Annotated in this window: 112 protein-coding genes and 1 riboswitch (2 of these 113 cut by a window edge); of the genes, 66 read left to right on the forward strand and 46 right to left on the reverse strand. The window is 47.1% G+C overall.

What is annotated here, in order from left to right; translation table 11 throughout:
• The 8 genes from PTW35_RS21360 to PTW35_RS21395 form a co-directional block, all read right to left on the reverse strand.
• Positions 1-253 carry the start of a Tad domain-containing protein gene (locus tag PTW35_RS21360; protein WP_281028881.1) on the reverse strand. Its footprint begins 1,043 nt before the window's first position, so only the first 253 of its 1,296 coding nucleotides appear in the window; it begins with the start codon at positions 251-253; its stop codon lies off the left edge, out of view.
• A gap of 33 nt (positions 254-286) precedes the next feature.
• On the reverse strand, positions 287-541 hold the full coding sequence (locus PTW35_RS21365; RefSeq protein WP_281028882.1) for a hypothetical protein: 255 nt from the start codon (positions 539-541) through the stop codon (positions 287-289).
• A 23-nt stretch (positions 542-564) separates the two neighbouring features.
• Complete coding sequence (locus tag PTW35_RS21370) at positions 565-2,040, reverse strand: type II and III secretion system protein family protein (RefSeq protein ID WP_281028883.1); 1,476 nt, start codon at positions 2,038-2,040, stop codon at positions 565-567.
• A 25-nt stretch (positions 2,041-2,065) separates the two neighbouring features.
• On the reverse strand, positions 2,066-2,848 hold the full coding sequence (gene cpaB / locus PTW35_RS21375) for a Flp pilus assembly protein CpaB (RefSeq protein WP_281028884.1): 783 nt from the start codon (positions 2,846-2,848) through the stop codon (positions 2,066-2,068).
• The gene (locus PTW35_RS21380; protein ID WP_281028885.1) at positions 2,841-4,169 is read right to left on the reverse strand and encodes an AAA family ATPase; all 1,329 of its coding nucleotides are present in this window, start codon (positions 4,167-4,169) and stop codon (positions 2,841-2,843) included. Before PTW35_RS21380 ends, cpaB begins: the two co-directional genes overlap by 8 nt.
• 30 nt (positions 4,170-4,199) lie before the next feature.
• Positions 4,200-4,706: an A24 family peptidase gene (locus PTW35_RS21385; protein WP_281028886.1), complete on the reverse strand. Its 507-nt coding sequence runs from the start codon at positions 4,704-4,706 to the stop codon at positions 4,200-4,202.
• 29 nt (positions 4,707-4,735) lie between these two features.
• Positions 4,736-4,927, reverse strand: coding sequence for a Flp family type IVb pilin (locus PTW35_RS21390; protein WP_281028887.1), 192 nt, complete (start codon positions 4,925-4,927; stop codon positions 4,736-4,738).
• A 294-nt stretch (positions 4,928-5,221) separates the two neighbouring features.
• Positions 5,222-5,737, reverse strand: a complete 516-nt coding sequence (locus tag PTW35_RS21395) for a DUF4136 domain-containing protein (RefSeq protein WP_281028888.1) — start codon at positions 5,735-5,737, stop codon at positions 5,222-5,224.
• Positions 5,738-6,284: 547 nt separating this feature from the next.
• Here PTW35_RS21395 and PTW35_RS21400 point away from each other — a divergent pair.
• The 4 genes from PTW35_RS21400 to PTW35_RS21415 all read left to right on the forward strand — a co-directional run bounded on the left by PTW35_RS21400 (position 6,285) and on the right by PTW35_RS21415 (position 8,624).
• Complete coding sequence (locus PTW35_RS21400) at positions 6,285-6,776, forward strand: hypothetical protein (RefSeq protein WP_044621182.1); 492 nt, start codon at positions 6,285-6,287, stop codon at positions 6,774-6,776.
• A gap of 76 nt (positions 6,777-6,852) precedes the next feature.
• Positions 6,853-7,659 carry a crotonase/enoyl-CoA hydratase family protein gene (locus tag PTW35_RS21405; RefSeq protein WP_281028889.1) on the forward strand — a complete coding sequence of 269 codons (807 nt, stop codon included), beginning with the start codon at positions 6,853-6,855 and terminating at the stop codon, positions 7,657-7,659.
• Positions 7,660-7,716: 57 nt separating this feature from the next.
• Positions 7,717-8,292 carry a rhomboid family intramembrane serine protease gene (locus tag PTW35_RS21410; protein WP_044621180.1) on the forward strand — a complete coding sequence of 192 codons (576 nt, stop codon included), beginning with the start codon at positions 7,717-7,719 and terminating at the stop codon, positions 8,290-8,292.
• Positions 8,286-8,624: a DUF1840 domain-containing protein gene (locus PTW35_RS21415; RefSeq protein ID WP_281028890.1), complete on the forward strand. Its 339-nt coding sequence runs from the start codon at positions 8,286-8,288 to the stop codon at positions 8,622-8,624. Before PTW35_RS21410 ends, PTW35_RS21415 begins: the two co-directional genes overlap by 7 nt.
• Positions 8,625-8,634: 10 nt before the next feature.
• Here PTW35_RS21415 and PTW35_RS21420 read toward each other — a convergent pair whose 3' ends face one another.
• The 5 genes from PTW35_RS21420 to PTW35_RS21440 form a co-directional block, all read right to left on the reverse strand.
• Positions 8,635-9,276 (reverse strand): DJ-1/PfpI family protein, encoded by a 642-nt coding sequence (locus PTW35_RS21420; RefSeq protein WP_281028891.1) that lies wholly within the window; start codon positions 9,274-9,276, stop codon positions 8,635-8,637.
• Between the two features lie 128 nt (positions 9,277-9,404).
• Positions 9,405-9,755 carry a putative quinol monooxygenase gene (locus tag PTW35_RS21425; RefSeq protein ID WP_281028892.1) on the reverse strand — a complete coding sequence of 117 codons (351 nt, stop codon included), beginning with the start codon at positions 9,753-9,755 and terminating at the stop codon, positions 9,405-9,407.
• A gap of 216 nt (positions 9,756-9,971) precedes the next feature.
• On the reverse strand, positions 9,972-11,882 hold the full coding sequence (locus PTW35_RS21430; RefSeq protein WP_281028893.1) for a metallophosphoesterase: 1,911 nt from the start codon (positions 11,880-11,882) through the stop codon (positions 9,972-9,974).
• A gap of 209 nt (positions 11,883-12,091) precedes the next feature.
• On the reverse strand, positions 12,092-13,249 hold the full coding sequence (locus PTW35_RS21435) for an endonuclease/exonuclease/phosphatase family protein (RefSeq protein ID WP_281028894.1): 1,158 nt from the start codon (positions 13,247-13,249) through the stop codon (positions 12,092-12,094).
• A gap of 72 nt (positions 13,250-13,321) precedes the next feature.
• The gene (locus tag PTW35_RS21440) at positions 13,322-14,590 is read right to left on the reverse strand and encodes an O-acetylhomoserine aminocarboxypropyltransferase/cysteine synthase (RefSeq protein ID WP_281028895.1); all 1,269 of its coding nucleotides are present in this window, start codon (positions 14,588-14,590) and stop codon (positions 13,322-13,324) included.
• A 214-nt stretch (positions 14,591-14,804) separates the two neighbouring features.
• On the opposite strand from PTW35_RS21440, the gene PTW35_RS21445 reads away from it, so the two are divergent.
• Both PTW35_RS21445 and PTW35_RS21450 read left to right on the forward strand, forming a co-directional pair.
• A complete protein-coding gene (locus PTW35_RS21445; protein ID WP_281028896.1) occupies positions 14,805-16,049 on the forward strand; it encodes an anaerobic sulfatase maturase in 1,245 nt (414 codons plus the stop codon).
• A gap of 14 nt (positions 16,050-16,063) precedes the next feature.
• On the forward strand, positions 16,064-17,557 hold the full coding sequence (locus PTW35_RS21450) for a sulfatase-like hydrolase/transferase (protein ID WP_281028897.1): 1,494 nt from the start codon (positions 16,064-16,066) through the stop codon (positions 17,555-17,557).
• A gap of 45 nt (positions 17,558-17,602) precedes the next feature.
• On the opposite strand, the gene PTW35_RS21455 is transcribed toward PTW35_RS21450, so the two are convergent.
• A complete protein-coding gene (locus PTW35_RS21455; protein ID WP_281028898.1) occupies positions 17,603-18,274 on the reverse strand; it encodes a Crp/Fnr family transcriptional regulator in 672 nt (223 codons plus the stop codon).
• Positions 18,275-18,648: 374 nt separating this feature from the next.
• On the opposite strand from PTW35_RS21455, the gene PTW35_RS21460 reads away from it, so the two are divergent.
• Positions 18,649-20,208 carry a peptide ABC transporter substrate-binding protein gene (locus PTW35_RS21460; protein ID WP_281029121.1) on the forward strand — a complete coding sequence of 520 codons (1,560 nt, stop codon included), beginning with the start codon at positions 18,649-18,651 and terminating at the stop codon, positions 20,206-20,208.
• Between the two features lie 167 nt (positions 20,209-20,375).
• Here PTW35_RS21460 and rodA read toward each other — a convergent pair whose 3' ends face one another.
• Positions 20,376-21,458: a rod shape-determining protein RodA gene (rodA, locus tag PTW35_RS21465; protein ID WP_044621169.1), complete on the reverse strand. Its 1,083-nt coding sequence runs from the start codon at positions 21,456-21,458 to the stop codon at positions 20,376-20,378.
• Between the two features lie 104 nt (positions 21,459-21,562).
• Positions 21,563-22,015 (reverse strand): hypothetical protein, encoded by a 453-nt coding sequence (locus PTW35_RS21470; protein ID WP_281028899.1) that lies wholly within the window; start codon positions 22,013-22,015, stop codon positions 21,563-21,565.
• A gap of 228 nt (positions 22,016-22,243) precedes the next feature.
• Between PTW35_RS21470 and PTW35_RS21475 the strand changes: the two genes are divergently transcribed.
• Positions 22,244-22,717 carry a glycine zipper 2TM domain-containing protein gene (locus PTW35_RS21475; protein WP_039460977.1) on the forward strand — a complete coding sequence of 158 codons (474 nt, stop codon included), beginning with the start codon at positions 22,244-22,246 and terminating at the stop codon, positions 22,715-22,717.
• Positions 22,718-22,823: 106 nt separating this feature from the next.
• The gene (locus tag PTW35_RS21480; RefSeq protein ID WP_281028900.1) at positions 22,824-23,486 is read left to right on the forward strand and encodes an alpha/beta fold hydrolase; all 663 of its coding nucleotides are present in this window, start codon (positions 22,824-22,826) and stop codon (positions 23,484-23,486) included.
• 73 nt (positions 23,487-23,559) lie between these two features.
• Here PTW35_RS21480 and PTW35_RS21485 read toward each other — a convergent pair whose 3' ends face one another.
• The 4 genes from PTW35_RS21485 to PTW35_RS21500 form a co-directional block, all read right to left on the reverse strand.
• Positions 23,560-24,186, reverse strand: coding sequence for a 3'-5' exonuclease (locus tag PTW35_RS21485; protein WP_281028901.1), 627 nt, complete (start codon positions 24,184-24,186; stop codon positions 23,560-23,562).
• Positions 24,187-24,237: 51 nt separating this feature from the next.
• Entirely contained in the window at positions 24,238-24,660 is a 423-nt protein-coding gene (locus tag PTW35_RS21490; RefSeq protein WP_044621165.1) for a DUF3859 domain-containing protein, read from the reverse strand.
• 134 nt (positions 24,661-24,794) lie between these two features.
• Positions 24,795-25,217, reverse strand: coding sequence for an Hsp20/alpha crystallin family protein (locus PTW35_RS21495; RefSeq protein ID WP_052829623.1), 423 nt, complete (start codon positions 25,215-25,217; stop codon positions 24,795-24,797).
• Positions 25,218-25,332: 115 nt separating this feature from the next.
• Positions 25,333-25,509: a hypothetical protein gene (locus PTW35_RS21500; protein ID WP_156149925.1), complete on the reverse strand. Its 177-nt coding sequence runs from the start codon at positions 25,507-25,509 to the stop codon at positions 25,333-25,335.
• 76 nt (positions 25,510-25,585) lie between these two features.
• Here PTW35_RS21500 and PTW35_RS21505 point away from each other — a divergent pair, with 76 nt between their 5' ends.
• Both PTW35_RS21505 and PTW35_RS21510 read left to right on the forward strand, forming a co-directional pair.
• A complete protein-coding gene (locus PTW35_RS21505; protein WP_281028902.1) occupies positions 25,586-26,035 on the forward strand; it encodes a GyrI-like domain-containing protein in 450 nt (149 codons plus the stop codon).
• A gap of 452 nt (positions 26,036-26,487) precedes the next feature.
• On the forward strand, positions 26,488-27,654 hold the full coding sequence (locus PTW35_RS21510; protein WP_281028903.1) for a sodium:proton antiporter: 1,167 nt from the start codon (positions 26,488-26,490) through the stop codon (positions 27,652-27,654).
• A gap of 143 nt (positions 27,655-27,797) precedes the next feature.
• Here the strand turns inward: PTW35_RS21510 and PTW35_RS21515 are convergent, their stop codons facing one another.
• On the reverse strand, positions 27,798-29,183 hold the full coding sequence (locus tag PTW35_RS21515; protein ID WP_281028904.1) for an MATE family efflux transporter: 1,386 nt from the start codon (positions 29,181-29,183) through the stop codon (positions 27,798-27,800).
• An 83-nt stretch (positions 29,184-29,266) separates the two neighbouring features.
• Here PTW35_RS21515 and PTW35_RS21520 point away from each other — a divergent pair, with 83 nt between their 5' ends.
• Positions 29,267-30,172: an AraC family transcriptional regulator gene (locus PTW35_RS21520; protein ID WP_281028905.1), complete on the forward strand. Its 906-nt coding sequence runs from the start codon at positions 29,267-29,269 to the stop codon at positions 30,170-30,172.
• 80 nt (positions 30,173-30,252) lie between these two features.
• Here PTW35_RS21520 and PTW35_RS21525 read toward each other — a convergent pair whose 3' ends face one another.
• Positions 30,253-30,603, reverse strand: a complete 351-nt coding sequence (locus PTW35_RS21525; protein WP_039460994.1) for a hypothetical protein — start codon at positions 30,601-30,603, stop codon at positions 30,253-30,255.
• Between the two features lie 439 nt (positions 30,604-31,042).
• Here PTW35_RS21525 and PTW35_RS21530 point away from each other — a divergent pair, with 439 nt between their 5' ends.
• From PTW35_RS21530 to PTW35_RS21590, 13 genes are all read left to right on the forward strand, one after another.
• Positions 31,043-33,070: an alpha-amylase family glycosyl hydrolase gene (locus PTW35_RS21530; RefSeq protein ID WP_281028906.1), complete on the forward strand. Its 2,028-nt coding sequence runs from the start codon at positions 31,043-31,045 to the stop codon at positions 33,068-33,070.
• A 102-nt stretch (positions 33,071-33,172) separates the two neighbouring features.
• Positions 33,173-33,487, forward strand: a complete 315-nt coding sequence (gene cutA, locus PTW35_RS21535) for a divalent-cation tolerance protein CutA (RefSeq protein WP_044621916.1) — start codon at positions 33,173-33,175, stop codon at positions 33,485-33,487.
• A gap of 108 nt (positions 33,488-33,595) precedes the next feature.
• On the forward strand, positions 33,596-34,543 hold the full coding sequence (locus PTW35_RS21540) for a 2-thiouracil desulfurase family protein (RefSeq protein ID WP_281028907.1): 948 nt from the start codon (positions 33,596-33,598) through the stop codon (positions 34,541-34,543).
• Positions 34,533-35,357 (forward strand): MerR family transcriptional regulator, encoded by an 825-nt coding sequence (locus tag PTW35_RS21545; RefSeq protein WP_281028908.1) that lies wholly within the window; start codon positions 34,533-34,535, stop codon positions 35,355-35,357. The genes PTW35_RS21540 and PTW35_RS21545 overlap by 11 nt, the downstream gene beginning before the upstream one ends.
• Positions 35,344-36,774, forward strand: coding sequence for a deoxyribodipyrimidine photo-lyase (phrB, locus tag PTW35_RS21550; RefSeq protein WP_044621159.1), 1,431 nt, complete (start codon positions 35,344-35,346; stop codon positions 36,772-36,774). The genes PTW35_RS21545 and phrB overlap by 14 nt, the downstream gene beginning before the upstream one ends.
• A gap of 45 nt (positions 36,775-36,819) precedes the next feature.
• Entirely contained in the window at positions 36,820-37,251 is a 432-nt protein-coding gene (locus PTW35_RS21555) for a nuclear transport factor 2 family protein (protein WP_281028910.1), read from the forward strand.
• Entirely contained in the window at positions 37,251-37,994 is a 744-nt protein-coding gene (locus PTW35_RS21560) for an SDR family NAD(P)-dependent oxidoreductase (protein ID WP_281028911.1), read from the forward strand. Before PTW35_RS21555 ends, PTW35_RS21560 begins: the two co-directional genes overlap by 1 nt.
• A complete protein-coding gene (locus PTW35_RS21565; protein ID WP_281028912.1) occupies positions 37,991-39,340 on the forward strand; it encodes an NAD(P)/FAD-dependent oxidoreductase in 1,350 nt (449 codons plus the stop codon). Before PTW35_RS21560 ends, PTW35_RS21565 begins: the two co-directional genes overlap by 4 nt.
• On the forward strand, positions 39,340-40,197 hold the full coding sequence (locus PTW35_RS21570; RefSeq protein ID WP_281028913.1) for a DUF1365 domain-containing protein: 858 nt from the start codon (positions 39,340-39,342) through the stop codon (positions 40,195-40,197). The genes PTW35_RS21565 and PTW35_RS21570 overlap by 1 nt, the downstream gene beginning before the upstream one ends.
• Entirely contained in the window at positions 40,194-41,429 is a 1,236-nt protein-coding gene (locus PTW35_RS21575; protein WP_281028914.1) for a cyclopropane-fatty-acyl-phospholipid synthase family protein, read from the forward strand. The genes PTW35_RS21570 and PTW35_RS21575 overlap by 4 nt, the downstream gene beginning before the upstream one ends.
• A 58-nt stretch (positions 41,430-41,487) precedes the next feature.
• Positions 41,488-41,982, forward strand: coding sequence for a DUF2878 domain-containing protein (locus PTW35_RS21580; protein WP_281028915.1), 495 nt, complete (start codon positions 41,488-41,490; stop codon positions 41,980-41,982).
• A 48-nt stretch (positions 41,983-42,030) separates the two neighbouring features.
• Positions 42,031-42,552: a chalcone isomerase family protein gene (locus PTW35_RS21585; RefSeq protein ID WP_281028916.1), complete on the forward strand. Its 522-nt coding sequence runs from the start codon at positions 42,031-42,033 to the stop codon at positions 42,550-42,552.
• The gene (locus PTW35_RS21590) at positions 42,552-43,106 is read left to right on the forward strand and encodes a DUF3833 domain-containing protein (protein WP_281028917.1); all 555 of its coding nucleotides are present in this window, start codon (positions 42,552-42,554) and stop codon (positions 43,104-43,106) included. The genes PTW35_RS21585 and PTW35_RS21590 overlap by 1 nt, the downstream gene beginning before the upstream one ends.
• 5 nt (positions 43,107-43,111) lie before the next feature.
• Here the strand turns inward: PTW35_RS21590 and PTW35_RS21595 are convergent, their stop codons facing one another.
• Positions 43,112-44,803 (reverse strand): ATP-dependent endonuclease, encoded by a 1,692-nt coding sequence (locus tag PTW35_RS21595; RefSeq protein ID WP_281028918.1) that lies wholly within the window; start codon positions 44,801-44,803, stop codon positions 43,112-43,114.
• Between the two features lie 259 nt (positions 44,804-45,062).
• Here PTW35_RS21595 and PTW35_RS21600 point away from each other — a divergent pair, with 259 nt between their 5' ends.
• On the forward strand, positions 45,063-45,455 hold the full coding sequence (locus PTW35_RS21600; protein WP_281028919.1) for a VOC family protein: 393 nt from the start codon (positions 45,063-45,065) through the stop codon (positions 45,453-45,455).
• Between the two features lie 62 nt (positions 45,456-45,517).
• Here the strand turns inward: PTW35_RS21600 and PTW35_RS21605 are convergent, their stop codons facing one another.
• Complete coding sequence (locus PTW35_RS21605; protein ID WP_281028920.1) at positions 45,518-46,447, reverse strand: YeeE/YedE thiosulfate transporter family protein; 930 nt, start codon at positions 46,445-46,447, stop codon at positions 45,518-45,520.
• Between the two features lie 173 nt (positions 46,448-46,620).
• Here PTW35_RS21605 and PTW35_RS21610 point away from each other — a divergent pair, with 173 nt between their 5' ends.
• Positions 46,621-48,384: a bifunctional UDP-sugar hydrolase/5'-nucleotidase gene (locus PTW35_RS21610; protein WP_281028921.1), complete on the forward strand. Its 1,764-nt coding sequence runs from the start codon at positions 46,621-46,623 to the stop codon at positions 48,382-48,384.
• Between the two features lie 353 nt (positions 48,385-48,737).
• On the opposite strand, the gene ribB is transcribed toward PTW35_RS21610, so the two are convergent.
• Positions 48,738-49,415, reverse strand: a complete 678-nt coding sequence (gene ribB / locus PTW35_RS21615; protein WP_281028922.1) for a 3,4-dihydroxy-2-butanone-4-phosphate synthase — start codon at positions 49,413-49,415, stop codon at positions 48,738-48,740.
• Positions 49,416-49,575: 160 nt separating this feature from the next.
• Positions 49,576-49,748: riboswitch (FMN riboswitch) on the reverse strand.
• Between the two features lie 93 nt (positions 49,749-49,841).
• Positions 49,842-50,786, reverse strand: a complete 945-nt coding sequence (locus PTW35_RS21620; protein WP_281028923.1) for a hypothetical protein — start codon at positions 50,784-50,786, stop codon at positions 49,842-49,844.
• Positions 50,787-51,055: 269 nt separating this feature from the next.
• On the opposite strand from PTW35_RS21620, the gene PTW35_RS21625 reads away from it, so the two are divergent.
• The 10 genes from PTW35_RS21625 to PTW35_RS21670 all read left to right on the forward strand — a co-directional run bounded on the left by PTW35_RS21625 (position 51,056) and on the right by PTW35_RS21670 (position 60,778).
• Positions 51,056-51,247, forward strand: coding sequence for a hypothetical protein (locus tag PTW35_RS21625; RefSeq protein WP_281028924.1), 192 nt, complete (start codon positions 51,056-51,058; stop codon positions 51,245-51,247).
• A 314-nt stretch (positions 51,248-51,561) separates the two neighbouring features.
• Complete coding sequence (locus PTW35_RS21630; RefSeq protein WP_281028925.1) at positions 51,562-51,843, forward strand: HlyU family transcriptional regulator; 282 nt, start codon at positions 51,562-51,564, stop codon at positions 51,841-51,843.
• A 436-nt stretch (positions 51,844-52,279) separates the two neighbouring features.
• A complete protein-coding gene (gene pntA / locus PTW35_RS21635; protein ID WP_281028926.1) occupies positions 52,280-53,836 on the forward strand; it encodes a Re/Si-specific NAD(P)(+) transhydrogenase subunit alpha in 1,557 nt (518 codons plus the stop codon).
• Positions 53,837-53,846: 10 nt separating this feature from the next.
• On the forward strand, positions 53,847-55,223 hold the full coding sequence (gene pntB / locus PTW35_RS21640) for a Re/Si-specific NAD(P)(+) transhydrogenase subunit beta (protein WP_281028927.1): 1,377 nt from the start codon (positions 53,847-53,849) through the stop codon (positions 55,221-55,223).
• Positions 55,224-55,514: 291 nt separating this feature from the next.
• The gene (gene vxrA / locus PTW35_RS21645; protein WP_281028928.1) at positions 55,515-56,954 is read left to right on the forward strand and encodes a sensor histidine kinase VxrA; all 1,440 of its coding nucleotides are present in this window, start codon (positions 55,515-55,517) and stop codon (positions 56,952-56,954) included.
• Positions 56,929-57,591 (forward strand): response regulator transcription factor, encoded by a 663-nt coding sequence (locus PTW35_RS21650; protein ID WP_281028929.1) that lies wholly within the window; start codon positions 56,929-56,931, stop codon positions 57,589-57,591. The genes vxrA and PTW35_RS21650 overlap by 26 nt, the downstream gene beginning before the upstream one ends.
• 7 nt (positions 57,592-57,598) lie before the next feature.
• Positions 57,599-58,462, forward strand: a complete 864-nt coding sequence (locus PTW35_RS21655) for a DUF2861 family protein (protein ID WP_281028930.1) — start codon at positions 57,599-57,601, stop codon at positions 58,460-58,462.
• 156 nt (positions 58,463-58,618) lie between these two features.
• Entirely contained in the window at positions 58,619-59,824 is a 1,206-nt protein-coding gene (locus PTW35_RS21660; RefSeq protein WP_281028931.1) for an NnrS family protein, read from the forward strand.
• A 67-nt stretch (positions 59,825-59,891) separates the two neighbouring features.
• Entirely contained in the window at positions 59,892-60,062 is a 171-nt protein-coding gene (locus PTW35_RS21665) for a YoaH family protein (protein ID WP_281028932.1), read from the forward strand.
• Between the two features lie 200 nt (positions 60,063-60,262).
• On the forward strand, positions 60,263-60,778 hold the full coding sequence (locus PTW35_RS21670) for a phosphohydrolase (RefSeq protein ID WP_281028933.1): 516 nt from the start codon (positions 60,263-60,265) through the stop codon (positions 60,776-60,778).
• Between the two features lie 52 nt (positions 60,779-60,830).
• Here PTW35_RS21670 and nadE read toward each other — a convergent pair whose 3' ends face one another.
• Positions 60,831-61,667 carry an ammonia-dependent NAD(+) synthetase gene (gene nadE, locus PTW35_RS21675; RefSeq protein WP_281028934.1) on the reverse strand — a complete coding sequence of 279 codons (837 nt, stop codon included), beginning with the start codon at positions 61,665-61,667 and terminating at the stop codon, positions 60,831-60,833.
• A 182-nt stretch (positions 61,668-61,849) separates the two neighbouring features.
• On the opposite strand from nadE, the gene PTW35_RS21680 reads away from it, so the two are divergent.
• Both PTW35_RS21680 and PTW35_RS21685 read left to right on the forward strand, forming a co-directional pair.
• Positions 61,850-62,371 carry a nicotinate-nicotinamide nucleotide adenylyltransferase gene (locus tag PTW35_RS21680; RefSeq protein ID WP_281028935.1) on the forward strand — a complete coding sequence of 174 codons (522 nt, stop codon included), beginning with the start codon at positions 61,850-61,852 and terminating at the stop codon, positions 62,369-62,371.
• Between the two features lie 363 nt (positions 62,372-62,734).
• Positions 62,735-62,932: a hypothetical protein gene (locus tag PTW35_RS21685; protein ID WP_281028936.1), complete on the forward strand. Its 198-nt coding sequence runs from the start codon at positions 62,735-62,737 to the stop codon at positions 62,930-62,932.
• A gap of 24 nt (positions 62,933-62,956) precedes the next feature.
• Here PTW35_RS21685 and PTW35_RS21690 read toward each other — a convergent pair whose 3' ends face one another.
• Positions 62,957-63,586, reverse strand: coding sequence for a hypothetical protein (locus PTW35_RS21690; protein ID WP_281028937.1), 630 nt, complete (start codon positions 63,584-63,586; stop codon positions 62,957-62,959).
• Positions 63,587-63,832: 246 nt separating this feature from the next.
• Between PTW35_RS21690 and PTW35_RS21695 the strand changes: the two genes are divergently transcribed.
• Positions 63,833-65,215, forward strand: a complete 1,383-nt coding sequence (locus tag PTW35_RS21695) for a histidine kinase sensor domain-containing protein (protein WP_281028938.1) — start codon at positions 63,833-63,835, stop codon at positions 65,213-65,215.
• Between the two features lie 45 nt (positions 65,216-65,260).
• On the opposite strand, the gene PTW35_RS21700 is transcribed toward PTW35_RS21695, so the two are convergent.
• Complete coding sequence (locus tag PTW35_RS21700; RefSeq protein ID WP_281028939.1) at positions 65,261-65,701, reverse strand: hypothetical protein; 441 nt, start codon at positions 65,699-65,701, stop codon at positions 65,261-65,263.
• Between the two features lie 270 nt (positions 65,702-65,971).
• Here PTW35_RS21700 and PTW35_RS21705 point away from each other — a divergent pair, with 270 nt between their 5' ends.
• From PTW35_RS21705 to PTW35_RS21750, 10 genes are all read left to right on the forward strand, one after another.
• Positions 65,972-68,065, forward strand: coding sequence for a TonB-dependent siderophore receptor (locus PTW35_RS21705; protein ID WP_281028940.1), 2,094 nt, complete (start codon positions 65,972-65,974; stop codon positions 68,063-68,065).
• Between the two features lie 194 nt (positions 68,066-68,259).
• Positions 68,260-69,021, forward strand: coding sequence for a DUF3450 domain-containing protein (locus tag PTW35_RS21710; protein WP_281028941.1), 762 nt, complete (start codon positions 68,260-68,262; stop codon positions 69,019-69,021).
• Between the two features lies 1 nt (position 69,022).
• Complete coding sequence (locus PTW35_RS21715) at positions 69,023-70,354, forward strand: MotA/TolQ/ExbB proton channel family protein (RefSeq protein WP_281028942.1); 1,332 nt, start codon at positions 69,023-69,025, stop codon at positions 70,352-70,354.
• Positions 70,355-70,431: 77 nt separating this feature from the next.
• On the forward strand, positions 70,432-70,917 hold the full coding sequence (locus PTW35_RS21720) for a MotA/TolQ/ExbB proton channel family protein (protein WP_281029122.1): 486 nt from the start codon (positions 70,432-70,434) through the stop codon (positions 70,915-70,917).
• Entirely contained in the window at positions 70,914-71,318 is a 405-nt protein-coding gene (locus tag PTW35_RS21725) for a biopolymer transporter ExbD (protein WP_044621131.1), read from the forward strand. Before PTW35_RS21720 ends, PTW35_RS21725 begins: the two co-directional genes overlap by 4 nt.
• Positions 71,318-71,941, forward strand: coding sequence for an energy transducer TonB (locus PTW35_RS21730; RefSeq protein WP_281028943.1), 624 nt, complete (start codon positions 71,318-71,320; stop codon positions 71,939-71,941). The genes PTW35_RS21725 and PTW35_RS21730 overlap by 1 nt, the downstream gene beginning before the upstream one ends.
• Positions 71,938-73,116: a tetratricopeptide repeat protein gene (locus PTW35_RS21735; RefSeq protein ID WP_281028944.1), complete on the forward strand. Its 1,179-nt coding sequence runs from the start codon at positions 71,938-71,940 to the stop codon at positions 73,114-73,116. Before PTW35_RS21730 ends, PTW35_RS21735 begins: the two co-directional genes overlap by 4 nt.
• A gap of 347 nt (positions 73,117-73,463) precedes the next feature.
• Positions 73,464-75,488 carry an elongation factor G gene (fusA, locus tag PTW35_RS21740; RefSeq protein ID WP_281028945.1) on the forward strand — a complete coding sequence of 675 codons (2,025 nt, stop codon included), beginning with the start codon at positions 73,464-73,466 and terminating at the stop codon, positions 75,486-75,488.
• A gap of 117 nt (positions 75,489-75,605) precedes the next feature.
• Complete coding sequence (locus tag PTW35_RS21745) at positions 75,606-76,136, forward strand: GNAT family N-acetyltransferase (RefSeq protein WP_281028946.1); 531 nt, start codon at positions 75,606-75,608, stop codon at positions 76,134-76,136.
• A gap of 108 nt (positions 76,137-76,244) precedes the next feature.
• Positions 76,245-76,433, forward strand: a complete 189-nt coding sequence (locus PTW35_RS21750) for a hypothetical protein (protein WP_281028947.1) — start codon at positions 76,245-76,247, stop codon at positions 76,431-76,433.
• A gap of 111 nt (positions 76,434-76,544) precedes the next feature.
• Here PTW35_RS21750 and PTW35_RS21755 read toward each other — a convergent pair whose 3' ends face one another.
• The gene (locus tag PTW35_RS21755; protein ID WP_281028948.1) at positions 76,545-77,630 is read right to left on the reverse strand and encodes a hypothetical protein; all 1,086 of its coding nucleotides are present in this window, start codon (positions 77,628-77,630) and stop codon (positions 76,545-76,547) included.
• A 318-nt stretch (positions 77,631-77,948) separates the two neighbouring features.
• On the opposite strand from PTW35_RS21755, the gene PTW35_RS21760 reads away from it, so the two are divergent.
• On the forward strand, positions 77,949-78,233 hold the full coding sequence (locus tag PTW35_RS21760) for a hypothetical protein (RefSeq protein ID WP_281028949.1): 285 nt from the start codon (positions 77,949-77,951) through the stop codon (positions 78,231-78,233).
• 104 nt (positions 78,234-78,337) lie between these two features.
• On the opposite strand, the gene PTW35_RS21765 is transcribed toward PTW35_RS21760, so the two are convergent.
• From PTW35_RS21765 to PTW35_RS21785, 5 genes are read right to left on the reverse strand one after another with little or no spacing between them, the layout of a single operon-like run.
• Positions 78,338-79,267, reverse strand: coding sequence for a hydroxymethylglutaryl-CoA lyase (locus PTW35_RS21765; protein ID WP_281028950.1), 930 nt, complete (start codon positions 79,265-79,267; stop codon positions 78,338-78,340).
• Positions 79,260-80,102, reverse strand: a complete 843-nt coding sequence (locus PTW35_RS21770; RefSeq protein ID WP_281028951.1) for an enoyl-CoA hydratase-related protein — start codon at positions 80,100-80,102, stop codon at positions 79,260-79,262. The genes PTW35_RS21765 and PTW35_RS21770 overlap by 8 nt, the downstream gene beginning before the upstream one ends.
• A 9-nt stretch (positions 80,103-80,111) precedes the next feature.
• Positions 80,112-81,716 carry a carboxyl transferase domain-containing protein gene (locus tag PTW35_RS21775; protein WP_281028952.1) on the reverse strand — a complete coding sequence of 535 codons (1,605 nt, stop codon included), beginning with the start codon at positions 81,714-81,716 and terminating at the stop codon, positions 80,112-80,114.
• A gap of 9 nt (positions 81,717-81,725) precedes the next feature.
• Positions 81,726-82,895, reverse strand: a complete 1,170-nt coding sequence (locus tag PTW35_RS21780; RefSeq protein WP_281028953.1) for an isovaleryl-CoA dehydrogenase — start codon at positions 82,893-82,895, stop codon at positions 81,726-81,728.
• 23 nt (positions 82,896-82,918) lie between these two features.
• On the reverse strand, positions 82,919-83,311 hold the full coding sequence (locus tag PTW35_RS21785) for a MerR family DNA-binding transcriptional regulator (protein WP_281028954.1): 393 nt from the start codon (positions 83,309-83,311) through the stop codon (positions 82,919-82,921).
• Between the two features lie 149 nt (positions 83,312-83,460).
• Between PTW35_RS21785 and PTW35_RS21790 the strand changes: the two genes are divergently transcribed.
• Genes PTW35_RS21790 through PTW35_RS21820 form a run of 7 tightly spaced genes read left to right on the forward strand, consistent with a single transcriptional unit; the run spans position 83,461 to position 91,111 of the window.
• Entirely contained in the window at positions 83,461-84,663 is a 1,203-nt protein-coding gene (locus PTW35_RS21790) for a thiolase family protein (RefSeq protein WP_281028955.1), read from the forward strand.
• 13 nt (positions 84,664-84,676) lie between these two features.
• Entirely contained in the window at positions 84,677-86,185 is a 1,509-nt protein-coding gene (locus PTW35_RS21795; protein WP_281028956.1) for a CoA-acylating methylmalonate-semialdehyde dehydrogenase, read from the forward strand.
• A gap of 30 nt (positions 86,186-86,215) precedes the next feature.
• Positions 86,216-87,376 carry an acyl-CoA dehydrogenase family protein gene (locus PTW35_RS21800; RefSeq protein WP_281028957.1) on the forward strand — a complete coding sequence of 387 codons (1,161 nt, stop codon included), beginning with the start codon at positions 86,216-86,218 and terminating at the stop codon, positions 87,374-87,376.
• A gap of 25 nt (positions 87,377-87,401) precedes the next feature.
• Complete coding sequence (locus tag PTW35_RS21805; RefSeq protein WP_281028958.1) at positions 87,402-88,184, forward strand: enoyl-CoA hydratase; 783 nt, start codon at positions 87,402-87,404, stop codon at positions 88,182-88,184.
• Positions 88,185-88,228: 44 nt separating this feature from the next.
• Entirely contained in the window at positions 88,229-89,407 is a 1,179-nt protein-coding gene (locus PTW35_RS21810) for an enoyl-CoA hydratase/isomerase family protein (protein WP_281028959.1), read from the forward strand.
• Positions 89,407-90,312, forward strand: coding sequence for a 3-hydroxyisobutyrate dehydrogenase (mmsB, locus tag PTW35_RS21815; RefSeq protein WP_281028960.1), 906 nt, complete (start codon positions 89,407-89,409; stop codon positions 90,310-90,312). The genes PTW35_RS21810 and mmsB overlap by 1 nt, the downstream gene beginning before the upstream one ends.
• A gap of 40 nt (positions 90,313-90,352) precedes the next feature.
• On the forward strand, positions 90,353-91,111 hold the full coding sequence (locus tag PTW35_RS21820; RefSeq protein WP_281028961.1) for an SDR family oxidoreductase: 759 nt from the start codon (positions 90,353-90,355) through the stop codon (positions 91,109-91,111).
• Between the two features lie 36 nt (positions 91,112-91,147).
• Here the strand turns inward: PTW35_RS21820 and PTW35_RS21825 are convergent, their stop codons facing one another.
• Positions 91,148-91,255, reverse strand: a complete 108-nt coding sequence (locus PTW35_RS21825; RefSeq protein WP_281028962.1) for a 3-ketoacyl-ACP reductase — start codon at positions 91,253-91,255, stop codon at positions 91,148-91,150.
• A gap of 172 nt (positions 91,256-91,427) precedes the next feature.
• Positions 91,428-93,446 (reverse strand): alkyl sulfatase dimerization domain-containing protein, encoded by a 2,019-nt coding sequence (locus PTW35_RS21830; protein ID WP_281028963.1) that lies wholly within the window; start codon positions 93,444-93,446, stop codon positions 91,428-91,430.
• A 118-nt stretch (positions 93,447-93,564) separates the two neighbouring features.
• Between PTW35_RS21830 and PTW35_RS21835 the strand changes: the two genes are divergently transcribed.
• The gene (locus PTW35_RS21835) at positions 93,565-94,467 is read left to right on the forward strand and encodes a LysR family transcriptional regulator (protein WP_281028964.1); all 903 of its coding nucleotides are present in this window, start codon (positions 93,565-93,567) and stop codon (positions 94,465-94,467) included.
• Between the two features lie 50 nt (positions 94,468-94,517).
• Here PTW35_RS21835 and PTW35_RS21840 read toward each other — a convergent pair whose 3' ends face one another.
• The 3 genes from PTW35_RS21840 to PTW35_RS21850 form a co-directional block, all read right to left on the reverse strand.
• Positions 94,518-95,042 (reverse strand): NUDIX hydrolase, encoded by a 525-nt coding sequence (locus PTW35_RS21840; RefSeq protein ID WP_281029123.1) that lies wholly within the window; start codon positions 95,040-95,042, stop codon positions 94,518-94,520.
• 45 nt (positions 95,043-95,087) lie between these two features.
• Positions 95,088-96,137 (reverse strand): GGDEF domain-containing protein, encoded by a 1,050-nt coding sequence (locus tag PTW35_RS21845; RefSeq protein WP_281028965.1) that lies wholly within the window; start codon positions 96,135-96,137, stop codon positions 95,088-95,090.
• A 152-nt stretch (positions 96,138-96,289) separates the two neighbouring features.
• On the reverse strand, positions 96,290-97,222 hold the full coding sequence (locus PTW35_RS21850) for an alpha/beta hydrolase (RefSeq protein WP_281028966.1): 933 nt from the start codon (positions 97,220-97,222) through the stop codon (positions 96,290-96,292).
• Positions 97,223-97,415: 193 nt separating this feature from the next.
• Here PTW35_RS21850 and galE point away from each other — a divergent pair, with 193 nt between their 5' ends.
• Positions 97,416-98,432, forward strand: a complete 1,017-nt coding sequence (gene galE, locus PTW35_RS21855) for a UDP-glucose 4-epimerase GalE (protein WP_281028967.1) — start codon at positions 97,416-97,418, stop codon at positions 98,430-98,432.
• A gap of 75 nt (positions 98,433-98,507) precedes the next feature.
• On the opposite strand, the gene PTW35_RS21860 is transcribed toward galE, so the two are convergent.
• On the reverse strand, positions 98,508-99,122 hold the full coding sequence (locus PTW35_RS21860; protein ID WP_281028968.1) for a DUF2238 domain-containing protein: 615 nt from the start codon (positions 99,120-99,122) through the stop codon (positions 98,508-98,510).
• 258 nt (positions 99,123-99,380) lie between these two features.
• Between PTW35_RS21860 and PTW35_RS21865 the strand changes: the two genes are divergently transcribed.
• Positions 99,381-100,721, forward strand: a complete 1,341-nt coding sequence (locus tag PTW35_RS21865; protein WP_281028969.1) for a DEAD/DEAH box helicase — start codon at positions 99,381-99,383, stop codon at positions 100,719-100,721.
• Positions 100,722-100,806: 85 nt separating this feature from the next.
• Here PTW35_RS21865 and PTW35_RS21870 read toward each other — a convergent pair whose 3' ends face one another.
• From PTW35_RS21870 to pdhA, 3 genes are read right to left on the reverse strand one after another with little or no spacing between them, the layout of a single operon-like run.
• The gene (locus PTW35_RS21870; protein ID WP_281028970.1) at positions 100,807-101,955 is read right to left on the reverse strand and encodes a dihydrolipoamide acetyltransferase family protein; all 1,149 of its coding nucleotides are present in this window, start codon (positions 101,953-101,955) and stop codon (positions 100,807-100,809) included.
• A complete protein-coding gene (locus PTW35_RS21875; protein WP_281028971.1) occupies positions 101,952-102,935 on the reverse strand; it encodes an alpha-ketoacid dehydrogenase subunit beta in 984 nt (327 codons plus the stop codon). The genes PTW35_RS21870 and PTW35_RS21875 overlap by 4 nt, the downstream gene beginning before the upstream one ends.
• Complete coding sequence (gene pdhA, locus PTW35_RS21880; RefSeq protein WP_281028972.1) at positions 102,928-104,016, reverse strand: pyruvate dehydrogenase (acetyl-transferring) E1 component subunit alpha; 1,089 nt, start codon at positions 104,014-104,016, stop codon at positions 102,928-102,930. Before pdhA ends, PTW35_RS21875 begins: the two co-directional genes overlap by 8 nt.
• Before the next feature lie 358 nt (positions 104,017-104,374).
• Here pdhA and PTW35_RS21885 point away from each other — a divergent pair, with 358 nt between their 5' ends.
• Together PTW35_RS21885 and PTW35_RS21890 are read left to right on the forward strand one after the other, a co-directional pair.
• On the forward strand, positions 104,375-104,827 hold the full coding sequence (locus PTW35_RS21885) for a hypothetical protein (protein WP_281028973.1): 453 nt from the start codon (positions 104,375-104,377) through the stop codon (positions 104,825-104,827).
• Between the two features lie 201 nt (positions 104,828-105,028).
• Entirely contained in the window at positions 105,029-105,943 is a 915-nt protein-coding gene (locus PTW35_RS21890) for a cation diffusion facilitator family transporter (protein ID WP_281028974.1), read from the forward strand.
• Positions 105,944-106,746: 803 nt separating this feature from the next.
• Here the strand turns inward: PTW35_RS21890 and nagZ are convergent.
• Complete coding sequence (gene nagZ, locus PTW35_RS21895; protein ID WP_281028975.1) at positions 106,747-107,751, reverse strand: beta-N-acetylhexosaminidase; 1,005 nt, start codon at positions 107,749-107,751, stop codon at positions 106,747-106,749.
• Between the two features lie 410 nt (positions 107,752-108,161).
• On the opposite strand from nagZ, the gene PTW35_RS21900 reads away from it, so the two are divergent.
• Entirely contained in the window at positions 108,162-108,641 is a 480-nt protein-coding gene (locus tag PTW35_RS21900) for a DUF1097 domain-containing protein (RefSeq protein ID WP_044621101.1), read from the forward strand.
• Between the two features lie 56 nt (positions 108,642-108,697).
• Here the strand turns inward: PTW35_RS21900 and PTW35_RS21905 are convergent, their stop codons facing one another.
• A complete protein-coding gene (locus PTW35_RS21905) occupies positions 108,698-109,651 on the reverse strand; it encodes a siroheme synthase (protein ID WP_281028976.1) in 954 nt (317 codons plus the stop codon).
• A gap of 337 nt (positions 109,652-109,988) precedes the next feature.
• Between PTW35_RS21905 and PTW35_RS21910 the strand changes: the two genes are divergently transcribed.
• Together PTW35_RS21910 and PTW35_RS21915 are read left to right on the forward strand one after the other, a co-directional pair.
• Positions 109,989-111,110, forward strand: coding sequence for an efflux RND transporter periplasmic adaptor subunit (locus PTW35_RS21910; protein ID WP_281028977.1), 1,122 nt, complete (start codon positions 109,989-109,991; stop codon positions 111,108-111,110).
• A 2-nt stretch (positions 111,111-111,112) separates the two neighbouring features.
• Positions 111,113-114,224 carry the 5' portion of a multidrug efflux RND transporter permease subunit gene (locus PTW35_RS21915; RefSeq protein WP_281028978.1) on the forward strand. The gene runs 41 nt beyond the window's last position, so only the first 3,112 of its 3,153 coding nucleotides appear in the window; the start codon lies at positions 111,113-111,115; its stop codon lies beyond the right edge, outside the window.

Below are 114,224 nucleotides of genomic sequence, written 5' to 3' on the forward strand. Positions count from 1 at the left end.
TAAGGTTATCGTTAATGGCTTGAGTTCCAGCTGTAATTGCATCTGCTTGTGTGCCGCCTAAATCGATGGTTTTGGCAGCACTTAGCGCGGCTGAATCAGCAAGATTCTGCAGTTTACCTTTGGACAAAACAAGGTTGCCGACGTCGAGAGCCAAGGCGCCTGCGCCAATGAGTACCGCCATTGCTAGTGTGGCGAATACAACAACCACACCTTTTTGTTTGCTGGGTCGGCTATATCTGGTTTTGGCTCTCATAGTTCTATTCCTGCTGCTAACGATGAAAAATTATCAATCGCCTATGCCACTAATGATGTCTTTGCTCTTCACTTTCTTCTGTTCAGTGCCTTTTTTCTCGAGGAGAAATGATTTACTGGCTTTTTTGCCGCTGAACGTCGGTGAACCCAATGGCACCCTGTTCTCGGCCAGAGGATCAACTGTTTGCATTCTGACCATTTTATTTAAGCTGTTGCCCAATGCGGGTTCACCGCTCCAAGAGGCGTGGCAAAAAACTAGGGCTGCAATTGTCACGTAATTGATATTCATTTTGTTTATCCCTCTAGCTATCTTTACAAGCTGTGGCCAAATTGCCCCTCAGAGCCCGCACTTGGCGAAAGCGTCACAGAAGATGTCGGTGTTGCCTGACGGTATGCGTTGTTTTCATTACTTTGTTTTAGCTCGCTCATGCGGCCCAATAGATAAAACTCCCAATCATTAGGCTCGACAAAACTGTCTGTCGGCAGGGTGAGATCTTGTCTACGCACCGGCTTGGCAAGTCTTGGAGTAACTAAAATTACCAGTTCAGTTTCACCCTTACGAAATGATTGGCTACGAAAAAGTTGGCCGATGACAGGGAGATCTCCCAAGCCGGGGAGCTTGTCGACAACATCTGTAACCGTTTCATTCAATAAGCCGGCAATCCCGATGGTTTGGCCATTGCCAAGCTCGACGGTGGTCTTCGCGCTGCGCTTAGACAGGGCAGGCACAAAAAACTGGGAAGCGGTCCCGCTCGGCGAGACAGTGACAGCGTTTTGGTTGGTGATTTCACTGACTTCAATGTTAAGTGCAAGGTTGATACTGTCACTGGATGAAACGGTCGGAACAAATTGCAATCCGACACCGAACTCCTTGAATTCAATTGTAATATTTTCATCGTTGGGTACGGGGATTGGGAATTCACCACCTGATAAAAATTCAGCACTTTCACCGCTAAGTGCAGTCAAGGTTGGTTCGGCAAGCACTTTTGCCAGCCCATTGGTTTTGGCGATACTAAATGCGGCGCTAAAAAGGGTACTGCCGCTGAGATAACTGGCGAACAGGCCATTATCTTCAATGTTTAGAGGAGCAGAGATTATTTCAGTTATGATATTTCCTGCATCGTCAACAGGTGGGACCACCGGAATACTGGCACCACCATTGACCGTACCCCAAGTCCAGTTGCTGTTATTGCGGGCGAAGACAAAATTAGAGTCAAATTCTCTGATCAGTGAACGTTGAACTTCAGCGACAGTGACTTCAAGCATGATCTGGTGTGAGCCGCCGACGTTCATCAGGTTGATGATCCCGGTGTCTTTGCCTGTGAAAGTATTCGCAATTTCCTCAGCCATGGCAATTTTTTCTGCACTGGAAACGTCGCCGCCTAGTACGAGCTTGTTTTGGCTGGTATAGACCGAGATTTTCTCTTGCGGCATGAATTCATACAGTTTTGCTTTTAAGGCATTTAAATCGTGTGTGACTTCAACGTCCAATACTGTGATGAGTCTGCCACGTGAATCCCAAACGATAACATTGGTAGTGCCGAGCGCTTTACCCAGTACATAGATTTTATTGGAACGAAGAATGAGGATGTCTGCTACGTCCGGATTCCCGATAGAGATTTTTTTTGCACTACCCGGGATTTCGATCAGCCGAGACTTATGCTGAGGCACTGCTATTGACTGCGTTCTTGCAGCAAAACCTTCACTGCTGAGTAACAAAGAAAAAAGCACTACTATAACAACGAGTAATGACCTAGATAATGTTAATGAGTTCTGATTGCTTTCCATATCTTATGCTTCCTTGAAAGGCCCGCTAAATACGAACACTCACACGACTGGTGTCGGTTCCTTTGATAATGGTGACGCTGTCAGTGGTTCTTTGGTAAACCTTAGGTTTTTCTTCTGGGTCATTAGGGTTACGCAATGAAAGTTGTAGCTCGCCTTTAGACTTAGCGGTGATCAGCGATTCGGCCTGTTTGGGGGTGAGCTCGAGAGTGACCGCGCGGACAATAATCGGTTTGGATTCGTCCGTTCTAGCTGTTTGGTCGACTGCTAAGATTTTGATTTTTTTTAAGACAGTTTGAGCTCGGCTGATTTTTTCTTGGGCATAAATCACATCAACATAATCGCCGGGCAACAGGAAACCGGCGACCCCGATGACGTCGTTGACCCGGATTGTGACTGCGCGCATGTTGGGGGAGATAAGTGCTGCCAGCGTTGTGCCTTCGCCCGGCGAGACTAACCGTTCTGAGCGCAATATATCGCCAGCAAAAATCTCATTGCGCGCCAATTTCCCAATCACATCGGACAGTTGTGGGTAGCCGGTTTGAGCAACCAGCTCCTCAGGGTAGTATTCAAGCTTTAGGTGTTTGGCCTCGAGTGGTGTGCCTAAGGGAATATTCTGTTGTGCGACGACACGTGCAACTCTCGGCTGCTCTTTGATCACCTCTTTGATGACTTCTATGCGTTCGGGCTCTGAAGCCACAGGGGGGGTGGCGGCTTGTTTTTTCTCTATCCAGTTATTAGCAAGCAGTAAGGCACCAAACCCCATTGCGACAGATACAGAAAGCATTAGCAGCAGTTTGCCGTTATTCATGAGATGTTACCTCCTGCTCATCGTTGACAAAATAGCAATCCCAGACAGTTTGCATTAATTCTGGGGTGATGATCGGTTGATGCTGGTAAAACTGAATTTGGTTACTGCACATGGCGACCAAATCTCGCGGGTAACAAGGCAGTAGAGGAACGGCATAGGGCCTGTGAAGCTGCTCGAAAACATACTCTAATACGTCTGCCGTGGTAGTAAGTTGATGTCTGTCGCACTCGTTGTGCCACAGCGTGGTGTAATCGTCCGCGGATATGGGCCCGAAGTTGATTTTGTAGCCTATTCGCCGGAGAAAAGCGTCATCAGCAAGCTTGGCCGGATGGATGTTTGATGAGAACACCAATACTTGCTCGAAAGGGATGTCAAAGTGATCGCCAGAACTTAGCGATAAGTAGTCGATCTTTTCTTCCAGCGGAATAATCCAGCGGTTGAGGATGGCATCGACAGAGACCTTCTGCCTGCCAAGATCATCAATGAGAAGTATGCCGTTGTTGGCTTTCATCTGAAGGGGCGCCCGATTGATTTTATGGCTTGGGTCAACGGTAACTTCAAGCATATCAGCAGTGAGCTCTCCCCCGACAACGACTTCCGGCCGCTGGCATTTCACTAGTCGATTGTCGTAGCCGTCATCTAGTAGCAAGGATTCTTCCTGACTCTGTATCGGCTTGTGGATGATAGGGTCGAATAGCTGAATAATCTGATTGCCAATGCAAATCGAATAGGGAACAAAGACTTGTGACTTGAAAAGCCGGATGAGTCTTCGTGATATATAGGTTTTCCCCGTGCCGGGCAAGCCGTAGATAAAGATCGCCCGCCCGGAATTGAGTGCAGGCCCGACTGTGCCGATAATGTCGTTGGGTAGGATCAAATCATTCAGCCCGTTGCATAGTATGTCAGGGGTGACCAGTTCTTCCTTGGTGGTCTGGCTGAGGACCAGTGCCTTGTAGTGGGGCAATGAGATGGGGGCAGGACCTAGATAACCGTCACGCTGGATCTCATGCTGTGCCAGGTTTCGCCCTTTGTTGGTGAGGCCGTAGCGAATACTGGCGGAAAATCGCCCATCGGAGCGAACTTCGACATACGCTTCTGACTTTTGTTTTTGCAATATTTGCTCGATGATATTGCCTGATAACCCTAGTTTTTTTGACAGGCCGACGACATCATCGTCAGTCACTTGGGAAAGGTGCTTAATAATAAGGGTTTCGAGTAAACGAGCAGGAAGGCCAGTTTGCTCTAGCGTTTTCGGCTTGAGAGTCAGTGTGTTTGACTGTGACTTGGGCCTTTTTTTAAGTATTGACAAATCGATACCCATGACCACTCCTTAGCGAGATGAGGTAAACCGCTAGAACAAGTAAAATTCACAAAATACTGTTGCGAGTAAAATAGCCCCTCCCATAGGTACAGCACTGCTTGCGGTAGTATTGGCTTCGGGCTTGAGATAGCATCCGAGTTTTATCGACTGGCACCAACGTGACAGCATTGGTGTTAGTTCGCCGTAGCAGGATAATCTTGAAAGGGATAGCAGCCCGGCAAAGCCGACTGCAACAGCAATAAGTATAATTATGTTTGATGGGCCGAAGAAAATGCCTAGAGATGCTAAAAGTTTAGCATCTCCAGCGCCGAAAAGACCGATATAAAACAGAATTATACAGATTGAAAGTCCAACAAATATACCTGATATTGCGAAAAATATTGGAGCCGCACTTATTGAACTTGTGATGTCCGAGTTATAAGTTAATTGGATGGTCCCAATTACCACAATGGACAACACTAAATAATTTGGTATTTTGGAATACTTAATATCATATAGTGCAGCGTAGAATACCAAAATAATTATGGGCAGACTCATGGTATATTCCGTTTTCCGCGAATAACGTTTTATGAGCCACTATTAGCAGTAGCTAATTCATCTTTAAGACCACTGATTGTCGTTTCTACTTCCCCACCTAACTCAGAAAACGCCGTTACCACCGCGGCAGCTACCAGTGCGCCTGCCACTGCGTATTCGACTGTTGTTAGTCCTTCTTCATCACGATAAAAATCAATAAGGAACTGCTTAAATGATTTCATGGTGTAACTCCCTTGATAGCAAAGATGTTTGTAAAAATTTGTCTTCCGACAATGTAAATTTAGTAAGAGGAAACAAAAAATCAAAAGCAAATTTTGTGTTTTTTTGTGGTATTTATTTTTTTAACTGCATGTTTTTTGTAAGTGCATGATTTCTAATAAATATGATTTTTATTAATTTTGAGGCGTTGTCTCAAAAGTAAGAATATATGCACACAGTTGATTTTGTGCTGGTGTTTTTAATTTTTGTCTTATAGTTGATAATAACTGGTGTGGGAATATAATTATAATTATAATTTAATTTGGCGGAAATTCTTTAAATATTTCATTGATTTGGCTTTCGATAAATATTTTTCTGGATGACGGGGTCATGGCGTCGGTGAGGCGGCGTTGGGACGCTGAGCGCCAAATGACGAGGTTGGTCTTAGGGTCTATCAATTCAATGACTATTTTGCCATATCGATACTCTCTAATTGGTGTTGGAGTAGAGTAAGCAATACCCACATTTCGGTGATGGTAGCCTAATCCTAGAGAGGTGCCATAAGTCTGGAAGTCACTATGTTCTTCAATAAAGTGCCTAACTAATAAGTCACCCTTTTCTGTCACGTTAGTAATCCCTTTGGTGTAAAGCTCAGTTCGTATAGCATCTTCTATACGCTTTCCATCAAGGGTTGTTGCCTGTGTTGTAGCAAATTTAGCGAATTCGTAGGTTTTGTAACTCGAATAGTCAACCGCTGAGTTGAAGTCTGTAATAACTTCTTTTGTGCATGCTGAAAGAAATATAAAAAGTAATATTATTATTTGTTTAGTCATCTCTCACCTGCAGCATTAGTCGAGTGATTTTAATTAATGTATTCAGGTTTGCTGATCGCATATGATTACACCGTCGTTAAATTCGACAGCGAGGGGAGATAAATTTTTCAGTTTATTCTGAAGATGAAAACTATGTGGAAACTGGCAATAAATTTCATACTCTTTATGCAATCCGTTGTCTAGAAAAGCATCCAATACTTCGGCAGTGTCAGCGATTAACAATCTTGATTGGGGTTCTAAGTACATACCTGACTCACATCACACTTTTAACTTTATTTGTTCAAGCATAGCTTAGCTTGATGTGATTGCTCATGTGTAAACAGAGGGTGGCGACAAAACCGACCTGGATGTTGCTTGATCATGACATACCGAAAGAACTTAGGTATTCCAATAAGATTAAGAATAAATGAGATAGAGGTAACTGGAAATTCTCACTATGCTTAATGAATAGTTAATACAACGTAACCCACTGACAAATAAAGCTTCAATATTGATGTTTGATTCGATTCTATCGCACTGTGTCATAATCAGTAGGTAAGGTGAATACATGGGCAAATTTTTTGTGGTACTGCTTGGTTGTAGTCTGGTACAAGCTTGTGGAAGCCAGCATTATGCCAAACCCACAATTGATGATAGCAAAGACATTGCCAGCCTTTCTGCGCAGTACGTTAACGCAACAAGAGGGGGAGGGTGGGATTTTACCTCACTGTTACCTGGCAAGGTGTATCATCCCCGTGACGGCTATATTCATTACAAGCGCTTGTGGTGCTTAGATGAGGGGAAGGGGTCGATAGAGGAATTCCAGCGCTTTATGGCCGATATCTGTACCAGCAAAGGTGGCAAGATGGATGCCGAGTGGTGTATTTCCAGCACCCACAGTTATCCCGTGTTCAGAGCTTCGATAGAACCCACGGGAACGACCTGTTCCGGCGGAAATATAGCGGCAAGTGTTGATACCATTGAGCCAATATCTTCCTCTACGGCCTCTGAGTGGCGACTCTATGCCGAAAAAAAAGGTTTTGTGCCGCCACAAAGATGAATTTCCAATGCGGTGCTTTGTTGAAATTGTGTTAATGTCTATGGTGTAACTGGACTGACCACATAAAGGAGTGCTTATGTCATGGACACGATTGCTGGTTGAAGAGAAGGACGGTGTCGTCACTGTTGTACTCAATAGGCCAGATAAGTGCAACGCTTTGGATATGCCTTTGTTCCGTGAATTGGACAAAGTTAGCCGTGATCTTCGCAAGCGAAAGGACGTTCGTGCAGTTATTGTCCGTGGGGCGGGTGGCAATTTCAGCAGCGGCCTTGATGTCAAAAGTGTGGTGACATCACGGTCGAATGCTATATCGCTGCTAGCGAAATGGTTACCAGGCAATGCCAATATGGCCCAGCGTGTATCGCGCAACTGGCGCAAGCTTCCTTGTCCGGTGATAGCCGTCATCGAAGGCAAGTGCTGGGGCGGGGGAATGCAAATCGTTCTGGGGGCTGATTTTCGAATTGCAGCACCGGATGCTGAGCTGTCGATAATGGAAATACGCTGGGGCCTAATGCCGGATATGGCGGGTTTGATGTCTCTGCGTGAAGTGGTGCCGAAAGATGTCGCCATGCGCTTGACGATGACGGGGGAAATCCTCGAGGCCAGGCAAGCCAATGCGCTGAATTTAGTCACTGAAGTGGTGCCACAGCCAATGGCACGAGCCCAAGCGTTGTGCCAATCCATTATTAATGGCTCTCCGGATGCGATTGCAGCGGTCAAATTGACGACCAACCGTTGCTGGCATAGCTCTGAGCGCCGCTTGTTGGCCAGTGAGACGTTAAACCAGATCCGGCTCATTTTCGGTAAGAATTTTCTTATCGCGGGCAAGAGACAGCGGCAAAAGGTTGATGTTGATTACAAACCGAGACAGTCTTTTTGGTAGATGGCCGCCAATGATGGATGATTAGATAAGGCTGCTTATATTTGATGGTTACAGGCGATGAAGCTGGCTGAGAAAGACAAAGATTCATTTAAATTCATTGCGGCAGTTGTGGTCGTCATTACGGTTGTCCATGTCTTCAATATCCTTACGGCCGGCTATCTGTCTGATTTTGGCCTGTTACCACGTCACTTTACTGGTTTTACCGGTATCATTGCCTATCCCTTCCTCCATGGCTCATGGGGGCACCTGATCAGTAATATCTTTTCTTTTTCTGTCTTGGCTTTTCTGCTAACCCGCACCGGGTTAGCCCGGCTGATAGCTATATTTATGATTAGCTGGTTGGGGAGTGGTCTTGGAGTCTGGTTATTTGGCCGGATGCACTACCATATCGGATTGAGTGGCATAATTTATGGCTTGTGGGCCTATTTACTGATGTATGCCATCATGTATCGCAGCGTTAAATCTATTGCGATTGCCATCCTGGTCATGTTTTTCTATGGCTCAATGGTATGGGGTTTTTTACCGACCCGGGAGTGGATTAGCTACGAGAGCCACTTGTTTGGCGCAATTTCCGGTGGGTTTGCTGGCTTTTTTTATGCCCGTCGTGATAAGCAGAGGTACGAGAGATGCTAGTGACTTTTAAGTGTAAAGTGCATGGTAACGTTGTCATGTTCGGTGATGTAGCCAAACAAATGCTCCGGTTTATGGGGCACTGCGAAAATATTCCGGGAGCACTCGATCCCCAAGACATCGATGATGCGTTATGCCGGCTAACCAGCGAAATAAACAAGCTACACCAACTGGAGCTGCAGGCTGCGGATGAAGACGCTGGCGATGTTGACGATGTGGCAGAGTTAGATATGGAGCCAGTGATCAGCCTCCATACTCGTGCTACACCGCTCATTGAAATGCTTCAAGCGGCTAAAAACGCTGACTGCCATGTGATGTGGCAAGAAGGGTGTTGAGGAGCCGGGGTTACTCCACGATATGAAGCGGCGCGAATGGGTCATCTTCCGGATCATTGATCCATAGGTACTCGAGGGCAATCGCAAGCTTTCTGGCCGTTTCTTCATTGAGATATTCTGCAATGATTGCGATGAACATATCTAAACAGGCGGTATTGCCGGATGAGGTGAAAATTCGCTTGTCTTGTGTCCAGCGCGCGACAGGCCTCCAGTTAACCTGTTTGCCAAATTGCGTTACCCAATGGAAATGCTGTTTGTTGGTTGTTGCCGTGTGATTTTCAAGCAGCCCCGCCTGCGCCAACAGTGCGGCGCCCAAACACGATGAGCATACTAAGGTATCGTGTCGACATTGCTTTGCTAGCCAACTGACCACCGGTTCACTGCCCGTCACTGTTTCTATGCCACTGCCGCCCGGCACATAGAGTATGTCATAAGCCATTAATGCTTGATAACTCAGGTCTGCATTTAGCACGACTTGTTGCTGACTGGCCACCGACTCTCCGCTTTCTGAAATTAGCAGGATCTCGAACTTTTCAGGTAATGCGTGGAATAGCGAAATAGCTGCTGATACCTGGAGCAAGTCGAAGCCTTCAAATAATAAGATGGCTAATGTGTATCTGGATGGTACGGCAGGTTGCTGATGTTCTGACATAAGAGTATAGATATCTGTAAGTGCCTCATGTAAGCGTAGCTTCGCGAGTTGCGATAAGGGTTCGCAAGATTGCGCTTACTGCAACTTCATGAGGCGTTTAGAAGTCTCAAGGTAGGTAACCTCGTGGTTTAGCCTAGCTGTGGCGCATCAAAGTTATCAGGCTCATCGGTGTAAATACACACGTTCCAATCTTCGGCTGATCCGCTTTCAGCTTCGCAATGGATTGCAAAGAAAGCTTGGATTTCTTTTCTTTGGCAATGGGCTTCGAAAGCCGAGATATCTGACCAGATTTCATTGAATGCGATTGGCATGGAAGTCCCTGCGGCAAAAGGGCTCTGAAGCTGCCGGGTCACAATATATTGAAGACAGCCATCCTCACGCAGGGTGTTGGGCTCTAGTGCCTGAAGGGCGGCAAACAACTCTTGTTCGCGACCGGTTTTAGGCTTGAATTGGGCAATACAATAGACTTTTTTTGACATGTGATTTCCTTATCAGGGGCAGGTATAATAATTAAGCTATACAGAAGTGTATGGTAAATAAGCCAAAATGAGTAGTTGGATGGCCTATATTGTCGATGGAAAAACTAAAGCCCCCATTGGCAGGGGGCTTTATTGCGGTGGGTTATTTCAGATAAATATTGCGATACTGAACACGTCAGGAGCGATCATCGAAGCACTCTTTCAAACGGTTTTTCGCTAGATATGATTAAGTGCTTTGGCAATGATGATATTTCGTTCGATCGCTTCGGCCTGATGCGCAGTGACATCAGCCTTGAGCAGTTGTTCCTGTGCCTTGATATAGGCAGACGCATCCTTCCGTGAGGCAAAGAGAAGCCCTTTGACATTAATGGCCGCAATGTTGGTGTAACGGCCATCTTCGCTAGTCGGCACAGAAATCTTGCCTTCGTTAACCAGTTTTTTGACAACTTCGCGTTCTTTATCATAGCCTTCGAGGCCTGATAGAGCCCAGCGCTGCATTGCTTTGCCTTCGTACTTGCCCTGTTTCACGTCGGTCAGGTAACGGATGGTGAGGTTTCGGATGGTACCCTCTTCCTCGCCGTATTCGGCTTCAGTATCGAACAATACCGGGAATGATTTGCCTTCCAATACACCGCCGGCTTTTGTCAGGTGGCCCATGCGGTAACTGTTCATGCCCAATCTGATCGGCGTTGTGTCGGTGACTGCAGTTCTGTCAGCAAAATGAAGATCCTTGATGCGCTGTCCTTGCGGCTGGGTGAGATCGATGGTGTAGGTCACACCGGCAAAGAAGTCATTGGTCGAATACTTCGATGCACGACGCTCTGGGTTGAAGCTGTAGGTGACATCACCTGGAGTCACACTGTTGAAGTAACCGGCTGACCACTCCATGTAGGTTTTCAGATCTGCACCTGTCATTTCGTAGACGGTGATTTCCCCACCTGCATACTGGTAGTTGTAAGCAATATCCTTGGCTTTGATTTGGCCTACATTGAGCTCGGCATTGTCATTATCAATCTGTAAGGCAATGACGTTGGCCTTTGGCGCGTAGTACATGCTGGCTTCCTGGAACAGGGTACTGATGCCCGTGTCTTGGATATGTACCTGCGGGATCCCCCTGAACTCATTTTGTGGCACAAGATCGACACCGGTTAGTTCAGCCACCACACGATTTGCCTGTTCACGAAGTCTTTTGTGATAAGGGGAGTACAGCTCGTCCATTTTTTGATCGGAATCGATACCGTTGATCTTGTAGGTAAAGCTGTCTTTGTTGACCAAGGTATACTGGCCATTTTTTTCTTCAAACTGGAGGTCGATGCGGGAGAGGGCACGGCCGTATTTATCTGGCTCGGTGACAATAACGCCATTTACCACAGCCTTGTCGATACGGGTATGCATGTGGCCAGCAACAATGGCATCTAGCTCTGGGTTGTCGTTGGCGATATCAGTGACACCGGTTGCCGCGATGTTGTTTTCGTTATCAAGCCCCATATGGGCAACAAGCACAATGGCATCGACTTTGTCATCAATTTGCTTGATGACTTTTTTTACCTCGAGCGATGGGTTAGTAAAAGTCATGCCCTCCAGGCGGTTTGTGCCTTCGGCGAAAACCTGTGTCATTGGCGTATCCATGCCGATGACACCAATCTTGATCCCTTGCCTTTCGATGATGGTGTAGGCAGGAAGGAACGGGTTGCCATCTGCTCGCTGGATGTTACCGGCCAAAGAGGTTCCCTGAAACTGTGTTAGCGAGCGGTTGAGTACCTTGAGGCCAAAGTCGAACTCATGGTTACCCAGTACCCATACGTCGTAGTTCATTTCATTGAAACCGAGCATCATAGGGTCAACCGGCTCATCTTTGAAGGTTTCAACAAAGTTGCCTTGGATCGTATCCCCCGCATCGACCAAGATGACGTTGTCAGTTTGGTCGCGGACCTCTCTAACTTTGGTGGCGATTTGGCTCAAGCTACCTCGGGTATTGGCTTTATCACTGGCGTAATCCCACGCCATGAAATGCCCGTGAATGTCAGATGTCCCTAGAATTGTGATATCAACAAGGTCGCCATCGGCGGCAAAGGCATGGCCGCTCAATGCAACAAGAATGGTTGAGGCTAAAAGGTGTTTTTTCATGTTAACTTTTGATTTTTATGAATAAAGTGGCGTAATACTAAAGGTTTAACGCTTTCGGTTTTGCAGTATTGATCACTTTATGGCTTGTTGATTGTATTGATTTGCATGGCATTGTGAGGGGTGTCTTACATTTTGTCGCGAGGTTGAGCGGAATGAGTAACTTTAGAGCATTAAAGTTCGACGCTCTTTTACGGTGGCTATTTCAGTATTTATTGGCGTATACGGACGGTGACCATCACGATGGCATGATCAGTACTGTGGCTGTCTATATCGTAGCAAGGGCTGATCAGGTGGCGGTCGTAAAGATGGTAATCGTATACTTCGGCCAGGCTCTCATTGAAGCTGGGATCAAATTCCCCGCTCAACAAAATGTAATCGAGCACCATGCCTACAGCTCCGTAGTAATAGGTATAAGGGGCAGGGCGTTTTATCGTAACCGGCATAGAGAGTTCGGCAAGATCGTCTACTGATTCATTGGCCTCCCAGTCGCGCGCTTCCCGATGGCAAAGGCTAGCTTGAAACAGTGGCCAACTGTGCTGAAGGCGGTAACGCTGTGAGATAGCATCGGAAAAAGCCGCCTTTTTATGTCGCCCACCATCTGCCAGCAAGTGATGCAACCCGCTGGTCTCTAATTCATCATTGAAGTCGCCCATTAAAATAACCGGATATTCAGACTCCATTTTGCGTAACCAGATTGAATTAAGCAGTTGTGCAGCCTCTGCGACCCGTTGTTGGGTTGAGGCCCATTGACCAAGAATTTGCGAGCGAAAGTCGTCAACTGCTGGATCAAAAGCGGAAATGTCAGGAGTATTTGACAGGGAAAACCCTTCGCTGACGATGGGTCTTTTGGATTTGAAGTGGGCGACATAACAGTCGCAGGGACCAATCTGCGGCAGTTGAATAGTTGCTCTGAGCGGTTTACGGCTAAATGCAAAGTTGTCATTTAGCCCTAGTGGGGCATTGAGCGTGGGTTCCGGCAAAATAGCAGCTGCATCAGTGATCGGAAACCGAGATGCTACGGCAACAACAGGACTGTCATAGATGTAATCATCGATGACGTTTGGCTTATCGATGGCACTGAAGTAGGGGTAGCCGGCCTGCAAGACCAGCGCCTTTAATGACTCAACAGAGAAAACTTCCTGAAAACCGATGATATCCGGCTGCTGCTCAGCCAAATAGGCCTGGATCCATGCTTGTTTCTTGTCCCATTGCGCCTTTGAATAGATGTTTTCGAAGTCGTAGAAGGCATCGGGCGGAGCAAGGTAGTTACATAAGTTGAAGGTGGCTATTTTGATGATGTTCAGGTTGTCATGGGCATTGACTGAATAGGGCAAGTTACTGTCCACCTGTTCTGTTGTCCTGTACATAGAATAGGGCTAAACATGCAAAAACAAAACGTAATTTGCCGTTTAGCCCTGTTACCCTCAAAATTAGCGAGACTAAGCGTTTAGAGCCTGCTCCAGATCATCGAGAATATCGTCGATGTGTTCGATGCCAACAGAGAGGCGGATCATTTCTGGACTGACACCAGCTAGAGCCTGTTCGCTTTCACTCAGCTGCCTGTGGGTCGTGGAGGCGGGGTGGCAGGCGAGCGACTTTGCATCACCGATATTCACCAATCGCTTGAAGATTTTCAGTGCGTCGTAGAAGCGTACCCCGGCGTCATAACCGTCTTTCAGTCCGAAAGACAGAATTGCCGACGGCTTTCCTTTCATATATTTTTCGGCAAGTGGATAGTAGGGAGAGTCGGATAACCCGGCGTAGCTGACCCAGCTCACCTTATCGTGCTGTTTAAGGTATTGCGCGACTTTCAGCGCGTTTTCGGTATGGCGCTCCATGCGAAGCGGCAGTGTTTCCAGCCCTTGCAGCAGCATGAATGCATTCATCGGTGATAAGGCAGAGCCGGTATTGCGTAATGGTACGGTACGGGCACGGCCAATAAAGGCGGCATCGCCAAATGCTTCGGTGTAGACGACACCATGATACGACGCTTCTGGTTGGTTTAATACCGGAAAGCGGTCTTTGAATTTGGCCCAAGGGAATTTACCCGAATCAATGATCATCCCACCAAGGGTCGTGCCATGACCACCGACATATTTGGTCAGGGAGTGAACCACGATATCGGCACCGAACTCGATGGGTTTGCACAGGGCTGGGGTAGCCACTGTGTTGTCGACGATCACCGGTACTCCCTGCTGGTGGGCAAGCTCTGCAATTTTTTCTAAATCGACAATATTGCCCGCCGGGTTACCGATACTCTCGCAGTAGACGGCTTTGGTATTTTCATCGATCAGTGCTGCTAGGCTCTCTGGCTTATCATCAGGAGCAAAGCGTACCTCAATTCCTTGCTTGGGTAACATATGGGCGAACAGGGTGTAGGTACCGCCGTATAGTTGCGGGGTGGAAATAATGTTATCGCCAGCCTCAGCTAGGGTCTGGACGGCATAGTTGATCGCCGCGCTTCCTGCGCTGACGGCAAGCCCGGCAATACCGCCTTCCAATGCGGCCATGCGTTTTTCCAGTACATCATTGGTTGGGTTCATTATTCGGGTATAGATGTTGCCCGGAACTTCCAAATTAAAGAGATCAGCGCCATGCTGGGCATCATCAAACTCATAGGCAACAGTTTGGTAAATAGGGGTAGCGACTGCTTTGGTTGTGGGGCAGGTTTCGTAACCACTGTGAATCGATAGTGTTTCGTCTTTCATACGGTAAATCCTGTTTCTTCCTTGATTAACGGCGTAGAAAAAATTATGGCAAATGTTTAAGCGCTTTACTGCGAGCACGAACATTAAAAGAGAAAAAGTTGCTGAAAATCACAGTATAAAAAGAGTTTTATCGAGAGGGACAAATGTCCTATTTCTTCGTTTGGAAGTTACCTAACATCCGCACGCAAACGATACATAACGTTGGTGGTAGCAGATGAATACACAAACCTGGAGCCCTTCGGGCTGTCATGTTATGGCGAAGCCGACAGGCTCAAAATGCAATATTAATTGTTCTTATTGCTTCTACTTGGAAAAAGAAAAACTGTACCCCGAACGCGGACAAGATTGGATGATGGGAGACGAAACACTGTCAGCCTATATCTTGCAGCACATTGAGGCGCAAAGTGGTAACGAAGTAGTTTTTGCCTGGCAGGGCGGAGAGCCAACGCTACGAGGACTGGCTTTTTTTGAACAGGCTGTACGGTTGCAGCATGAGTATGCCAGGGGCAAGAAAGTCATCAACACCTTTCAAACCAATGGTATTTTAATCGACAAAAAGTGGTGTGCTTTTTTTAAGCAACATAACTTTTTGATTGGTATCTCGATCGATGGGCCTGCTGAGCTACATGATATTTACCGTCGTACCCGTGCAGGAAAAGCGACTCATCACAAAGTCGAGACGGCGATATCACTACTCAAGCAGTACAAGGTTGAATTTAATACCTTAACCGTCGTTAGCCGGGCCAATGTTGATCATGCCCTCTCGGTTTATCGCTACCTCAAAGGACTTGGTAGCAGCCACATGCAATTTATCCCTCTGGTCGAAAGAAAAGCCAGCAAAGCTACCGCTAGCGGGCTCACCTTGATCAACCCTGAGAGCAAAATCGCCGGGCAGCTCTGTGACTGGTCCGTCGATGCCAAGGCTTATGGTCAGTTTATGAGCCAGATATTCCACCACTGGGTGAGGCATGATATTGGTCAGGTCTTTGTCCAGCTGTTTGAAAATACCTTTGCCCTGGCATGTGGCCAGCCTGCGCAAATCTGTGTGTTTGCACCACAGTGCGGCAGTGCGTTTGCCCTAGAGGCAAACGGCGACCTGTATAGCTGTGATCACTATGTGTACCCCGAGTATAAGTTGGGCAATATCCACGAATTCACTATCGCAGAAATGAACCGCAGCGATGCTAACCGGCGGTTCGGGGCCGCAAAATCAGACTCGCTCTGTGAAGACTGCCGCCGCTGCGAATACCGCCCACTTTGCCACGGTGGATGCCCAAAACATCGTTTTGCCATCTCTGCGTCCGGTAAGCCGGATCTCAATTATCTTTGTCCAGGATACAAAGCGTTTTTTCACCATGCATCACCATATCTGGCGATGATGAAAAAGCTCTACCTGCACAACTATCCACCTGCAGCAATTATGCAAATCATCCAAAAGAAAGAATCTCAACAGCAGTAAATGGAGTACGTGTCATGTTTAAACTAAGCGCCATTGCCAAAGGGGGCGCACTGGCGGCATTGTCATGCTCGCCGCTTGTACAAGCCGCAGAAAGTGCGAGTACCGCTGATCAGCCGAATATAATCGTCATTATGGCTGATGACCTAGGGCAGTGGGCAACCAGCTTTCGCAACCAGGACATCATTGAAACACCTAATTTAGATTATCTCGCTGAAAACGGTGTTCGGTTCGAAAACGGAATGACGCCAGCCCCGGTCAGTTCAGCGGCCCGTGCATCGTTTCATACCGGTAAAATGCCTTCGCAGCATGGGGTGTATGATTTTTTGGCCGAAGACCCAAAATTCGATGCTGATTGGCTAGAGGCAGAGAAACTGCTGTCGGAACGCTTGCAAGACGAAGGTTACCGCACGGCCTTGATTGGTAAGTGGCATGCCACGACTGACAGCAAGGATCCGATTCGCGGTTTTGACCGTTGGCTAAGCTATGATGCCCTGCAGGCGGGATGGAAAAACCAGTACCTCCATTCAGGTACCGTCTTGTTCTCCAGTGATGGCGAGAACATGGAGTACACGGGTATTCAAGCACAATTTCTGACTGACGAAACGCTGAAATTTATCGATCAGCAAAGCACGCAACCTTTCTTTGTCAGCCTCAATTACGTAGAGCCGCATTTCCCATTTGAAGGGCTCCCCGAGCGTCTGGTTACGAAATACCGTGGTATCGCACACAAGGTGGTGGCTTTTGGTGGCAACTCGGTGCTCGAGCACATGAGTGACTATACGTTAGTGCCGGATAATCACGAAGAAACCTTGGCCCAATACCTTGCTGCGGTGACCCTGCTCGATGATCAGCTAGGTAAGCTGATCGATGGCCTTGAAGGACGTGACCTGCTTGACAATACCGTCATCGCGTTTGTCTCTGATCACGGCCTGTTGATGGGGCAGTATGGGTTATACGGCAAAGTGAATGCGTCATTCCCTTACAACTATTACGAAGAGACCGTTCGCATACCGTTTGTGGTGTCCGGTCCTGAAAAGTATGTAAGACAAAAGCAGGTGCGTGGTGAGTTCGTTGACTTGATCGATCTGCACGCAACCGTACTGGACTTGGCGGCGGGTGATAAGCAGTACGATACAAGCTACGGTCCGGGTAAGACCCTGTTACCGATGCTGAAAGGAGAGCGGGTTCGCGACTGGCGCGAGTACCAGTTTGCTGAGCGTGGCAACTCGAGAATGATTTCGAACGGGCACTGGAAGCTGGTACGTTACTACCCGAACCCGGAAGTCAACAAGCAGCCCGAGGACCATTGGTATAATTTGAGCAGCCCGATGGGGGAGCGTTACTTATCCGAGCCACCACGCGAAGAGCTGCGCGTGAAGATGATTGCCGATCTCGACGCCTTCTTCGAGCAATACTCAAGCGATGAATATAACGGTTTGAAGATGTGGGAGCAGGCCTATCCAAACTTCACGACCGAGGACCTGCTCAAGCATGAGCGCTGGAATTAAGTTTTTGGTTGTCTGCTAACCAGTAGCTGGTCGTGGATCGGCCAGCTACTTATCAATTTCCTTCTCCATAATTTCTTCTAGCAGCCCCCGCTCGCTGACGCGGACAAAATTCCTGCCTACTTCTATCGCTCCATCGACCTGCAGTTGTTTGATAATTCTGTTGTATACACGGGTGCTGGTCCCCAATCGCTCAGACTCAAGGGTTTTGTTGATAAATAACTTTTCCCCCGGCTGCTGTTCGTCAAACGCGAGCAATTCGTCAATCACGCAATATTTGATCGTATGCAGCATATTTCGCGTCATCTTTTCGACAGATAGATACCATTTCGAGGTAATGTGCTTGAATACAATTTTGGCGAGCTCCGGTGTGTGGTAAATCAGCTGTGTTAACTGTTTCGCATCAAAGAGGTATCCACGGCATTTGCTGCTGGCGCATACCGTATAAAAGCAGGGCTTTTCAGAGAAGAGCTCCATTAGTCCAAGAAAGCCATTGTATTGGTAGGTACCAAGCTGGAAACGGCGGCCGTGCACGGTTTGGCGGTGCAAAACGATGCCACCCTCCAAGATGAACAACACTTGCTCTACTTGCTGTCCTTGGGTGAGTAGGGTGTGGCCTTTCTCGAAGTGGACAGGCTTAATGGCTAGGCTGTCTTGGTGTCTATCGAGGTAGTCAATCAAAGATTTGGTATCGTAAATATCTTCGGAGGTAACGAGCATAGTTATCAGGTTTTGTGAGTAGTGTGGCCATATCCTGCTTGGCAGCCAGGGGATATCAATAACATAATTGAATGTTAGAAAAGTATACTGTAAATCAATCATTTTTTAGTGCTGATTTTTGTCCTTTTTCCAGAAGGCAACGATTGTTCTGAGTTTGTTGGTTGTGTTCATTTCATATTGATTTGCAGGACAATATAGCGTTGTATTGATAGGTCACTCAGACATCAGGAAGTATTTTTAGTCGAGTATCTTCTATCAAGTAAACAGGCCATACCAAGTAGCCTGGATATATAACTATATAAAAGGACTTTGCAGTGAAGAAGTTTGTACTTTCCGCAGCGATCAGTGCTGCGCTTGCTTTACCCTCGTTTTACCTGGCTGCAGCCGATGTTCCCCAAGGTGTCGAACTTGCACAAAACCAGTATTTGGTACGAGCCAACGGTGCCGAGCCGGATACCGTCGATCCGGGTTTTGTGGGCTCGGGGAGCCCGGGTGATGTGATCGTCAACGATCTTTTTGAAGGTTTGGTGATCGAAAACCTCGATGGTGAAACGATACCGGGTCAAGCACAGTCTTGGTCTATCTCTGAAGACGGTAAAACGGTGACCTTTGTGTTGCGCGATGGCCTGACGTGGTCTGATGGCTCCCCGCTGACCGCCAACGATTTTGTCTATGCTTGGCAGCGCGCTGTCGACAGCAAAACCGGTAACAGTACCGGCTTTAATTTCCAAACGGCCAATGTGGTCAATGCCGATCAGATTGTCGCGGGTGACAAGCCGTCTTCTGAGTTGGGTGTTAAAGCGCAGGATGAACGGACCTTGGTGGTATCGCTCACGCGTCCGACCCCGTACTTTATCAGCATGATGAGTATCAAAACCTTCTTCCCGGTGCCGCAGGCCGCGGTTGAAAAACACGGAGACAACTGGACCCGTGCGGAACACTTTGTTTCAAATGGAGCTTACACCCTGAAGCAGTGGGTACCCAATGAAAAGGTGGAAGTGGTCAGAAACCAACACTATCGCGACGATGCAAAAACAGTGATTGAAGGCGTGACTTATCTTGCTCTGTCATCACAAAATGCCGAGTTAACCCGCTACCAGGCTGGTGAAATTCATATGACCAACCGGGTCCAGCTTGAGTATTACCAAAAGCTGATGAAAGAAAGTCCAGAGCAAATTCAGGCACTGCGTCTCCTTGGTTCATACGTTTACGCCTTTAATACCCGCGTCGCACCATTTGATAATGCCGATATTCGACGTGCATTGAGTATGGTTATCGACAGAGAGCTTTTGGTGGACAAGGTGACGGGCCAGGGTGAACCTGCCGCCTATTCGGTGGTGCCAGATATTATTGCCGGATACGAAGGTGCCGTGCCGTCGTTTAAGGTAGCCGATCGCAAAGAGCGTTTGGAAAAGGCTAAAGCATTGTTGGCTGAGGCCGGCTACGGACCGAGTAAGCCGCTAACGATTAAGCTGACTTACAACACCAGCGAGAATCACAAGAAAATTGCGCTGGCTATTGCTTCGATGTGGAAGCCGCTTGGGGTCAATGTTCAGCTGAATAATATGGAGTGGAACGCCTACCTGTCGGCGAAAACCGCGGGCGACTTTACCGTAGCGCGCTCTTATGCATTTGGCGATTTTGCCGAGCCTTCATCAGTGCTCGGGAGTTTCCAATGTGGCCACGTGAGTAATGAAACCGGCTTCTGTGACAGCAAGTTTGATGATTTGCTGGCACTGGCTGCCACAGCCGCTAAGGAGTCTGAGCGTTACCAGCTCTACAATCAGGCTGAAGGTATTCTCAATGATGCTGCGCCGGTGATCCCGCTCTATCACTATAATCACACCCGTTTGGTCAAGGCTAATCTGAAAGGATTTCCTGCCAATAACCCGAAGGGCAACATCTACGCCAAAGACATGTTCTTCGTGAAGTAAGGTTGGCGGAATCGCCTTAAAGTAAGGGCTTTATGGGTTAGATTACATCCCATTACTCCCCTGGGCTGGTGGACGGTCCGGGGGAGGGCCAAGGGCAGAGCTTGCTTCACGGATTTTGCGCTTGTGAAGCTAGGCTCTGCTATCAAGCTTGGTTCGGTAACAGTTACCTATTTGCTCTTGTAGGGCTTATAGAGGCACAGCGACATAATGATGCCAAAACAGACGCCCTGGGTGATCATTGCGGTACCACCGTAGCTAAAGAAAGGCAGGGGGCTGCCCATGACGGGCAGCACACCACTCACCATGCCCATGTTGATAAAGGCATACAAGAAAAAGCTCAGTGATAGCGAGCCACTGACCAAGCGGTTGAATGGTGACTCACACTGACAAGCGAGCCAAATTACCCGGCCAGTGATAAAAAGATATAACCCCAACAACAGCAGGCTACCAATAAACCCCCACTCTTCGGCATAGGTAGAAAAGATAAAGTCGGTATGGCTTTCTGGGATAAAACCTAAGTGACCCTGGGTTGCATTGGTCCACCCTTTCCCCTTAATCCCCCCGGAGCCAATAGCAATGAGAGATTGAATGATCTGATAGCCGGCGCCAAGCGGGTCGGATTCTGGGTCGAGGAATTGTGTGACACGCTTTTTTTGATATGCCTCCATGACGAAGTACCACAGCAAGGGTACGGCCGTGGCAATGCCGCCGAGAAATGAACCTATGATCTTCCAGCTCATTCCCGCGAAATACAGAACAAAAAGGGCGTAGATAATAGTGAAAATAGCACCATCAAGATCAGGCTGAATAAAAATCAACCCGGCTGGTAAGCCGGTAACCAGCAGGCACAGGCCAATTTTTTTCAAGTCGGGCCGCCCTGCATCCACCACTAATAGCCAGGCCACCATCATGGGAATGGCAACTTTTACCAACTCCGATGGCTGGAAGCGGATAGGACCAAGTGCCAGCCAGCGCTGTGAACCATTAGTGCTGTCACCCATGACAATGACGCCAAGCAGTAGCACCACCGACAAGCCGTAGAGATAGGGGGCCGCATGTTGGTATTTGATGGGCGGAATGGCTGACATTACAACCAAGCAAATCAGGGCTATCAGCGCACGGATCAGGTGGCGTTCGAGCATTGGTTCGCTGAAGCCACTTGCACTCCATACGGTCAGCGAGCCGAGCAAAATCAGCAAGCTGATAGCGAGTAGCAGTGGATAGTCAATTCTGGGTCTGTAGTTGAGCATAATTTCTTTATCGCAAGCATTAACAATGAGCACGTTAGCAAGTGCCAAAGTGCAGGCCGTTGTTGGAACCGTTTGGGTGATTTACGTTTTTGAGCACGTAAGCCTCAGTGAGGTTCGGCAATGCTTCGGTATTGGGTATTTGCTTCTTTCCAGCCGCCTAGTCGGTGATTGACTTTAAAGAGCATATAGACGGACAGCGGCAAAGCGATGGCAGTCATTGCAACTAAAAACCATAAACTGACCAGGGTGCGTCGTTCATGTTTTTGGATGAGGTGTGTGACAGGTTGTGAACGTTGCTGCAGTTCGATGTGCCGTTGTGATACCGGCGGAGAGCTTAGTGTTATCCAGCCGATAGGCCGATGTTGATGGAGCAGAGAATAGTGCCACACCTCCTCATCACCGAGCCTTTGCTCCGAAGATTCGACGGCTAGTGTGACGGGGTAGCGACTATGTTCAAAACCGGGTTGAAAAAGAAAACTGATATAGGCCGATAGGGATGCAAGCGATAGGCCGAAGATCAATGTGATGAACTTGGGAAGTGAAAGTAGAGTCTTCATTGCTTGTATCGAAGCCAAAGCGGTAAGCGGCTTTAAAGTCTAGGCGTGCACGTAAATTAAAGTGTCAGTAAAAAAATGCAACGGTTTTTCATCGGGCAAGCATGTATTTTCGTTCGGTTGCTCGATATTCATCCACTTCATGGACAAGAAGCCGTGGAGGACCCCGTTAGAGGCTTGGCATGTTCCCGCTATACTTAAGGCAGGATCCTAGGTGGATAAGGTGTCGGCATGAAAAGGTTGTTGTATCCGGTCGTATTGCTGTTGGGCTTGTTGGGGATATCTTTGGCTGGATGTTCAAGTAACCCCTACGGGGATTCTTATGGGGTGGCAGATACCCGGACGATTCAGCAGGTACGTTATGGTGTTATCGTTAAAACTGAACCGGTCACCATTGAGGGTGAAGGCCAAGCGGTTGGGGCAATCGCGGGGGCTGCGGTAGGCGGTATTTTGGGGTCGAAAATTGGCGGGGGTTCAGGTTCCGATATAGCGGCAATCGGTGGTGGGGTCCTGGGTGGTTATGCGGGCAGCAAAGCGGCAGAAGGTGTGACAAGGCGAAATGGGGTTAACCTGACGATTAAAATGGATGACACTGGTGAGACTATTGCGATTGTGCAGGAAGCAAATCCCAATATGATGTTCAGTGTGGGTCAGCGAGTACGTGTCAATGTTGATGGCCGCACCGCACGGGTTGTGCCTGAGTAACTTTGATCGCAATCCTTAGCCTTCTGAGAGCCATCCGAGTGTATAGCTGCTTGGGTGGCTTTGTTATAAACTTCACGACAACAATCCATTGCAGGACGCAGACATCATGACACACCCCCTATCAGCCGTAATTGTTGAACCGCCGGTGACCCCAAACGCATCCGTTATCTGGTTACATGGACTTGGCGCTAATGGACACGACTTTGAGGCCATTGTTCCCGAATTAAACCTACCCAAAGAAGCGGCCATTCGTTTTATCTTTCCCCACTCACCGTCCATTCCCGTTACTATTAACGGCGGGATGGTGATGCCGGCCTGGTATGACATCCTTGAAATGGGAGCGGGAAGAAAACTCAATACCGAGCAGCTGCTTGATTCGGCCAGTTCGGTTGCAAGGCTAGTGGATCACGAGGTGGCGAGCGGTATTCGCAGTGAGCGAATTATACTGGCCGGCTTTTCCCAGGGTGGGGCGGTTGCTTATCAAGTGGCATTGACTTATCCGCAACCGCTCGCGGGACTGCTGGCGCTATCGACTTATTTCCCTACCGCGGAAGAGATCCAGCTCAGCAGTGCTAACAAACAGCTTGATATAGAAGTGATGCATGGCAGCTATGATCCTGTTGTACTGCCGTCGATGGGGAAGCAGGCTGTCGCCGCATTGACGGCGTATGGCTTTGCACCTCATTGGCGAGAATACCCAATGGAGCATCAAGTTTGTTATCCGCAAATCAAGGATATTTCTAACTGGTTGCAAGAGAAGCTTTTGTAGTCGGGTTGTAAAAGAGGTACCCAAGCCGAACAAGTGATTGGCTTTGGGTACCACATTGCGGCGCTTTGGGGGATCAGGCGGCGAGCTTTTTGAACAAGGCCGGAATGGACGCTTTGCTAGTCTTACTCAACTTACGCATCACATCAAAAGACACGGTTTGAAGGTTGGTTTGTGTTTTAACCTCATCGATGAGACGTAACCAAAGTCTTGCCGTCATTTCCGCATCCGCCAGCGCCCGGTGAAAGGTACCGTCGTTGGCAATGTCTAACTCACTAACCAGCGTGCCCAGTTTGTGGTTGGGCACATCCTGGTACAGGCGACGGGCCAGTAACATTGAGCAGACAAAACTGCCGTTGTACTGGCGGCCAAGCATACCAAGTTCGGCATCCAGAAAGCGCTGGTCGAAAGAGGCGTTGTGGGCAATGAGGTTATAGCCCTGGATGAAATCGGCAAACTCGTCCATCACCGCATGGCAACTGGGAGCCGAATCCAACATTTTATTGGTGATGCCGGTGTAGCCTTCGATAAAGCTGCTGACACGGAAGCCAGGGTTCATCAATTGCTGAAATTGATCAATCACAATGCCGTTTTGGATTTTGACTGCACCAATCTCGATAGCGCGGTCACCCATATTAGGCGATAGGCCGGTAGTCTCGAAGTCGAGTACGATGACTGTGTCAGCAGGGTGTTTTGTATACATTAGAAACCTAGCAAATGAGTGTGTGTTATGTGAGCTGCTTTTTTATTTAATCTAGTAGCCACGTCTTTTCCAGAATTCAGCCTCGTCTTTGGCGTAAAGGTTAAAGGTTTTTTCGGCGACCACCTTACCGCCAAGTTCAATAGTCATGCGCCATTTACCGATTTTATTGGCAATCGGCTCCCAAATCGTATCACCAAGGTAGAAGTCCCAGTCGTTAGTGCGGACATGGAGTTCTCCGTCGAATGGGTCCAATTCATCACCATCCTCATCAGTTATGCCCGGGTGATAGATACAATAGCGGATTTTTTCACCACGGGCTTTCTTAATATTGACCGTAAAACCAAACTCGATGTCAATTTCAGCGGGTACGTCGGTGGTAAAAGTTTTGATTTTTGGCAGGTGTTTGGATTCAGCATCCCAAGTCGTATGGATACCATACGTCTCGATACTGACTGCGGGTTTTGCTTTGGCCATGGCAGTAAGAACAAGGTTGCTAAAGAAAAACCACCATTATAAAGGTAAGCGAGTGAGCTTTCATGTTTAAATGTAGCGTTATGAAAAAAGAGGCTAGTTGCTAGCCTCTTAATTATGAAATTAGCGGCGCAATGTCATTTTATCTCGACATTGGTGCTGGTTGGCGAACTGCCTTCCACTTTCGGAACCTCAATGGTGAGTACGCCATCATCAAAGCGTGCATGGACATCTTCCTGTTGTATATTGTGGCCCAGGTAGAAACTCCGCATGAGTCTTCCTTCATAGCGTTCTTTTCGGATAACCTTACCTTCCTTCTCTTCTTGTTCGTCTTTTTTGGTTACCGCTTCAATGGTTAGTGATCCATTGGATAGCTGTACAGAGATGTCGTTCTTGTTGACACCCGGCAAGTCAGCGGTTATTTCAAAGACTTTGTCCTTTTCTACAATATTGATTCTTGGTGAATAGACATCGGCATCAAGTCTATGTCTTAAAGTAGGAAAGGCATGATCAAACATCTGCGAGAAGTCGAACCATGAATCACGAGGTACTAAGCTCATAACTGCCTCCGACTGTGTATTTAACCATCAGTACTATTGTAGTTAGAGGCAGCCAAAAGTTACCACTTATCTCAGTGAGATTTGACTTGTATCAAGCAACATATGGGGGAATAAATTAGTCGCCGCCGTCGTCTCCGCCATCATGGTGTTCTCCATGCGGAGAGTCATCCGCAGGGCTACCTTTGGCATAACGATCTAGTTGATCATCTTCATCATCAGGCTTGTGTTGATCAATGACATTGTCCTGATCGGGTGGTGTTGGGTTAAAGATATTTTTGAGCCACTCAAACATAGGCTAACCTTATTGGGAACCTGATCGGTTTAGTGAAATTACATTACTAATACTAGTTCGTTGTGTAGGTAATGACATGAAAAGCGTAACGATTGGCGATATCCACTTGGCATGTATCAGAGTAAAAGGCCCTTATGGTGAAAATTATGAGCCTGCCGTTGACCTTCTTTACCGGTGGGCCGGGGAGAATGGCTTACAGGGTGGGCAGTGTTTGTTTATCTATCATGACGATCCTGACCAGACCGAACCGGCACAGTGTCGTACTGATATTTGTTTGACAGTACCAGCCAATACGGCCATTGGGGGCGATGTGTCATCGCAAGTCTTGCCTGCCGGAAAATACTGTACCCGCAGGGTGATAGTCAGGCACAAATCAGAATACCCAGAAAATTGGGAAGCGCTTGAAAAGGAAGTTAAATCAGCGGGTTTAGTGATTGATCAGCGCCCATGTTTCGAGCTATATCACAGTTATGATATTGAAACACATGTTGCAGACGTTGGTTTTTACCTTGCCGTGAAGGGGTAATAATCAGTTTTACTTGTAGCAGTTTCGTTATGTGCCACAAGGTGCTTATTTCTCATTTCAACACGTAATTTAGGTATGCAAATATTGAAAACTGTTAATAAGTAATTCGAAAGGTGCAAGGATGTTTTCTTTTATCGGTTAGACAGAAAAGACTTGAAGAAAAACCCGAGTTAAGGTTATTATTCACTCACACAATTTTTTCCACTTTTTTTGTGAATCAGATACATTTCCTGCCTATTTATCGCCGCCAATTTATTTCATTATGTAAATCTAAGAAATATTTGTTTAACCTTTATTGAAGTAAGAAATAAAAAGTTCATTTGAATTACAGAATCATACTTTTATATACGTTAAATAAAACACTGCAATAAGTTTAACCAATATATTCATACTCAAGAAAAATACAAAAATGACGTTTGTAGAATGAAGGTTACTCTTAATAAGGTGTCAATGTGAAAAAAGTCATACTCTATTCAATTTTACTTTTGGTTGGCTTGTTCCTATCACAATTGCTGCCCCTATATATCGAAGGCTATAGCGCATGGCAACCTGCGCTGATGGTTGTAACAATGTCGGCATTGGCCTACATCATGATTAACGTAGGGCGCGAATTTGAAATTGATAAAAAAAATCTCAAGCAATACAGCTGGGATTATGTTGTTGCAATGACTACGGCAACATTCCCCTGGATTGCTGTAGTGCTGTATTTTATTTTTGTGCTGATGCCAAGTGAATTATGGTTCAGCGCTGATGCATGGAAAGAAACCCTAGTTATTGGTCGTTTTGCGGCGCCAACCTCTGCTGGTGTGCTGTTTGCCATGCTTGCGGCTGCTGGGCTTGGTGCGACCTGGATGTTCAAAAAGGCCCGTGTACTGGCGATTTTTGATGATTTAGATACTGTTCTGTTGATGATCCCTCTCACTATTTTGGTAGTCGGATGGCGTCCTGCTTTGGGCATGACATTGCTCCTTATGCTGGTACTTTTGGTAATTGGCTATAAGTATCTGCACAAGTGGAATATCCCTTCGTCTGCCGGGTCTATTGTTGGCTATTCCGTATTGATCGCTGGTCTTTGTGAGCTGTTTTATATTTCTACAGATATTCACTTTGAAGTATTGCTCCCTGCATTTGTACTTGGCTGCATGATGAGATCCCAGCATGAATCAGCTGAAGACGCCAAAGTATCAACAGCGGTAGCGTGCCTATTTATGGTACTGGTTGGATTGAGTTTGCCTCAGATTTTTGGCGCGGTGACGCCAGCAGAAAATACCAGTGTAACAACCGCGATGCCGCCAATGGAAATGAGTGAAATTGTATTCCACGTCATTATGATTTCCATTGTGTCGAACATCGGCAAAATGTTCCCGCTATTTTGTTACCGCAATGAAGCCACAGTGAAAGAGCGATTAGCTTTATCGATTGGTATGTGGCCTCGCGGCGAAGTGGGGGCTGGTGTACTCATGATCAGTATTGGTTATGGATTTGGTGGACCTATTGTGACGATCAGTATGCTTTCGTTGGCATTGAACCTAGTGTTGACGGGCTTCTTCATCATGATGGTACGTAGTTTGATTCTAAGCCCAGTTAGAGGAGGCGTACATGAAAAAACGCGAGCTTAAATTGCTAGCAGCCGTAATATCTATTTTTCTGTTTTCACTCGTAGTGGGTAGAGCAGCAGCATAATAATATTGGCTTAGTGTTCAATTAGGCTGGCTACGTATTTAATATACGTAGCCAGTTTTTTTATGACACCGACATAGATTTATGTCGTCGCAGGTTGTGGTTGAACCGTAAGGTTATTTAACCAGCGGCGTTTCAAATAGCGGCTGAAGCATAGTGAAAGCTTGACTACTTCTTCAACCAATAATGCCAAATATACCCAGCCAAAAGACCATTCACCAATAAATGCACCATATGCGGTAAACGGTATACCGATCATCCACATCGCAATAAAGTCCATTCTCAGACAGAATAGATTTTCGCCGCCGGTGCGAAGAATTCCGTTGATAATAATCATATTAAGCATTTTTAAGGTAATGCCGATGCTAATTACATACATCGCGGGTTTGGCTAGCGGCATAAGTGCTTCTTGGTTTAGGTTGAGCCAAGAAAGAACAAAATGGTGGTTTAGGTAAAGGAACAGTCCCATCCCCAATCCTAAAATCAGTACAAATTTAAGGAAGAAGACTGTCATCGCCTGTGCTTTATCAAATTCGTCTCGTCCCAGGGACTGGCCGATCAAAACCGAACACGCCACGGAGATCCCCATAAACAGGGAGTAAAGCAGTGACTCAAAAGGTCCGATCATGCTAAACACCGCAAGCTCCGTTGTTCCCATATGACCAAAGATGATTTGGTAGGTCAGCGTACCCAGGGCCCACAGCAGGGCGTTCAGCGACTGCGGAATCGCTAGCTTACGGTAAGTCATCCAGAGTGTTTGGTGATTACGGATCGCGCGACTAACAATCAACCAATGCTGGCGGTAAACCAAAACGGTACACATCATCAATACCTGTGCAAATCGAGCAATGGTGGTTGCCAGTGCGGCACCTGCCACACCCATTGCAGGTATCCCAAAACCGCCTTTGATCAATAGGAAATTGAGGGCAATATTCAGGGCAATAGTTATCGCGCCCAATATCAGTGGCAGCATAGCGTCATCACTGGCACGCAGGCTCGACTCCAAAGTGATGATGACGTGGGTCAGGATCAGAACTGGAAAGCTATACCATAAGTACTGGCTTCCTTGCATGATCACCTGCCAATCATTGGTTTGAAGCTGCATGATCTGCGGGGCAAACACGGTGATGACCAAAGTAACGGGTACCATAATGCTGGCGCCGAGCTTCATGGCCTGAAGAGTTACCGTTTTTGCATGTACACTGTCTTTCTTTCCCCAATATTGGGAAACTAAGATGCCATTTGCAGAAGCAAGCCCCGCCATGATCATGATGGCCACAAAGTGCCATTTGGATGCTATCCCTACTGCGGCAGTCGCAGATTGGCCGAAATCGCTAACCATCAACACGTCAGCGAGGGCGAGAATCGCCACCAGGGCACTTTGAATGGCAACAGGAAAAGCCAGTTTTGCTATGCGAGCAAACAGGTCTTGAGGTAGTGTGGTGTGTGTTGTTTTTATTGTTGTCATCGTTAGTCTCCGAATCATACCAATTAGAGATAGGTCGGCTTGGTAATCGACGGCAACTATAGCGAACCAGTAATTGGAGTGACATGTTAGAAAATACAGAAAACCTGTGTGAATCTGTCACCATGGGATTTGCCCTGGCACAGCCCAAAACAGATTGGAAAGAAGAGGTTTTTTTAGCCCAGTCATGTAAAGAGCGTTTTCTTACTCAGTCCGACTTGCCCGAGTTAACTGATAACGGTTTCTTTATGGCTGGGTTGGCCGAACTGGCCGAGGGATATGAAATAGAGCGGGTCGCCACGACCAATCACACCTTGTTACTGACCCTGGAGGGAGTGGGCCTCTTAACCCTTACCGAACGCCAGTATCATCTGATGCCAAATACGCTCACGATTCTACCGGCAGGGCTGCCGTTTCGTTTTGAACTGGCAGACAAAAGAAAAGGCTGGAAAATGGCTTGGGTACTGTTAAAGCCTGGAGAGAAGTGGTTGCCGTTAGTGACCCATGGGCAAAGGGTGGAGCATAGCCACATTTGTGAGCAAGTATGGTCGGTAATGAATTTACTGCACAGTGAAATTGGTGGCCGAGCAAGTTATCGGAAACTGTTCGCCAGTGAGTTATCCCGCTTGATGCTCGGAAGCGCCAATCTGGCCCCTTCGAATTCGGTATTACGTGTTCAAAGTGTATTTAATGACATCGAATCACAGCTACACCTCAATTGGACGGTAAGAGGTATCGCTAAGCAGTGTTTTCTCAGTACAGAGCAACTAAATCGCATTACCAAGCAGTTGTATGGCTGTTCAACGCAGCAGCGTTTGATTCAACTCAGAATGGAGAAGGCGGTGGATTTACTGTATTACCGGGAATGGACCATCGGCATGGTAGCACAGCGCTTGGGTTATCAGGACCCATTCAATTTTACCCACCGTTTTCGCCAGTATCATGGTTGCTCACCGCGGGAATACCGAAAGAGATTGTTATTGCTGGAATGATGCCACTTTATGGCCTGCCCAGAAGAGTCTTATCGGTTCAGTCGGCAGATTGAACCGATAAGCCCGTTACCATGACGGGATTACTTTCGCTTTGGCTGCTGGTATGTGCGGCCAGCGGCTTGATAAACGTCTTTCGCTTTTACGTCAAACATATCAAAGAAAAACCACGCCACGAACTTGATCACGTCATCACCGACGTTCATGATCCACTCGGCATATTCTTGTTGCTCGCCTTCATCATTGTCCTGCAGAGAAACATGATAAATGCGCTGTTCACCGTCAATTTCAGCCAGTTTGAATTGGCCTGTTAGCGATGCTGCGGCTTCAGCAATTTCTGTGTCGTCGCTGGCTTTGAGTGCTTCCAGAACTTGCGGGACAGAGTCCAATTCACAAAGAGATTTAACCAGTGTTTCGAATTGGTCATGTTGCATGATTAGGTACCTACCATTAAGCAATGTTTATTGCGCGTATTCTATCAGTGTAATTCGGATCAACGACAGGTTTATAACGGCTGACTGAGTAAGTGTTGGAGTTTTGTACACTTTCGGAGCTAAGCGGAAGAAATTATGAAATTTGAGTGCTTATTCACGAACATGGTATCTGGTGCAAACAAAGATAATGAAATTAGCGCTCCTTAACAGTATGTAACGGGGAAACTTGATAGCAAGGGGCGAAATTTTGCTTTGACTCTCGTTTTGTACAAGGTTAACTGCTTGATTGTCAGCATTTGATCGTCCAATTTTGATGCGAATTTACCTCGTCGTCTCTACGCCCCTTGTCTACGCCTACCAAAGTGGACGGGGGGAGGGTATGAGTTTTCCAAAGATATGAATAATAGGAAAAATATAAAAACAAACTTGGAGACTCGATGTGAAAAGGAACCTACGATCTTTGCTAGCTGTGGCCATTGCCGCGTCGTTGGCAGCCTGCAATAGTGCAGATAATGCTGTTGATGTTGCTGGCGTAAACTCGAACGCTTATCTGTGCGATACCACGATGATGACGCAATCTGATGACTTGCGTATTTATCAGATCATGGTTGAAAGCTTTGTAAATGGCGATAGCAGCATTGGCCACGGTACAGGCTATGGTACCAGCCATCACAAAGGTGATTTGCAAGGCATCATAGATTCACTGGATTACATCGAGTCCTTGGGGATGAATGCAATCTGGCTGACGCCAATTTTTGATTCTATCCCTGTTGATGGACAGGACCACTGGGCCGACAGGCTAGATGCGACGGGGTACTTTACCAGCAATTATTTTGCGGTTGACCCAAGGTTCGGCACTATGGACCAGGCCAGAGAGCTGGTTGAAAAAGCGCACGAAAAAGGGCTCTATGTTTTCTTTGACGGGGTGTTCGGCCATCACAAAGGCAATGTCGTGCCTTCGCCGCAGGGGCGTTTACCTGCCGGCGAAAACAACCCTGTCAGCTACCCGGAGAGCCTCGAATTTTACCAAGAGGTTGCAACCTACTGGATTGAAGAGCTCAAGATTGACGGATGGCGCCTTGACCAAGCTTACCAAGTACCCACCGAGGCATGGGCAGCGATCAGAGCCAGTGTAGACCAAGCATCTAAGTCGGTTAGTTATGTTAATTCAGAAGGAGAAACCGTCAATCCGCTGGGTTACATGGTGGCAGAGATCTGGAACAATGAGAATTACATCAAAGAGACAGGCTATGGCATGGAAGGGAATCCCGCATTGTGCTCTGCCTTTGACTTCCCGGTCCGCTATCGTGTCGTCGAGACGTTTGCTGTCAATGAAAACAGCATTGGTAACAAAGGAGGCAAATGGCTGGATGAAGGGATGAGCCTGCACAGCCTATATCCTTCCCATGCCAAGCCTAACCTGATGCTGGGCAACCACGATATGGTGCGATTCGGCGATTTGCTGCAGCGAGGTAATATTGCTTCGCCGGAACAACCGGAATACTGGAATAGGCACAAGGCGGCCTTGTCATTCCAGGCCGCGTACTCCGGCCCGATCACCCTGTATTACGGTGAAGAAATTGGTGATGAGCTGGACGGCTACGCGAACAAAGTTGAACAAGACTGCGCAGTACGAGGACTGTGTGATGATCATGTTGCTCGCACCAGCGCCAATATCGAGGGGATCACTGCAACGCTCGATGCGAACCAACGGGATCTTAAGCAATATGTTTCTCAGCTTATGGCCTTGAGGGCTGACCATCCAGCACTCAGCCGAGGCGAGCGTAGCAATATTGTTGCGAACGAAACGGTTTATGTTGATCACAAACAGGCTGATGATGACACATTACTTTATATGGTCAGCACAACGGCACAGTCTGACACCGTCGTATTGAAAGCCAGTGAGATTGCATCTGAGGGCCAGCTGGTTGATTTGCTAACGGGTAAAATTTACAGCGCTGTCGATGGGAAGTATTCCATCAAACTTGAGCCGTTTGAGGCGAAGTTCCTGTCAATTGAAAAGCCGTCAGCCGCTGGTTTGATGAAGGCTGCAGCCGCTACATCCGCATCGTTGATGGGCGAGGGCTTTATGGCCCAGTGTGATAACCCTGCCGTTGGCAGTGCAGGCCCAGTTGGCAAGACCTTGTACGTGGTGGGCGATTTTGTTGATGCTGGCTGGAAACACAAGCCCAACCGCGCATACAGCTATGTAGGTAATAACACTTATCAAGCGGTTGTGGATGAGAAAGCTGGCGCCTTTAGAATGCAATATGCCAGCAAGGATTGGTCACCGCAGTTCACTGCTGATGGACTGGAGTTGTCGCCAGGAAAAATCGCGACGCTAAAACGTGGCGGCTACGGTAAAGATACGGCTGTGACATTACCTGAAGCCGGCAAATATGTTTGGAGCCTGTCGTTTTCTGATAGCGGCGAGCCGGAGCAGTTGATGGTATCGAAGTGTCCGTGATTCAAACGTTTGTAAATGTTTGCATTATTTAAGTCAAGAGGGAGCGAGATGCTCCCTCTTTTGTTATTGTTCTTAAATAGTTTTCTGAATAAAGAGGCGAAGATGGGTGATAAGTGTGTAGTGATGACAACATTTGCCGATGAAGCGATCGGTAAAAAACTCATTCACTCTTTGATAGAAAAGCGATTGGCAGCGTGTATACAGGTCCAGGCGATTGAAAGTTACTATCACTGGGAGGGGAAAGTGAACCAGGACCAAGAGAAACTAGTGATAATCAAAACCACCACCGCGCTGTATGACCGAGTGGAAGCGGATATACTTGCCAACCACAATTATGATACGCCGGAAATCATCCAGCTCCCCATAACTGCCGGCTACAGTGATTATTTGCGCTGGATAGAAACAGAGTGCCAATGAGTTGATCTGACACCTTTACCATTATACAAAAAAAATTTTTGTATAACTGAACCGATCGTCTATTCTTCCTTGTACAAGATGTGATTTTTGTACAAGGTAGGGACAGTCATGCAGATACCAGTGGGAATTAGTGCTTGCGTGCTAGGCGAGCGTGTCAGATTCGATGGTGGTCACAAGCTCAATCGGTTCATCGTCGATGAACTTTCCAAATACTTTACCTTTAAGCCGGTTTGTCCTGAGATCGGGATTGGCATGCAGGTGCCGCGTCCAGTCATACGTTTACTTCAACTGCCTTCCGATGAAATACGGTTAGTAGAGAGCAAGCAGCAAGATGTCGACTATACCGACAAGATGGTTGCTTTTGCCCACCAGAAAGCGTCGCAGTTCGATGATCTGTGCGGTTATGTGGTTTGTGCCAAATCCCCGACATGCGGTATGGAGCGGGTAAAACTTCACATACCCAACAATAATACTGTTCCGGGCGGATCTGTCGGTATTTATACCCGAGAACTGATGAGCAAAATGCCTTGGTTACCTGTCGAGGAAGACGGTCGATTAAACGATCCTGTATTGAGGGAGAACTTTGTTTTTCGGATCTTCGCCCTTCATGATTTATACCATTCGGTGCGTGATCAGCTTTCATCAAAATCCATCGTTAAATTTCACTCGCGCTACAAGCTGGTTTTAATGGCGCATAGCCCGAGCGCCTACAAAGCATTGGGTAGTATGGTTGCCCACATTAGCGAGTGGGACCTTGATGAATTCTATTTGGAATATCGATTGCAATTCATGGAGGCTATAAAAGAGCGGGCGTCGAGAAAAAATAAAACTAATGTGTTGATGCACTTGCAAGGTTATTTCAAGCGCTCGTTGACCAAGGAGCAAAAGAAAGAATTATCAGATTTGATTATGAGCTACAAGGAAGGGCACCAACCTATACTAGTCCCTCTGGCACTGATCAAGCATTACTTACGGGAATACCCTGATCCGTATCTGCAGTTGCAAACTTTTATTGACCCTTACCCTGAAGATTTGAAGCTACGTTATGGACTCTGAAAACAAGTACTATGCCATCAAAGATGTCTCAGAAATAACTGGGGTGAACTCTGTGACATTAAGGGCTTGGCAAAGACGTTATGGTCTGATCAATCCCAAAAGAACGGAAAAAGGACACCGTTTATACTCTGCTCAGGACATCAAGACTATCCGGGAAATTGTTGAATGGCTTGATAAAGGGGTCGCTATCGGCAAAGTAAAACCCATGCTTGGAAAGCTTACTCCCTACAACGATAACGATGAGCAGAACGACAGCCAAAAGGGGGTTGGCAATATACTTTCCGCGCTCGCGCAGTTAAACGCCAGCTCCCTGGACAAGCAGCTTATCCAATTGATGAAAGAGTATCCTGTCAAGGTGCTGGAATCCAAAATCGTGCGAGTTGTTATCAATGAAATATGCCAACCAGACAACCCGCTACAGGATGTGCAAAGGGTGATTTGGGACACTGTGCTTCAAGAGCGCTGTTTATCGTTAATTGCGGCTTCACGAAAACGCAATAAGAAAGATTGTATCTTGATGAGTTTTGACCAGCAACCTAGCTCGCGTTTCTGGCTAAAGGCGGTGGAGTTATCTGAGGTTGGTTACAGTGTCACCATACTGCCGAGATATCAAGGGAAATTAGCCCCACTGACGCCACTGCTTAACTCATGGTCTGACAAAAAACTCTATATCGATGGTAATAATAAGTTGCCAACAGACGTATTGGCGCAAATAGAGCAGTTAATCAGTATGACCGGCTCTGATCTGCTGTCCTTTGGGCTGATTAATACTATTCACCCAGAACTATTGGAGTGGCAACATGAGTCAGCATAAACATATTGGCCTGGTTTGGTTCCGCGCTGACTTGCGTGTGGTGGATAACACCGCTTTGTTTATTGCGGCAGAGCAATGTGATCAGCTTATAGCCTTGTATGTATCCACGCCGATGCAGTGGCATGAACATCATGTTGCCCCGATACAGGTGGATTTGCTTCGTCGCCGACTGCCAATTTTGCAGCAGCAACTGGAAGCGCTTGGTATCCCACTTATTTTCAAGGAAGTCGCTGATTTTGAGCAGATCCCACAAACCTTGCTTGAGGTATCGAGCAAGCATGGTGTCTCGCATGTTTTTTGCAACAAGCAATACGAATGGAACGAGCTCCAGCGCGATGACAAGACGGGCCATCGCCTAGCCCAAGAGCAGGTCAAGTTTAGTGTATTTGACGATAGTTGTGTGATTGCACCTGGCAAGGTGCAAACGCAAAAAGGCGAGGCATTTAAGGTCTTTACGCCTTTCAGAAGAGAATGGCTAAAACAGTTCCGGGCATTATCGCCAACACCGCTGCCTATTCCAGAGCCGGTTGAAAATCCGGTGGTTGTTGATGAACCTGGCCAAATCACGGTGACCTATCCATCTTCAGACAGTATGGCATGGCCGGTCGAGGAAGAGACCATTCGCCAGCGTCTAGTGACATTTTGCTATGAAAAAGTCGAAGACTATCATCAACAGCGAGATATCCCTGCCATAGACGGGACAAGTTGCCTGTCTCCTTATCTGGCTCTGGGGATGTTGTCCCCGCGCCAGTGCATAGCGGTACTGATGGCGGTGAGCCCAATGTGTTTGGATGCGCCTGAAAGTGGGGCATTTAGTTGGTTAAATGAAATCATCTGGCGTGAATTCTACCGTCACCTTCTGGTGGCATACCCTGATTTGTGCCGCGGCCAACCTTTTCAGTCCTGGACCCAAAATGTGCAGTGGCAGCAATCAAGCGAGTTGTTGTCAGCCTGGCAGCACGGGCTAACGGGCTTTCCGATTGTGGATGCCGCAATGCGTCAGCTGAACCAAACAGGCTGGATGCACAATCGGCTGCGGATGATCACTGCCAGTTTCCTCACTAAGGATCTGCTAATTCATTGGCAAGCCGGGGAGCAGTGGTTTATGTCAAAGCTAATCGATGGTGATTTTGCATCCAATAACGGTGGATGGCAGTGGGCCGCTTCGACCGGGACAGACGCACAGCCATACTTTAGGGTGTTTAATCCCACGACCCAAGGAGAACGTTTTGATCCAAAAGGAGAATTTATTCGTACTTGGTTGCATGAGTTAAAGGACGTGCCGGACAAATATATTCACCAGCCACACCTTTGGCCAGGTAGCGAGCAGATTCATTACCCCAAACCCATTGTTGACCACAAACAGGCAAGGCTGTTGGCAATTAGCTCATTCAAAATTGCCAAAGAAGCTCAATAGACGTCAATGACTGGTGGGGCATGCTGAACTAATGTGGGAGCACCTATGGATGAGCAAACCTCAGAACTAACGGATAAGTTTGTTGCAATCTATCAGCACCTCGATAAGCAAGATTTGTCGGGGCTGGAAGAGATCTACCATCACGATGTCGTATTCGAAGATCCGGCCCACCGAGTGGAAGGCTACCGGCAGCTTCTTGAATATTTTTCCCGGCTGTTTGACGCTGTCGAGTACTGCAGCTTCAACATTACTGAACAGCTCTGTTGTGGCGACACTGCGTATGTGCAATGGACAATGACGTTCCAACACCCAAAGCTCCAGTCCGGCAAGAAACGTCTGGTTAATGGCTGCTCACGCTTAGTCTTTGCCGAAGGGAAAGTGATTTACCATCGGGACTACTTCGATATGGGCGAGATGATTTATGAAGGCATCCCGCTGTTAGGGCCAATCGTTCGGCAGATAAAAGCGAGGCTGTAATGATGACCAACACAAAACAAGTTCTTATAACGGGTGCAAGTTCGGGAATCGGCCAGCAGCTTGCGATTGATTATGCGAGGGAGGGGTGGTCGGTACTTGGCTGCGGTCAAAATCAAGAACGGCTACAGGCGTTGTCTGATACTAGCGATAAGATCACCGCTATCAGCTTCGACATCACTAATTATGGCGATGTTAACCAAAAGCTGGGTGGGTTAACGAACGCACCAGATCTGATCATACTCAATGCCGGGACCTGTGAATATATTGAGCATGGCCAGATTGATGTGGCGTTGTTTCGCCGCGTATATGACGTTAATATTTTCGGCATGCTCAATTGCATTGAAGCTTTGCAGTCATCGTTTAATAAAAATACCCACCTCGTGATTATGGGATCTACAGCTTCCTATATTCCTCTCCCCCGGGCAGAAGCATACGGCTCATCCAAGGCGGCAGTAGCGTATATTGCCCACACGCTGGCTATAGATTTGGCAAGTAAAGGTGTCACGGTCAGCTTAGTGAGTCCGGGATTTGTTAAAACGCCATTGACCGACAAAAATGATTTTGCCATGCCGATGATAGTCACGCCGGAATTCGCGTCGGAAAAAATTCGAGCCGGTATTGCGGCAGGCAAAAAAGAAATTCATTTTCCTACTAGATTCAGCTTTATTCTGAAGTGTATTTCATTGCTACCGATTCGGATGCAATTGGCCGCCGTAAAACGTATGACAGGAAGAACTGCATGAAGATAGCAATTATTGGCAGCGGTATCTCTGGTTTGACATGTGCTCATTACTTGCACGAGCAACATGACATTACCCTTTATGAGGCGAATGATTATATTGGTGGCCATACCGCAACGGTTGATGTCGAGGTGGCTAGCGGTAAGTATGCCATCGACACAGGCTTCATTGTATTCAATGACCGAACATACCCAAACTTTGAAAAGTTGCTGGCTGAAATTGGGGTCACCGGTCAGCCAACCGAGATGAGTTTCAGTGTCCACAACACACTTAATGGCTTGGAGTATAACGGGCACAATCTCTTGTCTATGTTTGCCCAAAAGCGAAATTGGTTGAACCCTAAATTTTACCGTTTCATCTATGATATTTTGCGGTTTAACCGGGTGGCGAGAGACGTCGATATTAGCTCGGCTCATAGTTATGCCCACACTCAAACGCTAGGTGATTTTCTCAACCAATATCAATTTAATCGCTATTTCTGCGAGAATTACATCCTGCCAATGGGGGCTGCGATTTGGTCGTCGACGTTGGCCGATATGCGCCAATTCCCCCTGGCTTTTTTTGTCCGTTTTTTCCGTAACCATGGGTTGCTTGAGGTTACTAATCGTCCACAGTGGTATGTCATACCGGGCGGTTCAAGGGAGTACGTCAAACAGCTCGTCGCTCCATTTGTACATAAAATCCGGCTTTCAACCCCTGTCACCTCGGTCAAGCGCACTCACGGTAAGGCGGTCGTCACGGCAAATGGCGTCAGCGAGATTTATGACCATGTTATTTTTGCCAGTCACAGTGACCAGGCCCTGAATTTGCTTACCGATGCCAACGAAACCGAGCAGGCCGTACTGGGGGCTCTCGGTTATCAGAAAAATGATGTGGTGTTACATACAGATAATTTCTTATTGCCCAAGCGCAAGGCGGCTTGGGCGGCATGGAACTATTTTTTGGGTAATAACGATGAGGGGCAGTGGGAAAACAAGCAAACGACTTTAACCTACAACATGAACATTCTGCAGGGCATTACTGCTCCGGAAACCTTTTGTGTCACACTGAACCAGAATGAGCAAATCGCACCCGAGAAGATACTACGAAAATTTGTCTATGCCCATCCGGTGTTCACCAAGCAAAGCATTCAGGCTCAGCAATGCCGGGATAAAATCAATGGCGTGGAGAGTACGTGGTATTGCGGTGCATACTGGTACAACGGATTTCATGAAGACGGCGTACGCAGTGCCCTTGATGTAGTAAAAGCCATTCAGCGCCAGACTCCTGTTAGGCATCCCCATCGACAGGGTTTTGCTGAGGGCTCTCAAGCCGTGTCAGAGATAGCGGCCCGGAGAGGGGGTGCCTGATGCGCAGCGGCCTATTTTCTGGAGTTATCAGGCATCGTCGGTTTTCACCGGTTTCCCACCAATTTCAGTATCCGATGTTTATGCCGCTTATAGATTTAGATGAGCTCGGGCAGCTTGAGCGGCAGGTGTTTGGTTTCGGCTGCCAGTGGTACCAGTTTGCCCGGTTCAAGGTATCGGATTACCTCAGAGGGGCTGAGCAGGTGAATCAGTCCGCCAAGGCTGGAATTGCCGAACAGGGAGTGGCATTGAAATCCGCGGTGCTTGCCAAGCTTGAGCAGCTGACCAATGAGCCAGTCAGCGGCAATGTTTTGCTGCTATGCCAGTTGCGGTATGCCGGTATTTATTTCAGTCCGTTGAATTTGTATTACGTGTATGACGAAGAAGGGCAATGGCGCTGGGTCCTCGCCGAGGTCAGTAATACTCCTTGGAATGAAAGGCATTACTACGCCTTACCCGCCAGCGAACAGTGGCTGCAGCGGCAGTGGCTGGAAGAAAAATCTTTTCATGTATCCCCATTCAATCCGATGAGCCAACGATATTACTGGAAACTAAGAGCACCGTCGTCAAGGTTACTGCTTCATTTGGATATTCATGACAGTCGGACAGACCTAAAGGTATTGGATGCGACAATGTCGCTCAAGCGGGCTCCAATGACGACGTCAACCCTGTGGCAGCACATCTATCAAACACCAGTTCAAACGGTGAAAGTCGTTTGGGGGATTTATTGGCAAGCATTGAGGCTTTGGCTCAAGAAGGTGCCATTTTATTCCCACCCGGATAGCAATCAATCTCCAGTAGCTGCGAAGGAAACCGAGCATTTTCCTCCACCATCAAATAATAAGGAGTCGAAGCCATGATAAGTAGCGAAGTTAGCCGGGGATCATTGGCACTGTCAGGAACAGATCGTGTAGCGAGGAAAATCGTAACCACTGTTTTACAGCAGCTCACAGGCTGTGGACTGACGGTGTCAGAGGTACATGGTGAAACATTCCAATTTGGTGACAAGTGCAGCGGGTTGCAAGCTCAGTTGCTGGTTAAGCATCAGGGGTTCTACAAACGGTTATTGGATGGCGGCAGCATAGCGGCCGGAGAAGCGTATATGGACGGTTGGTGGGACTCGCCTGATTTAACAAAAGTTGTCCAGGTGCTGGCCAGAAATCTTCCTATCCTAGATAAAATTGAAGCGAAGGTCGGTTGGTTAACTGCTTTTAAGAACAAGTGGCTCCACTACACGAGACGCAACAACAAGCAGGCTTCAAAGAGAAATATCTTGGCTCATTATGATCTTGGCAATGATTTCTATCGTACCTTCCTAGACGAAAACATGCTTTATTCGGCTGCAATCTACGGCAGTGAAGAGACCAGTTTATCCCAGGCACAATTTAACAAGATGGATCGTTTGTGCCAAATGCTGGAACTCAAGCCGACAGATCACCTGTTAGAAATTGGAACCGGTTGGGGAGCATTGGCCATTCATGCTGCCAAATACTATGGATGCCAGGTTACAACAACAACGATTTCAGATGCCCAGCATAAATGGGCCAGAGAACGTATCCATGAACAGGGGCTTGAAGGAAAGATTACGCTCTTGTTGGAAGATTACCGAGATTTAACCGGCAAATACGACAAAATCGTGTCGGTTGAAATGATAGAAGCTGTTGGCAAGGAGTACCTGACGACATATATCAAGCAATGTCAGTCGCTGCTCAAAGAAGAAGGCCTACTGGCGATACAAGCTATAACCATTGCGGATCAGCGATTCGATAGTTACAGCAAAGGTGTTGATTTCATACAAAAATATATTTTTCCAGGTGGCTTCTTGCCGTCGGTGACAGTACTTTCTCAACACCTTACCCAGCATACCGACTTTGTTATCCGTGATCTCAAAGATATCGGTATGGATTATGCGAGAACCTTGTCAGATTGGCACAAGGAGTTCAACAACAACATAGATCATTACCTACAGCAGGGTTTTGACGAGCAGTTCATCAGGATGTGGCGCTACTACTTATGCTACTGCGAGGGTGGTTTTCTAGAGCGCAGTATCAGTACTGTACAGCTTGTTGCCAGCCGAGGTGGATGGCGATGATCGCTCGTTACCGATAGAGTTGGCATACCGCTACTGGGCAGAAGCAACAGAGGTGATAATGATGTCTGGTTATAAGCTTATTCTGGCAGGCCTTTTGTTCAATGTTTATTGGCTTATTGCGGTGTTAGGGCAGCAAGCCTATGTGTGGTTGCTTGTTCTCTCCTTTCTTGCTTGTTGGTGGATCTTCCCCAAGGTTGGACGGTACGCCTTTCTAATTGCGGGGGCGGGTGTGTTGATGGACGGGATCCTCAGTGCGTCCAACGTTCTGGCTTTTCCGAGTGCATTGCTGCCTTTTTGGCTGGTGATGCTGTGGTTGGGTTTTGGGTGTTTCGTGTGGTTTATGAGGGATCTGGTCAAGCAACATCCGATACATCTGATCAGCTTGATCGGGGGAGTCGGTGGTGCTTTGAGTTATTTTGCCGGATACCGTTTGCAAGCTGTTGAATGGCCGCTGGGGGCTGGTTTAACATTGGTTATTCTCTTTGCTAGTTGGGTGTTTTTCTCACTATTACTTGCGCGGATGTTACAGCGCAGTGCGTCTTGTTCGGCTTAAACAGTTTCCATTAGCTTATTTTGTAATTGCCCTGCACCAGGGGGAAATATGAAACAGTTATTACCCATATCGAGTTATCAAATATTGTTAGCTGCAATACTGTGCTTGTTCACTGTCCACGCCGGGGCCTCGACACCCTGGCAGGTGTGGCCATCTGTCGGAGAGGCTAGGTTAACATGGGGACCGTGGGTTATTTATGATTCGCAACTGCGCTCTCCAGATGGCGTATATCAGGGCGAGGGGGACAATCTTGCGTTGGTTATTCGATACCACCGTAATATCGACAGTGAAGATCTCATTGAAGCAACCAATGATCAGTGGCGGCACCTAGGGGTAAGTGCGACCAAGCGTGAGCGTTGGAGTCAACGTTTAGAGCAAATCTGGCCTGATGTTAAAAAAGGCGATCGATTGATTTTTGTCTTTAACGACAAACAGGGGGCTTTTTTTCAAGACAATTATCAAATAGGAGTGTTGCAAGATGCAGAGATGTCTCAAACTTTTTTGCAGATATGGCTATCGCCAAACACGGCATACCCAGATATTCGCAATCAGTTAATAGGTAAACGCTAATGTTGCTAGTTATGGAGTTCAAAAGAAGAGCTTGGCAATACGGGTGGCTGATCATGTGTCTGTTAGGCTTGTTGGGTTGTAGCGCGGCAATTAAAGATTACCAAAACACCAGACCTGTATTTAACCTGTTCAGATACTTTGACGGCAATGTTGCCGCATGGGGAATGCTGCAAGATCGGAGCGGCAAACAAACCAGGCGTTTTACGGTTGATATCAAAGGCACCGTGGACGATAACACTCTTACTCTAGAGGAGGATTTTGTCTTTGATAATGGTGAAAAGCAGCGTCGTGTCTGGGTGATCACACAGCAACCTGATGGTACTTACACCGGCCGCGCTGATGATGTTGTCGGTGAAGCCAAAGGTATCGCCCTGGGTAATACCCTACATTGGCAATATGTATTGCGAATACCGGTGGATGGAACCTCCTACGACATTACTTTTAACGACTGGATGCACTTGCAAGACGAAAAGCACCTGTTTAATACCGCAAAGATGACCAAGTGGGGCTTTACTGTCGGTACAGTAACGTTGTTTTTCGAAAAGCAGCAGTGAGCCCGTTAGCTCTGCCCCCTCGACATAGCGACGATACGTTTAAGGATCCAGCGCAATAATATTGGGATATTGTCGATGTTCTCTTGTTCAATGAAGTTAATCATTGCCAGGGCGACGTCGGGTTTGGCATGGCGCTTCAATGCGCGCTGAATGATTTTCTTGGGCGTCACTGGAGATTCGATGGGGACATTGGCCAAATCACGAAATAGCGGCTCGAACCCGTTGAAAAAAAGAAAGTGCTCGATGTCTCTTTTAGGCAAGATGGTTAACCGATGGCGCTCAGCCTCGTTGCCGAGAATGTTCCTGACCGTATCCGCGTATTTTTTTCCGGCCATATCACCGTCGGCGATCATATGCCATTCTATGCCAAAATGGCGTGCCACTTTGATCAGTGGTTTCAGCCCACTTTGGGCGAATTCAATGATCTGTACCCCTTCTGCGGCAAGGTTGTAGCCGCAAATTCGCGCGAGTTCGTTAAAGAGCCAGACTTCCGTTTCGCCTTCGACCAATAGCCAGGCTCTGGCAAAGAGCGCACTGGGGCGGTGCACCCTGAGATGGAAAGTTACCCGTCGCTCTTCGTCTCGACTCAGTTTGTGGTTGAGGATCGAGTAGACTTGGGTTTTACTAGGTTGCCTGATCAGCTTTTGGACGCATTCTAGCGGTACGACAGAGCAGAGATCCGGACTATTCGTGGTCAAAATTTTTTGCATCGGCATTTTGCTGATAAATGTCCAAGCCTGATGCAGGATCGTCGGGTGTAAACGGCCTTCGGGATCTTCTAAGATCATGATTGGTCGAGAAATCCGTTTCAGTTCGACAGGGCCTCTGGCTCTTATGAATGCATTGAGTAGCCCCATTAGCACTAGCCGGCTTTGTTTGGTTGTTTCCGGTTCTGTTAATTGCTCCAGCGGGTTAATAGCGTATTGCGCACGCTCTGGGAAATGGGCTCGATCAAAATGCTGGTTGCGATAATGAGGGGTAAAAGCAAAGTAGTGATCGACCAGCGCCCGTAACGCATTAACGCTACTTTTTATCTCGGCTTGGCTCACATGGCCTGGCTTGGTCATTAGACGCCGGCAAGTGTTGTCTAATCGCCGCTGGATTCTAACACTTTCATCATTACGTCGTTCGGCGCCATTGCCGTTACTATGACCGTTGCCATTGCTCCCGTTTTTATTTGTCTCAATGCTTGGCCGGTATTCACGCAGCCGTCTAGCATCTCGTATTCTGACAATCGGGTGTAATACCATCAGTTGCTTGGCGAGCTTATTACTGTCGTCGCAGGGGATGGGATCACCATGCTTGTTGAGAAACCGTCGGTGGGTAGTAATTTTATCATCGTCAACACTGCTGGTGATCTGGTAGTACAAGGCTTTACATTGGTCTTGGCCTTTGACCCAGACGGATGAAAATGCTTTGTAACGCCGGGCTTTATGTTCTCCGGGGTAGTCTTCGTGCCAATGGAGAACAATGTTGAGATGATTCATTTTTGCATGCCCGGCGCTGTAGTCGACATGAAAGTCATCAAAATGGAATGTGTGGAATTTGGCGTCAGGGGACAAGGCGATATCGAGAGCATCGAGTAATGAGGACTTACCCCAAGCATTTTCACCAATAAGGACAGTAAGCTCGTCAAAAGATAAGGACAACCGCTTGATGCCCCTGAAACCGGATATCTCGATGCGTTTTAGCTGCATAGCCACCTCAACATAATGAAACAGGAAAGCGGAAACAATGTGAAGTAATAATACTCAGCGTATGTGGCGCTAAAGCGCTTATTGGATCCATACTTTAAGCCTACCTTATAAGTAGCTGATCTGGGGATGTATTTGTCACATTATTGAAAATTTAACTATCTGAAAGCGCAAGGGAAACTTCTTGTTGTCGGGGTATCTAATTGCTATAGTCAGCGTCTAATTAAATATACTAACTTATTGATTATCTTGGAGATGTCAGATGGCGAAAATTATTCACTCAATGGTACGCGTTGGTGATTTGGATAAATCATTGAAATTCTACAAAGAAGCATTGGATCTGGATGTCGCAGAGCAGTTGGATTTCGAAGGGTTTAGCTTGGTGTACCTTCGCAATGAAGAGAATGATATGGAGCTGGAGTTGACCTGGAATGAAGGAACAGAGGTTTACACCCATGGCAGCGGTTACGGTCATATTGCTGTTGCAGTTGACGAACTTGAAGCTGAGCATCAAAAATTGACCGAACTTGGCTATGAGCCTGCTGAAATCAAAGAGTTTTTCCGAGATGGCCAGTTGCTAGCGAAGTTTTTCTTCGTGCAAGATCCAGATGGTTACAAGATTGAGTTCCTGCAGCGACATGGCCGTTACCAGTAACTGAGCCAGTTGTTGCTTTTTCGGGGTAACCTGCTTAAAACCACGCGAGTTGCCGCGTGGTTTCAGGCTTTGTCCTTGTTCATCATTCGGTGATAGGCTTTGCGTATCGCTAAACCGGTCGTTATTCCGATGATAATAAAGAGAATAGCGATTGCCCCTGCAGGGGAAAAAGCGGGTAGGGTAATCAGCAGCTGAGAGTCGTTTCCGCCCAGCGCCAGAGATGCGCCAAGCCCCATAATTGTCCCAGCAAACAAATGGGAGAGCAGTTGCTTTAAGCGAAATTCAAAATCCAAAAGAGATAATCGGTTTTTTGCTCCCATAGCCATTCCGGCGATTAAGCCTGCAATCACAGCGTACCTTTCCAGTTCGGGCCAGTTGTCGATACCTTGGTGGTAAACACTGTAAGAGATGTCTTTGAGCAACTGGCTAGGGGACCACTGCGGCTCAATTAAGGTCAAGATACTTGCAGTGATCCCGAAAAACATCACCCCGAAAAGTAATTTGCGCCGTTCCGGTGTCGTTTTGATTATCGAAAAAAACAAAACTAATAGTAGTGGGATTAGTACTTGCAAGATAGGGGAGTGAATAGGTTCAAGCGGTTGGTAGTTCACAGGTGGTGTGAGCGCGGGTAACAGCAGCCAGCCGATGGTCCAGCCAACAATGGTTGCCATCATATAGTAGTGACCACTAGCCAGTTTAGAAATAGTCGAAATCGAACAGCCTTTGTTCAAAGCGGCACCGAGGCCGAACAGCATTCCTCCCACTAAAAAATGGATGGTGCCATCAAAGCGATTGGCCAGGAAGGGGATCCATTCCTTTCCAGTAAAGGGGACGATGAGCCAATACCAGAAGCCGCAGCATAATATGGCTAACAAGAAGGCTGGACGGCGGGCTATAAGTTCATGTACAGCGCGAACCATGCAGAGCCCTGTCCGCTGGGCAAGATAGCCTAATACCATGGCAAGAAAGATAGCAAAGATTACTTGCATCATTAGTATCTGTCGTCATTGATTTGTCATGGGTTTAAATATAATACGTATTTGTAAGTGTGATTTAATTCGCGGTAAGGAGTGTGAAATAAAAATAAATTCTCATAAAAATCTGAGTTTGAACTGCTTTTGATATAAGATAACGTTTCGCAAAATGTGGAGGCCTACAACGTTTTATGACACAAATTCATCGCTCGGCAAAGATAACGTTTGCCCACATCAATGATACTCACTCGCACTTTGAGCCATCGACAATCGCTTTGCAGATCCCTTCGCCTTCTTCTGGGTCAACAATGTCAGTGTTCGCAAGTTGTGGTGGTTTTGCTCGGGTATCGACAGCGGTGAGAGAAGCCAAAAAGCAGGCGATGATGCATGGACGTGAATTTATGTTTGTTCACGCCGGTGATTGCTTTCAAGGAACGTTATTCTTTTCCTTGTACAAAGGAACAGCCAATGCGACATTGCTCAATGCTATTGGCATAGATGCGATGGCGTTGGGCAACCATGAGCTTGATATGGGCAATCAGGTTGTTGCTGATTTTATGGATCTAGCCAATTTTCCTTTGCTTGCTGGAAACTGGGACTTATCTAACGAGAACAGGGATAAAGCCAATCCGTTGTCCCTCAAGCCAAATGTAATGGCCTATGACAGTGAACACGAGCACGCAAAATATCTTGTCAAGGATATCGACGGCGAGCCCGTTGCGATTTTTGGCTTAGCAATTGAAAACATGGCAGGTATTGCCAACCCGGATCCTGACACCCATTTTCTCAATGTGACTGCTGTCGCTCAAAATACCGTTGCTGCGATAAAGCGTGCGGGTATCAATAAAATCGTGGTTCTAAGCCATCTAGGTTACGAACGGGACTTAGAGCTAGCCAGCCAGGTTGATGGTGTTGGTGCGATTATTGGCGGCCACACGCATACAATGCAGGGTGACTTTAGCAATATCGGCTTTAGCGTTGCTGATGAATATGCGGTGCAGATCAACGGAACCTATGTGGTTCAGGCGGGATGCAATGCTCTGGCTCTAGGGCAGCTCGAACTCGACTTCAATGCCGATGGTACAGTGGCGAGAGCCGCGGGTAGAAATCAACTGCTGCTGGGCAGGCAGTTTACTGTTGATGCTAGCCGAAGCGAGCACCTTGATGATTCCACCCATCAGGTGGTGAAAGACTACCTCAGTGCGCAAGGGAACGTGTGCTTCTGTGTAAAAGACCCACAGATAGAAAATGTGCTTAACCAAGACTATCGGCCTGCAGTTAGAGAGCTCCAAACCCAGCAGGTAGCGGTGTTGACTGAATCCCTGCGCCACATCCGAGTTCCGGACCATAAAGGGCCCAGCCAGATAGCGCCACTCGTTGTTGATAGCTTTGTTTGGTCTTCGCGGCAGCGCGGCCATGCGGTTGATTTTGGTATTCATAATGCTGGCGGCGTAAGGGCGTCATTGCATGCCGGACCAATCACTGCGGCAGATATTTCCGGCCGTTTGCTCCCCTTCGCGATAGGGCTTATGGTCTATGAAGTCAGCGGTAAGCAATTGCGGGCTGCACTGGAAGGTGCTATCAACAATGCCATTGATAATGGTGTTGAAGGGACGGGAAGTGGGAGCTTTCCGTATACCTCTCGCTTGAAATACACCTATCGTTGCTGTGCAGCTGAAGGGCAGCGAATTGAGGTGCTGAAACTTTATCGGAATGGCGCATGGGAAGATATTCAGGATCATGCTAATTATCTTTCTGTGTCATCGGGCTATACCGCAACGGGAAAAGAGGGATACGGCGCTTTGGTGAACAGTAATATCGACCCGATACCGTTGAATATCACGATGGCTGATGCCTTTGAGGAATATGCTAGAGATAGAGGCTCGTTCGGTGCTTTTGAGCAGACCATGATCGATTTTATACCGTGCGGCTGTGAACAAGAGCATGTCGCTTAAGCGGTACTGCCTCACAGATAGTTGCTAAATGTAATCTCCGGTAAGCGCTGCTTACCGGTTTTTTTTTGATTAAAGTAAATACCTTTCCGGTCGTTATATCTGAACAGATGCTGTTTATTGTTAATTATGTGAATTAAATGAAGCGAATATTGTCCTATTCACAGGATGCGTTTCATATCACGGTATTTTCACGATCTGGGGTCAAGGATGAATAAAGACTGGAACGATATAGCGGTTGTTATGGGGTGGGTATCCGCTTGGGCTGTTTTGATGCATTTTATGCCGACGGCATAAACGGAAGGTTAAACGTTGCCGAGCTCTGATGATACACGGCAACGGTATTAATATTGGGATTAGGCTGTTAGCGTCTCAATAGATTCAGCGTTTGCCACTTCTTTGGCCAAGCGATAGGCAGCCAGATCTTCGATGGTAAGTACTGGCATATTATGCTGTTTGCCAAATTCGATCACTTCAGGCAGGCGGGCCATCGTGCCGTCCGGATTAGTCAGTTCGCAAAGAACCCCATATGGCTTCATACCGGATAGGCGCATCAGGTCAACCGTCGCTTCTGTATGGCCACGGCGAGCTAGGACACCCTCAGGGTTCGCTTTGAGCGGGAATACATGACCAGGACGGCTGAGATCTGCTGGTACGGCGTTATCAGCAATTGCCGCCTTGATGGTGGTGACACGATCAGCAGCAGAGACCCCAGTGGTTACCCCTTTGGCTGCTTCGATTGTTACGGTAAAGCCGGTTTGGTTTGCACTGGTGTTATTCTCCACCATCATCGGCAAATCAAGTTGCTTGACGCGCTCATCGGTCAGGCACAGGCAAACAATCCCAGAACACTCGCGGATCATCAGCGCCATCTGCTCACTGGTTAAGGTTTCGGCTGCAAAGATAATATCGCCTTCGTTTTCGCGGTCTTCATCATCAACAACCAAAACACCACGACCTTGGCGGATAGCTTCAAGACCGGCTTCTACGCGCTCAAACGCAGAACCATACGGGGCTAGTAGAGACTGATTCATGGTAAGGAACTCCTAAAATAAACATTTACCAGAATCAGGGCATGGAAAGTCAGCAAGCACAGTCAAACAAGCAACTGGCAAGAAGCAATATACGGCATCACCGCTTGGGTGATCGCACTGTATAGAAAATGCTTGTCCGTTTGATAGACAAGTACTGTACTGAGATCCTCTTTCATCCGGACTATAACCGTCGGCTCTGGAGTGGTAAGGCATTGCCTGACTGAACCAGATCTGCTGACCTTATCAATTGAAAATCAATAAATAAGCGCTCGCGGGCTTTCCTGTTGAAGGACTACCGCCGGTGGGGAATTTCACCCCGCCCTGAGAATTCCTTTGCACTATAAGGAAAAGGAAATTGGCGTGCAAGACGATAGCCGGTATTTATTTGATAATTTTGATATCAAGCACTTAATTTATCCCCAGATGTTATTTTGAGTGACCCGTTTGGGGTGAATAATAACGAGTTGTGATGTAGTTGTTTACCCACCTAACCAACAACGGCAATGCGTAAGTTGGGATCTGTAGAGCACCAAGCAGTAACAGAAAATCAGGCCCCAAATAAGCGCCAGCGACTGTAAATGTGAGTAACACATTGCGGTTGGAAGATGTGATAGCAGCAAGGAGAGCGATATCTTTGCCCTGGCGTAGATAAAATAAAATACTGGCGACAAAAAACAGCAAGCACAAACCGAAAGAGATGAAGATATAGTGCAATGCTATTGAAGGAGCGGTATCAAAAATACCTCTCAATGGTCCAACAAGCCCAAACGGAAAAGCAAAAACCAATATGATGGTGACTTGTGAGAGTTTACTGTGAATGCGGGTTAGGGTCGGTCTGGGCACGTAATGGTAAACCAATGCTGAAAATGCCATTGGACAGGCGATAAATATGGCCAAACGCATCAGATAGCTAGCAATATCCAGTGAAAATTCATCATTTTGAAATAGGAGTAAATTGATATAGAGAACTATAGGCATTAACAGCGTGGTAGCGATAGTCATTACCATTGCTGTTAAAGCATTGAGCCCCACGGAGCGTGCAATAGCCGGGGTTGCGAATAAGGAGCCTGTCGCTGACACTGCAGCAATTGAAATGAGCAGGGAATTAGAGGCTCCGAGAAAATACCCGAGGCTGCATGCAAAAACGGTCATGACTACACTGTGAAGCAAGGCGTAACCCCAAGACTTTTTCAGCTTGAGTTCTGCTAGCAGGGCCTTTTGCTCGATGCCAAGCAGTGTAAACAGCATCAGGAAGAACAATACATAAGGTAAAAAAGGGAAAACTATCAATGAAGCTTGTGGCCAAGCCAAGCCTGCCAAGGTTGCTATTATCAGTAAAACTGACGAGTGTTTTGAGATAAAGTGCAGCATCACAACATTCCACAAAATTTGATTGTTGATTTATTGTTACGGTAATGGCTTTTGCAGTGCAAGGGAATACCTAAACAAGCAAAAAATATTCAATTATCGTGTGTTTATTCATAAAGAATACATGACTTTTCATCTACTAGCTTGGTGGTTTAACGAGGCTTTAACGTATTAGAAAAACTAATCCTTTTGTGGAAATATTGTCATTTTTGGTTGCAATCTGATCAGCTTAAAATAACCACAATTGATAAAAATAGAAACGAGAGGCAATCATGGCACAGGCAATGAACTTTGACACCATCGCAACCCCTACCGCAATGGACCAAAAAGCCTATGCGGTTAATATCAAAGGATTGATTGCACACGCATTTGATATCGTTTTTGGTCGCAAAGATTCACCAAAACAATACAATGTTCAAGATTTACCGGTCCATATCCAGAAAGATATTGGTATGTATCGCTAAACAAATGCATAAGATGAATACTAAAGCGCTGGTTTACCGGCGCTTTTTTGTTTGTGCTTCAGCGTGTACAGCAAAGTGGAACTGTCTTCGCCAAAGCCTCGGCTATGGTCGGTGATAGGGCGATAACCGAGATAAATCAATCTTATCCGAATGCTGTGCAAAACTTTATCTTACGAAACGGTCAGATTAGCAGATAGTTAGAGGGAAATTCGTTAAAGCGACTAATCTTTAAGAATTTAATCTTGCTTTCATTTTTTTTTATTAGATTATGGCATGATGTCACTGTATAAAAGCGCTTTTTGGAGATAATTGACGTGGGTTTCTTCTCAAAATTATTTGGTTTTAGTAAACAGGAAGCCAAGGCTGAATCTGTGGAGCCGATTGAATATGAAGGTTATTTGATCTACCCAGAACCGAAGGCTGAAGGCGGACAGTTCCGTATAGCAGGAAGAATCTGCAAACAGTTTGATCAGGAAGTGAAAACACACATGTTTGTCCGATCTGATTTGTTATCCTCCAAAGCTGATGCCGAATCTTTCATGATCAACAAGGCGAAGATGTTCATCGATCAAACTGGCGATAAAATGTTCGGCTAACCTTTGTTGCCTGCTAGTCTTCTCTACCGCTAGCAGGCAATTCAAATAGGTAGGGAGAGCTGCAACGAATGTTTGTAGTGCAACACTCATCAGGGAATGATGATTGTCTTATCCTTTTCAGGACCAACCTCATCTCCTTGGTGTTTTAAACGACAATAACACCTTTCAGATATCTGAAAATGGACACTTCTAGCGTAAGGCTGAGAAAAGTTAGTGATTTATGCATTGTTGAGTGCATACATTATTAATTTTATTTGTGGTTTGACCTCTGTCCAGGTGTTCGGAACGTTATTTTCTTACTGTTAGAAGGTAACATTTGTTAATCATAACAACGCTTATGTAATTTAATTTTGTATTTCAGCTACAAAGTGCTTGATATTGTGTGCGTGGTTGGATAAAAAATTGTTACTTATTTGCCGTAATTTAGGGATTGATAATGCAAATTGGTGTGCCTAAGGAAATATTCGCGAATGAAACGCGGGTAGCTGCTACGCCCAAAACGGTTGAGCAGTTTATAAAAATGGGGTTCAGTGTTGCTGTCGAGCAGAATGCCGGTATTCATGCAAGTTTCGATGATGCTGCGTATGAGGCTGCAGGCGCCACTGTGGTTGGATTAGAAGATGTATGGGCTTCGGATATTATTCTGAAGGTCAACGCGCCACAAGTTAATGACCAAACGGGTGTTGACGAGTTTGACTTGATCAAAGATGGGGCGAGCTTAGTCAGCTTTATTTGGCCCGCTCAAAATGAAGCGTTACTAGAAAAGCTTTCTGGTAAAAACATCAATGTGATGGCGATGGACTCTGTTCCCCGTATTTCACGAGCACAGGCACTCGATGCATTGAGCTCAATGGCTAACATTGCGGGCTATCGTGCAGTCGTTGAGGCGGCTCATGAGTTTGGCCGCTTTTTCACCGGCCAGATTACTGCAGCGGGTAAAGTACCGCCGGCCAAGGTGCTCGTGGCTGGTGCCGGTGTTGCCGGTCTTGCCGCTATCGGTGCGGCAGGCAGCTTGGGTGCCATCGTCAGGGCCTTTGATGTTCGTCCCGAAGTAAAAGAGCAGGTCGAATCTATGGGGGCCGAATTCCTTGAAGTTGATTTTAAGGAAGACACTTCAACCGGTGATGGCTACGCCAAAGAAATGTCTGATGATTTCAACAAGGCGGCAGAGAAGCTGTATGCCGAGCAGGCCAAAGATGTTGATATCATAATCACGACGGCATTGATCCCTGGCCGCCCGGCACCGAAACTGATCACCAAAGAAATGGTTGATTCAATGAAGCCGGGGAGCGTGATTGTTGACCTGGCCGCAGCCAACGGCGGTAACTGTGAGTATGCCGAGGCAGGCAAAGTGATCACGACTGACAATGGGGTCAAGGTGATCGGCTATACCGATATGGTAGGGCGTTTGCCGACTCAGTCATCTCAGCTGTACGGCACGAACTTGGTTAACCTTTTCAAGCTGTTGTGCAAAGAAAAAGACGGCGCCATCGATATTGATTTTGATGATGAAGTGCTCCGCGGTCTAACGGTGATCAAGGAAGGTGAAGTTACCTGGCCTGCACCACCGATTAAGGTTTCTGCTGCTCCGGCTCCTGAAGCCCAACCTGTTGTAGAGCCAGTCAAGAAAGAAGAGAAGCCGACCTCACCGGCCAAGAAGTACGGTTTGATGGCGGCGGGTATCGCTGCATTTGGCTGGATTGCCAATTATGCACCTACTGAATTCCTTTCTCACTTTACTGTTTTCGTATTGGCCTGTGTGGTGGGCTACTACGTGGTTTGGAATGTAACGCACGCACTACACACCCCGCTAATGTCAGTAACAAATGCTATTTCCGGCATCATTATCGTTGGTGCGTTGCTGCAGATAGGCCAAGGTAGTGGCTTAGTGACTTTCCTTGCCTTTATTGCGGTACTGATAGCCAGTATCAACATATTTGGTGGTTTCACCGTAACCAAGCGCATGCTTGAAATGTTCCGTAAAGATAAATAAGGAGTAACAAATGTCTGCAGGAATCGTACAAGCAGCTTACATTGTTGCTGCTGTATTATTTATTATGTCGTTGGCGGGCCTTTCAAAGCAAGAGACGGCACGTTCGGGTAATTACTATGGTATTGCCGGCATGGCAATCGCCTTGATAGCGACCATCTTTGGCCCTGAATCACAGGGTACTGTTTGGGTTATCATCGCGATGATCATAGGTGGTGCGATCGGTATCTACTATGCACGACGAGTAGAAATGACCGAAATGCCAGAGCTGGTTGCTATTCTCCACAGCTTCGTGGGTATGGCGGCAGTGCTGGTTGGCTTCAATACCTATTTCGATCATGGTGAACTAACAGGAGTTATGCTCAATATCCACCTTGTGGAAATTTTCCTAGGGGTGTTCATTGGTGCGGTCACCTTTACAGGATCGGTGGTGGCATTTGGTAAGCTTCGTGGCTCGATCTCATCGAAACCGCTTATGCTGCCTCATCGCCATAAGCTAAATTTGGCAGCTGTTGTAGTTTCTTTGTTGTTGATGATTGCCTTTGTTAAGGCAGAAGGCTCTACAGCTGCGCTGGTTGTTGTGACCTTGATAGCATTTGCTTTCGGTTACCATTTGGTTGCCTCCATCGGTGGTGCGGATATGCCTGTCGTGGTTTCGATGCTGAACTCATACTCGGGCTGGGCCGCGGCGGCAGCAGGCTTCATGTTAGCCAACGACCTCCTGATTGTAACCGGCGCATTGGTAGGTTCTTCAGGTGCTATCCTGTCCTACATTATGTGTAAGGCGATGAACCGCTCTTTCATCAGTGTTATTGCCGGTGGTTTTGGTACCGACGGTTCGGTCGCGGCAGCGGATGAAGATCACGGCGAACATCATGAAGCATCAGCAGAAGAAGTTGCTGAAATGCTAAAAGATGCACGCTCCGTTATCATCACTCCTGGATACGGTATGGCAGTTGCACAGGCGCAATATCCAGTGCATGAAATTACTGAAAAGCTACGTAACAAAGGTGTTAACGTACGCTTCGGTATCCACCCGGTTGCGGGACGACTACCTGGCCATATGAACGTATTGTTGGCGGAGGCAAAAGTTCCGTATGATATCGTTTTGGAAATGGACGAAATTAACGAAGACTTCGCTGAAACAGACGTGGTGTTGGTGATCGGTGCGAATGACACTGTTAACCCTGCTGCGCTAGAAGATCCAAACAGTCCAATTGCGGGGATGCCTGTGCTGGAAGTGTGGAACTCCAAGCATGTTATTGTCTTCAAGCGTTCGATGAATACAGGTTATGCCGGCGTGCAGAACCCGTTATTCTTCAAAGAAAACTCACAGATGCTATTTGGTGATGCGAAAGAGTCTTGTAACAAGATCCTAGAGCACATCTAAGAAGGGCTTTTTCTGCCTTTAGTGAGAAAGATATTGAAAGGGAGCCTTTGGCTCCCTTTGTTTTTTCTGGCCTGTGGCTATATCCCAAAAGGGGGGGGCCAGTGTTGAATTGTGGAATTCCTAATAGCGATAATGATTTGTTAGTTAAAGCAAAATGGCGATAGAATTAAGTTTATGTAAGCAATAGCCGTTCTTTTCTTGCGTAACTTACGCGGTTTGAGTGCACATTTATCCATCAGGCTAATGACAAAGCCCTGACATATCCGAAAAGCGGGGTGATAGACTTCTGTTATGAAAAAATTCGTCTTACTGTTCTCACTGCTGTTTGCCGGCACCGATACTGCGTTGGCAGAAAACTTACCCGAGCGTCTCAATGCGGTTCGGGCTGAGCTATTAGAAAGTGAGTCAGTAGCGACTTATGATTTCAGGCAGTTACAAGGGCAGTTTCCAACGCAACTATTGTTACCGTCAGCGCTGTTGCCTCAGTCGGCGACATACCCGCTGAAGTCATTGCAGCGGTTATATAGTAATTCATTGACTTGTAAGGGGCCTTGGCCGGTAACGCCTTTGCTGACTCAGCCGCTGGTTTTTACCCGGGCTATTTGTAACAACACCGTTTTACCGATCGGCTGGTTTTCAAGAGCAGGCTATATTCATCCTGGTGGGGGAAGTTATGCATCAAGGTATTTGGATAAGCACCCGGAACTAAAAGAAAAGCTTGGTGACTTTCTTCATATCCAAGAGCGGGATTTGGCTCCGACTAATACTGCGTTAGGGCGATTACAACGTATGAGCCGCGATGAGATTCATGTCTATATCGCTGGTGCTGAAGCCTTTATTTCCAATGGCGAACTATGGATTCGTAATGGTAATGAATACCATGTCTATGATCAGCCAAGGTGGTCGCCAATCCTTAACCAGTTTGATGTGAATTTTACCCGATTGAATACAACCAGCTTTTGTATACTGAAAAGCGGTAATATCTGTTGGGAAGAAGAGGATAAGTCGCACCTGACGTTCTACCTATTGGTAGGCTTGCTGGTGGTAAACATCAGTTTGTTGTTTGGCTGGGGCTTCTATCGTTGGCGAATTCGTCGAAGAGCCATGCAAGAGCGAATGTTGGTCCTTCAGATACTGACTCACGAGCTGCGAACTCCCATAGCAAGTTTGGCTATGACAGTTGAGGGTTTTCGAAGACACTTTGATGCGCTGCCTGAAACCTTATATGATGAGTTCAGGCGATTGACAGAAGACTCTCGGCGCTTGAGACAGCTTGCGGAAGCAAGTAAAGATTACTTACAAGCGAATCAACAGGAGCTAAGTGTGCAACATGTTGATTCGTTTAATGAATGGGTTGAGTACCTGAGTGAACCATATGAAGTAACACTGGATCTCGCTGAGGATCGCCCTGTAGATGTGAACATATATTGGTTGGGCACCTGTATTGACAATTTGTTGTCAAATGCCCACAAGTATGGCGTAAAGCCAGTAAAATTAACTTCATCGTATTCAAACGGAAAATTAATTGTAAGCGTTTCAGATAACGGTCAGCTTGGTGCAAAAGACTGGGCAAGATTAAGAAAGCCATTCGTAAGCGAACGCGGACTAGGGCTTGGGCTTACAATCGTTGAATCGATGATCCGAAGAATGGGAGGGCGAATGAAGTTAGTTGGCCCTCCGACAACTTTTATATTGGAGATACCGTGTGAATCAAACTCTGCTTCTGGTTGAAGATGACCGCAACCTTGCTGATGGTTTACTCGAGAGCTTAAAAGGGGCAGGCTACCACTGCCTTTATGCTGATTGTGCGTCAAATGTTGCTGAGCACTGGGCTCAGGCTGATCTCGTTGTACTTGACCGTCAGTTGCCTGAAGGTGACTCTCTAAGTTACCTGAGTGATTGGCTGAAGATTAAACATGTACCCGTGATTTTGTTAACTGCGATGGTATCTGTTTCCGATAAAGTCATTGGCCTCGACTCGGGTGCCAAGGACTACCTAACAAAGCCATTTGCTGAGGAAGAACTTCTTGCTCGAATTCGCCTTCACCTTCGTTCTGGTGCGCCCGAGGCGGCCCCGAGCAATACGGTGTCGGTTGGCAACATTACTATCGACCTTGATAGTCGTGAAGTTAACCAGGGGGGTGACAGCGTCACTTTAACCCGTACCGAATTTGAACTGCTGGTATTTTTGGCGAAAAATGCTGGGCGAGTCTTTACCCGGGATGAGCTTCTTGATCAGGTTTGGGGCTATAACCATTACCCAACAACCCGAACTGTTGATACTCATATCCTTCAGTTGCGACAAAAACTACCGGGCATTGAGATTGAGACCCTTCGCGGTGTAGGCTATCGGATGAAGTCCGCATAAGCTTGTTATGTCCAATTTATCGATAGCCTGTTCACTGTTGGTTTTGCATTCGGCGCTGTGGGCGCCGAGTGTTCTTGCCAGTTGGTTTGTTTCTCAAGATGTTTTCACGATGGCCCATCAAAAGCTACTCGAAGGTAAAACCAGCGAGAGCTTTGGTGCTATGGTACAAGCTTGGCAGCAATCCCCCAGTGTTGATCAACAAAACAACCTCAACGATTTGCTCCAGCTTGCTATTACTGAAGATTGTGGGCGAAGCCTCGATGTTACCGCATTGCCACCGTGGTTATCGACCCTGGTTATCCAGCGAGAGATGGTACAGAACCAAAACCAGGTTTTGCCGCGCTTGGCTATCACCGGTACTTCTGAGCAGCGAATTACGAACATCGATTTTATACGTTGGCCTGAAGAGTCAGTGTTGTCCGCGACCCCAAAAATCAATAACGGTGGCTATTTTTCCTTAGAAACTAAACGATTGGAAAAAGCCAGCAGTGAGGGGCTGTACCAGATGATCATTAGTGCGGATGGTGAGGAAAGCTACAAAACGTGGGTTCTTCTGACTCGTCCTCACAGTAAGCAACGTATAGGTTGGGTAGATAGCCGGAATTGGCGCATTGAGAGGAATGGTCTTCCTGACAAAGTCTGCCCATCTCCTGTCTTGTCAATGAATATTTACGATCTCAATGACACGTCATGGACACCGCTTTGGACTGAAAATGTCGATGGCAAGCTGCCCACGACTTTGCCTGACATCGATTTACCTGATGGCCGTTATTGGTTGAGTGTTGGTATTATTCATAGCCGATGGCAGGGGGAAATTGCTATTCGGGATATCCAGAGTATTACTCGACCTGTCGAACATTCAGATATGTAAACGCAGCAGAATATGCGACCCATTAGTAAGGTGTCGAATCTAATCCACTGATTTATAGCAGCTATTTATTGCGTCTCGATTAATTTATAAAGATGTATTTTCATCGCAACTTTAAAGGTGTATTATTTATGCATGTTTAGAGTGGGTGATGAAACCATGATGCAAATTCTTGATAGTGAAAAAGAGCAAAAGATCCTGCCTTTATTTCGCTTAGCCTTTCGACCGTTTTTCCTTGCCGCAAGTATGCTGTCTGTTGTCTCTATGTTGCTTTGGGGAGGATTTTGGGCCGGTAATGCCTCGCTAGCTGGTTATATGTATAGCAACCCAATTTGGTGGCATAGCCATGAAATGCTGATTGGGTTTACGGGGGCAATTATTATTGGTTTCTTGCTGACTGCAGTACAAAACTGGACAGGGAATCCGGGTGTTAGGGGATGGAAACTTGCGACCATCTTTGCTTTTTGGCTGACTGCAAGACTGGGTATGTTTACCAGTACGCCACACGTAGCCTGGATGGTCATCGATCTTGTTTGGTTGCCATTGGCTGCCGGTTTTCTCGCTCATCCCATCATAGTCCGTCGCCAGTGGAACAACTTGTTCTTTGCGCCTTTGATTGTGCTGATGACCGTACTGAATGCTTTGTTTCACGTTATTGCGTTAGGCGAGAGTGATATTTCATTGCGCGCTGTGTCATTTGCGACGGTTATGGTTATCAGTGTTATCGTTCTTGTCGTCGGGGGGAGGGTGATCCCATTCTTTACCTGGCGTGGGACGCAAACTGAGCAAATTACTCGGATCAAAGGGTTGGAATATGGTGCTTTGCTGCCTAGTTGGTTGCTATTGCTCAATGTTTTATTGCCTTTGCCGGAGCAAGTATCGGCATTCACACTTCCCGCATTGCTAGCGGTAACGGGTATCATGCATTTGATCCGCTTTGTTCGCTGGCGCACGCTCTCAACAATTCGCGTTCCATTACTGTGGCTACTGCACTTTGCATACCTTGCGATGATTGTTGGTATGGTGTTGTTGGCCGTGCACTATTTAACAGGCAGTGTGGACTACAGTGTTGCGCTTCATGTAATGACTGTCGGCGGAATTGGTTGCATGATCTTGGCAATGATAGCCCGTGTCTCTCTGGGTCATACGGGGCGTGCACTACAAATTAAGCCTGTGATGGTGGGAGCATTTGTTGCTCTGGTGTTGGCGACACTTTCTCGTACGCTACTAATCGCGTTCCAGCCAACGATGACGATTCAGGGCTATATTATTTCAGCTGGGTTGTGGGCACTGGCATTCACAATATTTACAGTAGTGTACTTTCCGATCTTATCCAAACCCCGTATCGATGGAAGGCCAGGTTAAATAGCAGGTGACAATATCGACCCAAGTCAATAAAATATGTGCTCTATTATTTCGGGTAAGATGAATTATGTTTAACAACACGCCGACATTGACTCACGCACAGCAACAAGAAGCTGCGGAAAAAATCCATGAGCTGATGGCACAAGGGATCAGCAGTGGTGAAGCAATTATGATTGTCGCTAATGCAATTCGAGAAGCGGAAGCGAAAAAAGTAGAGTCGGAAGACGATCAAAATTAATTTGTCTTATCCCTGATACAAATTACATAAAACGGGCACCTATTGGCGCCCGTTTTTTCATCAAATCGTGCAATAAATCTCAGTTGTTTGTTGCTAATTGGGTACAATCAAGCTTATAAGAGTGTTCATGCCCTAATTTATGATCTGGCCTTATTGGGTTGGGGTATGGTCGTTGTCAGATTTAGATGAAGGAGGGAAGGATGAATAACCGTTACCTCAAGGCTCGTACATTGGCCCGGGCCAAGCACAAAGGACAGATGTACGGTGACGTTCCATATTATATCCATCTCGATGCAGTTTCTCGCTTAGCGAGCCCGTTCGGCACTGATGCAATGATCGTGGCACAGCTGCATGATGTACTTGAAGATACTGAAGCAACGATAGACGAATTGGTTGCGGATTTTGGTTTTCTAGTTGCTGACGCGGTCAGCTACATGACTGATGACAAATTAGAAAATAGACAAGCAAGAAAGGATCAAATTAACCTGCGACTTGCAACGCTCGATACGGTTGAAGAGGCGGCAAGAATTGCATTAATCGTTAAAGCCTGTGATCGTTTAGCTAATGTTCGAGCTAGTTTGTACAGTAATCACCATTTTTACCAGCTTTATCAGGAAGAACACCACGCATTTAAACAGTCGGTATATCGCAAAGGCTTATGTGAAGCTATTTGGTGGGAACTTGATAATTTATTACGCTATTCAGAAGCATCATGAAAGAAGGGCTCATATTGAGCCCTTTTTGTTACATATTCCAGAATAGCCAGGCTTATTCTTCGTCGTAAATAGTAGGAATCGGCTGACGCTTGTGCTGCGTTGCTTTGTAGATCCCCACTAAGCGATCAGCAACAAGCTCATCGATGGCTTTCCCCTCAAGGAAGTCATCAATTTGGTCGTAGCTGATGTTCAGCGCATCTTCGTCGGCTTTTTGTGGTGCCAACTCTTCGAGATCGGCGGTTGGAACTTTGAATACAAGTTGTTCCGGTGCCCCCAGTTTAGCCGCAACTTGGCGAACCTGGCGTTTGTTCAGGCCAAACAACGGGGCAAGATCGCAAGCGCCATCACCGAACTTGGTGTAGAAACCGGTGATATTTTCAGCCGAGTGATCCGTGCCCAATACGAGGCCACCGACCAAGCCGGCAATCTCATACTGGGCAATCATGCGGGTACGGGCTTTTACATTGCCTTTAACGAAATCGACAGAGCCTTCATTTTCAGGAGTAAGTCCTGTGCCTTCCAGCGCCTGAAGCGTACTGGCATGGGTTCCGTCTACACCGTCTTTGATATTGACGCTAACAGAATGGCTAGGCTGGATAAATGACAGGGCAAGTTGTGCTTCGTCTTCGTCTTTTTGCTCGCCATAAGGTAAACGAACAGCAATGAATTGATAATCATTAGTTTGTTCGGCTGCATTCAGGCCCTCAATGGCCAGTTGGGCTAGACGGCCAAGTGTGGTTGAATCAACACCGCCACTGATACCTAAAACCAGTGACTTGCATCCTGACTGTTTGAGTTTTTTCTGAATAAACGCAATTCGGCGTTCAATTTCAAAATCCACATCAATTTTTGGTAATACGCGCATTTCGTCGCGAATTAACTGTTCCATAATGAATCAATCCTCAGGGGCGTGCCCAATTTGTAACCATATAGCGTTATTTAATGCAAAAAAAAGATGAAATGCACTAAACCTTTTGCAAAATATGCGATAACTCTATGTAAGGATCAATCCTCTTACGCGAAATAAGTAAAATATTCAGCAAAACGGCATAAAAAAAGGACATTCCAGTCATGACAGCATCAATTGCCATTTTCGGTAGTGCATTTAATCCACCGAGCCTTGGCCATAAGTCAGTGATCGAGCGTTTAACTCATTTTGATAAGGTCATTTTACTCCCAAGTTTCAGTCATGCATGGGGTAAGCAGATGCTGGACTTCGATTTGCGCTGTCAATTGGTGGAAGCATTTATTGAAGACCTAGCGATGGATAACCTTGAGCTCTCGACCCTCGAAAAAGAGATAGCGATAGGGGATGAAGCCATTACCACATTTGCTGTCCTCGAGGCGTTAGAGCAAAAGTATCCGGCGGCGCACCTAACCTTTGTCGTCGGCCCTGACAACTTTCTCAATTTTGCCAAGTTCTTCAAGGCCGACGAGATAATGCAGCGCTGGCAGGTACTTGCCTGTCCCGAAACGGTCAAGGTCCGAAGTACCCAAATTCGTGAGCAGATTATCAATAATCGCAAAATCTCACATTTAACAACGAACAAGGTTGCTACAATGCTGAGTGAGAATAAGTGGTATGCCAATTAGGTGTTGGTAATGCCGTTGTGTTGTAGTGAGTATGGTTAAGCAGTAATCATGTTTGTGTTGTCATTATCATCTGGGTTGTTGTTGTCAAGTTTCTACTTGAATACGACACCATGTTTTCCCCCTTCCGACGGTCAATCATCTCAATTGCCGATAGGCAGCTACAACACAGACAACATTGAATGTAATCCCCTTACTTTGTCAGACTCCTATGTTCGTGAGGCCAGAATTAAAAGCCCAGCCCATGTAGAGTGGAAGCTCGCTAGTAAGCCAAAACAAAGCTTTTGGGATAATTGGGCGCGAGAGTTTGATTCGCCTTTCTTGTCTTCGACCGTATCGTCCAGCTTTTATGGTTTGGGGGTATGGATGCCCGAGAAGTTTGCTGAGGATGACTTGCTTGATGTGGATGAAATCAAAGAGCTGATCAAGAAATACGGTTTACAAATGAGCTTTGGTATCGGTGGTGCAAACGGTCAGTCACCTCGGTTACGTTTGGACTACCGGTGGCACGAGGATCGCGACTTGGAGGACGTGTTTATCCAAGTTGAGATCCCCTTTCAATAATGGCGTCAATGTACAATCGCTCATTTACTTTTCAAGCAACTTCGAGGCGAGTTTATTAGCCTCATATCCATCCAAATTCGCCTCGTAGAAAGAAAACACTTCGATTTCGGGATAGCGCTCCGTCATTAGGGCTCGATCTCTATCTGCTTGGTAACTGTGGCGAATAACACCGAAACCTGTAGGGTATGGGGTATTCCAAAGTTGACTATTAGCAACCAGGCTAGATGTCAGGAATTGCCCGATATACGTGACTTGGTGTTCACTAATATCAAAATATATCGCCAGATTCTGGTTGGATTTTGAGCGTACAGTTTGCCGGCCATTGGTGCCTTTGAATTGAACTTGGTTTATTTCATAGCGCCCAACAGGAAGCTCAGCAACGAAAATTTGGCCTTTGTCAGTTACCGACTCAAAATCGGATTTTTTCTGCGTGTTTGTTAACGTGATTGTTTCGGCTTTACCGGTGGGGCGAATGGAGAGGGTGGTAATGATACCCTCACCGGTCGACGGCCACTCTGTCGTCACACCTAGACTACCGGCAAGGTAGCCCGTTTCGCGAGAGCTGGTTGCAATCTCATCAGGGACTTTGATATAGATGCCGCTGCTACATCCCCATAGCAACATACACGAAGTCAGAATGATGAAGCGTTTCATTTGTGGCGTCCTTGCAAATAAAATTGCTGTTGTATCTTTCGGCTATCTCTGGGGTTATTAAACCTTATACACATCGAATAAGACAGGTGTGTAAACAAAATTTGTTAATTTGGTACATGAATTAATAATAAGCACGAAATAATCCGCAAGAGACGGTGCTCAGTGTGGTGGTGTCTAAGTAAAGAAACAAATACATATTTCGCTCAGCCTTATGTTACTCTAGCAAAAAATCACCTGTAAGTTGTAATGAGTTGTATTGTTATTCGTAAATTAAGATCGGCATTTTGCTTGGGTGATCGCGAGGGGTTGGCGTTCAAGCTGTTTTCGTCGTTTGCGCTTAGCTTGTTTATCATATTATTGCTGCAGCATCTTGCAGAAGCCGCGATGATAAGGGTGTTGTTGCATATCCCTGAGAAAATCAAAACAGAAATGGTTGAGTTGTCCTATCAGGCTGAAGTAAATATCCAAGCAGGCGATATGGATGAACTGGCCGATTGGGAGCGAGGACAGAGATATTATTTATTTGTGCTTGATCACAATCAGCAGGTGATAAGTGGGCGGGATATGCATCCTCACTTCGAGTTCAAGCTGCAATTTGCCCGAGATATTGACACCATTTTTGATAACAAGGTAAACCAGCCAATCATAGCGCTTCCACTGAGGACAGGGCATACCTTGGTCATACAGTTTCCATATGAACGTCATCCAGCGCGTTACTTTACTTACTACTTCACGATAATTCAGGTTGTGATTGCGGGGTTGATTCTCGGGGCGCTGTCACTGCTGTTAGCAAGGTATTTACAAACGCCGCTAAATAAGCTGAAGATAGCTAGCCATCGTTTAGCCGAAGGTGATTTCTCGGTAAGGGTGGGGCGTGAAGTGGGTGATACGGTGACCGAGTTTTCCGCATTGGCAAATAGTTTTGATCATATGACCACCCGTATTAATGCGTTGTCAGAGAAACAAAAGTGCTTGATCAGGGATGTTTCCCATGAATTGAAAACACCTTTGGCGCGTCATGATTTGGCTATACACCTGCTAAGACGCAAACTCCCCCAAGAGTACCATGGCTTGTTAGCTCGCCTAGAGCGCGAATCAACAGAAATGAATGTACTGGTTAGCGAAATCCTCGAATACAGTAGGCTTGAAAATGCCAGCTATCAGTTAAAGCTGCATCCTACGGATCTTTCCTGTCTGTGTGTATTACAAGTTGAAAAAATGCAGGATGCCTTAATGGAGCATCAAACGCTGTGCTACACAGGTGCAAGCGTTGAACAGCTTGCGCTGGTAGACCACGGGTTGATCTTGCGTATTTTGAATAATTTGATTGGCAATGCCATCAAGTATGCGGGTGAGCAAGCGTATATCCGTGTATCGGTAAGTGCCACGGAAAATAATGAGTTAGAACTGTGGGTCGAAGATGACGGGCAAGGTATATCACCACAGTGCATCGACACCATCTTTGACCCCTTTACCCGGGTACAGTCTTCGCGTGAGAAACAATCGGGTGGATACGGGCTGGGGCTTGCTATTGTCAAGGAAGCGGTATCTATTATGAACGGTAGGGTCGGTGCGGAAAACCTCACAAATGGTTTTAGGGTTAGAGTTAAATTGCCTACAACAGTTTGATTTTCATGCAAAATAAAGCCCGATGCGAATACATCGGGCTTTGTGTTATTTCTTTAGTCGTTCAACATCGATTACATTTTTGAATTTACTGGCTTTGCTGAAGATATAGTCTACGTCCGGCGGAAAGTCTTTATTGCTTTTGGCATGCTTCATCATGTCGAAGACTGTGAATTCAGCCATTACAGCGTACTGGTATTCTTTGAAGTCACCTTCGGCCTGCAGCGTAGGATCAAAGTACTGATCGCCTTTACGGATAATTGCATGGTCAACCACTTCATTTTCTAGGCGATAGCCGAGAACGTAGCGCTCACCTTTACCGTAGATGACATTCATATAGCTGTTATAGAAACATTCACCCTCGTTAGATGTACACGACTCAAGTACATCCTCGTCCATCGCAGAGACGGTGACGATACGCATTTTGTCTGCTTTTAGGTTAAGGGCTGTCAGTTGCTGACGAACGTTATCTAGGTTTACTTCTGTCACTTCAAATGTACCGATAATTTAAAAAAACATCGCATTATACCTGTCTGCCATGAAAATGACACATTTCCTGTATGGAGAACTGAGAGCGGTAACAGCTTGACGTACGTTTACAGGCCTTTACGAATGCAAAGAATGTAAATTATCTGCAAATGGTAATGCTTATCACTTATATTCCCTCCAGCACAAAAATGCATGTGGGTACGACTAAGCCGCCAAATAAATAAACCAACAATATGGCGCTGTATCTGAAATGATCTGGAGTAACGGAATATGTTTAACAAAAGTCAGTTGACTTTACTTATCGGTGCAATCCTCGCTGCGCCAACTGCCTATGCCCAAGAGCACATTGCAACAACAGATGTTGATGAACACATGGTGGTAACCGCCCGAGATTATGGTTACAAGGCTGATACCACTACAACAGCTATGCGTATTGAAGCGAGCCAGTTGGAAACCGCGGGGCAGGTATCTGTCATTGATGAACAACTGATTGATGAGCAACGTGCAAGCTCATTGGATGAAGTACTCGAGAACGACTCCAGTGTGTCCATTGGAGATAAAACTCGTAACCGAGTCACTTACTCACTGCGTGGTTTTGAGCTGCAAAGTGGAAGCGGCTTCCTTCGCGATGGCAAACAGCATTGGTCTCATTATCGCCAGCCGATAGAACTGCTAGAGCGAGTGGAAGTTGTCAAAGGCCCTTCGGGTCTACTGTATGGTAAATCAGCACCAGGTGGTCTGATTAACATGGTTTCTAAGAAGCCCACTTACGAGACTCAGGTTAATGTTAGCCAGGATATTGGTTCAGATAATGAATCACGTACAGTTGTCGATGTCAGCGGCGTGTTGAATGAAGCGCAGACGTTGCGAGCCCGTACGGTTGTTTCACAGCAAACCTATGACAATTGGCGTACGTATACTGACGGCAGCACTCCATCAACAGAACGATTTGTCGGCGGGTTGTTTGTTGATTATGACGTCAACGACAACGTCACTGTGTCTGTTCACTACGATAAAACACGTGACAAGGGCGGTGTAGACTCGGGTGCATACGTGAAAAACGGTGAAGTGGTATTGGGCGAAAACCATATTTGGGATGCCCAGTGGTCAGAAATTGAAAACAATGTCGAAAACTACGGGTTCGATATCAGTGCTCAACTGACAAATGTGTGGCGTATGTCTGCGAGCTACAATCACCAGAACTTCTTGCGTCACGATACCGAAAGTTTCTCCAAGCCTGAGACATACAACCCAGAAACGGGCACATTCGAATACCAAGGTTACGACCGACTGGATGACTGGCAGTTTGATACAGCGTATCTTGATTTTGTCGGTGAATTTTCGGCACTAGGTGTTGACCATCAGTTACTGGTTGGCTCCAACTGGTTGGGTTATTACTACCTTGGAAAAACTGACTCGATTAAAGGGCTAACCGCTGAGGTTGGTAAGCCGCTCGAAAAGCCAGACGGCTTGAGCTACAAGAATGCAGGGCCTAAAACACCAACAGAGCGTGACTCTTACGGTTTCTATATTCAAGATATGATAACGTTCAACGATCAGTGGCAAGCATTGGCTGGACTTCGCTATGACCGTGAAGAAACCAAAGGCAGTGATCTTGTCGAAGATGCACTCACGCCTAAAGTTGCTGTAATTTATCACCCGCACAGTAACGGTTCTATATATGCTTCCTACTCGGAAAGCTTTGAACCACAGGGTGAAGTCACAAGTGGTAAAGGCAAAGAGTACCGTAATGATGGTGAGCACCTGAAGCCGCGCAAGGGTAAACAGTATGAGTTGGGAACCAAATGGGAGCTTTTTGACGAGCGCTTGTTTGTAACTGGTGCGTTGTTCGATATTGCGCTGGAAGATGTTGCCCTTGATATTCAACACTCGGATGGTACCTACACCAAAACACAAGGCGGTGAACAAGTCCACCGTGGTGCAGAATTGGCATTGCAAGGTTACCTGACAGATCGGTTGTCTTTGCACGGCAACGCGATGTATCTAGACGCTGAGTATAAGAGCCATGCGGATTATCAAGGTAAGCGCCCGGCTGATGTACCAGAGTTTGGTGCGACAATTTGGTCTCGTTACGCGTTTGAGAACAATACCAATGTTAACCTGGGTGTGACTTACGTTGGTGAGCGCTATGGCGATGATGCCAATACGTTTAAGAAAGATGCGTATACTCGTATCGACATGGGCGTGTCACATACTATCCATTATGATCAGGACCTAGATTTCATTGCACGATTCAATGTCGAGAATGTCTTTGATACTGATTACATGATGGGGGGGGACAATACCAATGTGACACTCGGTGAAGGACGTAATTTCATCGCAACGTTGCAAGTGCGTTACTAAATGGATTAATAAGGGGGAGCAGCGTGCTTTCCCCCTTAGTTGTGTTATCAATGATGAAATCCAAATGGTATCTACTTTAATTTGGTGTATCTTGACTGTCACTCATCGGCCACGACTGGATGGGTTTATTTGTTTTTGGTATAGCCTTCATAGATTGAAGATTTTTAATTGTTATTAGTGCATTGATTTTAAGAATGAATATCAAGAAAACTAGCCTCGCGCTATTGGTACTTAGTCTCACCGCTGGCGTGCAAGCCAGTACACTGGGTGAAGCTCGTAACCTAGAAAGCTCAATGAATGCGGCCTCTGCCAGCAGCCAGGAAAAAATTGACCGCAGTGCTGAAGCCACGCTTTCGATGAAAGCGGAAATCGAGCAGCTTCAGGAAGAAGTGAAAAATCTTCAGGTCTACCACGACCACCTTGCAAATTTGGTATTAAGCCAGAACCTAGAGAAAGCTAGCCTTAATCAGCAGATTGAAGGGATCAAAGATACCCGTCAGGGGATAGTCCCGCTGATGTACAGCATGCTTGATGGCCTGAAAATCAATGTTGAATTAGACAAGCCGATTCGTAAAGAAGAACGGCTAGAGCGAATTCAAAAGCTGGAAAAGATGATGGTTCAGGCGGATATTAGTGATGCTGAAAAATATCGCCGAATTCTTGAGGCATACCAAATCGAACTCGATTACGGTACTAAGATGGGGATCTACCAAGGCCAAGTCGCGCTTGAAAGTGGTGTGCTTGAAGCGGACATGCTCTACCTTGGCCGTGTTTCCCTTGTTGCCCGAAGCTTAGATGGCAAAAACTACTGGTCATGGAACGAAAAAGAGTTTGTATGGCAATCACTTGACCACGCCTTTGCTTCGGATATCAACAAGGCATTTGCCATCGCTTCAAAGCAAGCTGCACCTAGCCTAATCACACTGCCTGTTTCAGTTAACGTGGAGACTAAGTAACATGAAAATCAAAGCGTTAGTGGCAGCGTTGTACCTGTTTTCTGTTCCTGTCGTTTCGGCAAATACGTCGCTGGTACAAGATACCCTTCAGGAAGCGAAAGTTCAGCAACAGCATAATGCCGAGCGTGAACTGGGCTTCAAGTTGACTGAGCAAGAATTCAAGGCCCAACGTGATGCCTTACTTAAGCTGCGCCAGCAACTGCAAGCAGACACTGACAAGTTAAGTACGACTTTCAGCAAAAATGAAAACGAATTGGCGAAACTGGAAGAGCAGCTCCGACTAGAAACTGGCAGCTTAGGTGAGCTGTTTGGCGTTGTTCGTCAAGCTGCCAAAGATCTTGATTCGGAAATGGCATTCTCTGTAACCGGTGTTGACCGTAACGATTACCGCCAGGTTGTCGACAGCATCGTTGCCGCAAGAACACTGCCTTCCCTAGAAGAACTCACGGATTTGTGGAAAGGGCTAGAAGAGCAAATTGTAGCAAGCCGTGAGCTTCGAGCGGTATCTGTACCCTTTATCGATGGCCAGGGTAAAAGTGCCAACGTCGATGCATACCGTTTAGGTAGCCTTGGCCTAATAGGCGACCAAGGCTACCTTGCCTGGGATGGAAAACGTGGTTCAGCTAAACCGTATTTGAAACAGCCTCAAAACGGCCCTGTTAGCAATCAGCTATCCGAACTGGAGCAGGGCGGCATGCTAGCTATGGTCGTCGACCCCTCTCGCGGATTTATGCTCGAACAGCTGGCCAATGCACCTGAGCTTAAAGATCGTATCGAGCACGGTGGCGTGGTCGGTAAGATCATCCTTGGCTTGCTTGCCGTTGGGCTAGGTATTGGCCTTATCCGCGGCACCAAGCTGTTTGCGATTCGCCAGCAGATCAAGAAACAGCTTAAAACCCCTGAAACTCCGGGCAATAACCCTTTAGGCCGAGTGCTTAGTGTTTACAGTAAAGAGCCAAACCGCAGTGTAGAGGCTCTGGAACTTCGCCTGCTAGAAACTATTGTTGATGAGCAGCAAGGCTTGGAGAAAGGCCTATCGATGTTGAAGCTGCTGGCTGCTCTAGCGCCGATGCTGGGGCTGCTGGGCACGGTAACCGGTATGATCGAAACCTTCCAGGTGATCACTCAGTTTGGTAATGGCGACCCCACAGTGATGGCGGGGGGGATTTCTATGGCTCTGGTAACAACAGTTTTGGGTTTGGTAGCGGCAATGCCTCTGTTACTGGCGCACAATATGTTGACGACCCAAGCTGAAACTATCCGTAGCATTCTTGAAAAGCAGGGTATCAGCCTGGTAGCCGAGCAAGCTGAAAAAGCAGGAATGACCGCATAATGGAAAGCAACCTGTATGAAGTTCCGCTAGTGCAAGCTTCATTCTTTGATGCTTGGAAATACTCACTAGAGACCTTTATGAATCAAGGAGGTCAGGTGCTCTGGTGGCTGGCCGCGGTCGTGATGTTTTGCTGGATTCTGGTGATTGAGCGGGTGTTATACCTGCTCATTACCTACCCGAAACAACGGCAACGATGGCTGGAACAGTGGCAGGCAAGGATTGACCATTCCTCTTGGTATGCACGTTCAATACGCGATGGCTGGTTGAGCCAAGCGCATATCGCGCTCAACCAAAACCTGAACTTGATCAAGGTACTGGTAGCCATTTGTCCAATGCTTGGTTTGCTGGGGACGGTAACCGGTATGATTTCGGTGTTTGACGTGATGGCCACCCAAGGGAGCAGCCAGCCAAGGTTGATGGCATCCGGGATCTCCCTGGCCACACTGCCTACCATGGCCGGTATGGTTGCGGCGCTATCGGGGATGTTTGTACATTCACGTTTATCCAAGTCCTGCTACAAGCGCGAAATAAAGTTAGAAAAACTATTGAGGAGTCAGCAATGAGACTGAGTCGTCCGTCTTCAGCCCGTGAAGATGCCCAGGTAGACCTGACGTCTATGCTGGATATTGTATTTATCATGTTGATTTTTTTCATTGTCACCAGCTCATTTGTCCGCGAGTCTGGGGTTGAAGTGAATCGCCCTCAGGCCAGTAACGTGATAAGCCAGAAAGATGCGGGTATTTTTATTGCTATTACCTCAGCCAATGATGTGTATATTGACAAACGTGTTGTTGATGTTGAGCGCGTTCAGGCCACGCTGGAGCATTTGCTGCTCGAGCAGCCTGAAGCATCGCTTGTGATCCAGGCTGACGAACATGCTTACAACGGCACCGTTGTTCGAGTAATGGATGCGGCAAAAGGCGCAGGTGTACAAAAGATTGCGTTGGCAGCGGAGAAGCGTTAATGCTACGTGTACTGATTGCCATTCCTGCGGCTTTCCTAATGGCGTTGGGCTTGTTCACGTTTATGGCATGGATGGTCGATAACGGAAGCCAACGTCCTGAAGTTGAGAAGCAACTGCTGGCATTTGATATGGTGATGGTAGAGCAGGAGCGCGAGGCCCAACGCCGGCAGCGAACAGTGCCGGAGCCGCCTGAAACACCTGAACCGCCACCGCAGGCAATGCCACAAGCCACTAATCAAACTGTCACCAATACAATGTCGTCTTCAATGCCGAATCTGAATTTGAATTTGCAGGCATCGGTATCGGGTTTAGCAATCAATGCCCCGACGTTTTCAGATTTTGGTGCCAATCAGCAGGCGATACCGCTATATCGTGTTGAACCCAAGTATCCATCAAGGGCAAAGAAGCAGGGTGCTGAAGGTTATGTGGTGATGTCATTTACCATTGATCCTCAGGGCCGCCCGACAGATATCAGCGTGCTGGACGCCAAGCCACGCCGTCTTTTTGAGCGGGAGGCCATTCAAGCACTTAGAAAATGGAAGTATCAGCCTAAAGTTGTTGATGGCAAGTCGATTGCCCAGGTTGGTCAAACGCTTAGACTGGATTTTAAGATACAGAAATGATCAAGAAACTGACATTACTCGTTGCCTTGTCACTGCCGCTTGGCCTAATGCCTCAACTGGCTGTTTGCGCTGAGCTTTCCCAGTATACCGCGGGGCGGGTACAGCGGGCTCACGCCCTTCAGCAAGATGAAAAACTGACTGAAGCAATTGCCTTGCTAGAGGGGATAAACCCATCTCGAGCTTATGACAAAGCGTATGTTCAGCGTATGCTCGGGGTGTTCTATTGGCAGCAAAACAACAAAACCAAGGCGATTGCGAACCTGACTGATGCCGTTAATTCAGGTTTGTTGCAGGACGAGCAGGCTTGGATTACCCAGCGTATGCTTGCTGATATTTTGCTTACTAGCGAAGAATTCAAGCAGGCGTTGCCACACTATTACGCTTTGAGTAACAACGTTCCTGAGAACCAAAAAGCAGATGAGCTGTGGCTACGCATTGCCCAATCACATTATCAGATTTCCGAGTGGCAACAATCACTTACTGCGATAAATGCATATGCGAAATTGGCGGGTAAACTTGATGTTCAACCTTTAACAATCAAGCTCGGTGCCCAGCTTCAGCTTAAGCAATGGAAAGCGGCTTTGCTGACCTTGGAAAGCTTGATTGCTCTTGAGCCAAACAAGCTTGTCTGGTGGCAGCAGACGGCAGGTATTCAGCTGCGTCTCGGGCATTCCAAATCTGCACTGGAGACGTTAGCGTTGGCGCGAAGGCAAGGTGTGGATTTGTCCCAGCAAGATTTGAAGACCTTAGCCCAACTCTATGCCCAGCGTGGTATACCTGAGCGAGCCGCAATTGTGTATTCTCAACTCGATGGTGCCGACTCAGATGTGGATCTTTTAGTCCTGCAAGCGCAGTATTGGCAGATTGCCAAAGAATGGGATAAATCTATTTCTGTATGGCATAGAGCGGCAGCATTGAATAACAAACATCGCTGGTCTTTGGCCCAGTTGCTCCTTCAGCAAGGCGACTATCAGCAAGCCATTGCTGAACTTGATAAAGTCAGCGACAAAGCGCGTGAGGCCGATGTCGCGCTTGCCAAGGTACGTGCGTATTACAAGCTCGACAATCTAGAAAAAGCGATTATCTTTGCTAAACAGGCAGACAACATTGAGTCAACTACTGCGTCAAAAAGCTGGATTAAGTATCTGTCACAGAAAAGAGAAATGGCTAGTTAACTCATCAGGCTGAGAAGCTGCCTGAGCAAATCAATAATTCAATATAAGGCTGCTATTGTGAAATCCACCCTATGTTGAATGTCACAAATGCAGCCTTTTTTTGTAACAAAAATCAGACAATCTTCAGCCGTATGAAATAACTCACATTAAAACGAAGCCAATCGGCGCAAGCTATTCGAGACAATGAAATAGTAAATTTTGGTTATTCTTACTAATATTCTTGCGGCGATTTGGGCCTCTGCTTATGGACGTACCCATCCGAAAATTGACCTGGAAGACGAGAAGGCGGGAGACCGCCATGCATGCTGAAAAATTAGCGTTTGTCTTTCTGATCTTCGGAGGCAGTTATGTCTATGAATGAAATTCGCAATATCGCAGTAGTTGGTCAAAGTGGGGTAGGTAAAACGACCTTGATTGAGCGCCTGCTGTTTGAGTCAGAATGCTCTACACATCTCGGAAGTGTCAAAGAGGGTGACACTGTCACGGACTTTGATGACCAATCCATCCATTATCAACACAGTATCGAAGCTACGCCAGCCGCTCTTTGTTGGCAAAAGCACCGTATGAATGTTATCGATACCCCGGGCTTGCCTGAATTATTGGGGCGGACGTTGAGTATCTATCCCGCTGTTGAAACTTCAGCCTTAGTTTTTGATGCCAATACACCTTTGAACCAAGTATCAGAGAAGTTATTTGCTTTTGCCCAGTCGCAGAAGAAGTGTCAGATGATCATCATTAACAAAGTCGATCTCAATCCGGACAAAGTGCCGCAGCTCATCGACCAACTGCAGTCTCACTTCGGCCAGGAATGCTTGCCGATCAACTTGCCGTCGGGCGATGGGCAATCGGTCGTCGATTGCTACTTCAAGCCAGATTATGACGCGTCGACCCTATGGAGTAGCGTTGAGACTGCGCATGAACAGCTAATCGATCAGGTTATCGAGGTTGATGAGAAATTGATGGAGCTGTACCTTGAGCAAGGTTCCTCGCTCACAGCTGAGCAGTTACACGATCCATTTGAAGAAGCCCTAAGGACAGGTCATGTCATTCCCATTTGTTGTGTCTCGGCGGAAACAGGGCTGGGGATTTCACTGTTGCTGCAAACATTAGCAGAAATTATGCCGATGCCTTCGGAAGGTAATCCGCCAATGCTGGAAAAAAATGGCCAGCAGGTTCGGGTTGACTGTGAACAGCTAGATCATACCGTGGCTCATGTATATAAAGTTAGTGTTGACCCGTACCTGGGGAAACTGGCTTATTTGCGGGTCTTCCAAGGCGAAATCAACGCGGGCTCTCAGCTTTTTATCGGTGAGAACAGCAAGGCGTTTAAAGTTGGGCACTTATATCAGCTACAAGGCAAGAAGCGTCTAGAGATTGCCAATGCTCGGGCTGGTGATTTTTGTGTCTTGGCAAAAGTGGATGACTTGAATTTTGACTCAGTGGTCCATGATTCCCATGATGAAGACGAAGTCATCATGAAAACTATCGATTTTCCAGCACCGATGTATAGCTTGGCGATTCAAACGACCAAAAGGGGGGATGAACAGAAGCTATCGGAGGTGCTCAATAAAATAGCAGCCGAAGATCCCTCCCTGTGCCTTGAACATCGTACCCGTACCAATGAAACTGTTTTGGGTGGCCAGGGTGAATTCCACTTGAAAATCGCACTGGAGAAAATGGCTTCGGTTTATAAGCTCAACGTTAATACCGAGCAGCCGAGTATTGAATATTTCGAAACGATAACCCAGCAAGCAGAAGGTCACTATCGTCACAAAAAACAAAGCGGCGGTGCGGGACAGTTTGGTGAGGTACAGCTTAAAGTTCGGCCTTTGGATCGTGGGGAGGGCTTTGTTTTCGTCAATAAAGTGGTGGGCGGAGCTATTCCGACATCCTTGATCCCTGCAGTGGAGAAGGGGATCCGGCAAGCGGTAGAGGAAGGGGCGATATCCGGAAACCCGATTCATGATATAGAAGTCACCGTCTATGATGGTAAATATCATTCTGTAGACTCAAAAGAAATCGCTTTTGTGATAGCAGGTAAGAAAGCATTCCTTGATGCTGTGAATAATGCTAACCCTATCGTGTTAGAGCCAATCGTAGAGCTTAACCTGCAGATTCCAACGGACTCTGTCGGTGATATTAGCGGAGATTTAGCAGCTAACCGAGGAGTGATATTAGGTACCCAGTCTGAAGAGAATAACTTTACCTCGCTACAGGCGAAGATCCCGCAAAATGAGTTGTTGGATTACTCCCAGCGCCTGAGGGCTATGACGGGCGGTGAGGGTAGTTTCAGTATGGTACTGAGTCACTACGAGCCCGCTCCTAACACTGTACAGAAAAAGGTATGCAGTGCTGCCGAAGAAGCGTGCTAGCGATTTCCAACCAAAGTATTACATTCATACAAAAAGGCTGCTGTAATCAGGAGCCTTTTTATTGAGTATATGCAGGTGATTTAGTATGGTGGTCAGGGTGTTGTTAGGGAATGGAATATGGAAACACAAAGGTTAAAACTATTGCCTCCTTGTCTGGAAAGAGCGCCAATGATGCTGGAGGCGATACTCGAAAGCCAGAATGAACTCGCGGTGTACTTACCTTGGGTGCCCAATGCCTTGACTGAAGATGCATCCATTGAGAATACAAAGCAAGCGATAGCCAATTTTGAAGCCTTTGAGGGAGAGCTTCGATATTCCATTATCGAGAAAGAATCTGGCAGGTTTGTTGGGGCGGTAGGATTACTAATAAAGGACAAAGCCGTCCCTTATTTTGAAATAGGCTATTGGCTGAGAACCTCGGCATATGGCTGTGGTTACATGACAGAGGCTGTCGAACGGCTGACAGCGTATGCTTTTGAGGAGTTACATGCTAACCGTGTTGAAATTACCGCAGCAGAGCAGAATACCCAAAGCCGTGCTGTTGCCGAACGCTGTGGTTTTGAATTTGAATGCCTGAAGAAAAATGAAAGACGCTTACCGTCAGGGGAGCTTAGCCATACGGTGGTATACAGCAAAATTGCCGTCTAAAAAGTAGCGGTGGATTTCTGCTGATCCACGAGCTAAATCCTGAAGTTACTTAAGGTTTTTTCCGCTTGGTCGTTTATTTCTAACAGAATCATTTTGTTTGGAGGTTAAATGTCCCTTGGAGTAAACCTATCCGGTGATGATAAACAAAAACTGCTGTCAGAGCTTGTGGCTGTTGTGAGTAATCGTTTCCCCAACCGTGAAGTGAAGGTCATCAAGCAAACTCACCAACAGGGCACGGTGTCGTTACATTTCGAAGTCAACGATGGCGAGCTTATCCAGATAGAGCTGCCACAGTAATATCTTGCCGATATCCATTTCCATGATAGATTACTGATTAGTATGTAAATCTATCATGGAGTGCTGATAACGTGGTGGTGGTTTGTTTGCAAGAGTTAGCCATGTTTATAGCTAGTTAGTTGGATTAGGGATTTTTCTGGCTAACCTGTCTAATCCGCCTTCAGCGGTAAAGAATAGTTCAAGCTCAAACATGATCCCCGGGTTCACTTTATATTGAAATGCATCCTGGAAATCCAGTTCCGGGGTAATGCTCATATATAGCCAGTCGCTATACAATCGGTGCTTCCATGCTACTGAAACCCAAGAGTTAGTGATTGAATAATTCGGTGTGGAGTCGGCGCTAAAACCGATGGAATATTGCAGTAAGTTATCTTGGTTGATTCGGTCGAATATTTCTGCCTGCTGTACAAACTCCCAATTATCATCCGTGTCCAAATATTGTGCCGAAGAGCTGATTTTAAGGATAGTGCTGGGATCTTCTGGGCTGGCAAAGTAAAAATTCAGTGAGGTGAGTGCCCCGGGGCCTTTGGAATCATAATAGAAGACTTCTTGTTTAATCCGGCTAGTCCATTTATGGCTAAGCCTATCAATACGCCTCAAATCGGCTCGGGCGAATGGATCGAGTGGAAGTTTGATTTTCAAACCGAGGTCGAGATTTGTTCGCCATTTTCCCCATTGCTGCCCTTGTAGTTGCACCCCGCCTACAGCGCCAGACAGGCTACTGTCGGAGTTGTTACTGATACCACGCTGTTTGTCTTCTAGACGGTCAAAGTCATCAGGGTCAGTATCTAGGACGAACTTCCAGTTTTTTTCAGTATGGGGAAGATCAATTTTAAGCTTTACACTTGCATCAGTATCGAAATATTCGCGGTGTGTGTATCTACTTTTCAGTTTTAACCGAAGGTAGCTACGATTGGTCAAGGGTAACTCTTCGTCTTTTTTGGCAATAAAGTGATCGATGGAAGAGCTATAGTCATAGACAGTATCTGAAATGGTATCCTGCGTGTCATCTATCCAATCTTGAAAACTGTCTTCATCATTGATATCCGAATACAGTCTGTCGTAATAGATGTCGTAGGGCTCCTCTTTTATTTCAGTGCCTGATGTAGCAAAGGGAAATAGACATAGAATAGCGACGATACAACTAGGTGTAACATACTTGAAAAAATAATCAAAGGGAGAACAACACCGCCACATCTCATATCTCCCAATAACCACATGAATAATAGGAACTTATTGATATATAGACAAGTATAGACTGGTAAGGCATTGATTACATAACAAGTGGTAATATTTATGAAAATGAGATCTGATTCTAAAAAATTAAAACAAATTTGAATCGCAACACCTTAAATGAAGACTGTTCAAATTCCTTTAAATCAATTAAAACATAAGTTTATTATGTGAAATAATTTGTTACGCATAAAAATGTCAATCATTAATAAATAACGAATGTTTAACTACTATTATAGAGGTCTAAATTGATTAACACTTGTGATTTGATATTTGGAGAAGATGATGGATTGTGTTGATTTTGAAGGAATAAAAAGGGATGTTTCGCACAAAGTTGTTGATATATTTGAATCATTTGAGGAGCATAACAATCGCCTTCCGACCATGGAAGAGTTCAGGCTGCTGTTTAATAACGAAGCCGAGCAATTTATTGGACCGAATGAAATGCTCAGGGTGAAGCCTGGCAGTGTATTGCATGACAAACTTCAGGAGCGAGAACAAAAGCTGTGGCGAGCAGTCAATGAACTGGAGGCGGAGCAACGTTTCCTGCGTTCTGAAACATATTAATTAACCCTTGGAGGCCCACTTCATTATATGGATAGAAATGTAGCTCATGGTGAGTTTGTGGTAACTCGTGCAGTTACCACTTTTTTTTGCATGGACAGTACGATTTACTGTAACTGTTGAGCTTTCAGCGCCATAGATACGTTGGAGCGTGGTGATATGTTGAGTTGCTGGCAGATCATCCATCCTGCAGCAGCCAAGACGTCTAAATTTAAACCCGTTTCGATCCCTAATTGATGGCACAGGTAGACGACATCCTCGGTGGCAACATTGCCGCTCGCCCCTGGTGCGTATGGGCAACCTCCCAACCCTGCGACACTGGCATCTATGGTATCGATCCCCATCGATAATGCCTGATAAATATTTGGTAAGGCTTGGCCCCAAGTGTTGTGAAAATGCACGGCAATTTTACGGCTTGGGATTTGACTATTGATGGTGTCCAGTAAGTTGGCAACTTTGAAAGGGGTACCTGTACCGATAGTATCTCCCAGGGAGACTTCATAACAGCCCATACCGATTAGTTGCTCGGTGATTTGCAGTACTTGGTTTGCTGGGGTCGGGCCATCATAAGGACAATCGATAACACACGATAAGTAGCCTCTTACAGGAATACCGTGAAGCTGCGCCAATGCCATCACTGGCTCAAAGCGTTTTAGGCTTTCGCTAATCGAGCAATTGATATTATGTTGGCTGAAGCCTTCAGAGGCTGAGGCAAAAATGGCAACTTCATCGGCCTGAGCGCTAAGCGCCATTTCGAAACCTTGGATGTTGGGAACAAGAGCTGAATAGACAATGTTGTCTTGCCGTTTGATTGCATGCATTACATTGAGCGAATCGGCCATCTGGGGGACGCGTTTGGCAGAGACAAAAGCGCCTGTTTCGATATGACTGAGGCCAGATTGTGACAATAAGTTTATGAAATCTACCTTACTTTGGGTGGACAAAGGTGTTTCATTTTGCAGCCCATCCCGGGCCCCCACTTCATAGATACGAACAGACTTGGGGAAGTCGCATGAACTATCAGGTCGTTTAATCATGATGAGCAAGCCAGTTAGGTTGACGTTTTTCCAGAAAAGCTTTTAAGCCTTCTTGCCCATCGGGGGAGACTCTCAATTGGGCAATGATTTCGCTGGTTTTTTTCCGCAGCGAGGGGTCAATGATTGGCGATTCGCATAATCGGCAAAGTGACTTGGCCTCACGAACCGCGTTGGGGCTGTTTGCCGTGATCTGGCGAACAAAATGAGTCAGTTGCAGATCTAAGGATTGGGCGCTGGCTACTACTTTGTGAATGATGTTGAGTTCTTTGGCTTGCGCGGCACTGATAAGCTCTGCGGTTAGCATATATCGCCTAGCTTGCCGTTGGCCCATGGCTCGACAGACATAGGGGCCAATGGTCGCGGGAACCAATCCGAGCTTGACCTCGCTCAAGCAAAAACGGGAATCTTTACTGGCTATGGCAATATCGCAACAGCATATTAAGCCCAGGGCTCCACCGAAGGCCGCGCCCTGGGTTAAGGCTATTGTCGGTATGGGGAGCGTATCTAGTTGGTGAAGCAAGTCGGCAAGTTTTTCGGCATCTTTGATATTTTCCTCCATGCTAAATTGTGCCTGAGATTTCATCCAATTCAAATCGGCCCCGGCACTAAAATGGTTACCGCTCGCACGTAACACAAGGGCTCTGATTTTACGGCTTGCCTTAACATGAAGCAGGATGGCCAGCATGTTCGATATACACTGGCTGTCGAAGGCATTGCTTTTTTCAGGCCGATTCAGAGTCATAGTGGCTATGCCTTGCTCATCGATTGCAAATAGAACATCGTTGCTATCGAGCTCTAGTGCCGAAGATTGGTGGTTGGAGCCAATTGGATTCATGCTTCCGCCTCACATTCGAAATATGCCAAAAGTGCTGTCTGTTTCCGGTGCCCTTTGGCTGGCATGAAGGGCCGAGCCGACAATCGCGCGCGTGTTACGAGGGTCGATGATGCCATCATCCCAAAGTCTGGCACTGGCATAGTAAGGGGAGCCTTGTTGCTCATATAATTCGCGTATTGGCTGCTTGAACGCCTCTTCTTCATCCGCCGACCAGTTTTCGCCGTGGCGTTGCTTATTGTCGCGATTTACCTGGGCTAAAACCCCCGCAGCCTGTTCTCCCCCCATTACCGATATGCGGGCATTGGGCCACATCCACATCATGGTGGGGCTGTATGCCCGGCCGCACATGCCATAGTTGCCAGCCCCGTAGGAGCCACCGATGATAACGGTAAACTTGGGTACATCGGCGCACGCAACCGCCATCACCATTTTTGCCCCGTGCTTGGCAATGCCTTCGGACTCACACTTCTTGCCGACCATAAAACCGGTGATGTTTTGCAAAAACAACAGGGGGATTTTGCGCTTACAACATAACTCGATGAAGTGGGCCCCTTTTTGTGCCGACTCTGAGAATAAAATGCCGTTGTTAGCAACAATGCCTACTTGTTGGCCATAGATTTTGGCGAAACCACATACCAAGGTGGTACCGTATAGTGTTTTGAACTCATCGAATTCCGAGTTATCAATAATACGTGCGATCACTTCTCTGATGTTAAACGGTGTTCGCAAGTCGGTGCCGACGATGCCAAACAGTTCGTCGGCTGGATATCGTGGGGCAGCGGCATTTTGGTTCAGTGGTGCAAACGAGGGAAGGCCACAACTTTCGACCGCTTGCCTTGCCAGTTCGATGGCATGTTGCTCGTCGTTGGCAAAGTAGTCAGCGACTCCCGATGTTTTGCAATGCACATATGCTCCCCCCAGCTCCTCTGCGGTGACGATTTCGCCGGTAGCCGCTTTTACCAGAGGGGGACCGGCAAGAAAAATCGTGCCTTGCTCTTTGATGATAATAGAGACATCAGCCATCGCGGGGACATAGGCCCCTCCAGCGGTACAGGAACCCATAACAACCGCAATTTGCGGGATACCCTTGGCGGACATCCTTGCCTGGTTATAAAAAATTCGACCGAAATGATCGCGGTCGGGAAACACATCTGCCTGATGGGGCAGGTTGGCGCCACCGGAGTCGACCAGATAGATACAGGGTAGGTGGCACCGTTCCGCGATCTCTTGTGCCCGTAGGTGCTTCTTTACCGTGAGGGGGTAGTAGGTTCCCCCTTTGACCGATGGGTCATTGGCTACCACCATGCATTCAATGCCCTCGATCCGTCCTATACCAGCGACAACCCCAGCGCAAGGGATCGGCTCGGGGTAGACATTCCAAGCGGCAAATTGGCCGATTTCGAGAAACTCGCTGCCGGGATCGAGTAGTGCTTGAATTCTTTTTCGTACCGGTTGCTTGCCTTTCTCTTGCTGCTTTTGCTGTGAGTTTGATCCGCCGCCTTGCTTGATGGCTTCAACATGTGTCTGCAGCTGGTCGACAATTTCGGCCATGTTACGGAAATTGTTGGAGAAAAATGTATCGTCTCGGTTGACTGTAGACTTGATTATTGCCATCTTCCGTCCTTATTTGGATTCCTCGAAAAGCTCGCGCCCAATTAACATCCTGCGTATTTCAGATGTGCCTGCACCAATTTCATAGAGTTTGGCGTCGCGAAGGAGCCGCCCTGCTGGAAACTCATTGATATAGCCGTTTCCTCCCAGCAACTGGATCGTGTCGAGTGCAAGTTGGGTGGCGATTTCAGCTGCATAGAGAATGACACCAGCGGCATCTTTGCGGGTGGCTTCGCCGCGATCACAGGCTTGAGCAACGGTATAGACATAGGCACGGGCGGCATTGGTGCGGGTATACATGTCAGCGACTTTGGCCTGGACGAGTTGGAACTCGCCAATCGAGCGGCCAAATTGTTTTCTGTCGTGAACATACGGGAGCACGAGATCCATGCAGGCTCTCATGATCCCCAGCGGGCCTGCGGCCAATACAACTCGCTCGAAGTCCAAGCCGCTCATTAGAACCTGTACGCCTTTGTTGAGCTCCCCGAGCAAGTTCTCTGCCGGCACTACGCAGTTGTCAAAAACCAGTTCGCAGGTGTTGGAGCCACGCATGCCAAGTTTGTCGAGTTTTTGCGCATGGCTAAAGCCGGGGAATTGTTTTTCGATAATGAAGGCAGAAATACCGTGTGAACCTTCATCGGGCGCGGTTTTTGCGTAGACAACGACGGTATCTGCATCTGGACCATTGGTGATCCACATTTTGCTGCCGTTGAGAATATAATGGTCACCGTGGTTATCGGCCTTGAGTTGCATGCTGACAACGTCCGAACCTGCATTGGCTTCGCTCATTGCCAATGCACCGATATGATCACCACTGATCAACGGGGGGAGAAATTTGGCCTTCTGATCATTAGTCCCGTGGCGGTATATTTGATTGACGCAGAGATTGGAATGAGCACCATAGCTCAAGCCGACAGATGCCGATGCGCGACTGATTTCTTCCATCGCCACCACATGGGCAAGGTAGCCCATATCAGCACCGCCATACTCCTCACTAACGGTGACACCGAGTAGCCCCATCTCACCCATTAAGGGCCAAAGATGGTTGGGAAACTGGTTGTCTCTATCAATATCTGTTGCTAGAGGGCAAATGACTTGCTCAGCGAATCCATTTACCTGTTCGCGTAGCAGATCAATGGTCTCACCTAGGCCATAATTCAAAGGAGTGAAGCTATCTCTCATAAGCGCTCCGGTTGTCAGTAGGATTAAGGCTTTTGCTGATTATTTGGCACTTGGATATTCAAAGCCTGCAGACATTTGTCACGGGCAATTTGTAATTCGGTCATCACAACATTGATATCTTCGAGTTGGCGTTGCAGTGCCTCTTGCTTGGTATCGATGATGGTAAGCATTTTGTTGAGTTGCGATGAGCTTTGATTGGTGTCGTATAGATCAAACAGCTCACGAATTTCAGCCAGAGAAAACCCCAGCCTTTTGCCACGTAAAATGAGTTTCAGCCTGATTTTGTCTCGGCGTTGGTAAATGCGCGTATTACCTTGCCGGTCGGGTTGCAATAATCCCACATCTTCATAGAAACGGATGCTTCTGGTGGTGATGTCAAATTCTCTGGCTAATTCGCTTATTTTGAACGTTTCCACCTTGCTTGGCCCCCAATGTCAGGTAATGGCTTCACTGCTGCAATGTGTATTGGAGTTGTTTCTTAACGTTTACGTAAATGTTAGTGCTATGCTTACGTAAACGTCAAGAAATCGCCTGCAGAGATACAGCACACCAAGAGGGCTTTGATATGGGTAAGGAAGTGTGGGTCATCGCGGCAAACCGAACACCTATAGGCAGTTTTCAAGGGGAATTATCGTCACTGAGTGCTTCCGAGCTGGGTAGTATTGCCATCAAAGGTACATTAGAGCACTCCGGGCTTTCGCCAGAAATGGTTGATGAAGTACTGATGGGCCATGTGTTGCTTGCTGGCTGTGGTCAAGCACCCGCCAGGCAAGCATCGCTAAAAGCGGGGATACCTGAAAGTATTGGCTGTACCACCATCAACAAAGTGTGTGGGTCTGGTATGAAGAGCGTCATGCTGGGCCATGATGCCATCCTGGTAGGGACTAACCAGACTGTTGTTGCCGGTGGAATGGAGAGCATGAGCAATGCGCCATACCTGCAGAGTAAGATTCGTTCCGGCCTGCGATTGGGGCACAGTACGCTACACGATCATATGTTCCTTGATGGTTTGCAGGATGCCTATGATGGTGATCTGATGGGCGTCTATGCCCAGAAAGTGGCCGATGAGCGCCATTATACTCGCCAAAGTATGGATAAATGGGCTGTTAAGTCTGTAGAAAGGGCGTTGATAGCCCAAGAGCAGGGGTGGTTTGAAAGTGAAATCATACCGATCAAGGTTGCCAATCCCAAAGGGGACGTTGTTGTTTGCCGAGACGAGCATCCCAACGAAATCAACCTGACCAAGCTACCAGTCCTTCGTCCAGCGTTTGCCGAAGGGGGAACGGTGACGGCCGGTAATTCCAGTTCCATTTCCGACGGAGCCGCCGCGCTTATCTTAATGGACGGTAAACTTGCCAAGCAGCAGGGCCACAAGCCTTTGGCTGTCATCACCGCCCATGCCAGCCATGCAAGGCATCCGTCGGAGTTTACGGTCGCCCCTGTTTATGCCATCCGCCAGTTGCTAGATAAGCTTTCGTGGTCGGCTGAACAAGTGGACAGCTGGGAAATAAACGAGGCGTTTGCCGTTGTTACCCAAATTGCAACCAAAGAGTTAGGCATCGATCCCGAGCGTGTAAACCCCGATGGTGGGGCGTGTGCACTTGGGCATCCGATCGGTGCGAGTGGGGCCAGAATCATTGTAACCCTGATTCATCGCCTCAACCGCCTGCACCACAGTATTGGCCGACCGGTGCGTGGTATTGCTGCCTGTTGTATTGGCGGGGGGGAAGCGACTGCCATTGCCGTTGAAGTGGGAACTACCGACTAAGCTAGGAGCCAATATGAGCGACGCAAATCTTATTTCTCCGGTACCTTTATACGTTAGCGGAGAATTCATCCATTCGTCCTCAACCCACTGGATTGAGGTCACGAACCCGGCAACCAATGCGGTGATCGCCAATGTGCCTTGCGCGACGGAGCGAGAAATAGAAGCTGCTATCGCCAGTGCCGCAGAGACCTTTGAAAACTGGCGAGAAGTTGCTGTGCCCGAGCGAGCCCGCTTGATGCTCTCTTACCAGCAATTGCTGAAGGAGTACCATGACGAGTTGGCTTCGATACTGTCCAGCGAGACGGGAAAGAACTTTGCCGATGCCAAAGGTGATGTCTGGCGCGGTATCGAGGTGGTTGAACAAGCGGCGAATATTGCCAGTTTAATGATGGGGGAAACCGTTGAAAATGTGGCAGCGGATATCGACAGTTATTCTCTGATTCAGCCCCTAGGGGTATGCTGCGGTATTACCCCTTTTAATTTTCCAGCCATGATCCCTCTGTGGATGTTTCCTATGGCCATTGCCGCTGGGAATACTTTTGTCCTGAAACCTTCCGAGCAAGTCCCGCTGACTGCGATGCGATTGGCCGAACTGTTTGAGCTTGCGGGGGCGCCAAAAGGCGTACTGCAAATTGTCCATGGTGGCAAGAAACAAGTGGATTACTTGTTGGCTCATCCCGATATCCGCACGATTTCCTTTGTCGGCTCGGTACCTGTCGCCAGGCATATCTACCAAACTGGGACACACCATCTGAAACGTGTCCAAGCGTTTGCCGGTGCCAAGAACCATATGGTGGTGATGCCCGATGCCAATATGGAACAAGTTGTCAATCATCTCGTTGGTTCATCGGTTGGGGCGGCAGGGCAACGCTGTATGGCGATCTCTGTTGCTGTGCTGGTTGGAAATGCCAAGGAAATTATTCCCGATTTGAAAGTTGCCATGCAAAAAGTGAAACCTGGTCCATCGAATGATAGCGAGGCCGCGTATGGCCCGCTGATCAGCCCAGCAGCCAAACAGCGTGTGCTGCAACTTATCGAGCAAGGCAAGCAACAAGGCGCAGTTTGCGAAGTCGATGGTTCGAACTGTACCGTTGCGGGGTATCCAGACGGTAATTGGCTCGGTCCGACCTTATTCAGTGGCGTGACAACAGAGATGTCTATCTATCAGCAGGAGATTTTTGGTCCGGTGTTGGTATGCGTTGCCGTCGATAGCCTGGATGAGGCAATTACCTTAATTAACTCCAACCCATACGGCAACGGGACTAGTATTTTTACGGCCTGCGGGGCTGCCGCCAGAAAGTTCCAGCACCGGGTTCAAGTCGGGCAAGTCGGTGTGAATGTCCCCATTCCTGTGCCGCTGCCGTTTTTCTCATTCACCGGTTGGCGAGGTAGCTTCTATGGCGATCTGCATGCCTACGGTAAGCAGGCGGTGAGGTTCTATACCGAAACCAAGACGGTTACGGCGCGCTGGTTCGATGAAGATATTCCTGACGGTCCCAATATGACCATAAACTTGCGTTAAGCGGAACCAAGCCTGAGACAAGGAGCTGATATGGACTTTTCTCTGACAGAAGATCAACGTGCTTTTGCCGACGTTGCTCGGCAGTTCGCGCAAGATAGGCTTGCCCCCAACGCGGCCGGATGGGATGAGAACCAGATCTTCCCCAAGGACGTGCTGCGGGAAGCGGGAGATATGGGCTTCATGAGTCTGTACGTCCCCGAGGAGCAAGGCGGCTTGGGGCTGCCACGCCTTGATGCGTCCATTATCTTTGAACAACTGGCGATGGGCTGCACGTCAACCACGGCGTATATGACAATTCACAATATGGTGTCGTGGATGATTGCCAGCTTTGCAACCGATGAAGTCAAGGAGCGGTATTGTCCGCTTCTCATCAGCGGTGAGAGTTTAGGGTCATACTGCCTGACAGAAGCCAGCGCTGGTTCAGATGCCGCGTCCTTGGTAACGACTGCGACCAAACAAGGCGGAGACTATGTTATCCGAGGAGCCAAAGCCTTTATTTCCGGGGCGGGGGATACCGATGTACTGGTAGTGATGGCAAGAACGGACCCCAGTAAAAAAGGGGCTTCGGGTATCTCTGCCTTTGTGGTTCCCGCTGATGCCGATGGGATCAGTTACGGTCGCAAAGAGCCCAAAATGGGCTGGAACAGTCAACCGACCAGAGCCGTAACTTTTGAGGATGTCCGTATTCCCTCAAGCCACCTTTTGGGTAATGAAGGAGACGGATTCAAGTTTGCGATGAAAGGGTTAGATGGCGGAAGAATCAACATCGCTACATGCTCTATCGGTACCGCTCAACAAGCCCTTGAGCAGGCGGGCCGGTACGTTACTGAACGCAAGCAGTTCGGCAACAAACTGGCTGAGTTTCAATCTGTGCAATTTAAGCTTGCTGACATGACCACGGAACTGATTGCGGCACGGCAGCTAGTGCGATATGCCGCTTATCAGTTGGATAGGAAGGCACCAGAAGCCACGGCGTACTGTGCGATGGCCAAGCGGTTTGCCACTGATGTGGGGTTTAGTATCTGTGATCAAGCCCTTCAGCTCTATGGCGGCTATGGCTATATCAAGGAGTACCCGTTAGAGCGCTATTTCCGGGATGTCAGGGTTCATCAGATCCTGGAGGGCACCAACGAAATTATGCGACTGATCATCGCCAGGCGGGTGTTGAGCGAAGGCTGCCGCCTTCTGTGACTTCATTTAGGAGAGGAGTAGCCTCATGCCAGAAACTAACGCCATTGAAGTTGTCGTACATGGCCATACCGCAGTGCTGACCATGAATAACCCTCCGGCCAATACCTGGACAGTAACAAGCCTTAACCTGCTGCGAGATACGATTTACAAGCTCAACCGCGATAAGAATATCTATGCGCTGGTGATAACCGGTCAGGGGGAGAAGTTTTTTTCTGCCGGTGCCGATTTGAAGCTGTTTGCGGGTGGTGATAAAGCCATTGCGCTGAGTATGGCGCAAGCTTTCGGCGAAGCCTTTGAGACGCTCAGCCAGTTTCGAGGTGTTTCTATTGCCGCGATTAATGGTTATGCAATGGGTGGAGGTTTGGAGGTGGCCTTGGCGTGTGATATCCGTATTGCGGAAGCGCATGCGGATTTGGCTCTTCCCGAGGCCAAAGTCGGCTTGCTGCCGTGTGCCGGAGGTACACAAAACCTCACCTGGTTGGTGGGCGAAGGTTGGGCCAAGCGGATGATACTTTGTGGTGAAAGGGTGACAGCGTCACAGGCGTTGGAGATTGGTTTGGTTGAGCAAGTCGTTGCTTCAGGTCAGGGCCTGCAAAGTGCGAAACAGATGGCGGCCGAAGTGGCCCATCAATCTCCGTCCTCCGTCGCGGCGTGCAAGGCCTTAATTCAAAACTGCCGTCATTCGCCTTTGGATCATGGTTTGATCAAGGAGCGTGAGTTGTTCCTCAAACTGTTTGATACGGAAGATCAAACTGAAGGGGTGAACGCCTTTTTAGAGAAGCGCCCGCCAGAGTGGAAAAATCGTTAAGAGGCTAGAGGTAAGTCTTTACAGTGAATTTCAGGGGGAAGGATATGTCAGGCACGGTCAATATCAGTGAGCTTGAATGTAGCGGGGGATTCAAGTTTGGCATTGCTGAATTAGATAATCCAGCATCTCTTAATGCCCTAAGTTACGAAATGCTGGTGGTACTGCATGATGCTCTCAAGCACTGGCACGATGATCACAACATTGTCGGTGTCGTTATCCACGGTGCGGGGGAGAAAGCCTTTTGTGCCGGAGGTGATGTCAGGGCCATGTACCAGGTGATGAATGAGGCAAGGTCATCAGATCAACCCATTGGCTCCTGCCAAGCGATGAGTTATTTAACCGACTATTTTACTCTCGAATATCAAACTGATTATCTCATTCATACCTATTCCAAGCCCGTCATTGTATGGGGTGAGGGTATTGTGATGGGAGGCGGGATAGGCTTGTATATCGGAGCCAGCCATCGCGTAACCACGCCGAGATCGAAATTGGCGATGCCAGAGATCAGTATCGGGTTATATCCCGATGTGGGAGGGACATGGTTTCTCAACCACTTACCGCAGGGCGTGGGGCTGTTTCTTGGATTAACTGGTGCGACAGTCAATGCCACGGATGCGCTTGCGCTAGCGATGACCGAACATATTTTACAGCCAGGCCAAAAAGAAACGATGTTCGAGCTGCTGCAGCAGGTTAATTGGGACGATGTCGAGCCGCATCAGGGCGTGACCGAGCTACTGGACAGGCTTGGTAATGACGCCAAGTATACTCATCCGCAAAATGAGTTGTTACCCCATCTCCAGGCTATTCAAACTGCCTGTCAATATGGGTCTTTGCCCGAGATATATAATCAAATCCAGGCCATGGCTGAACCGGTTGATGAAAGCGAGGGTAAATGGCTGCGAAGGGCAAAACAGACGTTAAGGGAAGGGAGTCCGATAACGGCCCATATCTGTTATCGCCAGTTGACCCAATTTCACTACGAATCATTGGCCGACTGCTTTCGCCTCGAACTTTCACTGTCCGTTCGCTGTGGTGAGCTAGGGGAGTTTTATGAGGGAGTTAAAGCCCGCCTGATCGAGAAAACCCAGCAGCCCCATTGGCTGTTTCCCGATATAGCCAGCGTTGATCAAGCAGTGATTGATACGTTGTTCACCCCTCTATGGGCAGATAACGAACATCCGCTCCAACTGTTGGGGCTAACTGGTTCACACGAAGGAGCTTAATGATGAATATTGCATTTATCGGTTTGGGCAACATGGGGCGGCCAATGGTCTTGAACTTGCTCAAGGCAGGGTGTCAGGTGTCGGTGTTTGACATCAATACCGTTGCAGCTGAAGCCTTGAAGGAGGACGGAGCGGTTGTTGCTGGCTCGATGGATGAGTGCGTAAAAGGTGCTCAAACTGTCATGACAATGCTGCCGGCAGGCGAGCATGTTAGGGCGGTTTACCTTGGTGATCATCAAGGTGGGGTTGGCTTATTGAAAATGGTGGAAGCAGGGACGTTTCTTATCGATTCATCCACTATCGACCCGGCTTCAGCGCGGCTGGTGGCACAACAAGCCCATACCCACGGGCTTGAATTTGTTGATGCGCCGGTATCTGGTGGTGTGGCTGGGGCCCAGGCCGGTACGCTGACGTTTATCGTTGGTGGAACAGACAGCGGGTTCAAGCAAGCCGAGGAAGTGTTACAGCATGTGGGCAAGAATATTTTCCATGCCGGCAAAGCTGGCGATGGCCAAATGGCCAAGATCTGCAACAACTTGATGCTGGGGATCTTGATGTCGGGTACCTGCGAGGCATTGAGCCTTGGGATGGATAATGGCCTAGATCCCAAGGTACTGTCCGATATCATGCTGCAAAGCTCTGGGCGGAACTGGGCATTGGAGCTGTATAACCCCTGTCCGGGGATCATGGACAAGGCTCCGGCGTCGAATCACTACCAGCCGGGGTTCATGTCAAAGCTGATGCTGAAAGATTTAGGGCTGGGCCTGGAAGCCGCAACGGAGAGCCAATCGCCAATCCCAATGGGCACGCTGGCACGAAATTTATATGCCTTTCATAACGCCGAAGGCAATGAACTTCGCGATTTCTCGAGTCTGTTTGAATTCTATCGAAAGCCATCAAAGTAAATCGATTTTCCGGTTATGGATATGTTCATTAGGGGGAACTATGGATTTAAAGCAAAGCGTGATTGCCATAACAGGAGCCGGGCAAGGGCTTGGGCAAATGATGGCGATTAGCCTAGCACAGGCTGGTGCCCAGCTGGCATTGATCGACTTGAATGAAGAAGGCTTACATGAAACTAAGCAGCAATGCCAAATGCTGAGTGCCAAGACGTTAACGTATCAGGCGGATGTGACGCATGAGCAGCAAGTCATTGCCGTGTTTGAAAATATCATGGAGGACTTTGGCCAACTCAATGGTCTAATCAACAATGCCGGAGTACTCAGAGATGGACTGCTGGTCAAGGCCGAAGACGGCAAGGTAGAGAAAATGACCCTGGAGCAATTTTCTACCGTGATGGATGTGAATGTTACCGGAACATTCCTCTGCGGACGTGAGGCGGCGGCATCCATGGTTGCTGCCGGCAATCAGGGGGCGATCATAAACATTTCCAGTGTGGCCCGAGCGGGAAATATCGGGCAGACCAACTACGCGGCCTCCAAAGCCGCTGTCGCAACCATGGCGGTCTGTTGGGCCAAGGAGCTTGCCCGTTACGGGATCCGAGCCGCTGCCATTGCTCCCGGCGTAGTAGAAACGGCAATGGCAAAACAACTCAAACCCGAGGCGATTGAGCGGCTAAAGTCCATGATCCCGGTTGGCCGAATAGGCGAAGCCAGTGAAATAGCCCATGCCGTGAAATACATCTTAGAAAATGACTATTTTACCGGGCGTGTGTTGGAAGTTGACGGTGGAATGCGAATGTAAACACCTAAGGTGGGGCGTTTATCATTAGCTGGTGTTCTAGTGGCCGTAGAACATCACAAACAGTGCTATGCCACCACCAATGACGAACATGAGCATGGCAATAATTGCAGCAAACTTATTGAGAATTGAAAAGAGTTTATCCATGGCGGTTGTCTTTCTCTTGGGTTAGCGTTGGCAGAAAGATGCCATAGTTAGCAGTAAAATGCGATAGTACTTTTGATGTAGTAATGTTTGATTACAATAACGGTGATAAAACATGCCCCACCTTCTACGGTGGGGCATTGCGTTAGATAGGAATTATTCGAGTATGTTGAAACTACTTAGTTGGCATTGGCAGAATTTCAAACATCCCGTCGAACTCATCCAGCGCGCCAGCGAGTTGCTGAAGCAGCTCTGCGTTACCGTCCACTTTTGCTTCGCCCGATTTGATCAAAGCTTCCAGCGTGGTGTTACCCAGCACAATCTGAGTGAGGTCTGCTTTGGTAATGTTCAGTGTGACATCCGTTGTTGGCAGTTCCGTTACTTCAATATTGGCCAAGTTTGAATTAGATACTTCACCATAGTATTTTTCATCCAAATCAGGGTGCACTACACCGAAGTTAAAGTTTAAGCTGGCTTGTTCGGCTTTTTCTGCATTGAGTTTGACCGCCACAAAGTCTAGGAACATGCCCGTTGGGGTATTGGCGATAACATCCGGCGAGGCGAGCTTGATTGACGGTTGAATTTCACCGGTACGTAACTCGACGGCCCCTTGCAGATAGGAGTTACGCCATGCCATTGTTTCAGACTGGTAGCCTTGCTGCTCGAAGCTGTCTGCGAGGGCAAAACGGTACTCGATGTTGTTTGGATCGCACTGTACTAGGTCGTTGAACAGCTGTGACGCATGCTGATACTCACCCTTTTCGAAGTGTGCCATTCCCGCTTTATACAGTGTATCTGCACCTGCTGCTTCAACATACACACATGATTTGTCTTTGGTTTGTAGAGGGTTAGTATTGACTGGATTTAAGTCGTGATAACCCAAGTACAAGTTCACTACCGCACGCGCATTGTGGCTATAAGAGCCGTGGTAACCATTGGTGTGCCAGGTATCAAGCTGTGATTGCGGAACAATTTTCTCTATTTCTCGGCCGACGTCATTGATTGACACCCCGTGGTTAGCCAGGCGCATAGACTGGTTGTGAATAAAGCCGTAGTTGTCCCTTTGCAGCGTCATATATTCAGCAATCTCGTTGGCATCCGTGGCTGGGTCGTTCCACACGGGGGCAGAGTGTGCCGCATGAATATTGTCTACTAGGCCACTGTCCACAAAACGCAGCTTGAGTTCAGTCAGGTACTTGGTCCAGACCAACGAGTCTCGTACTTTTGCCCCGCGGAAAGTATAGATGTTATGCATACCATCGTAAGTTAGCTCGGCGGTATTCAAAGAGCGATATTCCGGCACGTACAGAACAATTTCTGCTGGTGCTTCGGCACCCGGCATATTAATAGCCAGGAAGTCCAACCCGTCAATGGTAATAAGCTTTTCCCGCTCCTGAATCTCATAGGTTGGAGCAACCAGAGTCACCTGGCCGCGGGAGGTACCCAGTCCTAGTGCATTATCAACAATGCCTTTGGTGTTGTTGTCTAGCGTCGTGCCATATTGGTAGTTGGCACGGCGGCTCATAGCTGTCCCGGCAATCACGTTCTCGTCAGCCAGTTCTTTGATAAAGTCCTTCGGGGCGTAAATAGGGGCTCCTGTAGCAAAATCATCCGACTCAAAAATGGCTCGGGAACCACCGAAGTGGTCGGCATGCATATGCGAGTAAATCATGCCTGTGATTTGGTGTCCGCCGTTAATGGCGGGCAGGTGCATTTTTGCGAACTCCCAAGATGCTTCTGCCGCTTCTTTAGATAAAAGTGGGTCATGAATGACGTAGCCGTTATCGGTGCGGTAGATAGTCATATTGGAAAGATCGGCACCGCGGATCTGGTAGACACCATCAGTCACTTTGTACAATCCACCCGCTGCGTAATTTAGCATTCCTTGACGCCACAGAGATGGGTTGACCGAAGATGGTAATTCATCGAGGCTCATACCTGACATATATTGGAACCGGTTTTTTAGTTCGCCTGCTTCATGGGAACCGAACTCTGCGATCAGACCTTTCTGGGTTCGCTCGAAGGCCGTGGTATCCTGCCATGGCAGTTGTTTGGCAAGTTCTGCATTGGCATTAAGGGTATGTGTACTTGCAGGCTTTCCCTGGTAGCTATCTAAGCTGGCGTAGTCAGCATTCGCGCCGAAAGATACAAAAATAGCGAGTGAAAGAATCGAAGGTACAAAACGGGTGTTCATAGGGAGCCTCGTTGTTGTCAGCATTGGATATAGCGCTACTATATTTTGTTGACACATAACAAAAAACACACAAAATTGTATGTCAGATATCACGGTTTGTTATGTATTGAGGTCTTGAATGTTTATCAATATGGATTTGAACCTGCTTAAAGTGTTCGTTGCTGTTTATCGTCACCGTTCGATCACGTTGGCTGCAGAAGAAATTGGAATGACGCAACCCGGTGTGAGCGGGCTTCTCAAGCGCTTGCACCATCAACTCGGGGTGCAACTGTTTGTACGTTCCGGCCGTGGCATAGCGCCCACCCACCAAGCACAAGAATTAATGCGGCAGATAGAACCGGCCCTTACTCAAATTCACAATGCACTTGAGGGAATGGAATCGTTCTCGACACAACATGACCGTCGCTTTGTTATTTATGCCTCCGAGCCAGTTATGTTGATGTTATTGCCAAAAATAGAGGCGGATGCATCACTGGGTAACGTAAAGATTGAACTTCATCCGACACTGTTGAGCGAAGAAAAACTGATCCATAGTCTTAATCAGCAACAAGCCGATTTGGCTATCGACTTCGCCAATTTTTCCGCGCCATCATTTTTATTTGAGGATTTATTTGCAGATGATCTGTGCATCATTGTCCGTAAGCAGCACCCAAGAATTGCCGATTCAATCTCATTAGAGCAATATTACCAAGAGAAACATATCACCCTGAAACTACGGCGAGAGGATGCTTACCTGGCGGACTACTTCACGGAAGAAAGTCTGGAGGAACGCAATATTGCAGCGGAATGTGATTCACTGCTTTCGCAAATGTCACTGGTTTCAAGCTGCGATTGTGTCGCCGTTGTGACGAGGAGCATGGCGATAATGTTTGCCGAGAAGTTGAATATAAAGATCCTTGAAGCCCCTTTTACCAACATTCCGATCCGCTATCGTTTAATGACTCACAACCGAATGAGGCAAAGTCCAGCCAACAGGTGGCTACGGGACAAGCTCAAGTCGTATTTCACGGCAACGGTGTAAAAGTTTTCCAAGCTTAATCATACATGTTCACATTGAGCCTTGGGGTGAGTCTAATTTGCGGCTAGCAGCCCCATGGCATGTAGTTTTAAAAATGCCGCAAGTGTTTTGGCGTCTTTTATTTCATTTTGTGCCACCTTGGCGAGGAAATCTGTTGGTGACACCTTAACAACTTCAATGACCTCATCGTCATCGCACTGGGCTTGGCAAGGTTTCAACTGGGTTGCTAAGAACAGATATTGCACCTCGTCACAAAACCCTGGCACGGGATAAAGCTCCCCCAAGTTATGCCAATGCCTTGCTCTCAACTGGCATTCCTCTGCTAATTCACGCTGCGCACAGCCTAAGATATCCTCGTTTGGTTCCAGCGTGCCTGCCGGAAATTCCAAGATCCATTTTTTAATTGCTGGGCGATATTGGTTGATCATTACCAGATCACCGCCTTCATCGATTGGAACGATAATGACTGCTCCGGGATGCTTGACAGTGGTAAAGTCTATCTCCCTACCGTCAGGAAGGGTATGGTGTGACTGTTCAACAGAGAAGCACTTCCATTGGCAAAGGGTTTTCGTTGTCATCATTCTGTTACCCGTAATGTATGTCTTGACAGCGTATGGAATTTATCAGCCGATGGCAATTTGATCTTTCCCCCAGTTTTTTGCTCGTAGCAAAGCGCTGTCAGCTTTGATGTAATCAAGGCTGAAGTTTTGGTATTCAACCAAGGTCAGGCCGATACTTAGCGTCACCGAAATATTTTGTGCATCGTCAAGTTCCAGCTGCCAGTTTTTGATTTCTTGTAGCAGCTGCAAGGCCATGCTTTCAGCTTCCATTTGGGATGTCTCGGGGAGTAGCAAACAAAACTCCCCATTTCCCATACGGGCGAGGCTGTCTGCTCCTTTGAGGTGATGATTCAGGCATTGGGACACCATGATAAGTACTTGATCGCCAACTTCCAGACCGTATCTGTCATTGATATCTTTGAGCCCATCAATATCAACCAGAAGTAAGGAAAAGTCTTTAAGGTAGCGATTGGAACGATAGGCTTGATGAAGGTATTGCTCTTCAACACCTTTGCGATTTAGAAGGCCGGTCAGAAAGTCCTTCTTGGCGGTATCCTTAACCCGTTTGATTGCTTCATTGCGATGCTGGGCCAGTAAATAGGCCATAACAAGTACCATGGCATAGGCACTTATGTTTTGTAGTGCTTCGTTGATCTGCAGGTGTTTGTGAATATATTCATCAGCACTCATGGCCATGTAGTACAAACCAAATAGCAAACTGTACCAAGAAGCAAACTGATGCCTGAGGGTGAAGAAGCACAATAATGGGATGGTGAGTGCAATGGTATTGTTCAGTAAATTTGCCCCATCGGTGTAGAATCCATAAATGCAATTAGCCGTGGTATAGATAATAAAGAGCCAAATAAGGATATGTGGACTTTCCGAGCGTTTGTTCACCAAGGAGAGGCATTGACAAAGGAGGGCGCCCAAGAGGGCTTGGCTTGTTAGCCACATAGAGTTTGTCGAGACGAAATACGAGAAGGCAATAATAAGAAAGATAATGCCGGCAACGGGGAATAAGATGGACAACTGTCTTCTTAGCGTTTCCTTGCTAAGTTCAATGTAGGCGTGATTCTCAGATTGTAGCTGGTGGCTCTTAAAAACCATACTCATGGCAAAAGGTTATCCTTAGATAAAGCAAAACTCCAGCCAATACGCAACCGCACGCATTGGCTGGGTAAGCTTAATCTAAGGTGCGAGCCTTGTCTAATTTTCTGTCGAAAAAAATGTAATTGGTTATTCTGTGATGGCTCTTGGTTGAAATGTTAACTAATGAATATTTTCAGTAATTTAGTGACTGTATTTGGCTGTTCGTTGGTGACGCCGTGCGCGGTTTCTGGCAGCACGACGATAGCCGAATTGAGGTGCTGGCTGAGAGCTAAGCCATTTTTCAGGGGGAAAATTTGGTCACTGTCGCCCCAAATTAACATTGAAGGTGGAAAGGTTGCGGTATCAGCAAGTGAGATTCGGTTTCTGTCTTCTACAAGTGATTGTATTAAAACCTCCTTTTCTTTTTTGTACGGAGAGAAATAACTACTGTAGATTTGTTCTGCGACAAAATCTGGCATCTTTTTCGGCTCGTAGAATACATTATCGAACAGGCGTCTGACTTCATCGCGGTTGGTTGGTACAAAGAGCTGCTCAGGCTTTTCCACTCCGGCTCGACGACATAGCTCCTCGAGATCGGCATCACTAAAGAGTGGTCCTGGGCTGGCAATGATAACGCTTTTTTCAACTCTATCCGCTTGCATCATCATGTTATAGGTGATGAAGCCGCCATAAGAAATACCAGCGACGTTTATTTTATCGATTTTAAGGGCATCGAGCAGTTGCCAAATAGTCTCGGTTTGGGTTGTGAGATTTGGGGTTCCCATGCTGTAAGATTCACCGAACCAAGCAAGGTCCGGCGCAATCACTTGATAATGCTTGCTTAGCTCAAGCATTTCTTCTTTCCAGGTAGAAACCGCGTTACCGCCAAAGCCGTGGATGAGCAATAAGGGTTTACCTGTCCCGCCAATCCAATACTTTAACTGGCCGCCTTCTTCAAGGTTGAGAAGGTGCTCTTGGTAGCCTTGGGCATAAAGCTGGTCATGATCGTGCTGTTTTTTCCACTGCACCAATTCACAACCACTTAAGGTAAACAGGGTGAGAAATATAGCAATGAATTTAGTCAGTTGCTGGTTAGTATGAAAGCGCATGAGAATATCTCCATTCCCCAAAAAAGAACGATGCTATTATACGCTGTTTTATTTTTGTTGAAACTGAACTGATTATTGCTCGCAAATTACACAGGTAATGTGATCGTTACTTTATTTTCCATATGGTTATGATACTTTATGCCCAGTTTAACTAATATTGTTTGAGTAATTCCTCATTCAAAGGGAGAAAAGCATGCGAGTTCTCGTCACCGGCGGTATGGGCTACATTGGCAGCCATACGTGTGTTCAGATGATTGAAGCGGGTATGACGCCGATTATTGTTGATAACCTATACAACAGCAAAAAATCAGTGTTGGCTAGAATTGAAAAGCTGACTGGTGTAACACCTGCATTTTATCAGGGCGATATCCGTGATCGTGCTTTCCTTGACAAGGTATTGGCTGAAAATGAAGTGGAATCGGTGATTCACTTCGCGGGCCTCAAAGCCGTGGGTGAGTCAGTTGAAAAGCCACTGGAATACTATGATAACAATGTTCACGGCACTTTGGTTCTCGTGGAAGCGATGCGAGCAGCTGGTGTAAATAGCCTGATTTTCAGCTCCTCTGCGACTGTTTATGGCGATCCGGCAAGTGTGCCAATTACAGAAGACTTTCCGACCAGTGCGACCAACCCATACGGTCGCAGTAAATTGATGGTGGAAGAGTGCCTGACTGATATTCAGAAAGCACATCCTGAAATGAGCATTACGCTGCTACGTTATTTCAACCCAGTTGGCTCACACCAAAGTGGTGAAATGGGTGAAGATCCACAGGGTATTCCAAACAACCTGATGCCGTTTATTTCTCAGGTTGCTGTTGGTCGTCGTGATTTCTTGTCCGTTTTCGGGGATGACTACCCGACAGTAGATGGAACAGGGGTGCGTGATTACATCCATGTGCTTGATCTTGCTGATGGCCATTTGGCGGCGCTTAATCACAAGGGCAAGGAAGCAGGCTTGCATATTTATAATCTAGGAACCGGTAATGGTTTCAGTGTATTGCAGATGGTTAAAGCTTTCTCAGACGCCGCTGGTGTTAATGTTGCTTATAAAATTGCACCTCGTCGTCCCGGCGATATTGCAGAATGTTGGGCTGATCCGGCGAAAGCTAAAGCCGAGTTGCACTGGGAAGCGACACGTACTATCGAAGACATGACTGCAGATACTTGGCGTTGGCAGTCTGCTAACCCGAGTGGTTACCCTGATTTGTAAAACATCATAGTTGCAGATAATACGCATAAAGCCCGCCATTGAGCGGGCTTTGTTTTAGTTTATTCATAGCACATGTTAATTGACATTGTTTTCAAGCTGGTAAGGTTTGATGATATGGAAAATAACCAAACTGGTGATTGCACCTAATGTATCGGCAAGCATATCTTTTTGCGCATCCCAGATATCTCCTTGGCTTCCAAGAAACTCAACCCCGGCATCCCCTCCTGCGAGTACGGCATACCACCATTCAATAATTTCATAACTCGCGGCAATAGCCATGATTGCGGCCAAGGCAAAAACAGAGGCCCAAATAGGTTTGCAAACACCTTTGCGAACTAGAAACTCGGCGATAGGGAAAGCATAAAGACCGATAGAAAAGTGTGCGACCCGGTCAAAATTGTTACGTTGAGAACCGATAAAATCGTTAAACCAGTCAAATGGCACATTAGCAAAAGTATAATGGGCACCGATGGTGTGAAGTGACATCCAAATCGCAATCAGGATATAGGCCGTGTTAGAAAACTGGAAAAAACGGTAGGTGATCAGTAAAGGCGCTAAAATGAGCACAACAGGGATAATTTCCGCTAGCCATACATCCGGAAAGGCAGGGTCTAAACCGGACCAAATAATGATGTGAGTGACAATCAGAAAAGCAATAAACGGTACAGAGTGGTTGCGAATTTGTGTCATTAATTCAATATCCTACATACATCCATGTGGTGCGTGAAGATTAACATATTGAAGGTAACTTTAACTGAATATCTCTATAGGTTTTGCTACCAGCGCGTTATCTGCATGATAAGGCAATAAATCTGTACCAATTAGATGCCTGCAAATGGAAATGTGGTATAATGCTCAGCTGACCAAATTTAGAGCTGTGTGATTACAGTCACACAGCTTGTACTGTATTATTCTTGCTCATAGTTGGGCAATTACCGGAGCATCATTTTGCAATTTAACGATCTTGGATTAGACCAGCGCCTGATTAAAAAACTAAACCACTTGGCGTTCGATAAACCAACTGAAATTCAAAAAGCAGCAATACCTGTTGGCATTCTCGGCAAGGATGTATTGGCCTCGTCCAAAACAGGTTCTGGTAAGACACTGGCTTTCTTGTTGCCAGCTATGCAGCGTATGTACCGTAGCAAGCCATTTACGCGCCGTGATCCACGTGTTCTTGTTCTGACACCAACTCGTGAGTTGGCCAAGCAGGTCTTTGCGCAACTACGTACATTGAACGCAGGTACTCCATATGACGGGGCTCTGATTGTTGGGGGCGAAAATTTCAACGATCAGGTTAAAGCACTCCGCAAGGATCCAATGTTTGTGATTGCAACACCAGGCCGTCTGGCAGACCACCTTGAACATCGCAGTACTTACCTCGATGGCTTGGAAATGCTCATTCTTGATGAAGCTGATCGTATGCTGGATCTTGGTTTTGAGGCGCAGCTTCGTCGTATTCATGAAGCTGCAAATCACCGCCGTCGTCAAACCATGATGTTCTCAGCAACGCTCGACCATGCTGATGTCGTTAGTATTGCCAGTGATATGCTGAACGCGCCAAAACGTATCTCAATTGGTCATTCGGCCGAAGAGCATACCGATATCACTCAGCGCTTCTTACTTTGTGATCACCTTGATCATAAGCAAGCGCTGCTTGATAAGATTCTGGAAACAGAAAACTATAACCAGATGATTATCTTTACGGCAACCCGAGCTGATACCGATCGCCTGACCAAAGAGTTGAACGAGCGTAAATTGAAAGCCGTTGCGTTGAGTGGTGATATGAACCAGACCCAACGTAACGCAATCATGAGCCAGTTTGAGCGTGATTGTCACAAAATTCTGGTGACAACCGACGTTGCCTCTCGTGGTTTGGACATCGAAAAAGTGTCGCATGTTATTAACTTCGATATGCCTAAGCATGCTGAAGAGTATGTGCACCGGATCGGGCGTACCGGCCGTGCTGGTAACAAGGGTGATGCCATTTCCCTTGTGGGTCCGAAAGACTGGAAGAGCTTCAAGAATGTGGAAGCCTTCCTTCAGCAGTCTATAAGCTTCACGGCGATTGAAGGCCTGGAAGGTAAGTTCAAAGGCCTGAAACCTGCGCCGAAGAAAAAGTTTGCCAAGAAGAAGCCAACGGCGGCTAAGCTGCAGGACAAGAAGACCCAGGCTAAACCACAGGCCAAGAAGAAGATGGACAAACGCTTCTACGATAACATGGCTGTCGGTGATAATGTCTTTATCCCGAAAAAGAAAAAGCCTGTTAGCCCTTCTTCTGAAGACTGATCCCGGTTTTAGCGATATCAAAGAGAATGCCAGTCAAATGACTGGCATTTTTTATGGTTATAGCTTTGAACTATGGGCTGTAGATTTATGCTGATGGCTGCTGCAGGTGATCCACCAGGGCTTTCATGAACCTTGCTGCCTCGCCGCCGGTACATGCGCGATGGTCAAATGTCATCGAGAGGGGGAGGGCTTTGGCCTGTTTGACCTTTCCTTGCTCGAGTACCAGTTTTTCAATGATCCGGCCAGCCCCGATAATGGCAACTTGTGGCGGGGTTACCACCGGTGTGGCGAAGATGCCTGCAATTGCTCCGAAATTAGATAGGGTGATGGTCGCATGCTGCAGTTGCTCCCTACCTATTTTCCGTTCACGTATTCCAGCTACTGTTTTGTCCACCCACTGTCTGATCCCTTTGGTACTGTATTCATCGGCATTGCGGAGCACTGGGACATAAAGGCCGTGTTTGCTATCAACGGCAATACCGATATTAACCGTATGGTGCAAGCAGCGGGTCATGGTTTCCGCATCAAACCAAGCGTTGAGAGCCGGCTCCTTTTTGCAGGCATCGACGATGGCTTGCACCAAGCGGCAAGTGATGTCTTGTTCTGGTTGCCATGCCGCAAGGCTGGCCTCTTCCGTTATTGTTACTGCGGCAATATTATGGTGGGACTCCGCCATTGCACCGACCATGGTGCGGCGAGCTCCTTTCAGCACTTCAGTTCCGGGCAACTGTTTGTCGCAGGCGTTGTAGACATCTTTGTCTAGAATGACGCCATCAGGCCCACTCCCTTGAATCGTACTCAAGTCGACCCCCAGTTTTTGCGCAAGCAGCCGTGCTGATGGCATTGCGCTTAGGGGATGTTCGGATTTTTCCAGTTGCGAGCTTCCAACCCAGAACTCATCAACATTAATATCATGGCTGTCTTGAGCAACTGTACCGACAACGGTGGCTGCGTCGTTTTTCTGCGGGCTAGTCTGTGGTCTTGAGGGGACAGATGCGGCGGATTCTTCAATTTCCAGCAATAAGCTTCCTATACCGATAACATCACCGGCTTCGCCATGGCGGCTAATGATTTTTCCGCTGTATGGGGCAGGGACCTCAACGGTTGCCTTAGCTGTTTCTACCGTCAATACAATTTGGTCTACCTCTACATAATCCCCGATATTGACATGCCACTGAACGATTTCAGATTCAGCCAGCCCTTCACCTAAATCAGGCAAGTTAAATGCTTTCATTTCCACCCCTCCACCAGCATTTTTGCCGCATCAACAATGTCATCTTCCTGAATCATGAAATAATCTTCATTTTTGTAATATGGCATGATGGTATCTGTACCCGTTACCCGTCTCGGAGGGGCCTTCAGCAGGCACATGGCCTGCTCGGAGATGCGTGCAATAATTTCTGCACCGACGCCGCATGTTTTGCAGGCTTCATGTACAACAAGTAATCGACCAGTTTTTTCGAGCGATTTGATGATAGATGCCATGTCGATAGGTTTGATGGTGGCCAAGTCAATGACCTCGGCTTCAATACCTAGCTCAGACAATGTCTGGGCAGCCTGCAGGGATTCGACAACGCATGCTCCCCAGGTGACCAATGTAAGATCGCGGCCTTTTCTGAGAGTGAAGCAAGTGTTTAGTGGCAAAGCCTCACCGTTATCGATAACTGTCGATTTTACCGTACGGTAGATCCGCTTCGGTTCAAAGAACATAATGGGATCGTTGCTTCGAATCGCTGCCAGCAGCAAGCCGTATGCTCGCTGGGGGGATGACGGGATCACGACACTGATTCCAGGGATGTGAGCAAATAATGCTTCGACACTTTCTGAATGGTGTTCCGGGGCGTGGATCCCACCCCCGAAGGGCGCGCGGAAGACGGCAGGACAGGTCAAACGGCCACGTGTGCGGTTTCGCATTCTAGCTGCGTGGCATACTAGGTGCTCCATCGCTGGGAAAACGAACCCCTGAAACTGAAATTCAGCGACAGGTCGCAAACCTTGAGTCGCCATACCGACGGTAACCCCACCGATTAAGGCTTCAGCCAATGGAGAATCGATAACACGTTTGCAGCCATATTTTTCTTTGAGCCCGACAGTTGCGCGGAAAACACCACCGTTATCTCCGACGTCTTCCCCAAGCACAACCACATTCTGGTCGTGGGCCATCTCGTAATGCAACGCCATGTTGATGGCGTCCAGGAGGGTGACTTCAGCCATGGTTACCTCCTTGCATGCGCATTGCTTTATTGATTATTAGATCACGTTGGCTCAGAAGATCCTCGCTGAGCTGTTCATAGAGAAAGTCAAAGGCCGATTCTGGTGCCTGCGGTGTCATGCTGAGATAGTGATCAACGACAGTTTCTATCACTTCTTTGCAGTGAGCTTGCCAACTAATATCATCCTGCTCAGACCAAGCACCCTGTTCGATAAGGAAGGTTTTGAGACGCTTAATGGGTTCAAACTCCCAGGCTTGCTGGAGTTCATCTTCACTGCGGTATCGGGACGCATCATCTGCCGTTGTATGATCACTAAGCCGATAACTGACAGCCTCTATTAACGTCGCCCCTTTGCCTTTGCGGGCATGATCCAGTGACATTGTAACAATATCAAACATGGCGACCACATCATTGCCGTCGACGGTTATTCCTTCAATGCCAGCTCCTTTGGCTTTGTCTGAAAGTAGCTCAGCCCCACACTGGATAGCACGAGGAACTGAAATTGCCCATTGGTTGTTGTTGATGACAAATACCAGCGGGATGTTCCATGCTCCTGCGCAGTTTAAAGATTCAAGGAAATCACCTTTTGATGTAGCGCCATCGCCACAGGTAACTAGCGCAACATTATGATTGCCTTGAATTTTAAGGGCTGCTGCAACTCCGACGGCATGGGTGCACTGAGTAGCAATAGGAACACAGAACGGCAGGTCGCGGCAACGTTCCTCATCGGGGGAGAAGTCACTGCCGCGTTCGTCACCCCCCCAGTACTGGAGGTTTTTTTCCATTCCAATACCGCGCGCCCACAAGGCCGGCAGGTCGCGATAATAGGGGATGAAAACATCAGATTTTTTCAAGGCGCGTCCGATGGCAATACCAATTGCCTCAGACCCAAGGTGAGAAGGGTAGGTTCCCAGTTTACCCGTGCGCTGTAGAGCGACTGCTTTGTTGTCGTAGGTGCGGGTTAAAACCATATCGCAATAGAAACCTTTCAGGGTCATAAGATCAGCCCATTCAGGGAGCGGCTTAACCAACTTGCCACGGTGATCGATGAAGCGATGCATCGGCATAGCCAGAACATTCATCTTTAGCTCCTTCTGGTGCTGCCTCAAAAGAGGCGGACAGCAAATCAAAAGAACGTGCCGTTAAGAGAGTGAAGAAAAGTATCGTTAGCTGGTGAGGCGACGTTCAATAGTATTAAGTGTAATCAAATTGTTAACATTCGCTGATGCTCAGATTTCATGGATTAGTAAACTTATCGGTACACTTGACTGCTTTATCAATAAGGGCGAGTTCTTGGTGGTGTTTTAGTGTTAAGACTGGGGTGCAGAAATTTTAAAAGTGCTGATGTGATCGCACATACTTTAGCAATGGCGTGCACACTTCGTGCAATATGCCTTCCTGGCGTATCGATCTAATAAGCGCTTTTACAGGGGCAATTTTATGAAATGGTATACTAGCCTAGCCGCGATGATAGTAATGTCTGCCTGTTCATCACAGGCGAATGTGAGTGAAATTGCCCAACAGAAGACCCAGTTCATTAAAGACGAGTGCTATCGAAATGATGCCGGCTCGCTTAATGATGCCTTTAAAACGTTCATGTCTGACAGGCAGGAGGAGCTGGGTGGATTACGTTCAACTCTGAGCAATGAAAACTATGAGCAGCTGGATTATGCACTAAAACACTTTGTGACTTACTGGGACCAACTTCAGACGGAAAGAAACCTGGCCTGCGAACAGCATGCAACTTGTGAGTTCATTAAGTTTAAAACCCCTGAGTTGCAGAGCAATCGTGACTTTTGCGATGGTACTGATTTTGAGTATAGTGTTAGCCGAGCTAAAATAATCAATTTTTTCAGTGATATAGAAAGGTTGGAGCTGCAAAAGTCACCTTAGCTTTCTGCTCTCTGTCAACGTCTTCCATCTTGCCCGTATTACGGGTATTGCCATTTGGTATCATCACTAAATTCGCTATCAATTTGATTACAAATGCATAACTGTGCTAAAGGTATAGATGTAAACACGTGAACTGGCGTATCATAATTAGTGCCATTTCCGGCTGTACTTGATGTTAATTATTTATATAAGGAGGAAATTATGGCTATTAGCCGTAAAATTAGTAAAGAGCGTTTAGCACTGAAGTTATCCCTAGCCGGTACTGTTGTACTGTCCTCGCTTGGGATAGGTTATGGACTCTATGTTGGTTCCAACGCCATTCTTCTAGACGGTATGTTCTCTTTACTTAGTATGGGAATGACAGGGCTAAGCCTGTACACCGCATATCTTGTTACTAAACCCGATGATAAGTATTTCCAGTTCGGATATGCCCATATTGAACCGTTAATCAACGTCGTCAATGGCTTGCTCATCTTACTCACATGTATTTTTGCCTTTTTTAGTGGTGTGCAAACCATTGTCAATGGCGGTCACGAGATAGTACTGGAGCACGCAATTTTTTATGCAGTGCTATCTACAATCTGCTGCTTTGCGATCTTTTTCACCGAGACCTATATCGCTAAAGCAGAGCAATCTGAATTGGTGCGAGTCGATTCACAGGAGTGGCTGATTGATGGGATATTAAGTGCGTCAATTTTGGTAGGCTTTATTGTAGTAATGATCTTGGATCATTACGGGTATTCGCAGTGGAACCGTTATGTCGACCCTATTTTGGTCTCGGCGTTATCACTTGCGGCGGTAGTTCTGCCAATTAAAGTGTTACGACGTAACCTGAAGGAGGTCTTGCTGGTCGCTCCACAAGATGATGTGCAAGAAAATGTTGACCGGGTGATTGAGAAACTGTCGAAACAATATCACTTTGATGCCTACACTCATCACTTTGCCAAAACAGGCCGGCAGTATGATCTCGAAGTCAATATCCTGGTAAAGGACGACACGTATTGGACGACCAAGCGACAAGATCAGATAAGGCTTATCCTTTGGGAAGCCTTATCTGACGAACTAGGAGATACCTGGCTTTCTGTCAGCTTTACGGGGCAGGCGAGATGGCTATGATTACAATCTGATGATATAAAAGAGGGCAGGAATTGCCCTTTTTTTATATTTTTTGCTCTTGTACTTATTGATATACCTAGACGTTTCCAACCGGTTACTTGGTTGAAGTGGTTAGCTGCTATGACTCGGAACAGTCTTGCAAAATACTTTGGCTTGAATCATCCATAACTATATCTAATCTGAACTGGAAATAAATCTAGTCAAAAATGACCTAGTTATTTTTTCCTTTTACCCGCAAAATATTCATTAATTCATCAAATAATCAATGAACGACTGTTAGAGTAACAGCGGTGCTGTAGAAAATAGATTTAAACCTATGTATTTTAGATAGATATGTAGTTTTAAATAGATAAAAAAGTATAGATTTCGATGCAGTTGGGTCGAATATTATGCAACTTTTTAGTGCATTTTTTGCTCTGTTGGGGTATCTTGTCCCCAGTCTAAAAATTGCTTCTACTGTTAGTGGTAATCTTTAGACTTACAGCTAGCATTCTGATGCGAATTTATTTCACACTTTTCGATAAATCATAGGTTTATGTGATTATGGAAACATTACTGGTTATTGCCTTCATCATTGGTGGTTTCTACATTATTTGCAAAGAAAAGAAGAAATGTGACAAGTACGTCGATCACTCTCGTGACTCTTTTTGATTGATACCTTTTAGAGTGATCTGCAGTCATTACGGATTAGCACTGCTTAATAATTCTTCTTATTGACGCTAATAAATCAAATCGCCCGTATATTATTCTGCTAAATGCTGCGGGATGAATAGTACGGGCGATGTTTTAAATGTAATGGTCTGTTAAACTTGTTTTTCTAACCATTCTTCTCGAAGACGTGTGATACGTTTTTGTGTTTCCTGCCATTTTGAGGTTTTGACCAAGTCTCGGTATTCGCCAGTTGGTTTTTTTAACAAAGATTCCAAAGAGGGAACTTGCGTCTGCGGTAACCCATCCAACGCTTCAATGGCTCCAGTACGGTTATTGCAAAGCATAACCATATCACATCCGGCCTGCTGGGCAGCTAAGGCTCGTTCACTATAGCTACCAAGAACATCAGCACCTTTCATATTTAGGTCATCAGAGAAAACCACGCCTTTGAATCCCATCTCTTCTCGCAGGACTTGCTTCAACCAGTAGCTGGAGCCACTGGCTGGTGATGAGTCATAATGGTCGAACACGACATGAGCCGGCATCATTGCATCGAGCAGATTTGCATCGAGCAAAGATTGAAAAACCGTCATGTCATGACGTTTGATGGTATCGCGTGAGTCAACAGGAGTCTCCAAATGCGAATCGGCAATAACACCGCCGTGGCCAGGAAAGTGCTTACCGGTCGCGGCCATTCCCGCCAGTTTCATACCTTTAATAAACTCTGATGCATATTGAATAACTTTTTGTGGATCATCCGAAAAAGCTCTATCGCCAATGGCTTTGCAATCAAAGCCGAGGTCCAGCACCGGAGCAAGGCTAAGATCGATATCCATAGCCAGTAGTTCAGCTGCCATGAGCCATCCACCGTCATAAGCTAAAGACTGACCGTTATTGCTTTGAGCAAATGCCTTTGCCGGTGGAAGTAAGGTGAATTCTTCGCGAAAACGTTGTACCCGGCCTCCTTCTTGATCAACAGCAATAAGGAGAGGGCGCTTGGCGGTATTGCGGATATCTTTGGTAAGTGCGCGTAGTTGTTCACGATCATGATAGTTGCGGGCGAAAAAAATAATACCGCCTACAGTAGGGTGTTGGATGATCTCGCGATCTTCTGCATCTAGCTCATAGCCAGCTACATCAAGCATCAGAGGGCCCATGAATTCTCCTTACGGATATTTATCTAATAATAACAACCAGATAATTATCCCATATAATCTGGTAATACCATAATGAACACGCTTAATTATAGGGAAAATTGACCGAGTTTTAGCAAAGCCAACACATCAGCTAGGAGCGTTTAATAAGAGCGAATTGCGACATTGCTAGACAATAATACGTGGTTTTTGTTTCCAGTGGGAAACGCTTAGTTTTGTAATGGTTTTCATCACTGAATATAATATTTGATACCATAAGATAAATCATTGATTATTAATTGGATAGCGTGATCCCTGTCAATCTTTGAAATGTAATGTAGGTGTTTTGCAGTGAAATTGTGATCTTGCGCGCTTTATTGCTTTCTCTTGTCCCTTAAACTGTTTCCTTGATTGTCCAATTAGGGAAGTAAAACATGTCAACTTTGGTCGCAATTGCAATTACAACTGGAATCCTATCTGGAATATGGGGATGGGTAGCGGTATCTCTCGGTTTGTTGAGCTGGGCCGGTTTCCTTGGTTGTACCGCATATTTTGCTTCCCCTAAAGATGGCCTTAAGGGCTTATTGCTTAGCTTGGCGACGACGCTGAGTGGCGTGTTCTGGGCAATGGTTATTATCTATCTTTCCACTGAGGTAGGGATTGAGATCATCGGATATGTTATTACTGCGGTGGTCGCTTTCTTGATGTGTGTTCAAGCTAAGCAAGCATGGCTTAGCTTTATTCCAGGTACCTTTATCGGCTCATGTGCAACATTTGCCGCAGGCGGCGATTGGCAGTTAGTCGTACCTTCGTTGGTATTGGGCATTTTGTTTGGTTATTCAATGAAAGCTTCTGGTCTGTGGCTACAGCAGAAGTTGGCCAAGCCAGAGGGAAACCTAGTCACTGCCGAGTAGACATGAATGAATTGAAAAAATGCCGCAGTCGCGGCATTTTTTGTATCTGATTCAGGCTAAAGGCAAGGGACATAAATGCCATTGAAATCCTTCTGAATCGGCTTTAGGAGGTTTGCTGCTTGTGCCTTTGGTGCAAGTACACAAACTCTCAACCCACGGTTAAGGAGTTGCTGTACTTGGGCCTTTAATGTTTCCTCGCTAAATGGCTCACGGTCAGCATCTCGTCGACACAAATCTACAAACGCATCATCAGCGCCCTCAATGCTATCCGCGTTGCCAGGGTAGAGTACAAACTCTGCTTGCTGCATTAACCGCAAGGCTTTTAAGGTCAGCATTTCTGTATCGGTACCGGTTTCTAGCAAATACAATGCAGCCTGTGATTTAGGATTGTGCTCGAGCAGCTCCATAAAGACATGTTCAAGTTCTTCTTTAGTTTTGGCTTGTTCTACGCCTGAGTGGCGGAAAAATAATTCCCAGAACTTGCGTCTTTCATCGACAGTCACAAAATGCTGTTTGATCCGCTCCCGCTGCTCCCCGGCATAAGAGGCTAACAACGACAAGTTATGTGGTAGCTGGGTTTCCAGTTTCTCCCTCAGGTAACGAACCAGAACCGGTGAGGCTCCACCACTGGAAACCGCAACTTGAATAGGGCTTCTATCAATGATGGAAGGGGTGATGAAGTCGCAGTACTCTTTATCGTCGACAACATTAATCCAGATACCAAGCTCAGTGGCGTCATGGTGGACTTGATGGTTCAGGGCCGGATCGTCAGTTGTTGCCCAAACCTGGTAGCAACCTTCAAGATCACTTTTGTCATAAGACTTTCTTTTCCAATTTATATGTCCAGTGTTTGCTAACTGGGTTAAATAGCTGTGCAGCTTGGGAGAAATAACGGTGATGCTTGCCCCTGCTTTTCGTAGTAAGTCCACTTTTCTACAAGCAACCTCACCACCGCCTATTACTGTAACTTTTCTCTGCTTTACAGAGAGGAAAATCGGGAAATAGTCCATGTTTTATATTCTTTCTAGGTATATGTGCTGTCTGTAAGTCTCTGACTTGTAGTCATATCTTTTTCTGTCTACTATAAAAACACAAATTTTCAAGGTTTGAAATAATTTGAAACACTCAGATGGTAAAATTGTTTCAATACATATAACTGTTCAGCTTGGATTAAAGGCATAATGCTAGCTTATACAGCATATAAAAAGTGTTAATTATAAAAACCTTTGAACACCTTCAAGTTACTCTAATTTAAGTAAAATGATTAGTCATTCAGCAATAATTAGAGTGATTGAATATAACAAATTTCAAGCGTAGTTTTTACATAAATTTAAGATGGTCGGCAATATGAATAAAAAACTTATGATTGCGACACTAATAAGCTCAAGCCTGCTTGTTGGTTGTGGCGATAAGTTGTCAGGTCCTGCGGGGGGAATGGCTCCTCTAGTTGCGGTACAACCGGTAACTGTAATTGATTACCAGCAGGGAAAACAGTTTGTAGGCAGAACTGAAGCAATAGAAGATGTGGCCATCACAGCTCAAGTTTCAGGCTACCTTAAAGCACGTTCGTTCAATGAAGGTGAAGAGGTAGAGAAAGGGCAGGTGCTATTTGAAATTGAACCTGCTGCCTATGAAGCGCGTGTTGCTAGTGCAACCGCGGCAATCGCTCAAGCTGAAGCGACCCTCAAGCGTGCTAATCTGGATTGGCAGCGTGGCCAAAACTTGTTGCCGAAAGGCAGCATTAGCCAATCGGAATTTGATCGCCTAACCGCTGAAAAGCTTAGTGCAGAAGCACAGCTCAAAGCAGCGAATGCGCAGTTGAAATCGGCAGAAGTCGATCTATCGTATACCAAAATCACAGCCCCATTTACTGGCCGTATCAGTGATAGCAAGGCCAGTATCGGTGATCTTGTTTCTCCAAGCTCCGGTGTATTGACTACCTTGGTAAGTCTAGATCCGATTCAGGCATCATTTAATGTGAGTGAGCGTGAGCGCTTGAACTTAGGTATCGATAGCCTTGATGGTGCAGGCAAAGGCCAGGGTGATGTCGAAGTTGTTCTTACCCTGACTAATGGCAAGCAGTACAGTGAGCTGGGTAAAGTGGACTTCATCGGCAACCGAATTGATCTAAATACCGGTACGATTGCCATGCGCGCAAGTTTTGCCAACCCAGATCAGTCTCTGCTTCCAGGCCAACATGTTCAAGTGTTCCTGCGTGAAAAAGAGCCAGTAAAACGTATTGTTATCCCTCGCCGAGCAGTCCAAAGTGATTTGGAAGGTGACTTTGTCATGGTACTTGCCGAGGGGAATGTCGCTGAGCGACGCAATGTGGTTCTTGGTCCTCAGACTGATCACGGCATTATTATTGCCGAAGGTATTAACAGCGATGATGTTGTTATGACCAAAGGCCTTCAGCGTGTACGTAATGGTGTGCCAGTACGACTTGAAGATACAGGGGCGCAAGAGTAATCATGCTAAGTCGCTTTTTTATCCAGCGCCCTAAGTTTGCGCTGGTCATTTCAATTATTCTGACGCTGGCGGGGGCGATTGCCGTCCTTAACCTGCCAGTGGCCGAATACCCTAAAATCAGTCCTCCATCGGTATCTGTTACTGCTTTTTACTCGGGTGCGAGTGCTGAAGTAGTTGAAGAGGCGATTGCCGATCCGATCGAAGCATCGGTTAATGGCGTAGAAAACATGATCTACATGTCGTCTAAAAGTGCCAACGATGGTTCATACAACCTGAATGTCACGTTTGATATCGGTACAGATCCCGATATGGCGCAGGTCAACGTTCAGAACCGTGTTTCTCAGATTGAGTCTAAACTACCTGCCGAAGTGCGCATGGTTGGGGTGACGGTCAAGAAGCGTTCTCCGGACTTGTTGATGGTACTGAACTTCTATTCGCCGGATGGTAAATATGATGACCAGTTCCTGATTAACTACATCAACCTTAACGTGAAAGATCAGCTGGCGCGTGTTAAAGGTATCAGTGAAGTTAACGTCATCGGTGGCGGCGAATACGCAATGCGTGTTTGGTTGAACCCTGAAAAAATGGCCAACCTGAACCTGACAACCTCTGACGTCAATGCCGCACTGTCTGAGCAAAACGTGCAGGTTGCTGCCGGTCAAGTTGGCGCAGCACCGTACAATAATCCGCAAGAAGTTCAGTTCAACCTGGTAACCAAAGGTCGACTGCAGACTGTCGAAGAGTTCGAGAACGTTGTTCTTCGTGCTAACAACGATGGCTCGATGGTCTACCTGAAGGATGTTGCCCGTGTTGAACTGGGTAAGAAGTTCTACAGCGGTAACGGCATGTTCCGTGGTCAGCCAGCTTCAATCGTGGCCCTGAACCTACAGTCAGATGCCAACGCACTTGAAAGTGGAAAGGCTGTAATGGATCTGTTGGAGCGCATGAGCGCCGACTTCCCTGACGGTATGGAATACGAGACCAGTTACGATACGACCTTGTTCGTCTCTGAGTCTATTAAGGGTGTAGTTGTTACTTTGATTCAGGCTATTTTGCTGGTAATCGCCGTAACATACATGTTCCTTGGCAGCGTTCGTTCAACACTTATCCCTGTTGTTGCGATTCCGGTATCGCTTATTGGTACCTTCGCCATCATGTTGGCTGCAGGCTTTACCATCAATACGGTTACTTTGTTCGGTTTGATTCTGGCGATCGGTATCGTGGTCGATGATGCGATTCTGGTTATCGAGCAGGTCGATACCAACATGAAGCGGGATCCAAGCCTGACGCCGCCGAGAGCGACCTTGATTGCAATGAAGGAAGTAACTGGCCCGATCATCACGTCGACCCTGGTGCTTCTTGCGGTATTCGTACCGGTTGCCATGCTGCCGGGCATTACCGGTATCATGTACCGCCAGTTTGCCCTGACTATCTGTATTTCGGTGGTTATCTCGTCAATTAACGCGTTGACACTTTCACCGGCATTGTGTTCGCTGGTACTTAAGCAAGGTGGCGGTAACACCGCGCGTTGGTTCGAAATCTTCAACCGAGGCCTTGATAAGGTCACATTGAAGTACGGTTCTATCGCTGGTTTCATGGTTCGTAAAGCGGGCCTGCTGGTTACCTTCTTTGTGCTGGCAGTAGGTGCCGTAACATTCCTATCGAAAACCACATCGACAGCATTTGTACCGACAGAAGATAAGGGGATCTTGCTGGTTAACGTACAGTTACCTGACTCTGCTTCATTGTCACGTACAGAAGAAACGACGGCCAAGCTGCAAGAAATTCTTGCTGATGAGCCGGGTATTGAGGGTATTACCGTTGCAAACGGTTATGCATTCCTTACCGGTGCGGCAGCGTCGAACGGTGCATCTCTGTTCATTAAACTGAAAGAGTGGGATGAGCGAAATGCAATGGCAGGTGACCATTCTTCTTTTGCGATTTCGAACCGCGTCAATGGCCGAGCTGCGATGGAGCTGCCAGAGGCAATTGTCTTTGCTATGGGGGCACCAGCAGTGCCGGGTATGGGCGCGGCGGATGGCTTTGAGTTTGTGCTTGAAGACACCTTGGGAAGAAGCCGTACTGACCTAGCCAATGTGATGGGTGAAATGATTCAGACCGCCAACCAGCAGCCTGAAATCCAGTTTACCTTCAGTACATTCCGCGCCAACGTTCCTCACTACTATATCGATGTTGACCGTGTTAAGGCGAAACAGCTAGGTATTCCACTAACGGAAATCTTCCAGACGCTACAGGGTAACTTGGGTTCAATGTATGTTAACGACTTCACATTGTACGGTAAGAACTTCCGTGTAACTGTGCAGGCGGACAGTGATTACCGTGACGGCCTAGATGCGCTTCAGCGTTTCCATGTGCGTTCATCAAGTGGTCAGATGATCCCGCTAAGCACCATCACATCGGTAGAACAAGTGTTCGAACCCGATGTAGCGTGGCGTTATAATATGTACCGTTCGGCAGTGATCCAGGGTAGTCCGGCACCAGGCTATTCAAGTGGTGACGCGATTGCCGCGATGGAACGAGTTGCAGCTGAAGTTCTTCCTCAAGGCTATCAGTATGAGTGGACAGGTATGGCTTACCAGGAAGTGAAAGCGGGTAACCAGGCTATTTATGCCTTCGCCTTGGCATTGGTGTTTATCTACTTGTTCATGGTGGCACAGTACGAGAGTTGGAGTATTCCGCTGGCGATTATTCTTGTTGTGCCTGTCGCGACGCTAGGTTCTTTCTTGGCGCTTGCAATGACCGGTACTCCGTTGAACTTGTATGCACAGATTGGTTTAGTTCTGCTGATTGCACTGGCGGCTAAAAACGCCATCTTGATTGTAGAATTTGCCAAGATTGAGCGTGAAGAGAAAGAGCTGGATATCGATCAAGCGGCGGTCCGTGGTGGTAAGCTACGTTTCCGTGCGGTAAACATGACGTCTTGGTCGTTTATCTTGGGTATTCTGCCTTTGATCTTTGCAAACGGTGCAGGTCATATCAGCCAGAACTCATTGGGTATTTCATTAACCGGCGGTCTGTTATGTGTGCTGCTGGCAGGTACCTTCCTGATCCCAGGCTTCTTCGCCTTGGTTCAGCGACGTCGTGAGAAATTCC

The organism is Photobacterium sp. DA100, from assembly GCF_029223585.1.
Lineage (GTDB): Bacteria > Pseudomonadota > Gammaproteobacteria > Enterobacterales > Vibrionaceae > Photobacterium.

What these genes read in the sequence shown, in the direction of transcription:
- PTW35_RS21515 (WP_281028904.1), bottom strand. Translation starts at nt 29,183, where the DNA reads ATGACAACAATAAAAACAACACACACCACACTACCTCAAGACCTGTTT.
- PTW35_RS21900 (WP_044621101.1), top strand. Translation starts at nt 108,162, where the DNA reads ATGTCAACTTTGGTCGCAATTGCAATTACAACTGGAATCCTATCTGGA.
- PTW35_RS21575 (WP_281028914.1), top strand. Translation starts at nt 40,194, where the DNA reads ATGATAAGTAGCGAAGTTAGCCGGGGATCATTGGCACTGTCAGGAACA.
- PTW35_RS21590 (WP_281028917.1), top strand. Translation starts at nt 42,552, where the DNA reads ATGTTGCTAGTTATGGAGTTCAAAAGAAGAGCTTGGCAATACGGGTGG.
- PTW35_RS21670 (WP_281028933.1), top strand. Translation starts at nt 60,263, where the DNA reads ATGAATAACCGTTACCTCAAGGCTCGTACATTGGCCCGGGCCAAGCAC.
- vxrA (WP_281028928.1), top strand. Translation starts at nt 55,515, where the DNA reads ATGAAAAAATTCGTCTTACTGTTCTCACTGCTGTTTGCCGGCACCGAT.
- PTW35_RS21475 (WP_039460977.1), top strand. Translation starts at nt 22,244, where the DNA reads ATGAAAAGGTTGTTGTATCCGGTCGTATTGCTGTTGGGCTTGTTGGGG.
- PTW35_RS21825 (WP_281028962.1), bottom strand. Translation starts at nt 91,255, where the DNA reads ATGGATAAACTCTTTTCAATTCTCAATAAGTTTGCTGCAATTATTGCC.
- PTW35_RS21840 (WP_281029123.1), bottom strand. Translation starts at nt 95,042, where the DNA reads ATGACAACGAAAACCCTTTGCCAATGGAAGTGCTTCTCTGTTGAACAG.
- PTW35_RS21420 (WP_281028891.1), bottom strand. Translation starts at nt 9,276, where the DNA reads ATGTCAGAACATCAGCAACCTGCCGTACCATCCAGATACACATTAGCC.
- PTW35_RS21830 (WP_281028963.1), bottom strand. Translation starts at nt 93,446, where the DNA reads ATGAACACCCGTTTTGTACCTTCGATTCTTTCACTCGCTATTTTTGTA.
- PTW35_RS21425 (WP_281028892.1), bottom strand. Translation starts at nt 9,755, where the DNA reads ATGTCAAAAAAAGTCTATTGTATTGCCCAATTCAAGCCTAAAACCGGT.
- PTW35_RS21730 (WP_281028943.1), top strand. Translation starts at nt 71,318, where the DNA reads ATGCTACGTGTACTGATTGCCATTCCTGCGGCTTTCCTAATGGCGTTG.
- PTW35_RS21835 (WP_281028964.1), top strand. Translation starts at nt 93,565, where the DNA reads ATGTTTATCAATATGGATTTGAACCTGCTTAAAGTGTTCGTTGCTGTT.
- pntB (WP_281028927.1), top strand. Translation starts at nt 53,847, where the DNA reads ATGTCTGCAGGAATCGTACAAGCAGCTTACATTGTTGCTGCTGTATTA.
- PTW35_RS21845 (WP_281028965.1), bottom strand. Translation starts at nt 96,137, where the DNA reads ATGAGTATGGTTTTTAAGAGCCACCAGCTACAATCTGAGAATCACGCC.
- PTW35_RS21385 (WP_281028886.1), bottom strand. Translation starts at nt 4,706, where the DNA reads ATGAGTCTGCCCATAATTATTTTGGTATTCTACGCTGCACTATATGAT.
- PTW35_RS21910 (WP_281028977.1), top strand. Translation starts at nt 109,989, where the DNA reads ATGAATAAAAAACTTATGATTGCGACACTAATAAGCTCAAGCCTGCTT.
- PTW35_RS21500 (WP_156149925.1), bottom strand. Translation starts at nt 25,509, where the DNA reads ATGTTTGAGTGGCTCAAAAATATCTTTAACCCAACACCACCCGATCAG.
- PTW35_RS21875 (WP_281028971.1), bottom strand. Translation starts at nt 102,935, where the DNA reads ATGGCTGAAGTCACCCTCCTGGACGCCATCAACATGGCGTTGCATTAC.
- PTW35_RS21490 (WP_044621165.1), bottom strand. Translation starts at nt 24,660, where the DNA reads ATGGCCAAAGCAAAACCCGCAGTCAGTATCGAGACGTATGGTATCCAT.
- PTW35_RS21520 (WP_281028905.1), top strand. Translation starts at nt 29,267, where the DNA reads ATGTTAGAAAATACAGAAAACCTGTGTGAATCTGTCACCATGGGATTT.
- PTW35_RS21685 (WP_281028936.1), top strand. Translation starts at nt 62,735, where the DNA reads ATGCCCGAGAAGTTTGCTGAGGATGACTTGCTTGATGTGGATGAAATC.
- PTW35_RS21745 (WP_281028946.1), top strand. Translation starts at nt 75,606, where the DNA reads ATGGAAACACAAAGGTTAAAACTATTGCCTCCTTGTCTGGAAAGAGCG.
- PTW35_RS21655 (WP_281028930.1), top strand. Translation starts at nt 57,599, where the DNA reads ATGTCCAATTTATCGATAGCCTGTTCACTGTTGGTTTTGCATTCGGCG.
- PTW35_RS21805 (WP_281028958.1), top strand. Translation starts at nt 87,402, where the DNA reads ATGCCAGAAACTAACGCCATTGAAGTTGTCGTACATGGCCATACCGCA.
- PTW35_RS21585 (WP_281028916.1), top strand. Translation starts at nt 42,031, where the DNA reads ATGAAACAGTTATTACCCATATCGAGTTATCAAATATTGTTAGCTGCA.
- PTW35_RS21820 (WP_281028961.1), top strand. Translation starts at nt 90,353, where the DNA reads ATGGATTTAAAGCAAAGCGTGATTGCCATAACAGGAGCCGGGCAAGGG.
- phrB (WP_044621159.1), top strand. Translation starts at nt 35,344, where the DNA reads ATGAGTCAGCATAAACATATTGGCCTGGTTTGGTTCCGCGCTGACTTG.
- nagZ (WP_281028975.1), bottom strand. Translation starts at nt 107,751, where the DNA reads ATGGGCCCTCTGATGCTTGATGTAGCTGGCTATGAGCTAGATGCAGAA.
- PTW35_RS21370 (WP_281028883.1), bottom strand. Translation starts at nt 2,040, where the DNA reads ATGGAAAGCAATCAGAACTCATTAACATTATCTAGGTCATTACTCGTT.
- PTW35_RS21580 (WP_281028915.1), top strand. Translation starts at nt 41,488, where the DNA reads ATGATGTCTGGTTATAAGCTTATTCTGGCAGGCCTTTTGTTCAATGTT.
- PTW35_RS21870 (WP_281028970.1), bottom strand. Translation starts at nt 101,955, where the DNA reads ATGAAAGCATTTAACTTGCCTGATTTAGGTGAAGGGCTGGCTGAATCT.
- PTW35_RS21560 (WP_281028911.1), top strand. Translation starts at nt 37,251, where the DNA reads ATGATGACCAACACAAAACAAGTTCTTATAACGGGTGCAAGTTCGGGA.
- PTW35_RS21495 (WP_052829623.1), bottom strand. Translation starts at nt 25,217, where the DNA reads ATGAGCTTAGTACCTCGTGATTCATGGTTCGACTTCTCGCAGATGTTT.
- PTW35_RS21430 (WP_281028893.1), bottom strand. Translation starts at nt 11,882, where the DNA reads ATGAAAAAACACCTTTTAGCCTCAACCATTCTTGTTGCATTGAGCGGC.
- PTW35_RS21620 (WP_281028923.1), bottom strand. Translation starts at nt 50,786, where the DNA reads ATGCTGCACTTTATCTCAAAACACTCGTCAGTTTTACTGATAATAGCA.
- PTW35_RS21850 (WP_281028966.1), bottom strand. Translation starts at nt 97,222, where the DNA reads ATGCGCTTTCATACTAACCAGCAACTGACTAAATTCATTGCTATATTT.
- PTW35_RS21605 (WP_281028920.1), bottom strand. Translation starts at nt 46,447, where the DNA reads ATGATGCAAGTAATCTTTGCTATCTTTCTTGCCATGGTATTAGGCTAT.
- cutA (WP_044621916.1), top strand. Translation starts at nt 33,173, where the DNA reads ATGGGTGATAAGTGTGTAGTGATGACAACATTTGCCGATGAAGCGATC.
- PTW35_RS21505 (WP_281028902.1), top strand. Translation starts at nt 25,586, where the DNA reads ATGAAAAGCGTAACGATTGGCGATATCCACTTGGCATGTATCAGAGTA.
- PTW35_RS21485 (WP_281028901.1), bottom strand. Translation starts at nt 24,186, where the DNA reads ATGTATACAAAACACCCTGCTGACACAGTCATCGTACTCGACTTCGAG.
- PTW35_RS21720 (WP_281029122.1), top strand. Translation starts at nt 70,432, where the DNA reads ATGAATCAAGGAGGTCAGGTGCTCTGGTGGCTGGCCGCGGTCGTGATG.
- PTW35_RS21775 (WP_281028952.1), bottom strand. Translation starts at nt 81,716, where the DNA reads ATGGCAATAATCAAGTCTACAGTCAACCGAGACGATACATTTTTCTCC.
- PTW35_RS21380 (WP_281028885.1), bottom strand. Translation starts at nt 4,169, where the DNA reads ATGGGTATCGATTTGTCAATACTTAAAAAAAGGCCCAAGTCACAGTCA.
- rodA (WP_044621169.1), bottom strand. Translation starts at nt 21,458, where the DNA reads ATGCTCAACTACAGACCCAGAATTGACTATCCACTGCTACTCGCTATC.
- PTW35_RS21885 (WP_281028973.1), top strand. Translation starts at nt 104,375, where the DNA reads ATGAAATGGTATACTAGCCTAGCCGCGATGATAGTAATGTCTGCCTGT.
- PTW35_RS21795 (WP_281028956.1), top strand. Translation starts at nt 84,677, where the DNA reads ATGAGCGACGCAAATCTTATTTCTCCGGTACCTTTATACGTTAGCGGA.
- PTW35_RS21710 (WP_281028941.1), top strand. Translation starts at nt 68,260, where the DNA reads ATGAATATCAAGAAAACTAGCCTCGCGCTATTGGTACTTAGTCTCACC.
- mmsB (WP_281028960.1), top strand. Translation starts at nt 89,407, where the DNA reads ATGATGAATATTGCATTTATCGGTTTGGGCAACATGGGGCGGCCAATG.
- PTW35_RS21770 (WP_281028951.1), bottom strand. Translation starts at nt 80,102, where the DNA reads ATGAATCCAATTGGCTCCAACCACCAATCTTCGGCACTAGAGCTCGAT.
- PTW35_RS21365 (WP_281028882.1), bottom strand. Translation starts at nt 541, where the DNA reads ATGAATATCAATTACGTGACAATTGCAGCCCTAGTTTTTTGCCACGCC.
- PTW35_RS21600 (WP_281028919.1), top strand. Translation starts at nt 45,063, where the DNA reads ATGGCGAAAATTATTCACTCAATGGTACGCGTTGGTGATTTGGATAAA.
- pdhA (WP_281028972.1), bottom strand. Translation starts at nt 104,016, where the DNA reads ATGAATGTTCTGGCTATGCCGATGCATCGCTTCATCGATCACCGTGGC.
- PTW35_RS21905 (WP_281028976.1), bottom strand. Translation starts at nt 109,651, where the DNA reads ATGGACTATTTCCCGATTTTCCTCTCTGTAAAGCAGAGAAAAGTTACA.
- pntA (WP_281028926.1), top strand. Translation starts at nt 52,280, where the DNA reads ATGCAAATTGGTGTGCCTAAGGAAATATTCGCGAATGAAACGCGGGTA.
- PTW35_RS21890 (WP_281028974.1), top strand. Translation starts at nt 105,029, where the DNA reads ATGGCTATTAGCCGTAAAATTAGTAAAGAGCGTTTAGCACTGAAGTTA.
- PTW35_RS21400 (WP_044621182.1), top strand. Translation starts at nt 6,285, where the DNA reads ATGGGCAAATTTTTTGTGGTACTGCTTGGTTGTAGTCTGGTACAAGCT.
- PTW35_RS21455 (WP_281028898.1), bottom strand. Translation starts at nt 18,274, where the DNA reads ATGCTCGTTACCTCCGAAGATATTTACGATACCAAATCTTTGATTGAC.
- PTW35_RS21625 (WP_281028924.1), top strand. Translation starts at nt 51,056, where the DNA reads ATGGCACAGGCAATGAACTTTGACACCATCGCAACCCCTACCGCAATG.
- PTW35_RS21760 (WP_281028949.1), top strand. Translation starts at nt 77,949, where the DNA reads ATGATGGATTGTGTTGATTTTGAAGGAATAAAAAGGGATGTTTCGCAC.
- PTW35_RS21800 (WP_281028957.1), top strand. Translation starts at nt 86,216, where the DNA reads ATGGACTTTTCTCTGACAGAAGATCAACGTGCTTTTGCCGACGTTGCT.
- PTW35_RS21390 (WP_281028887.1), bottom strand. Translation starts at nt 4,927, where the DNA reads ATGAAATCATTTAAGCAGTTCCTTATTGATTTTTATCGTGATGAAGAA.
- PTW35_RS21395 (WP_281028888.1), bottom strand. Translation starts at nt 5,737, where the DNA reads ATGACTAAACAAATAATAATATTACTTTTTATATTTCTTTCAGCATGC.
- PTW35_RS21735 (WP_281028944.1), top strand. Translation starts at nt 71,938, where the DNA reads ATGATCAAGAAACTGACATTACTCGTTGCCTTGTCACTGCCGCTTGGC.
- PTW35_RS21690 (WP_281028937.1), bottom strand. Translation starts at nt 63,586, where the DNA reads ATGAAACGCTTCATCATTCTGACTTCGTGTATGTTGCTATGGGGATGT.
- PTW35_RS21410 (WP_044621180.1), top strand. Translation starts at nt 7,717, where the DNA reads ATGAAGCTGGCTGAGAAAGACAAAGATTCATTTAAATTCATTGCGGCA.
- PTW35_RS21435 (WP_281028894.1), bottom strand. Translation starts at nt 13,249, where the DNA reads ATGTACAGGACAACAGAACAGGTGGACAGTAACTTGCCCTATTCAGTC.
- PTW35_RS21405 (WP_281028889.1), top strand. Translation starts at nt 6,853, where the DNA reads ATGTCATGGACACGATTGCTGGTTGAAGAGAAGGACGGTGTCGTCACT.
- PTW35_RS21765 (WP_281028950.1), bottom strand. Translation starts at nt 79,267, where the DNA reads ATGATTAAACGACCTGATAGTTCATGCGACTTCCCCAAGTCTGTTCGT.
- fusA (WP_281028945.1), top strand. Translation starts at nt 73,464, where the DNA reads ATGTCTATGAATGAAATTCGCAATATCGCAGTAGTTGGTCAAAGTGGG.
- PTW35_RS21415 (WP_281028890.1), top strand. Translation starts at nt 8,286, where the DNA reads ATGCTAGTGACTTTTAAGTGTAAAGTGCATGGTAACGTTGTCATGTTC.
- PTW35_RS21440 (WP_281028895.1), bottom strand. Translation starts at nt 14,590, where the DNA reads ATGAAAGACGAAACACTATCGATTCACAGTGGTTACGAAACCTGCCCC.
- PTW35_RS21540 (WP_281028907.1), top strand. Translation starts at nt 33,596, where the DNA reads ATGCAGATACCAGTGGGAATTAGTGCTTGCGTGCTAGGCGAGCGTGTC.
- ribB (WP_281028922.1), bottom strand. Translation starts at nt 49,415, where the DNA reads ATGAATCAGTCTCTACTAGCCCCGTATGGTTCTGCGTTTGAGCGCGTA.
- PTW35_RS21680 (WP_281028935.1), top strand. Translation starts at nt 61,850, where the DNA reads ATGACAGCATCAATTGCCATTTTCGGTAGTGCATTTAATCCACCGAGC.
- PTW35_RS21860 (WP_281028968.1), bottom strand. Translation starts at nt 99,122, where the DNA reads ATGACACAAATTCGCAACCACTCTGTACCGTTTATTGCTTTTCTGATT.
- PTW35_RS21445 (WP_281028896.1), top strand. Translation starts at nt 14,805, where the DNA reads ATGAATACACAAACCTGGAGCCCTTCGGGCTGTCATGTTATGGCGAAG.
- PTW35_RS21750 (WP_281028947.1), top strand. Translation starts at nt 76,245, where the DNA reads ATGTCCCTTGGAGTAAACCTATCCGGTGATGATAAACAAAAACTGCTG.
- PTW35_RS21715 (WP_281028942.1), top strand. Translation starts at nt 69,023, where the DNA reads ATGAAAATCAAAGCGTTAGTGGCAGCGTTGTACCTGTTTTCTGTTCCT.
- PTW35_RS21470 (WP_281028899.1), bottom strand. Translation starts at nt 22,015, where the DNA reads ATGAAGACTCTACTTTCACTTCCCAAGTTCATCACATTGATCTTCGGC.
- PTW35_RS21810 (WP_281028959.1), top strand. Translation starts at nt 88,229, where the DNA reads ATGTCAGGCACGGTCAATATCAGTGAGCTTGAATGTAGCGGGGGATTC.
- nadE (WP_281028934.1), bottom strand. Translation starts at nt 61,667, where the DNA reads ATGGAACAGTTAATTCGCGACGAAATGCGCGTATTACCAAAAATTGAT.
- cpaB (WP_281028884.1), bottom strand. Translation starts at nt 2,848, where the DNA reads ATGAATAACGGCAAACTGCTGCTAATGCTTTCTGTATCTGTCGCAATG.
- PTW35_RS21570 (WP_281028913.1), top strand. Translation starts at nt 39,340, where the DNA reads ATGCGCAGCGGCCTATTTTCTGGAGTTATCAGGCATCGTCGGTTTTCA.
- PTW35_RS21450 (WP_281028897.1), top strand. Translation starts at nt 16,064, where the DNA reads ATGTTTAAACTAAGCGCCATTGCCAAAGGGGGCGCACTGGCGGCATTG.
- PTW35_RS21725 (WP_044621131.1), top strand. Translation starts at nt 70,914, where the DNA reads ATGAGACTGAGTCGTCCGTCTTCAGCCCGTGAAGATGCCCAGGTAGAC.
- PTW35_RS21565 (WP_281028912.1), top strand. Translation starts at nt 37,991, where the DNA reads ATGAAGATAGCAATTATTGGCAGCGGTATCTCTGGTTTGACATGTGCT.
- PTW35_RS21525 (WP_039460994.1), bottom strand. Translation starts at nt 30,603, where the DNA reads ATGCAACATGACCAATTCGAAACACTGGTTAAATCTCTTTGTGAATTG.
- PTW35_RS21665 (WP_281028932.1), top strand. Translation starts at nt 59,892, where the DNA reads ATGTTTAACAACACGCCGACATTGACTCACGCACAGCAACAAGAAGCT.
- PTW35_RS21755 (WP_281028948.1), bottom strand. Translation starts at nt 77,630, where the DNA reads ATGTGGCGGTGTTGTTCTCCCTTTGATTATTTTTTCAAGTATGTTACA.
- PTW35_RS21545 (WP_281028908.1), top strand. Translation starts at nt 34,533, where the DNA reads ATGGACTCTGAAAACAAGTACTATGCCATCAAAGATGTCTCAGAAATA.
- PTW35_RS21610 (WP_281028921.1), top strand. Translation starts at nt 46,621, where the DNA reads ATGACACAAATTCATCGCTCGGCAAAGATAACGTTTGCCCACATCAAT.
- PTW35_RS21780 (WP_281028953.1), bottom strand. Translation starts at nt 82,895, where the DNA reads ATGAGAGATAGCTTCACTCCTTTGAATTATGGCCTAGGTGAGACCATT.
- galE (WP_281028967.1), top strand. Translation starts at nt 97,416, where the DNA reads ATGCGAGTTCTCGTCACCGGCGGTATGGGCTACATTGGCAGCCATACG.
- PTW35_RS21705 (WP_281028940.1), top strand. Translation starts at nt 65,972, where the DNA reads ATGTTTAACAAAAGTCAGTTGACTTTACTTATCGGTGCAATCCTCGCT.
- PTW35_RS21695 (WP_281028938.1), top strand. Translation starts at nt 63,833, where the DNA reads ATGAGTTGTATTGTTATTCGTAAATTAAGATCGGCATTTTGCTTGGGT.
- PTW35_RS21790 (WP_281028955.1), top strand. Translation starts at nt 83,461, where the DNA reads ATGGGTAAGGAAGTGTGGGTCATCGCGGCAAACCGAACACCTATAGGC.
- PTW35_RS21595 (WP_281028918.1), bottom strand. Translation starts at nt 44,803, where the DNA reads ATGCAGCTAAAACGCATCGAGATATCCGGTTTCAGGGGCATCAAGCGG.
- PTW35_RS21555 (WP_281028910.1), top strand. Translation starts at nt 36,820, where the DNA reads ATGGATGAGCAAACCTCAGAACTAACGGATAAGTTTGTTGCAATCTAT.
- PTW35_RS21660 (WP_281028931.1), top strand. Translation starts at nt 58,619, where the DNA reads ATGATGCAAATTCTTGATAGTGAAAAAGAGCAAAAGATCCTGCCTTTA.
- PTW35_RS21480 (WP_281028900.1), top strand. Translation starts at nt 22,824, where the DNA reads ATGACACACCCCCTATCAGCCGTAATTGTTGAACCGCCGGTGACCCCA.